The sequence below is a fragment of the Streptomyces sp. NPDC048604 genome (assembly GCF_043199435.1).
GTDB lineage: Bacteria > Actinomycetota > Actinomycetes > Streptomycetales > Streptomycetaceae > Streptomyces.
In genome coordinates, this window is the sequence record NZ_JBICVX010000010.1 from 100,077 (window position 1) to 210,692 (window position 110,616).

A 110,616-nucleotide genomic window follows, 5' to 3' on the forward strand; every position below is an offset into this window, starting at 1 on the left:
ACCCCGCCCCCCCGCGCGGGTGGCTGTGTGTGGGGGGCGGGGGGGGCTGGCGGGGCCGGTCCCCTCCCCGGGCCCGGCCCGCGGGCCCCCCCCCCCCCCCCGCTTCTGTGTGTACGTGCGCTGCTGCGTGTGCGTACGCGAGATGACGGCGGGCGCCCGGGCCTTGAGGCTCCGGGCGCCCGTCGTGTGCGTGGGGCGGGGGTCAGGGGAGGCGGACGACCTGGCCGGCGTAGACGAGGCCGGCGCCGAAGCCGATGAGCAGGGCGAGGTCGCCGCTGGAGGCCTTGCCGGAGGCGAGGAGTTCGTCCATCGCCAGCGGGATGGAGGCGGCGGAGCTGTTGCCGCTGGTGACGATGTCGCGGGCGACCGCGGTCCGTTCGGTCAGGCCGAGCTGTTCGACGACCACGTCGGTGATGAGTATGTTGGCCTGGTGCGGGATGAACGCGTCGAGCTGGTCGACGGCGACGCCGGCCGCGTCGAGCATCCGCTGTGCGGCGGGGACGAGTTCGTTGGTGGCCCAGCGGTAGACCTTCCAGCCGGCCATGGTGATGGCGGGCCGGTCCTCGGGCCGCTCGCCCGTGCCGTCGTGCCAGGGGGCGGTCATCTTCAGGGCGGCGTTGCGCGAGCCGTCGGCCTGCCAGACGACCGGGCCGATGCCGGCCTCCTCGGAGGGGCCGACGACGACGGCGCCCGCGCCGTCGGCGAAGAGGAACGCGGTGTCGCGGTCGGCGTGGTCGAGGATGTCGGTCATCCGCTCGGCGCCGATGACGAGCACGTACTCGGAACGGCGCAGCCGCACCAGGTCGCCCGCGAGGGCGACGGCGTGGCAGAAGCCGGCGCAGGCGGCCGATATGTCGAAGGCGGCGGCCTGCCGGGCGCCGAGGCGGTGGGCGACCTCGACGGACACGGCGGGCATCTGCTCCATGGAGGTGATGGTGGCGACGATGACGGTGCTGATCCGGTCGGCGCCGATCCCGGCCGCGGCGAGCGCCTTCTCGGCGGCCGTGGTGGCCATGGTCGGCAGGGTCTCCTCGGGGGAGGCGTAGCGCCGGGAGCGGATGCCCGAGCGGCTCTCGATCCAGGCCGGGTCGAGTCCGGTGCGCTCGGCGATCTCGGTGTTGGGCACGGACCGTTCGGGGCGGTACACGCCGAGGCCCAGGAGGCGGCTGTGCCGCAGGTCCTGGGTGTCCCGGATGGCAGGGGTGGTCGTGGTCATGGTGGCCGGTCGTCCTTTCGGGGCGCTCGGGTGGCGGGGAGCCCGGGCGGGCGGGCGGTTCAGCGGGCCGCGGTACGGGCGGCGGGGGCGGCGCGGCGGCCGCGGCGGGTGAGTCCCCAGGGCTTGTACGTGGAGACGGCCGTCATGAACACGAGGGTGAGCACGGCGAGGGCCGCGGCGGCGGCCATGGACCAGCCGACGGTGTCGAGTTCGCCGCCGCGCACCGGCGCGCCGGCGTCGACGAGTTCGTTGGCCTTGAGGATCAGCTGGTGGATGACGGAGAAGCCGAGCAGCATCACGCCCATGGTCGTGAAGAACTTGACCATGACCCAACGGCGCTGCATGAGGCCCCACTTGGTGCCGGCGCCGACCACGATCCCGGTGATCAGCGCGAACATGCTGGTCATGCCGAGGAAGATCTCGTCGAGCATGGACATGGTCCGGTACATGGCGGCCTGCTGCTCGGCGTCGCTGGTGGTGGCGCCGGCGATCGACATCGCGAGCATGCCGGTGATCAGTCCGAGCCAGCCCACGGAGATGGCCACATGGCAGGTGAGCATCAGTTTGCGCAGCCGCGGGGCGACCATCCGGCTGCCGTCGCGGACCTCGGCCATCCAGGCGTTCGCGGACGGCACGAACAGCAGGACGAGGCCGACGACGGAGGCGACGAAGCTGAGCACGGCGAGGCCGGCCTGCAGCGGGCCGACGAAGAGCCGGCCGCCGATCCCGGCGAGCCCGAGGCCGGTGAACAGCAGCCCGAGCGCGGTGAAGACGGTCAGCAGCACCCGGCCCCACTGCCGGCCGGCCCGCAGCATCTCGGCGAAGAAGCCGAAGAGTGCGCAGAAGGCGATGGTCAGGACGAGGTCGCCGGTGGTGGCGGCGCCGGCGACGCCGGTCTCCACCTGGTGGGCGATCTCGAAGACGTTGCTGGCGATGGCGGCGAGCGTGGCCACGATCACCATGGCGTAGGCCCAGCGCAGGGCGGCCGGGACCGGGGGGCGGGCGGACGCTTTGGCCCCGGCGGGGGCGGGTCGGGTCTTGGGCCGCTGATCTGTCCGGTCGGTGGTACTCACCGTTTCGCGCCTCCTTCAAGACAGGCGCGCGCACCCGCGGTTGCGGGGCTCTGATGCGCCGTCGGTAGCGGGGTGTTGGCGCGATCAGCGTCTCCGGGGCGGCTCGAAGCCGCCTCGAAGTCCGGTGGGAAGCGGGTCAGCGGCGCCCGGCGTCGTCGAGGGAGTGGACGAACTTGGTGAGCAGCCGCGCGAAGTCGCGCTGCTCCTGGTCGTCCCAGTCGCCGAGCACGACGGAGTAGAAGCCCTGCCGGGTGCGATGGGCGGCGGCCACGGCCTCGCGCCCGATGTCGGTGAGCTCCAGGCAGCTGCGCCGGCCGTCCTCCTGGGAGGCGACCCGGCGGACGAAGCCGGAGCGGACGGCTTCGGCGACGATGCGGCTGGCCCGGGAGGGGTCTATGGCGAGCCGGTCGGCGACGAAGCCGACGGTGACGTCCCGGCCGTCCTCGCCGGCGCCCTCGTCGACGGCGTCGACGACGGCCAGCGTGTTGAGGTCGACGGGCTCGGTGAGGCCCATGACAACGGGCCGGGCCAGGCTGCGCCTGGACTGCCGGCGGCGGATCCGGATCATCGCGGACTCGACGGCGTCGAGCACGCCGGGGTCGACGCCGGCGGCCCCGTCGTCGGGGCGGGTCTCGTTCTCGATCGTGTCCGGGGCGCTCACGGCTTCCAGGTTACCTGCATGTGACTGGACGAGACATTCTTTGACGTGAGAACATCATGTGCGGAAGTCACACATATAAATCAGGCATTCATTTACGACCGGTGCTCGACCCCGTCGAGTCCGCCGGACCCGCCCCGGAAGGAGCCCGCCATGACCGCAACGCCCACAGGTACCGCCCCCGCACGCACCCGCGCCCTCGCCGTCGTCGCCGCCGTGGTGGTCGACGGCCTGATCTGGCTGCTCGCCTCCACCGTGCTCGACATCGACCTGCGGATCCCGGACGGCCCGGGCTCCACCACCACCAGCGAGCTCTACCTCCCCGCCGTCCTGATCGGCTCGGCGGTGGTCTCCCTGCTCGGCTGGGGCCTGCTGGCCCTTCTGGAGAAGTTCGCCGCCGGCCGCGCCAGGACGATCTGGACCGCCGTGGCCGTGGCGATCCTGCTGCTCTCCCTGTTCGCCCCGCTCTTCGGCGCGGGCCTGACGGCCGGCAACCGGGCCACCCTGGTCCTGCTGCACCTGACCGTCGGCGCCATCCTCGTCCCGGCGTTCCGCCGCGCCCCGGCGACGGCCTGACCCGGACACGCGACCGCCCGCTCCCCCGTGCGAGGGAGCGGGCGGTCGTGCGTCGTCACTGACCAGGCACCGCCGCGGTCAGTCCACCTCGTACAGGTCCTCCGTCTCCATGACCCGCAGCGCCTCGTAGTCCCGCTTGATCTGCTCGGCGTCGTCGTGCACCAGGTAGCAGACGCCCGGGGACGTGGCCGAGTCGACGGTCGGGGCGATGCGGTCGCCCACGTCCACGCCGAGGCTGAGCGCCGCGAAGGACTCCAGCGCGCGGACCCGGTCGAAGCGGTCCAGCGAGGTCAGCCGGCCGGCCGCGGGAGAGATCAGCGACACGTACCGCAGATTGGTCCGCAGCGCGGGCATGGGGCCCGCCTCGGCGGCGAAGCCGGCCGGGTCGCCGAGGGCCCGGGCCGTCAGCGCCACGTGGTTGGTGCCGAAGACCCGGTCGACGACCTCCGGGACGATCGAGCCCGCGAGCCGCGCCCCGCTCTCGATGAGCGTCGGGCCGTGGTCGGTCAGCATGATCTCGGAGTGCGCGGGGCCCTGGCGCACCCCGAGCGCGTCGAGGACGGAGAGCACATAGGGGTGGATCCGGCGGGCGGCCGGGTCGTCCGGGGCCAGCGGCTCCTCGTAGTCGTAGATGGCCGAGCCGTTGCGGCCGGGGCGCTTGTGGTAGCGCCAGATCTCGGCGACGTGGTGCCGGCCGTCGACGCTGACGGTGTTCGCGAAGTACTCGGTGCCGGCGAGGTACTCCTGCAGGACGACGGTCCTGTTGACGAAGCCCATCAGATTGCGCGAGCGCAGGATGCGGTCGAAGGCCGTGCACAGTTCGACGGTGTCCGCGCAGAAGTAGACGTTGTCCGTGCCCGCGCTGTCCGCGGGTTTGACGACGAGCGGCCAGCGGTCGTACGCCTTCGCCCAGGACAGCGCCGTGTCGAAGTCCTCGGTGCGCAGCGTGTCGGGGGCGCGCAGGCCGTGGGCGCGGACGGCCGCCGCCATCTCGTACTTGTCGCGCCGCGGCCGCCTGGCGTCGAAGGTGTTGCCGGGCAGGCCGAGGCGGGCGGTGAGGGTGTCGGCGAGGTCGACGCCGTTCTCCGAGCCCGCGACGACGAACGCCGGGTTCCTGGCGCGCAGTTCGGTGACGAGCGCGTCGAGGTTCGCGCCGTCCAGGCCGGTCTCGTCGTATACGAGCCGTTCGGAGGCGGGGAAGGCCTCGGCCGGGAAGCTCTTCGCGAAGAAGTCGGGCACCTCGGGGGAGCTCTGCACATGGGTGCAGCTCACACCGTGCCGGCGCAGGGCGTCCGGCAGGTACCTGCCCGTCGAATACGCGTCAATGATCACGCACTGCATGGACGAAGTCCTCGTTCTCTGCCGTGGGAGGAGGCGCCGACCGCTGCGCGGAGCGCCGCGCGAGGAGGCCCACGCCGATGAACAGGGTGATGACGCCGATGCCGACGGCCGAGACCGTCGAGAACTCCAGCCGGGTGTCGAAGAACTGCAGCAGCAGCGTCAGGACCGGCGCCAGCGAGATCACCATGGACGCCGTCATCGGCGGCACCCGGCGCACCCCGATCTGTACGAGATAGGCGGGCACCGACACCCCGATGACGGCGACCACCACACCGGGCACGACGGCCTCGCCCAACGCGTCGAAGCCGGCGAACCCGGCCATGACCCAGCCGCCGACCGCGACCAGGCCGAAGCGCAGGCCCATGACGGTCGGCACGTCGACCCCGGCCGCGCCGAGCCGGGCGGAGAACACCACGTTCCCCGAGGTCGCGGCTCCGGACACCACCGCGGCGACGACGCCGAGGGACATCGCCGTCAGATCGCGTGCGCCGACGCCGCTCTCGCCCGTCAGGGACGCCCAGACCAGCAGGATCAGGGTGGCGAGGATGCCGACGGCGGAGACGAACTCGCCGGGCAGCACCTTGTCCCTGCGCCACCACAGCATCTGCATGACGACGGTGAAGGCGGGGCCGATGGCGATCGAGACGACGTTGGCGACCGCGGGCTCCATCAGCTTCAGCGCGTACAGCAGGCTGAGCCAGGACAGCGCCGTGGTCACGTTGACCACGAGGAGGTCCCGGGCGTGGGTGCGCGCCACGGCGACGAGCGGCTTCCACCGCAGCCGGACGACGGCGGCGGTGCAGAACACTCCACCTGTAAGAGTGAACGCGACGGCGGCCACGGCGCCCGGATCCACCTGCTGGAGCCGGGCGCCCGCGAACACGTCGACGAGCGCCGACAGGAGGCTGAAGGCGAAGAGCGGTACCACGCGTCCCCTTCCGGGAGTTCTGCTGTGCGGTGGCCGGCGGGCCGGCCGGGGGTCAGGCCGGGGGCGCGGCCGGCGGCCGGGGGCCGAAGACCGCGGACCCGATCCTGACCATGCTGGACCCTTCGGCGGCCGCCGCCTCGAAGTCCGAACTCATGCCCATGCTCAGCGTGGGCAGCCCGGTGTCCGCGGCGAGCGAGCGCAGGAGGCGGAAATGCGGTACCGGATCGGCGGCGACCGGCGGGATGCACATGAGCCCGGCCATCGGCAGGCCCAGCGTCTCCCGGCACTCCTTGACGAAGGCCGCCAGCTCGTCGACGGCGATGCCGCCCTTCTGTCCCTCGGCGCCGGTGTTGACCTGGACGAAGCAGCGCGGCCGCCGGCCCTCGCGGTCCATCGCCCTGGCGAGGGCGGTGGCGACCTTGGGCCGGTCGACGCTCTGGATCACGTCGAAGGCGCGCACCGCCTCGGCCGCCTTGTTGCTCTGCAGCGAGCCGATCAGGTGCAGTTCCACGTCGGGGAACCGTTCGCGCAGCGCCGGCCACTTGGCCTGCGCCTCCTGCACCCGGTTCTCGGCGAACCGGCGGTGGCCCGCGCGCAGTACGGGCAGGACGGCGTCCGGGCCGTGGAACTTGCTCACCGCGAGCAGCGCGACGGCGTCCTCAGCGCGTCCCGCCCGTGCGCAGGCGGCCCGCAGCCGCGCCGCGACCGCGGCGAGTCGCTCGGCCGCGTCGGTCATGCCGCGGGTCCCGTAGGGGCGGCGGAGCCCGTCTCGTAGTCGCTGTACTTGCCGTCCCAGATGCTGAAGTACTTCCAGGCCGAGTCGAACAGCACGGTCACCACGACCTGGTCCGGGCCGAGCCGGCGCGCCAGCCGCTGCGCGGCGAACACGTTTCCGCCGGCGGTGGGGCCGACGTAGAGGTCCTCCTCGGAGATGAGCCGCTTCATGGTGGCCCAGCCGTCGTCGCCGGTGATGATCTCGACCTCGTCGACGAGTTCCTCACGCAGGTTCGCGGGCATCTTCCCGGGACCGAGGCCCATGAGATTGTGCGCCTGGTGCTCGAACTTCAGGCCTTTTCGCTTCGCATAGAGCGCGGCGGACCGGTCGACTTCCACGGCGGTCGTCACCACGTCGGGGAACGCGTCCTTGAGGACGTCGGCGATTCCGGTGAAAGTGCCGCCGGTGCCGATGGAACAGATGAAATGGTCGGGAGTGATTCCCTTTTCCTTCAGCGAGGCGACGATCTCCTCGCCGCACAGCCGCCAGGAGCGCCAGTTCAGCTCGTTCGTCGACTGGTCGAGGAAATAACTGCCGGGATTCTTCTCGACGTAGGCCCGCGCCGTGTCCTCGCTCTCCAGGAGGAATCCCTCCCCCGCGGTCTCCAGGATCGTGCCGCCGAGGGCCTCGATCTGCCGCGTGCGCTCCGCCGTCATGCCCCGGGGCATGATGATGACGACCTGGTAGCCGCGCTCTGCGCCGACGCGGGACAGCGCGGCCCCGCCGTTGCCCGTGGAGCATTCGACGAGCGTCATGCCCGGCTTGATCGCGCCCTCGGCCTCCAGCTCGTCGATCATGTAGGAGAAGACGCGGTCCTTGTGGCTGCCGGTCGGGTTCTTGAACTCGCACTTGGCGAGGATCCGGGCCGCGCCCGGCTCCGCGACGCGGGTGAGTTCGTACAGCTCGGTGGGCTTGAGGCCGCCGTTGTCGGTCGACACGTTCAGGGACTCCTTCGGTACGGGTGGTCAGGTCCGGGTGGTCGGTCCGGGTACGGGGCGGGCGGTCAACTCACCACGTACGCCTTGTGGGTCTCGCCGTCCACGGCGACCCTGATCAAGGTCCTGACATCGATGCCGAACCGGTCGGCGACCTTCTCGCAGCCGCCGTTCTCCGGCTTCTCCACGGCGACGAGCACCTCGGAGACGGTGGCGCCCGCGGCCTGCACGGCCTCGATGAGCGCGATGAGCGTGCCGCCGGTGCTGATCGTGTCGTCCACGATGGTCACCCGGTCGCCGGGCTCGATCCCGTTGACGTAGAGCGTTCCGGCGAAGTACTCGCTGTCGATCGGCACCGAGATGGACCCGCCGCCGAGGTCGTAGGTGTACCAGCGCGCCACCGCCAGCGGGAGATTCGCCGCGAGGCTGACCACTCCGCCGAGGATCGCCCCCTTGTCCTCCTCCACGAGAATCTTGTCGGAGTCGAACTTCCCGATCGCCACCAGTCGTTCGGCCGCCTCCTGGAGAACGGTGGGGCGCAGCGCGGGCGACTGGTCGGTGAATTCGTTCACGGTCGTCCGGTGCCGCCCCGACTGAATGGTCGGCGCGCCGTCATAAACCTGTTCGAGCAGCATCTGATTCCCCCCTGGGTTCAATCCGATGCATGAATATGCCTGTTGGTCAGAATGTGCTGTTTCAAGTCCTATCCCGGGGGTGACCGAGGGTCAACGAGAGGATCTCTCGAATGTCAGGTCTCCGTGTCGAGTGCCGCTCCACACCGCTTCGAGCGCGTCCCGGGATCTTTGCGGCCAGGGCAACCGACAGCCACGGAAGGAGAACCGCATGTGCGGCATCGCAGGCTGGGTCCGCCGCGAGGGCGGGCCGGTCACGGAGGACCCCGGGCTCGCGGAGGGCATGGCGGGGACCATGGCCTGCCGGGGGCCGGACGGGCGGGGCGTGTGGACGGACCCGTACGTGACGCTGATCCACACCCGGCTCGCCGTCATCGACGTGGCCGGCGGCGCGCAGCCCATGGCCGCCGCGCCCGCGGGGGCCCCGGAGGACGCGGAGTCCGCCGCGGTCCTCACGTACAACGGCGAGGTCTACAACTTCCCGCAGCTGCGGGCGGAACTGGCCGGTCTCGGCCACCGGTTCCGCACCCGCAGCGACACCGAGGTCGTGCTCCACGCGTACCTGGAGTGGGGCGAGCGGTGCGTGGAGCGCCTTGAGGGCATGTTCGCGCTCGCGGTGTGGGATCCGCGCCGGCGCAGCCTGTTCCTCGCCCGCGACCGCTTCGGCATCAAGCCCCTGTACTACGCGCCCACCGCCCACGGTCTGGTGTTCGGCTCCGAGCCCAAGACGCTGCTGGCCCACCCGGCGGTGACGCCGGCCGTGGACCTCGACGGGCTGCGGGTGCTGTTCTCGATGGCCCGGGCGCCGGGCGAGAGCGTGTACCGCGACGTCCGCGACCTGCCGCCCGGCCACACCCTGACGTACGGCCCGGACGGACGGGTGTCCCTGCGCCGGTACTTCCGGCTTGAGGCCCGGCCGCACGAGGACTCCCTCGACGACACCATCCGCACCGTGCGCGAGCTGCTCGAGGCCAGCGTCGCCCGCGAGCTGGTCTCCGACGTGCCGCTGAGCGTGCTGCTCTCCGGCGGCCTGGACTCCAGCGCCGTCGCCGCGCTGGCCGCCCGCGCCCGCCGGGCCTCCGGCGGCGACCGGATCCGCACCACCACCGTCACGTACAGCGGCTACAGCGACGACTTCAAGGCCGACCTGGTGCGCAGCGCCCCCGACGCGCCGTACGCGCGGGCGGTCGCCGAGCACATCGGCGCGGACCACCTGGAGATCGAGCTCACCACCGCCGACCTCATCGACCCGGCGGCGCGCCGCGGCGTGCTGCGCGCGCAGGACGTGCCCGCCCCGTTCGGCGACATGGACACCTCCACGTACCGGGCGTTCGCCGGGGTGAGCCGGCACTCCAAGGTGGCGCTGACCGGCGAGAGCGCCGACGAGATCTTCGGCGGCTACAGCTGGGTGCACATCCCGGACCTCGCCGACGAGGCGCAGTTCCCGTGGGTGGCCTTCGAGCAGTGGCACCCGGGCACCCGCGACGGCCTGGGCCAGGGGCTGCTCTCGCCCGCCTTCGCCGCACGCCTGGACATGCCCGCGTACTACGCGGAGCGCTACTCCCAGGCCATGGCGGACATCCCCCGGCTGCCCGGCGAGTCCCCCGAGGCCCGCCGCGCCCGCGAGATCTGCCATCTGCACCTGACGCACTGGCTGCCCCGGCTCCTGGAGCGCAACGACCGGCTCAGCATGATCTCCGGCCTGGAGGTCCGGGTGCCGTTCTGCGAGCACCGGCTGGTGCAGTACGCCTACGACATCCCGTGGGAGCTGAAGACCTTCGACGGCCGGGAGAAGAGCCTGCTGCGGGCCGCGGTGGCGGACCTGCTGCCCGAGCAGGTCCTGGAGCGGCCGAAGGCGCCGTTCCCGGTGAGCCAGGACGCCACGTACACCAAGGCGCTGCACGCGGAGTTCGCCGAGGTGCTGGCCGACCCGGCCTCCCCGGTGCGGCCGCTGCTCGACCTGGACAAGGCCCGCGCGGTCACCGGCCCGGAGGGCGAGGCGAACGCGCAGGACTGGCTGCACCGCATGAACATCGAGATGGCGCTGCAGGTCAACACCTGGCTGGTGGAGCACGGGGGCAGCGTGGACCTGTGAGCGGTACGCGTGGTGGGGGCGCCCCGGCCGGGACGCCCCCACCACGCGGGTACGGCTCAGGCCAGCGCGCCCACCGGAACCGTGCGCAGGGCCATGCGGAGCAGCGGCGGCATCCGGTACTGGAAGAACCGCTCGGAGGAGCCGTCGCGGACCAGGTCCACCTCCAGGAGGAAGAACTCGACCAGTTCCTCCAGGAGTTCCTCGGCCAGGTCCGCGTTCCGGCCCAGGATCCGGGCCGTCTGCTCCACCGTCAGGACGTCGTCCGCCTCCCAGGCCAGTTTGACCAGGGCGTCGCCGACCCGCGGGTCGAGCCCGCCGCAGCGGCGGCGCACATGGTGGAACGGGTGCGGGCGCTGGCCGGTGAGGGCGGTCGGCCGGTCGCGGCTCATCCAGTCGACGAGCTGCCGCACCGACCAGTGCGGTCTCAGCTCCAGCAGGCCCACGGCCTCCGCCATCGGGCCCGGCAGCCCGCCGAACAGGTCCAGCATGGTGCGCGAGGAGCCCTCACCGAGCAGCCGCTCCCGGCCGAGCGCGGCGAGGAACAGCTCCAGGGACTGCTCCGGCCCGAACGGCAGCAGGTCCACCGGCGCGCCGAACTGCCCGCCGCACAACCGCCGGTAGCCGGCGACGAGGACGGCGGAGCCGGTGTCCTCCGGAAGCAGGTCGGTGACCTGGTGGGCCGCGGCCACGTGGTCGGCGACGATCAGCACCCGGCGGCCCGCGGTCCAGGCGCGCAGCAGCGCGGCCCGATCGGCCCGGCCGTCGGGCAGCGCGGAGCGGGCGTGCCCGACGGCTTCGAGCAGTTCGCCGAGGACGTCCCCGACGGGACGCGGAGCGGCCGGGTCGCCGAACGAGACGTACAGCCGGCCGTCCGGGAAGGCGTCGCCGAGCCGGTGGGCGAGGGCGACCGTGAACGACGTGGCGCCGACACCGGGCGCGCCGGCGACGCAGACGCACTTGGGGCCCTGGACGGCGGGCTCCCGCAGCATCCGCCCGACGCGGGCGAGTTCGGTGTCACGGCCGATCAGCGGCGCGTCGGCCGGGAGCTTCACCGGGGGGCGGCTCTCCGGCGCGGCGTGCACCATCGGCCGGCCGGCGGGCAGGTCGAGCCCCCGGTCCCCGGCGAGCACCTGCTGGTGCAGCCACTGCAGATCCGAGCAGGGCTCCAGGCCCAGCTCCCGGATCAGCACCCGGCGGATCTTCTGGAAGACCTCCAGGGCGTCCGGCCGCCGGCCCGCGCGGTAGAGGGAGAGCATGAGCTTGGCGTGCAGCCCCTCCCGGGTGGGGTTGTCCGCCGCGAGCGCGGTCAGCTCGCTGATCAGCCGGTGGTGCCGGCCGAGCAGGAGGTCGGCGTCGATGCGCTCCTCCAGGACCTCGTACCGCTGCTCCGCGAGCCGCAGTGCGTCGATCCCCACGACGGGGCCGGGGGTGAGGTCACTGAGAGCGGGCCCCCGCCAGACGGCGAGGGCCCGGTGGAGCAGGTCGGCGGCCTCGGTGACCCCGCCCTCCTCCATGGCCTTGCGCCCGAGGTCGGCGAGCTCGGTGAAGCGCCTGCTGTCCAGGGACCCCTGGGGCACCGACAGCCGGTAGCCGCCGGGGGTCGTCTCCAGGCTGAGGCCGGGCAGCTTGCGCAGTTGGTAGATGTACGTCTGGAGCGTCGTGGCCGCGCTGGACGGTGGTCTTTCCTCCCAGAGCTCCTCCACGAGCTGGTGCAGTGGAACGGTGCTGTTGGCGCGGAGCGCCAGCAGGGCGAGGACTTGTCGGACCTTTGGAGCGGAGGGCGTGACATTCACGCCGTCGTGCACGACTTGCAGGGTTCCCAGTAACCCGATCTGCAGCACTGCCCCTCCCGTGGCTTGCATCTCCTACGGCCTGATGCACTTCGTGAGCGTGAGGTGGATCACTTGACTTCCGCTTGAGCTGCACTCGACAAGAGCCGAGAAGAAGCCGCTCACCAGGAAGCCTGCGAAACCTCACGGATGGAGCCGGGTTTCGAGGTTACGCTACACAGGGCATTCATATGAGGAAAGCATGTAATTGATGAACAAACCTACATGCGCCTTAACCTATGGAGGAACGACGATGACCGGACCCAGCCCGGGCCGCCCCCAGGGACGGGCCCCCGGAGCCGCACCCGAGCGCCCCCTGCCGCCACGGTTCCCCCTGCTCCTCGCCGCGCTGCTGCTGACCAGCGCGATGTCGATGCTCGACCAGTCGATCGTCGCGACCGCGGGCCCCCGTCTGACCGCCGAGCTGGGCGCCCTCGAGCTGTACAGCTGGACCTTCACCGCGTACATGCTCACCTTCAGCGTGGCCATGCCGATCTACGGCAAACTCGGCGATCTGTTCGGCCGCCGGACGGTGTACATGTCCGCGGTCGTCATCTTCCTGGTGGGTTCCGCGGCCTGCGGCGCCGCCGACTCCATGGGCGAGCTGATCGCCTACCGCGCCCTGCAGGGACTCGGCGGCGGCGGGCTCCAGGTCAGCGCGTTCGCGGTGCTCGGCGACCTGATGGCGCCGCGGCAGCGCGCCAAGTACCAGGGCTTCTTCGCAGGCGTCATGGTGCTGGCCAACCTGGCGGGGCCGCTGGCCGGCGGTGTGCTCACCGACCAGTTCGGCTGGCGCTGGATCTTCTACGTGAACATCCCGCTCGGCCTGCTCGCCCTCGCCGGCATCCGGTTGCTGCTGCCCGCCGGCCCGCGCGCGGCGGCCCGGCCGCGCGTCGACTACCCGGGCACGGCGCTGCTCACCCTGCTCATCGCAGCCCTCGTCCTCGCGACGGACTTCGCCGGACGCGAGGGCTGGAGCGACCCGCTGGTCCTGGGCCTGGGCGCGGCGGCGGTGGTGCTGGCCATCGCCTGGGTCCTGCGCGAGCGTAAGGCCCCGGAACCGATCGTCCCCCTCGCGCTCTTCGGCAACCGCACGTTCACCATCTGCGTGACGGTCGCCTTCGCGGTGAGCTTCGCCTTCTTCGGCTGCGTCAACTTCGTGCCGCTGTTCCTGCAGACGGTGACCGGGGCCAGCGCCTCGCAGACGGGCCTGCTGTTCCTGCCGGCGATGATCGGCATGGCCGTGGCGACGGTGGTGGCGGGCCAGATCATCGGCAGGACCGGCCGCTACAAGTGGTTCCCGGTGGCGAGCACGGCGCTGGCCGCGGTCGCGGCGCTGCTGATGTCGCTGGACCCGGCGACCATGGACGCGGCGACGGTGGCCCTGCTCCTGGCCGTCATGGGCGTGGGCGTGGGCCTCTCCTCGCAGGTCACCACCCTGGTCGCGCAGAGCACCGCGCCGCGCGAGCACATGGGCGTCAGCACCTCCACCGTCGGCCTGGCCCGCAACCTCGGCACCGCCTTCGGCGCCACGGTCTTCGGCTCCCTCCTCAACGCCCGCCTGGCCACCGAGGCGACCCGCCTCCTCCCGGCCGACACGGCGCGATCGGTGACCGCCGGCACATGGGACCCGTCGAAGACCTCCGGCCTCCCGGCACAGACGGTCTCCCAGGTGGCCGAGGCCTACGGCAACGCCCTCGGCACGGTCTTCCTCTCGGCCGTCCCGGTCCTCGTCATCGGCCTGATCCTGTCCCTGATGCTGAAGAACGAAAAACTGGAACCCAGAGGCCCGGGCGCCGGCCCGGGCAAACCAGGTGAAGCGGGCGCGAGGTCCGGGGACGGCGGCGCGGAATCGGCCCCGTCCCGGACGTGAGGCCCGCCCCGCCCGCCCCGCACGTCCCTTCGAGTCGTCGTCGAGTCGGGGATGTCAGCCTGCGGGCCATGCGGAGCGACGAGAGCAGACGGAGCGGGATACGGAGCGGCGGGATGCTGGCGGGGCTCGGGCGGCGGCTGGGGCGGGTGCTGGGGTCGCCGGCCGCCACCGCCCCGGCGCCCGCCGGGGCCCCGCCCATCGCCGGGGTCGGGATCGACGTGGCGGCGATCACCCGGTTCGGGATCGCCCTGGAGCGCAACCCCGGTCTCGCCGACCGGCTGTTCACCCCCGCGGAGCTCGTCGGGCCGTCCGGCGCGCGACGCGCGACGGCCTCCCTGGCGGCGCGGTTCGCCGCCAAGGAGGCCGTCGCGAAGTGCCTGGGCGCGCCGGGCGGGCTGCGCTGGCACGACGTCGAGGTGCGCACCGGGCCGGGCGGCCGCCCCGCCCTGCACGTACGGGGCAGTGTCGCCGTGGTGGCCGCCCAACTCGGCATCGGATCATGGCATCTGTCGCTCACTCATGACGCGGACGTGGCCTCGGCGGTCGTGATCGCATCGCCTTAAGTTCCGGCTCCGCGTCGAGCCACACGTCCGCCAACTGGGCCCAGAGCACGGCCTCCTGCGGCGTCATCCTCTCCGGGAGCGGCTCGGCGGCGGCGGGCACGGCGGCGTAGCCGTAGCACTCCGGGACGGTGTAGAGCCCGAAGCCCTGCCCCAGCGCGGCCAGCCCCACCTCCGCGTCGCGCCAGAGCCGGCGCAGCCACTTCCTGGAACGTCCCACGAGGGTCTCCCTTCGCCGTTTCGGTGCAGCGAAGCTAGAGAAGCGTCCTCGAAGGCGGCTGGAGCGAGGCTCCGACGAACCGTCAGCAGCACTCGAGCCCCGTGCGTCACGCTGAGAACGTGGGCGCGCCACGGCCTGCACGCCCTCACCAGATGGGGCGGAGCACCGCGCTTCTTCACCCCCGTGCTGCGCGGTGCTCCGCCCCACCGTTCCGCTCCGGATCCCCGACCCCCTGGACAAGTCGCACTGAGGTTAGGCTAACCTACCCTCGACTTCGACCAGGCCGGCCCCCGGCACGCACGAGAGCGGATCCGCCATGCCCAGCAACGCCCGAGCCACCCACCTCACCCGTCGCGGCCTGCTCGCCGCAGGCGGCGCACTCGGGCTGGGCGCCGCGCTCGCGGCCTGCGGCACCGAGAAGAAGGACACCGCCAAGACGTCGGAGAAGTCCGGCTCCTGGGAGTTCAAGGACGACCGCGGCCAGGTCGTGAAGACCAAGTCCGTCCCGAAGAACATCGTCGCCTTCACCGGCACCGCCGCCGCCCTCAAGGACTTCGGCATCGAGGTCAAGGGCGTCTTCGGCCCGACGTACGTCGAGGACCCGAAGACCAAGGAGAAGAAGCCGGACGTCCAGGCCGGCGACCTCGACATCACCAAGGTCAAGGTCATCGGCAACGTCTGGGGCGAGTTCAAGATCGAGGAGTACCTCAAGCTCGAGCCCGAGGTCCTCATCACCGACATGTGGGAGAAGAACGACCTCTGGTACGTCCCGGCCGAGCAGAAGGACAAGATCCTCAAGATCGCCCCGTCCGTCGCGCTGTGGGCCGCCGACAAGTCCATGCCGGAGGTGCTGCAGCGTCACGCCGACCTCGCCGCCTCGCTCGGCGCGGACGTGAAGACCAAGCAGATCCTGGACGACAAGGCCCGCTTCGAGGCCGCCGCCGAGCGCGTCCGCAAGGCCGCCAAGGGCAAGAAGGACATCAAGGTCCTCATCGGCTCCGGCTCCCCCGACCTCTTCTACGTCTCCACCCCGGTCCGCCCGACCGACACGCTCTACTTCAAGGAGCTGGGCGTGAACCTGGTCGTCCCGACCAAGCTCGACCCGGCCGGCTGGTTCGAGGGCCTGAGCTGGGAGAACGTCGACAAGTACGCGGCCGACATCATCATGCTCGACAACCGCACCTCGGCCCTGCAGCCGGAGGCCCTGAAGGCCAAGCCGACCTGGGCCGCGCTGCCCGCCGTCAAGGCCGGCCAGGTCATCCCGCGGGTGACCGAGCCCGTCTACTCGTACGCCAAGTGCGCCCCGCTCCTGGAGGACCTGGCCAAGGCGCTCGAGAACGCGAAGAAGGTGGCCTGACCCCCATGACGACAGCCGAGACCGCCCCGTTCCAGTTCTTCTCCCTCCAGGTCGACCGGACGAGGCGGCTCGGCCCGTCCCTGGTCCGGGTCACCTTCACCGGAGACGACCTGAAGAACTTCGCCTCCGGGGGACGCGACCAGTCGCTCTCCCTGTTCCTGCCGCACCCCGGCCAGGACGCCCCCGTGCTGCCGCCGCTCGACGACCCGGACATGTACGCGATCCTGGGCGCCTGGCGCGCGATGCCCGACGACGTGCGCGCCGTGATGCGCTCGTACACCGTCCGCGAGCAGCGCACCGCCCCGGCGCCCGAGGTCGACATCGACTTCGCCGTCCACGAGGACGGCGGCCCCGCCTGCCGCTGGGCCCAGCAGGCGAAGCCCGGCGACCGGGTGGTCGTGCTCGGCCCGGCCGTCGCGCAGAACACCGGGGTCCGCTTCCAGCTCCCCGACGACGCCGACTCCGTACTGATCTGGGCGGACGAGACGGCCCTGCCGGCCGCCTCCGCGATCCTGGAGTGGCTGCCGGCCGAGACCCGCGCCCATGTGTTCCTCGACGTGCCGTACTCCGGCGACCGTACGGAGCTGGCGACGCAGGCCGATGCCACCGTCACCTGGCTCGTACGGGAGGAGGGCGCGCCGTCCGCCGTCGAGGCGGTCGCCGCCGCCGAACTGCCGGGCGCGGAGCCGTACGTGTGGATCGCCGGCGAGTCCGGCGCGATCAAGGCGCTGCGCCGGCACTTCGTGCGCGAGCGCGGAATCGACCGGCGCCGGGTCACCTTCGTCGGCTACTGGCGCAAGGGCCTGTCCGAGGACGCCCTGCGCGAGGTCCCGGACGAGACCCAGGAACCGGACGAGACCCAGGAATCGGCCGCGTAGAGCGCTGTCCGAGCCGGACAACCCATCACGTCCCGAGGGGGCGAGGGGTCGTTGCGAGGTGAAGTTAGGTTAGGCTAACCTCACTTCACGCAGCCCCCCTCGCCCCCTCGCCACGTCCGGAGGACCCATCCCCATGCGCTCGCACCTGCTCAACGACGCGACGGCGGACCGCTACCGTCGCTCCGTCACCGAAGGAGTCGAGCGGGTGGCGGACCGACTCGCCGCCACGCGACGTCCGTTCACCGGCATCACGCCCCAGGAGCTCGCCCCCGTCGTCGACGCCGTCGACCTCGACCGGCCGCTCGGGAACACCTCCGCCGCACTGGACGAGCTCCAGGACGTCTACCTCCGCGACGCGGTCTACTTCCACCACCCCCGCTACCTGGGCCACCTCAACTGCCCGGTCGTCATCCCGGCGGTGCTCGGCGAAGCGGTGCTCTCCGCGGTCAACTCCAGCCTCGACACCTGGGACCAGAGCGCCGGCGCCACCCTCATCGAGCGCAAGCTCATCGACTGGACCACCGGCCGCATCGGCCTCGGCCCCTCCGCCGACGGCGTGTTCACCTCCGGCGGCACCCAGTCCAACCTCCAGGCGCTGCTCCTCGCCCGCGAGGAGGCCGGCACGCAGGACCTGTCGAGACTGCGGATCTTCTCCTCCGAGTGCAGCCACTTCAGCGTCCAGAAGTCCGCCCAGCTGCTCGGCCTCGGCCGCGAGGCCGTCATCCCGATCCCCGTCGACCGCGAGAAGCGCCTGCAGTCCGTGGTCCTCGCCGCCGAGCTGGAGACCTGCCGCGCCGAGGGCCTGATCCCCATGGCCATCGTCGCCACCGCCGGCACCACCGACTTCGGCTCCATCGACCCGCTGCCCGAGATCGCCGCGCTGGCCGCCGAGTACGGCGCCTGGATGCACGTCGACGCCGCCTACGGCTGCGGGCTGCTCGCCTCGCGCACCCGCCGCCACCTCCTCGACGGCATCGAGCTCGCCGACTCGGTCACCGTGGACTACCACAAGTCCTTCTTCCAGCCGGTCAGCTCCTCCGCCCTGCTGGTCCGCCACGGCGCCACCCTGCGGCACGCCACCTACCACGCGGACTACCTCAACCCGCGCCGGACCATCGCCGAGCAGATCCCCAACCAGGTGGACAAGTCGCTCCAGACCACCCGCCGCTTCGACGCCCTCAAACTGTGGATGACCCTGCGCGTGATGGGCGCCGACGGCGTCGGCGAGCTCTTCGACGAGGTCTGCGACCTCGCCGAGGCCGGCCACGCCCTGCTCGCCGCCGACCCGCGCTACGACGTGGTCGTCGCCCCCCAGCTCTCCACGCTCGTCTACCGCTACATCCCCGCGTCCGTCACCTCGCCCGCCGAGATCGACCGCGCCAACCTCTACGCCCGCAAGGCCCTGTTCGCCTCCGGCGAGGCCGTGGTCGCCGGGACGAAGGTCGACGGCCGCCAGTACCTGAAGTTCACCCTGCTCAACCCCGAGACGACGGTGTCCGACATCGCCGCCGTCCTTGATCTGATCGCCGGCCACGCCGAGCAGTACCTGGGAGAGACCCTTGTCCACGCAGCCTCTTGATTTCATCGGCATCGGGCTCGGCCCCTTCAACCTCGGCCTCGCCTGCCTGACCGAGCCCCTGGACGAGCTGAACGGCGTCTTCCTGGAATCCAAGCCGGACTTCGAGTGGCACTCGGGGATGTTCCTGGAGGGCGCGCACCTCCAGACCCCGTTCATGTCGGACCTGGTCACCCTCGCCGACCCCACGTCGCCGTACTCCTTCCTCAACTACCTGAAGGAGAAGGGCCGGCTGTACTCGTTCTACATCCGCGAGAACTTCTACCCGCTGCGCACCGAGTACAACGACTACTGCCGCTGGGCCGCCGGCAAGCTGAGCAGCATCCGCTTCTCGACGACCGTGACGCAGGTGACGTACGACGAGACGGCCGGCCAGTACGTCGTCGCCACGGACACCGGAGAAACGTTCCGCGCGGCCCGCCTCGTCCTCGGCACCGGCACGCCGCCGTACGTCCCCGAGTCCTGCCGGGACCTCGGCGGCGACGCGATCCACAACTCCCGCTACCTCCCGAACAAGCAGGAGCTGCAGAAGAAGAAGTCGATCACCCTGGTCGGCAGCGGCCAGAGCGCCGCCGAGATCTACCTCGACCTCCTGAGCGAGATCGACGTCCACGGCTACAAGCTGAACTGGGTGACCCGCTCCCCCCGCTTCTTCCCCCTCGAATACACCAAGCTCACCCTGGAGATGACCTCTCCGGAGTACGTGGACTACTTCCACGCCCTGCCCGAGCGGACCCGCTACCGCCTGGAGACGGAGCAGAAGAGCCTCTTCAAGGGCATCGACGGCGAACTGATCAACGAGATCTTCGACCTCCTCTACCAGAAGAACCTGGCCGGCCCGGTCCCCACCCGCCTCCTCACCAACGCGGCCCTGCACACGGCCGCGTACGACGCCACGTCGGGCACGTACACGCTCGGTTTCCGCCAGGAGGAGCAGGAGAAGGACTTCACCCTGGACACCGAGGGCCTGATCCTCGCCACCGGCTACAAGTACTCCGTCCCCGCCTTCCTGGAGCCGGTCCAGGGCCGCCTCCGCTGGGACGGCCAGGGCCGCTTCGACGTGGCCCGCAACTACTCCGTCGACACGACGGGCGGCGCCGTCTTCCTCCAGAACGCCGGCGTCCACACGCACTCCATCACCTCCCCCGACCTGGGCATGGGCGCCTACCGCAACGCCTACCTGGTCCGCGAGCTGCTGGGCCGCGAGCACTACCCCGTCGAGAAGTCCATCGCGTTCCAGGAGTTCGCCATATGACCGCCGTACACATCCGTCCCCTCGACCCGACCGAGGACGCCGAACTGATCCACCCGTGGGTGACGCACCCCAAGGCGGCGTTCTGGATGATGCAGGACGCACAGCTGCAGGACGTCGAGCGGGAGTACATGGCGATCGCCGCGAACCCGCACCACGACGCGTTCATCGGCCTGGTCGACGGGGAGCCGGCGTTCCTGATGGAGCGGTACGACCCGGCGAAGGCCGAGCTGGTCGGGCTGTACGAGCCGGAGGCGGGGGACGTGGGCATGCACTTCCTGGTCGCGCCGAGCGACACTCCCGTCCGCGGCTTCACGCGCATGGTGATCACCGCGGTGATGCGGGAACTGTTCGCCGACCCGGCGACGGCCCGCGTGGTCGTCGAACCCGACGTCCGCAACACGGCCGTGCACGCGCTGAACGAGGCCGTGGGCTTCGTCCCGGAGCGGGAGATCCAGAAGCCGGAGAAGACGGCGCTGCTGAGCTTCTGCACGCGAGCGCAGTTCGAGGCGGCCGTGGGGGTCTCCGCATGAACCCCGTGGCACACCTCACCCCCGAACGCTGGGCCGACGCCAACCGCGCGCTGATCCGCAAGGGCCTGGCCGAGTTCGCCCACGAGCGGCTGCTGACGCCGGAGGACCTGGGCGACGGCACGTACCGGGTGCTGTCCGACGACGGCAGGACGGAGTACCGCTTCACCGCGGACCGCTACGCCCTGGACCACTGGCAGATCGACGCGGAGTCGATCACCCGAACCCGAAACGGCACGGAACTCCCCCTCGACGCCCTGGAGTTCATCACCGAACTGCGGCAGGCGCTGGCCCTGACGGACGAGATCCTCCCGGTGTACCTGGAAGAGATCACGTCCACGCTGGCCGGCACGGCGTACAAGTCGACCAAGCCGCAGACGTCGGCCGCCGACCTGGCGGAAGCGGACTTCCAGGCGATCGAGACGGGGATGACCGAGGGCCACCCCTGCTTCGTCGCCAACAACGGCCGGCTCGGCTTCGGCGTGGACGAGTTCCGCGCGTACGCCCCCGAGGCCGCCTCGCCGATCCACCTGATCTGGCTGGCCGCGCGGCGCGACCGCGCGACGTTCACGGCGGGCGCGGGGCTGGACTACGAGGAGTTCATCCGCGCCGAACTCGGCGACAAGGCGGTCGACGGCTTCGCCGAGACGCTCGCGTCGCGCGGCCTGGACCTGGCCGACTACCTCCTGATGCCGGCGCACCCCTGGCAGTGGTGGAACAAGCTGTCCGTCACGTTCGCGGCGGAGGTGGCTCAGGAACGCCTGGTCTACCTGGGCGAAGGCGACGACGAATACCTGGCCCAGCAGTCGATCCGCACGTTCTTCAACACGTCGCACCCCTCCCGGCACTACGTGAAGACGGCCCTGTCCGTCCTCAACATGGGCTTCATGCGCGGCCTTTCCGCCGCGTACATGGAGGCGACCCCGGCGATCAACGACTGGCTGGCCGGCCTGATCGAGGCGGACCCGGTCCTGAAGGAGGCCCGCTTCTCGATCATCCGCGAGCGGGCGGCGGTCGGCTACCGCCACCTGGAATACGAGGCCGCGACGGACCGCTACTCCCCGTACCGCAAGATGCTGGCGGCGCTGTGGCGCGAAAGCCCGGTCACGCAACTCCAGCCGGGCGAGCGCCTGGCGACGATGGCCTCCCTGCTCCACGTGGACCACGCGGGCAAGTCGCTGGCGGCCGCGCTGATCCGCCGGTCGGGCCTGCCCCCGAAGGAGTGGCTGGCCCGCTACCTGGACGCGTACCTGCTGCCGGTCCTGCACAGCTTCTACGCCTACGACCTGGTCTACATGCCGCACGGCGAGAACGTGATCCTGGTCCTGGACGAGAGCGGGGCGGTGGTCCGGGCGGTGTTCAAGGACATCGCCGAGGAGATCTGCGTCATGGACCCGAACGCGGTCCTCCCGCCGGCGGTGGAACGCATCCGGGCGGAGGTCCCGGAGGACATGAAGCTCCTGTCGGTCTTCACCGACGTCTTCGACTGCTTCTTCCGCTTCCTGGCGGCGACGCTGGCGGCGGAGGAGGTCCTGGACGAGGACGCGTTCTGGCAGACGGTGGCGTCCTGCGTCCACGCCTACCAGTCGTCGGCCCCGGAACTGGCGGACAAGTTCGCCCAGTACGACATGTTCACCGAGACCTTCGCCCTCTCCGCCCTGAACCGCCTCCAGCTCCGCAACAACAAGCAGATGGTCGACCTGGCGGACCCGTCCGGCGCCCTCCAGCTCGTCGGCGACCTGGCGAACCCCATCGCGCGTTTCGCCTGACCCGACCCAGCGCGGGCCCGCCGGAGTTTACGGTCCTCCGGCGGGCCCGCGCTGCTCATCGCGCGCGGCAAGCAGGCCCCTGCGGGTGGCCCCGCCGCAGCCCTCGCACGACACGATCACAGCCCCTTCGTAGACGACGGCGACGGTGTCGGTGCCCCGGCACTCACGGCACGGCGTCCGGCCGAGCCGCTGCTGCACGCGCGCGAACGCCCTGCCGACCTCGGCCGCGTTCACGGAACCGCGGTCACGCCGGCCCGCTCCATCTCCGCACCGGTCGCGCGCAGGTGGTCGAACTCTCCGTCGACGACTCCATCCAGGAACTTCGTGAACTCCGCCCGACTGAAGTAAAGAACCGGGGCAGCCGGGTCCTTGTCATCGGACAACGCGACCATCCGCGTCCCGTCCGGGATCCCGTCATGCGGATGACCCTCCGCGTCGGGCGCTTCGGCCACGATCACGCAGTCCTTCAGAATCGGATCGAGATCCGTCCGACTGGACTTGAGCCAGTCCAGTCCGGGCGCGTTGAGGTTCTGGTACGCCTTGATGCCGCACCCGTTGCTGATGGTTCCGACGACGCTCATGCTGCTCCTTAGCTATGCACTCGGCGAGCAAGCCCCGCAACGACGTATACGTCCGGCCACCGCCACGCGCTCACGGCACGCCCGACGGCAGGCCGCCCCGGCCGTTGCTCCTGTGGCACGTACAGCCGCACTTGACGGTGAAGACGACGTCGCCATGTGACGTCGTGACCGGGCCGGGACGGCACCAACCGTGGGCGTCCAAACGGCACTCCGGCGTCCTGGGCGGAAGGGCGGTGGCGATTCTCATGTCGGCGCTCCATCACGTCCTCGGCCACACCCCGGGAGTTCCAGCCTCGCCGGGGTTCTGTCATCTCTGCCGAGGCTAGGAGTGCGATGTGCGGCACCACCAGCGTTGTGCAGATCTGTGCACCAACCCTCGATTCCCTGGGCGTTGGTCGAAGATGCACCCTTGACCCAGATGCCCGGCAGGATCACTGTTGTGCATAACCCTGCACAACTGCGGATGGAGGCGGCCATGTCCCTACAGTTCATCGGGATCGACCCGAGCACGGGTGACGACGAGAGTCCCACCGTGTGGGTCGACCACGAACAGAAGGAACTCGTGCTTCAGGGATGGAAGCCGGGCCCGGAACTCGAGGCGGAGTGCGCTGCGTTCGATCTCCCCGGTCACGCCAAGGGCATCCCGGACCATGAGGCGGTGATCAGGATTCCCGCGCGGATGGTGTCGGTGATCAGGAAGGCGTGCGACGAGGTGGAGCGTGCCGATGTTCGCTGAACTCCTCGCCGGCTGCTCGGAATCAGCCGTGCACCTGGAGATGCGTGATGTCTACGCGGTGGACAACGAGCGGGAACGGTTCGAGGCATGGCGGAAGGGACTCCACCTCGATCCGGCCGACGAGGCTTCCTGGTGGCGGCCGTGGCTGGATCTGATCCAGGAGACCGTCGCGCGAGGTGTCGTCGTCCGTCGGGCCCGGATCGTGTCCGAGCCCGTCACCGACTACATCCGCTTCGAACACTCCGGCACGTTCACCAACATCTCCGCAGGCGAAGAGGTGCGGTGGCTTCCGCGCCGGCAGGCGTCGGATCTCGCCCTGCCGGGCAATGACTTCTGGTTGTTCGACGGCCGCCTCATCCGCTGGAACCACTTCACTGGCGACGGCCATTCGGCAGGCCCTGAACTCTCCGACGACCCGGCAGCTGCCAAACTATGTGCGCAGGCATTCGAAGCGGTGTGGGCTCGGGCCACTCCGCACGAGCAGTACGAGATCCACTGACCCGCACGCATCTGACAGGCCGGCTCATGCCCATATCTCCGTCCACCTCGGCACAGGCCGCACGCAAGGTCGTCGCCGCGCGTCTGCGGGATATACGCAAGGGTGTCGGGCTCACGGTCACCGAGCTGGCCGACCGGTGCGACTGGCACCACTCGAAGACGTCCCGCATCGAGAACGCCCGCACTGCCCCCACCGCGACAGACATCCGCCGTTGGTGCCGGGCGTGTGACGTCGCGGACCTGGCCGACGACCTGGTCGCACAGTCGCTGCATGCGGAGTCCATGTACACGGAGTGGCGCACACAGGTCCGCCACGGCCTCAAGCAACTTCAGGACAGCTCCGTCTCGTTCTTCCGCGAGACCGAGTTGTTCCGCGTCTACTCCTCTTCCCTGGTACCCGGACTGCTCCAGACCGAGGGGTACGCCGGCGGCGTGCTGAGCATCAGCGCGGACTTCCGGGAGCTGCCTCGGGACGACAGCGCCGAGGCTGCACGCGCCCGCGTCGCCCGCAGCGCCGTCGTCCACGAACCGGGACACCGCTTCGTCTTCGTGGTGGAAGAGACGGCGCTGCGCCACCAGGTATGCGACTCGGAGGCGATGGCTGCCCAGCTCGGCCACCTGCTCACTGCCGGCGCGATGTCGCAGGTGTCACTCGGCATCATCCCCATGGACGTACCGCAGCGCCCGCAGTGGCCACGCGAGACCTTCCACGTCTACGACGACCGCCTCGTCTCAGTGGAGCTTGTATCGGCCCGGGTGAGGATCACCACGCCCTCCGAGGTCCGCCTGTACTTGCGTGCCTTCGAGCAGCTGCGCGCCATGGCCGTGTACGGAGCTGACGCGCGGGCGCTGGTCCTGAAGGCCATCGAGGCCCTGCGCTGACTCCGGACACGGCCGGGCCGCCCGGTTACCGCTCCGTCTCCCAGGGGACCTGGGGTGAGCGGTAGTAGTCGATGCCGAGGGCGGTCAGTCTCGGGCCCTGGGCTGCCAGGCGGAGCTTGTACGAGGGCCAGTCGTGCGCCGCCGCCGGGGACCAGCCCAGTTCGGCCACGCCGGGGAGGCGGGGGAAGGCCATCTGGTCGATGTGGGCGTTCTCGGAGATCGTCTCGGTCCACAGGGGGGCCTCGACGCCGCGGATCGCGCCGGCGGGGGCGCCGGGGAGGTACGCGGCCGGGTTCCAGTCGTACGCGCGCTGGACCTCGACGTAACCGGCCCAGGAGAGGCCGAGTTTCGTGTTGCGGTCGTACTTCATGTCCAGGTAGATGCGGTCGGCGGGGGAGAGGATCAGGCCCGTGCCTGCCCGGGCCGCCGCCGCCACCTGTTCCTTCTCGGCCGCGCTCGTGCCGTCCAGGCCCCAGTACTGGGCGAGGGCGCCCGGCGCCGGGGTCGCGCCGGTGATCTGGTGCCAGCCGACGACGGTCTTGCCGTACTTGGCGACGACCGGCTGGACCCGCGCCATGAAGGCCACATAGTCGGCGTGGCTGGTGGAGTGGGCCTCGTCGCCGCCGATGTGGAGGTACTTCCCGGGCGTCAGCGCGGCGAGCTCGCGGATGACGTCGTCGACGAAGTCGTACGTCACCTCCTTCGGCACGCACAGCGAGCTGAAGCCGACGTTGGTGCCGGTGTAGAGCGGCGGGGCGACGCCGTCGCAGTTCAGTTCGGCGTACGAGGCGAGGGCCGCGTTGGTGTGGCCGGGCAGGTCGATCTCGGGGACGACCTCCATGTGCCGGGAGGTCGCGTACGCGACGATCGCCTTGTAGTCGTCCTTGGTGTAGTACCCGCCCGGCCCGCCGCCGACCTGCGTGGAGCCGCCGTACGTGGCCAGGCGCGGCCAGGAGTCGATGGCGATGCGCCAGCCCTGGTCGTCGCTGAGGTGCAGATGCAGTTTGTTGATCTTGTAGAGGGCGAGCTGGTCGACGTACCGCTTCACCTGGTCGACGGTGAAGAAGTGGCGGGAGACGTCGAGCATCGCGCCCCGCCAGCCGTACCGGGGCGTGTCGGTGATGGTGCCGCCGGCGACGGTCCAGGGGCCGGGCTGGACGGTGCGCCGTTCGATCCGGGCGGGCAGCTGCTGGCGCAGCGTCTGGACGGCGCGGAAGAGGCCGGTGGGGGTGCGGGCGGTGAGGGTGACGCCGCCGCGGCCGGACTGGAGGCGGTAGCCCTCGTCGCCGAGGGCGGTGTCGCGGGCGCTGAGCCGGAGCAGGATGCCGCCGCGGCCGGTGTCGTCGGTGACGGGCAGCGGGTAGCCGGTGGAGGGGCGCAGGACGCCGGCGAGGTACTCGCCGGCGGCGACCGCGCCGCCGGCGTCCTGGTCGACGCGGATGCGGGTGGCGGCGGTCAGGGTGTACGGGGAGCCGGCGGGGCGCACCGAGGCGGGCGCGGGGACGATCGCGCCGAGCGGCCGGGTGACCGGCTCGACGGGGGCCTTCCCGGCCGCGGCGGACGACGCGCCGACGCAGGAGATGCCGGCGGCGGCGACGAGGAGCAGGGCGCCGAGCATGCGCGGAAGCGTGCTGTGCTGTCTCACAGGCAGTCCCTTTCAACGGGCTTGTCGACGGGCTTGTGCGGCTGTGGGCATGCGTAACCGAAGCGTCACCATGCGTACCGTGCACCCCAGAAGGAGTCAAGGTGTAGACCAATTTCGACGCTCAGGGGCGTGATCATGAACACGCTTGCCCGAAATCGGGCAGGATTCTTGCAAACCCGGCCCCGCTCCCCCAGTATTTCGGGGTGCTCGAACGCCGCCCGTCGCACGACGACCTGATCGACCACCTGGTGCGCAGCACCGCGCTGCCGCGCGGGGAGGCCACCCGGGTGGTGCTCGACGTGCTGGCGTACTTCGACGAGTCGACCGAGGAGTTCGTCCGCCGCCGCCATCGCGAACTGCAGTCCGGCGGGGCCGTGAACGCCGAGATCTTCGAGCGCATCGCGGCCGAACTGCCGCACCGCGCGGTGGCGCCGCCGGAGCTCTCGCTCCGCCAGCTGCGCCGCATCGTCTACGGCTGAGAAGCCGGCGGCCACGGGACGGCCGGGGCACACCACAACCAGGAGGGGTTTCACCTATATGTGCGGAATCGTCGGTTACATCGGCAAGCGCGACGTCGCTCCGCTGCTGCTGGAGGGCCTGCAGCGGCTGGAGTACCGGGGCTACGACTCGGCGGGCATGGTCGTCACCAGCCCGAAGTCGTCCGGCCTGAAGATGGTCAAGGCCAAGGGCCGGGTCCGTGACCTCGAGGCCAAGCTCCCCAAGCGCTTCACCGGCACCACCGGCATCGCGCACACCCGCTGGGCCACCCACGGCGCGCCGAGCGACATCAACTCGCACCCGCACCTGGACCCGGAGAACAAGGTCGCCGTCGTCCACAACGGCATCGTCGACAACGCCGCCGAGCTGCGCGCCAAGCTGGAGGCGGACGGCGTCGTCTTCGCCTCCGAGACCGACACCGAGGTCATCACCCACCTGATCGCCCGCTCCCAGGCCGAGACCCTCGAGGAGAAGGTCCGCGAGGCGGTCAAGGCCATCGAGGGCACCTACGGCATCGCCGTGATGCACGCCGACTTCAACGACCGCATCGTGGTCGCCCGCAACGGCTCCCCGGTGATCCTCGGCATCGGCGAGAAGGAGATGCTCGTCGCCTCCGACGTCGCCGCCCTGATCGCGCACACCCGCCAGGTCGTCACCCTCGACGACGGCGAGATGGCCACCCTCAAGGCCGACGACTTCCGCACCTACACGACCAACGGCGCGTCCACCACCGCGACCCCGGAGACCGTGGAGTGGGAGGCTGCCTCCTTCGACATGGGCGGCCACGACACGTACATGCACAAGGAGATCTCCGAGCAGCCCGACGCGGTCGACCGCGTGCTGCGCGGCCGGATCGACGACCGCTTCTCCACCGTGCACCTCGGCGGCCTGAACCTCGACCCGCGCGAGGCCCGCACCATCCGCCGGATCAAGATCCTCGGCTGCGGCACCTCGTACCACGCCGGCCTCATCGGCGCCGGTCTGATCGAGTCCATGGCCCGCATCCCCGCGGACGCCGAGCCGGCCTCCGAGTTCCGCTACCGCAACCCGGTCGTGGACCCCGACACCCTGTACATCGCGGTCTCCCAGTCCGGCGAGACGTACGACGTGCTGGCGGCCGTCCAGGAGCTCAAGCGCAAGGGCGCCCGCGTCCTCGGCGTGGTCAACGTGGTGGGCTCGGCCATCGCCCGCGAGGCCGACGGCGGCGTGTACGTGCACGCCGGCCCGGAGGTCTGCGTGGTCTCCACCAAGTGCTTCACCAACACGGTCGTCGCCTTCGCGCTGCTCGCCCTGCACCTCGGCCGCATCCGCGACCTGTCCGTCACCGACGGCAAGCGGATCATCGAGGGCCTGCGCAAGCTGCCCGAGCAGATCGCCGAGATCCTCGAGAACGAGGACGAGATCAAGAAGCTCGCCGAGGAGTACGCGGGCGCCCAGTCGATGATGTTCATCGGGCGCGTGCGCGGCTACCCGGTCGCCCTGGAGGCCTCCCTCAAGCTCAAGGAGATCTCCTACATCCACGCCGAGGCCTACCCGGCCTCCGAGCTGAAGCACGGCCCGCTCGCCCTGATCGAGCCGGCGCTGCCGACGGTCGCGATCGTCCCCGACGACGACCTGCTCGAGAAGAACCGCGCCGCCCTTGAGGAGATCAAGGCCCGCAGCGGCCGCATCCTCGCGGTCGCGCACCAGCCGCAGGAGAAGGCCGACCACACCATCGTCGTGCCGAAGAACGAGGACGAGCTGGACGCCATCCTCATGGGCATCCCGCTGCAGCTCTTCGCCTACCACACGGCGCTCGCCATGGGCCGCGACATCGACAAGCCGCGGAACCTGGCCAAGTCCGTCACGGTCGAGTAGCAGCCCCTGGGGCCCGTCCCCCGGGGCCGCCTCCGGGCCTGTCCCCCGGAGCCTCGGCCACGGCCGGGAAAGCCCGTCCGGCGCGCTTCCGGCCTGTCCCCGGAGCCCGGACGCCCGGCCGGACACAGGAGCGGTCCCCGCGCACGCCACGCGTGCGCGGGGACCGCTCTTCTTCACGGGCCCACGGCCCCCGCCCAGGGGCGGCGGGCCCGGCGGGGCCGCGTCAGCCGGTGGCCGTCACTCCCCGGCCCGCGGCACGCCCCAGGGACGTCGGCCAGTTCGCGACCGCCGCCGTCGCGCCGTACCAGGCCGCGAGGCCCGCCACCGCCGCGACCCAGCCGCCGGCCTTGCCCAGTCCGTCGTTGCCCGCCATCGCGGCGACGCCGGACAGCAGCAGGGAGAGGAACAGGAGCCCGTAGACGCCCTGTCCGAAGAGTCCGCCGCCCTTCGCCGACATCGTCAGCGTGAGTGCGAGCAGCGCCCACAGGAGCAGGAAGAGCCCGGTCGCCTCGGCGGACGACTGCTCGCCCGCCGCGGTGCCCCAGGTGAACCAGAACGCGCCGAGGGCCGAATACGCCGTGCCCTCACCGGAGTTGCCCGCGCGCAGCGCGAGCAGACCGACGAGGAACAGGGCGACCCCGCCGACCCAGGTGGCGAGGGAGGCGGCGTCCGACGCCGCGACGTTGTCGATCACACCGGTGCCGCCTATGCCGAAGGCGAGCAGTGTGAGTCCGAGAGCGAGCTGACCGAGTGTGGAGTTGCTGTTCCCCGCGGCGACGTCCTTGTCCACGGCGAGGCTCCCTTCAGGTGCGCAGTGGTGCTGCGTGGGGTGCTGGATCCGGTGAGCTTTATCTACCCTTCACAAGCACACAATTCACCTGACGACGGAGAAAATTGCCGAGGAGCAGGGGGAGTTGGTGAGCGACGGTTCCGGAAGACCTCGTGAGACCCCGTGCGAGAGGGAGTGCGAGGGGGACGAGCGAGGGGACGAGCGCGCGCTACGGGATGACGACGACGGGCCGCTGCGCGCGGCGCGCGAGCCGGCCGGCGACCGAGCCGAAGATCCGCCCGACGATCCCGTGCGTGGACCCGACCACGATGGCGTCGGCGGAGTACTCCTTGCCGACCTCCTCCAGCTCGTGGCAGATGTCGCCGCCGCGCTCGACGAGGATCCAGGGGACCTCGCTCAGATAGTCGGCGCAGGCCAGCTCCAGACCGAGGACCTCGGTGCGGTGATCGGGCACGTCGACGAAGACCGGCGGCTCGCAGCCCGCCCAGACGGTGGTGGGCAGCCGGTTGGCGACGTGCACGATGATCAGGCCGGAGCCGGAGCGGCGGGCCATGCCGATCGCGTACGCGAGGGCGCGCTCACTGGACGTGGAGCCGTCGAAGCCCACCACGACGCCGTGCCGGAAGGCCGGGTCGCAGGACGGACGTGGCTGTTCCACCGCAAGCGGGTCGACCGTGGAGTCGGCGACGCGCTTGCGGTCCGCGGGTTCGGGAAATTCGTGACCGGCCATCGGTGTCTCGGCGAATCAGGTCCTTGAGGAAGGAAACGAGGAAGCAGTCGAACGGAACGACGGTGGGTGTCGGAGCCGTGTCCGGGAATCATCTTCCCAAGCCCATACCCCCAAGGGTACGGCGACACTCCTCTCCTGCCCAGGGCCGACCGTCCCATGCGCGGCTTCCGCACGGCGTTCCAGGGAGCATGCACGAGGCGCTCCCGATATGGCAATGCCGCTTGTGCCCTACAGGCGTCCGAACGGGGGCCGAACGAACGTCCACGCAGTGACCGGAACGTTCCGCTCCTCGTTGCCACGGGGTCACACCCCCCGACCCCGAGGGAGTCCCTCCGTGCCCGGATCGCCGGCCGCCCCCCTGTCCGCCTCCGCCGCCCAGCCCGCGGGTGACGTCGTCCGGTGGGCGGTGTTCAGCTGCGTCCTCGCGCCGGTCGTGCTCCTCGCGTACGGGACCTCGCTCGGCGGGGCCGCGGGCACCGCGCTGGGGCTGGCCGCCGTGACCGCGGCCTGCCGGGTGCTGCTGCGGCGCTCGGAGCGGCATCTCGGCGGGAAGCGGCCCCGGAATCCCGCCAGGACTGACGGACTCGCACGCACGCACCCGTAGGTTTTCAGCCAACTTCACCTGACCGGCGAGTCCTTGCCGGAACCACCCCGCAACCCCCCTGTCACCAGCGAGGAAAGCCCCGGAAGTGTCCGGCGCACCCTACGGGGACGGGCCATGAGCGCCCGGCCCACTTCCCTGCGGGGCCCGTGAGTGGAACGCTTCGTGATCGAATGCTTCGCGCCAAGTTGCCTTGTCGACAATGTGCCGGATGGAGAACTTGTCACGCCGGCGCCACGGGACGCAGTAGATTCGATCATGGGTATCGAAGACTGGGGACTCGTGCAAAACCGAGGGGAAACGTGCAGGAGCGACAGGACCAGGGAGACGCGAACACCGAGGGGGGCTTAGCGTCATGAGCCAGGACTCCGTTGCACCGGAGGCCGCGCGGAAACTCTCCGGGCGCCGCCGCCGCGAAGTCGTCGCGGTGCTGCTGTTCAGCGGCGGCCCCATCTTCGAGAGCTCCATCCCGCTCTCGGTGTTCGGCATCGACCGGCAGGACGCCGGCGTGCCCCGCTACCGGCTGCTGGTATGCGCCGGCGAGGACGGCCCGCTGCGGACCACAGGGGGCCTCGAACTCACCGCGCCGTACGGACTGGACGCGATCAGCCGGGCGGGCACCGTCGTCGTGCCGGCGTGGCGGTCGATCACCTCTCCGCCGCCCCCGGAGGCGCTCGACGCCATCCGCCGGGCGCACGAGGAGGGGGCCAGAATCGTCGGGCTGTGCACCGGCGCGTTCGTCCTCGCGGCGGCCGGGCTGCTCGACGGCCGGCCGGCGACCACGCACTGGATGTACGCGCCGACGCTCGCCAAGCGCTACCCGTCGGTCCATGTGGACCCGCGGGAGCTCTTCGTCGACGACGGGGACGTGCTGACCTCCGCCGGCACCGCCGCCGGCATCGACCTCTGTCTGCACATCGTGCGGACCGACCACGGCACGGAGGCCGCGGGCGCCCTGGCGCGCCGGCTGGTCGTCCCGCCGCGGCGCAGCGGCGGTCAGGAGCGCTACCTCGACAGGTCTTTACCGGAGGAGATCGGCGCCGACCCGCTGGCCGAGGTCGTCGCCTGGGCGCTGGAGCACCTCCACGAGCAGTTCGACGTGGAGACCCTCGCGGCGCGCGCGTACATGTCACGGCGCACCTTCGACCGCAGATTCCGCTCGCTGACCGGCTCCGCGCCGCTGCAGTGGCTGATCACCCAGCGGGTGCTGCAGGCGCAGCGGCTCCTGGAGACCTCGGACTACTCGGTCGACGAGGTCGCCGGCCGCTGCGGCTTCCGCTCGCCGGTGGCGCTGCGCGGGCACTTCCGCCGCCAGCTCGGCTCCTCGCCCGCCGCGTACCGGGCCGCCTACCGGGCCCGCCGCCCGCAGGCGGAGGCCCCGACCGCGGTCCTGGACCCGATGGTCCCGGCTCAGGCGTCCGTGGCCGGCCGGCGGCCGTCACCGCAGCTCGCCCCCGAACCGGGCAAGCCGCACGCGGACGCGTACGCCTCCGGGCGCCCGGCTCTGCCGGGACCGCGCAGCGCGAGCTGAAGGCACCGTCGCGCCCGATGGGCGTCCGGGGGGCTCTCCCCGGGCGCCCATCAGCCATAAGGTAGGACGCATGAACGATCGCATGGTGTGGATCGACTGCGAGATGACCGGGCTCTCGCTGACGGACGACGCACTCATCGAGGTGGCCGCACTGGTCACCGACTCGGAACTGAACGTGCTCGGCGACGGAGTGGACATCGTGATCCGCCCGCCGGACGCGGCCCTGGAGACCATGCCCGACGTGGTGCGCACCATGCACACCGCCTCCGGGCTGCTCGACGAGCTGGCGGGCGGCACCACCCTCGCCGACGCCGAGGCCCAGGTCCTCGCCTATGTGCGCGAGCACGTGAAGGAGCCCCGCAAGGCTCCCCTCTGCGGAAACTCGGTCGGCACCGACCGCGGCTTCCTCGCCCGTGACATGTCCGCCCTGGAGAGCTACCTCCACTACCGGATCGTCGATGTCTCCTCGGTCAAGGAGCTGGCCCGCCGCTGGTACCCGAGGGCGTACTTCAACAGTCCGGAGAAGAACGGCAACCACCGGGCGCTCGCCGACATCCGCGAGTCCATCGCCGAGCTGCGCTACTACCGCGAGGCGATCTTCGTCCCGCCGCCCGGCCCGGACAGCGACACCGCCCGGAAGATCGCCGCCAAGCACGTGCAGCCCACCGAATGACCCGGGGATGACCTGCGGCTCGCGCCCGGATTCCGTCGAAGAACAATGTGGGCGCGAGCACCCTCCCGGACCCTGTAGACTTCTTCTCGGCCGGTCGGGGAAACCTTCGGGTAAACCGCCGGTCATGGTGGGTGTAGCTCAGTTGGTAGAGCACCTGGTTGTGGTCCAGGTGGCCGCGGGTTCAAGTCCCGTCACTCACCCTGACGAATGAAGGCCCGGTCTGGAAACAGACCGGGCCTTCGTCGTGTCCCCACTCCCCGACGGCCCCGGCCCCTAACGTGTCGCCATGCGCACAGGCCTCAGCTCCCTCCTCGCGGCCGCGCTCGGCGCGACGCTCCTCGGCGGCTGCGCACCGGACCACGACGGCGCGGGCGGGACCGGCGGCAGCGGTGTGACGACCCTCACGGTCGGGGTCTTCGGGGCCTTCGGCTACCAGGAGGCCGGGCTGTACGACGCGTACACCCGGTTGCATCCGAACGTGGTGATCAGGCAGACCTCGATCGCCCGGAACGAGAACTACCACCCGCAGCTGCTCACCCATCTCGGCGCCGGCTCCGGGCTCGCCGACATCCAGGCCGTCGAGGTCGGCAACATCGCCGAGATCACCGCCACCCAGGCCGGCAAGCTGACGGACCTCGGCCGCGCACCCGGCGTCGACCGCTCCGCGTTCCTGCCCTGGAAGTGGGCGCAGGGCACCGCCCGGAACGGAAAGACCGTCGCGCTCGGCACCGACATCGGCCCTCAGGGCGTCTGCTACCGCAAGGACCTGTTCGCCAAGGCCGGGCTGCCCACCGACCGGGAGGCCGTCGGCGCGCTCTGGGCCGGCGACTGGCGGGCCTATCTGGAGGCCGGCACCCGCTACCAGGAGGGCGCGCCGGAGGGCACCGCGTTCGTGGACTCCGCGTCCGGGGTGCTCGCGGCGATCAACGGCAGCGGCGCGGAACGGTTCTACGACGCGAAGGGCGAGGTCGTCTACAAGACCAACCCGGCCGTGAAGGACGCCTGGAACCTCGCCGCCGCGTTCGCCGAGGGCGGCCTGACCGCCCGGCTCCAGCAGTTCACCCCGGCCTGGGACCAGGGCTTCGCCGAGGGCGCGTTCGCGACCGTCTCCTGCCCGGCCTGGATGCTCGGCCACATCCAGGACAAGACCGGCCCGGCCGGCAAGGGCAAGTGGGACGTGGCCGCCGCGCCCCGGCCCGGCAACTGGGGCGGCTCCTTCCTGGTCGTGCCGTCCGCAGGGAAGCACACGGCGGAGGCGGCCCGGCTCGCCGCCTGGCTGACCGCGCCCGCGCAGCAGGCCGTGCTGTTCGAGAAGCGCGGCAGCTTCCCGAGCGCCTCGGCCGCGTACCGGCTGCCCGTGGTGGCCGGCGCCACCCATCCGTACTTCGGCGGGGCGCCGATCGGCGCGATCTTCGCCCGTGCCGCGCAGGGCGTCCCGGTGGCCGCCGTCGGCCCGAAGGACCTGGTCATCCAGCAGAACCTGGCGGACGTCGGGATGCTCCAGGTCGACCAGAGGGGCCGGTCCGCCCAGGAGGGCTGGGACGCGGCGGTGAAGGCCATCGACAACGCCCTGTGACCGCAGATCGTGGGCGGGCGGCATCATGCAGGGCGCGGTGAAGGGCTGAGCCTCGGAAGGCCGGCCCTTCACCGCGCCCTGACTGTGGGGGGCCTTGCGGTGGGCTCGCGGTGGGTTTTGCGGTGGGCTTGCGGGATCGGCTACTTGTACGCGCCGAACGCCTTGGTGAAGGCCAGCGGCTGCTGGAGGATCGACGAGCAGGTGGCGTCGGCGTAGTTCACCGCGCCGGCCGCGCACTGCTTGTCGCGGGTCGAGGACCACATCGACAGCCAGCCGAGGCCCTTGGACTTCGCGAAGTCGACCAGCTGGGTGGCGTCGTCGACCTTGAAGATCTCGGTCGTCACGTCGTTCACACCGATCATCGGGGTGACCGCCACGGCCTTCCACGCGGCCGCGTCGGACAGTCCGAGGACGCCCTTGATCTGCGCCTGGGCCGCGGTCGCGGCCTGGATCGCGTACGTGCCCATGTCGGCGCTGTAGGCCGGGCCGTAGTCCATGGCCATGATGTTGACCGCGTCGACCCGGACGCCGTTCCTCTTGGCGTCGGCGAGCAGGTCCACGCCCGGCTGGGTCAGGCCCTCGGGCATGACCGGCAGGGTGAAGGAAACGTTCAGGCCGGGGTGGGACTTCTGGAGCTGGGCGATCGCCTGGGAGCGCCGGGTGTTGGCGGCGGTGTCCGGCAGGGCGGCGCCCTCGATGTCGAAGTCGACCTTGGTGAGCTTGTACTGGTCGATGACCTTGCCGTACGCGGCGGCCAGGTCGCCGGCGGAGGAGCAGTTCAGGGCCAGTTCGTGGCCGGCCGCGCCGCCGAAGGAGACCCGGACGTCACCGCCCTTGGCGCGCAGCGCGCCGATCTGCGCGGCCACCTTGTCGCTCGCCAGGTCGCTGACCCCGCCCCACAGCGGGGCGCAGCCGCCGCCGGAGGTGATGAAGGCCAGGTTGAACTCCTTCACGCCGGTGGCGTCGGCGGTGGCGAGGAGGTCGTACGCCGGGTAGAGCGAGGTGTCGACGTACGGGGCGAACTTCGCGCCGCCGGCGGCCGGGGGCGTGGTGGGGGTCGGGGTGGCGGTCGCCGTCGGCGTGGGGGTCGGCTTCACGGTCGGGCTCGCCGTGGCCGTGGGGGTGGGGGTGGGGGTGGGCTGCTCGGTGGGGCGGCCGGTGGGCTGCGGGGTCGCGCCGGTGTCGACGGAGCAGGCGGCCTGGTTGATGAGGCAGTCGGTCGGGTCGCCGGCCGTGCCGGTCGCGGAGGTGACGAAGCCGACGGTGACGGACTGGCCGGGCGCGAGGTCCTTGTTCCAGCTCGCGGGCTTCACGGTGACATGCCGCCCGGAGACGGTGTGCTCGCCGTTCCACAGCGAGCCGACGGCGGTGCCGGCGGGCAGGTCGAACTCCAGAGTCCAGCCGGACTGGACCTTGTCGGTGCCGTTGGTGACGACGTACTGGCCGGTGTAGCCGCCGGTCCAGGAGCTGGTCCTGGTGTACGCGGCGCCGACGGCCGACGCCTGCGCGGTGCCGGTGAACGCGAACGCCGCGCCGCCGATCACCGCCGCGGCGACGACCGCGCCCACGGCCTTCGTCCGGCCGCTCGCCCTGCGCCGATGCGAACTGGTGCCCATCGCGTGCCTGCCTCTGCGTTACGGGGGTGGGGTGCGGGCAGCACGCTAGCGGCCGGGATTCGGACAAATCCCCACGAGAGGGCCGGGGTTGAGGATCCTTAGGCTCCGCTTAAGGAAGGCATGGGGCCGGGGAAAGGTTGGACCGCGAGCGGGGCCTCACGCCCGCTTGCGGCGGCTGCGGCGGGTGGTTCCACGGCGGTCGCCGTGATCGGCCAGCGCGATCCAGATACGGACCTCCGTGCCGCCGAGGACCGAGTACCCGAGGCGGACGTCGCCGCCCGTCGACTCGGCCATGCGGCGCACGATGTCCAGGCCGAGGCCGGTGGAGCCCGCCCGCTCGCCGCTGTTGCCGCGGGCCAGGGCGGCCGCCGGGTCGGCGATGCCGGGGCCGGCGTCGGAGACCAGCACGATGACGGCGTCGTCGCCGTTGTGGACGTCCACGGAGAACGCGGTGCCCTCCGGGGTGTGCCGGAAGACGTTGCCGAGCAGCGCGTCGAGGGCGGCGGCGAGTTCGGGGCGGGCGACCGGGATGCGGACCGGGCGCTCGATGCCGGCGACCCGCACCTTGCGGCCCTCGTCCTCCGCGAGCGCGGACCAGAAGGCCATTCGCTCCCGCACCACCTCGGACGCGTCGCAGCCCCCGCCCGGTCCGGTCGCCTGGGTCTGCGGCTTCGCCTCGCGGGCGGTGCGGATGATGGTGTCGACCTCGCGCTCCAGCTGCTCCACCGCGGCCATGGTCTGCTCCGCCGCCGGGCCGGAGCCCAGGGAGGCGGCGTTGAGCCGGAGCACGGTCAGCGGGGTGCGCAGCCGGTGCGAGAGGTCGGCGGCCAGTTCGCGCTCGTTGGCGAGCAGCTGGACGACCTGGTCGGCCATCGCGTTGAAGGCGATCGCGGCGGACTTCAGCTCGGGTGGCCCCTCCTCGGGCACCCGCGCCCCGAGCCGCCCCTCGCCCAGCTCGTGCGCGGCGCCGGCGAGCCGCTGGGCCGGCCGGACCATCCGTACGCCGAGCCGGTCGGCGACCGCGACGGAGCCCACGATCAGCGCGACGCCGACGCCGGCGAGGACCAGCCAGGCCGTCGCGACCCCGTTGGACCGCTCGCCCTCCGGCACGAACAGCTCGACGATCGCGACCCGCCCCGAGCCGACCGCGGTGGGCTGCAGCAGCACCGAGCCTCCGGCGACCTCCACGACGGTGGCCCGGCCGAGCCGCCGGGTGGTCTCCAGGTCCTCCGCGGCGGCCCGCCGCGTACCGATCTCCACCGGCCCGGCGCCCGGCTCGTCGCCGGCCGGGACGTGCACGGCCAGGCGGCCGGCCGCGCCGTCCTCGGTGCTGGCGACGGCCCGGTCCAGCTCGGCGCGGTCGGTGGTGATGGCGAGCACCGGGGCGAGACCGGAGGCCCGTCGCTCGGCGTTGGAGAACGCCCGGTCGCTGGCCATCTCCCTGACGACGAGCGCGAGGGGGACGGCGAAGGCGATGACGACCATGGCGGTGACCGCGAGGGACACCTTGACGAGCGCCCATCTCACTGCGGCGGCTCCAGCTTCACGCCGACGCCCCGCAGGGTGTGCAGGTACCGGGGCCGGGCCGCGGTCTCGCCGAGCTTGCGGCGCAGCCACGACAGATGGACGTCGATGGTCTGGTCGTCGCCGTACGACTGCTGCCACACCTCGGCGAGCAGCTCGCGCCGGGAGACGACGACACCGGGCCGCCCGGCGAGGAAGGCGAGCAGGTCGAACTCCCGCCGCGTCAGATCGAGGGAGACCCCGTCCAGCTCGGCCTGCCGCCGCAGCGGGTCGATGGAAAGCCCGCCGACGCTGATCACCCGGCTCGGCGGCGCCTCGCCGGCGGACCTTGCGCGGCGCAGCACGGCGGCCATCCGCGCGGACAGGTGCTCCACGGAGAACGGCTTGGTCAGATAGTCGTCCGCGCCGTCGTTGAGCAGCCGGACGATCTCGGCCTCGTCGTCCCGGGCGGTCGCGATGATCACCGGTACGTCGGTGATGCCGCGCAGCATCTTCAGCGCCTCGGACCCGTCCAGATCGGGCAGTCCGAGGTCGAGGATGACCACGTCGAACCGGAAATGGGCGACCTCGCGCAGCGCCTCCAGGGCGGTGCCGACGCTGCGCACGGTGTGGGCGGCGTCGGTCAGGTGCCGGATGAGGGCCGAGCGCACGAACGGGTCGTCCTCGACCACGAGCACACTTGCCATGGGCGGCACCGTACGCCATGTGGGGGACATGGGGGCCCGGGGCGTGGTGCATGATGGCCGCGATGCGAAGAGGACTGGTACACGCCCTGGCGTGGTCGCTCGCCACGGGCGCGGCGGTCACGCTGTCCTGGTGGGGCGTGCACACGGTGATGGCGGGCACGGCGTACGACCCGCCGCTCGCGCTGCCGATCCCGGCCGCGGGCTCCGGCTCCCCGAAGGCGTCGTCGACACAGCACCCGCCCACGCCGGCGCCCTCGAAGACGCCGCGGAAGAAGACCCCGCCGCCCCCGAGCCCGACCCCGCAGAAGCCGACGACGCAGCCGCCGTCGCCGGACGCGGGCCGGGTCAAGAGCTACACGGTCGACGGCGGAAGGGTGGTCTTCGCCCTGGGCGAGACCTCCGCGGAACTCGTCTCGGCGACCCCGTCGGCAGGCTGGCAGATGCAGGTGTGGAAGCAGCCCACGTGGATCCGCGTCACCTTCACCCGCGACGCCCACGAACGCTCGGTCTTCGCCGTCTGGCACGACAGCGCCCCCCGCGTGGAGATCGACGAACGCTGAAGCCCGGCCAGGGCTGCCGTGCGCGTCGCGCGGCAACCCGCCGCGGCTCCCTCCTAGGACGGCAGCCTCGACTACGCGAAGGTGGCCCCTGTCGTAGCCGCAGCGGAATCACAGAACCGAAGCCCGGTCCCGGTCCCTGCTCCGGCTCCGACTCCGGCTCCGACTCCGGCTCCGGCTCCGGCTCCGGCTCCGGCTCCGGCTCCGGCTCCGGCTCCGGCTCAGAGATCTGACCCGCCCGGCCGGATCAACTCGGCCTCGCCTGGCATCACCCGATCGGTGGCCAAGCCGCACGGGCCCACCTGCGGATCCACGGCGATGCCTACTGGGGCGGCATCTGCTGCCCACCTAGAGTGGCGAGAACGGGCGTGAAGCCGTCTGGTCCATGGCTGTAACCACGTGTGACCGTCGAGGTCGTGGGCACTAGGTGGGAGGTCGCATCGCGGTGGTGGCGGTTGAGCTCGCAGGCGCTGTCGTGGGTTGGCTGGTCGCGTTCTCCAGCGACTCCGGCGTTCGGTTGATCAGGGGACAACACGATGAGCGGGCGCTGAAGAAGGCTCTCACCCACGCTCTCGCACCGGTCGTGGCCGGGACGGACCCCGCTGTCCGGCCCGTCCTGGAACGTGGACTGACTCGTTTCTTCGCCGCACCGTCGAAATTCCGCGTGGTCAACGCGCCTTCCGTGCGTGAGGCCCTGGCAACCGCCGTGGCGAGCCAGATGACCGACCTGGAAGAGTGGGTTGCCGTCAAGACGGGACGACCGTTCCGCGAAGTGGTGGCCATCGAGGCGGAGGAGTTCACCGCAAGGGTCACCCAAGCTGTCGTGTCGGGCCTGCGTCAGTACGCAGCGGCTGGGGAACTCACCGAGCTGGTACGCGCCCTGGACACCGCGGAGATCATGGGCCGGCTCGATGTGCTGGGGATGCAGATCACCGACCTCGCCGTGCCCGGCCGGGCCGCCGCGACGTTCAGTCTGCCCCGCGGCATCTCGTCCTTCACCGGACGAGCTCCCGAGCTCGAGCACATGGTGCAGGTCCTGGACACCGCAGGTACCGGCGGAGCCATCGACATTCATGCGATCAAGGGATGCCTGGCATAGGGAAGACTGCCTTTGCCCTGCACGCCGCTCACCTTCTCGCCCCACGATTCGAGGACGGCCAGCTCTTCCTCCATCTCCATGGCCACACTCCCGGCCAGCGGCCCGTCGACCCTTCGGACGCTCTCGCTTCACTCCTTCTCGCGGTAGGGGTGCCGGCCAGGCAGATTCCGGCTGATCGGCAGTCCCGGTCCACACTGTGGAGGCAGCGAGTATCTTCCAAGAAAATACTGCTGTTGCTGGACGACGCGGTGTCAAGCGAGCAAGTACGCCACTTACTCCCCGGCTCGCCCGACAGCCTTGTTCTGGTCACCAGCCGCCGTCGGCTCACCGCACTGGAAGGAGTGGTTCCCATCACTCTGGAAACACTGCCGCCGGCAGAGGCGACCACGCTCTTCTCCCGGTTGGCAGGCCGTCCCGACCTGTTTCCGTCCGACCCCCACGTGGCGGAGATCGTGCGCCTGTGCGGCTACCTTCCGTTGGCGATCCGGCTGACAGCAGGCAAACTGGCTCACCACCCCAGCTGGAGCGTTCGCGACCTCGTCGCCGATCTGACGCGTACCCAGAACAGGATCGCGGCGATGCGGGCCGAGGACGACTCCGTAGCCTCGGCGTTCGATCTTTCCTACCGCGACCTCTCGCCGGATGCGCAGCTCCTGCTTCGACGGCTCGGTCTGCATCCCGGCTCTGACATCGACGCGTATACCGCTGCCGCGCTGGGCGACATGCCGCTGGCGACCGCGCAAGATCTCCTCGACGTGTTGTTCATACACCATCTCCTCGAGGAACCTGCGCGCGGCAGGTATCACATGCACGACCTCGTGCGACAGCGGGCCAAGTTCCTGGTCTCCCTCGACCCCCCGCTGGAGGTCGAGGCAGCGCTGGACCGGATGTTGGACTACTACCTGCACACCGTTCAGCACGCGGCACGATCGATCATCGGGCGGGCGCCCGCCTCGGCAAGGCTGGCAGTGCGGTTCCCGCCTGCCTGGTCCCCAGAGATCGACAATTCCGACCAGGCCCTCGACTGGCTCGGCGAACAGCGCTCCAATCTCCATGCGGCGATCGACTTCGCCGCCTTTCGCGCCCACCCGAAGCACACCGTCTACATCGCAGCGGCGATGAACGACTTCCTTCGGATCCAAGGCCATTGGGACGAGGCGATCACGGCTCACCGGTGCGCGCTGGAAGCAGCGACGAGGACCGCGGACCGTCTCGGTGAGGCACTGGCTCTGGGGAACCTGGGGTCGTTGCAGCGGCTCAAGGGCGAGTACGAGGCCGCGGTCCACAGCCAGGAACAGGCACAAGAAGCCTATCGGGACGCGGGTGACCGCCTCGGTGAGGCGAACGCCGTCCATGAACTGGGCATCGCGCAGCGACTCTGCGCCGACTACGCGGCCGACCGAGTCAGCCAGGAGAGGGCCTGCGGACTGTACCAGGCCCTCGGGAACAGACTCGGCGAAGCGAACACCCTCCATGAACTCGGCACGATGTACTTCCTCAGGGGAAATCTACGAGAGTCGCTCACTGTGCAGACACGCGCCCTCGAAATGTTTCAGGAACTCGGAAAGCCTTACGGCCTGCCCTTCGCATACAACGAACTGACCGTGGTCTCCTACCTCATGGGGGACTACCCTGCCGCCGCCACATGCGTAGCCCATGGAATGCGCCTCCATCACGAACTCGGCAACACGTTCGGTGAAGCCTATTCGCTGAAAGAGCTGGGCGTCGTCGAGTACCTGACGGGAAATCTGAGTTCCGCCGTCACCACTCTGACCGCATCCGTCGACCTGCACCGTCGACTCGACAGCAGGTACGGGATGGGGCTGGCCCTCACTGAGCTGGGAACGGCCCATCGCCTGTCAGGTGATCAAGAGAACGCGCTGAGCGTGCTCGTCCAAGCACTCAGTCTGCACCGCGAGTTCGCCTTCAGATATGGCGAAGGTTGCACGCTCAAGGAACTCGCCGTGGTCAAGGACCTGAGGGGAGACCGTGCCGGTGCGGACGCCGATATCGAATCCTCGCTCCACTTGCACGCCATGTTCGCCCACCGTCACGGTCTGACCGACGCCGTCGTCACACAGGCGGAAATTCTGCTCCGACGCGGCGAACACGGCTCCGCTCTGGAGAAGTTCACCAGTTCACTGGGACCGGCGCGGGAAATCGGCGCCCCTCTCTTGGAGGCACGTGCCCTCGAAGGTCTAGGGCACTGCCTCCTCCGTACCGACACTGCCCAGGGCTTCGTCAAGCTCAGAGAGGCACACACCGTCTACCGACGCATCGGCGCACCCGATGCGTCCCGAGTCGAGCAGGCTCTGGGCGCCTGACGGAGAGTCCCCCTCCGCGTGCGACTCCTTGTCCCTACGGCCGCCACGAGACGCGGTGGCCGGACCAGAAGTCCCACGTGGACATCATCGCCTCCCAGCCGTCCGGGAACTTGACTGTGACGCCCAGTTGGACCGGTTCTGTGGAGGGGTGGTCGTCCAGGAGGTCGGCGACGCCGGCGCGGCAGACGACGATGCAGGCGTGGCGGTGGCGGGAGGCGAGGACGCACAGGCGGCCGGTCTCCAGGTGGAAGGCCGTGGCGTCCGGACGGCCGGACAGGGGGTGGAGGACGACCGTCACGTCGTACTCGCGGCCCTGGAGGCGGTTCGCCGTGTCGACGGTGACGCCCTGGACGCCCAGCTCCGCGAGGGCCGTTCGGACGGACGCCGCCTGGTCGCGGTGGGCGGTGCCCACCGCGATGCGGTCCGGGGTCAGGGGGGTGGGCTCCGCGGCGCGCTCGCTCACCGCCGCGCCGCCGCGGTCCAGGAGCCGGCGCACCACCAGGGCCACCGCGCGGACCGCCTCCGGGTCGGTGCGGGGCGTGTGCCGGGCGGGGAGCTCCAGCAGGCCCCAGCCCGACTCCGCCGCCTCGTCGAGCACCCGGTCGGGGCCCGAGCCGTCGGACGGCACGCCGAACGACAGCCGCCGGTCGCCGTGGTCCGTGCCGCTGCGGAACGGCGTGTACGGGTAGAACGCGGCGGAGACCAGCGGTGCCGCCGACGCCGGCAGGCGCCAGGAGACCGGGAGGCGGTGCTGCGGAAGGTCCGGGTTGTGGGCCAGGAGGGTGCTGACGGCGGAGGCCGAGGGGTCGTACGACAGGCCCGCCCACTGTTCCGCGCCGACGACCGAGAACGGGTCCAGCTGCCCGGGGTCGCCCACGAACAGCGCCCGCTCGAACAGGCCGGCCACCGCGAGCAGCGCGTCCGAGCGCATCTGGTACGCCTCGTCGACGATCGCGTGCGCCCACGGCTCCACGTTCTTCACGTGGGCCCACTTCGCGGCCGTGGAGAGCACCACCGGCAGCCCGGCGAGGTCCCCCGCCTTCGACGACTTGCGTACCTGGTCCAGGCCGTCGAGCGCCTTGTCGTACGGGTCGCTGTCGTTGGAGTGCAGCCGGCCCACCTCCAGCTCCGGCTCCTTCTCCGCGAGCCGCAGCACCAGGTCGTCCACCTGCGCGTTCGTCTGCGCGACGACCATCAACGGCCGTCCCGCCGCGGCCAGTTCCAGCGCGGCGCGGACCACGAGCGTCGACTTGCCGGCGCCCGGCGGCGAGTCGACGACGACGCCACGCGCGTCCCCGTGCATCGTGCTCGCCAGGATGCCGGCCGTCGCGCGGCCCGCCTCGGCGGAAGGGTCGAACGTCACAGCAGGTCCTCCGCGGTCACGGCGTCGGGCAGTTCGGCGGTGTCCGTGCGCGGCGGGCCGCCGTGTGTCCAGGGCGTCTCCTCCGGGTCCGGCAGCTTCGCGCCCACCCGCGCCTCGTGCTCGAACAGGGTCCAGGCCAGCCGCTCGCCCTTCTCCGGCACCGAGCCCTCGGCCGGCTCCTTGCCGCGGCCCATCCGGTCCAGGATCCGCAGCACCAGGGCGCCGTCCTCGTCGTACCCCGCGAACTGGGCGGTCTGCGGCTTGCCGTCCAGGGAGCGGTACGCCTTCACGCCCTCGCCCAGATGCGGCCGGTCCTCGGTGCGGACGGTGAGCAGCGGCCGGGGTGCGGGCCGCTTCGACTCCGTCCAGGCCATGGTCACGTCCACCACCTCCGCCACGAACGCCTCCCCGGACAGCCGCCGCCCCGCGAGCACCAGCGGGTCGTCCAGCGCCTCCTGGGCCTCCAGCTGGCTCTGCGCCTGCTCGCGCGCGGCCAGCTTGCGGGCCGCGGTGACCGCGTCGTCCCGGCGCGGCTGCGGCGGTTCGCCGGCCGCCACCCGGTCCCGGTGGGCGGTGAACGACCAGCGGTCGCGCGTCCAGCGGTCCGGCACCCGGGCGCCCTCCGGCAGCTCCCGCAGCAGCCCGACCGCCCGCCACACCGCGTCCCAGGTCGGCCTGAGCTGGGCGGCGATCAGCCGGCGGATCTCCCGCTCGGCGCGGTGCAGTTCGCCGAGCCGGTCGTCGGCGGCCGCGCCGTCCTCGGCCGCGCCCAGCGCCTGCCGGGCCCGGTCGTACTTCTCGATCGCCGGCGCGAGCAGCCGGTTGTCGAACGCCGGGTCCGTGGCCGGGCCGGCCGGCGGGCACAGCAGCTGACCGGCCGCGTCCCGGCCCAGCTCGGCACGGAGCGCCGCCTGTGCGCCGGACGCGCCGGGCGCGTCCTGCGGTACGTCGATCCAGGCGAGCAGCGCCCCGAGGTGCTGGTCCTCCAGGGAGGACTGGCCGGTCGCCCAGTGCCAGCCCAGCAGGTCCGTCGCCGAGAGCAGCAGCGAGGAGCCCGGCACCCGGGCTCGCTCGCCGAAGTGGGTCAGCCAGCGGCCGAGCAGCGGCACCCGCGGCGGCGCCGGGAACGGCGTCTCCGGGTCGGTCTCGGCCGTCCGGCGGAACCGCATCGACCGGCCCAGGAGCCGTACGTACTCGGCGCCGGCCCGGCTCGGCACGATCAACTGGGCTGCGTCTGCGCACAGTTCGACTTCGACCTTGACCTTCTTGCCGGTCTCCGGGTCCGTTTCTTTCTTCTCGACCGACTCGACGCCGTCGGTGAACGAGTCGATGTACGGCAGGATCTCGTCGGCCAGCTCGGCGAGGAACGCGAACCGCAGGTCGCGGTCGCGCGGCTGCGGCACGACGAGCAGCCTGGGCTGCCCGGGGTCGGTGCCGACCAGTGCGCCGAGCGGCGCGCCCGCCTCGCCGGCGGTGGTCAACGGGACGAAGACCAGGGGCCGTTCGGCCAGATGCCGGTGGCGTACGGTCGCCAGCGGCTGCGCCCGGCCGGTCTCGACGGCCTCCATCCGGGCCAGCGTGGAGATCAGCGACATGCCATCGCCTCCAGTGCCTCCGCCCGCAGCGCCCGCGCCCGGCGCACCGCGGCGACCGTCGGGTCGTCGGCGTCGGCGTCGACGTCGCCGTCCTGCCCGCGCGCCGCGTCGAGCACCGCGCCGATCGTCGTCAGGCCCCCGAGCTCGCCGCGCACCGAGCGGCCGAGCACCTCCACCACGCCCGCGAGCCGGGCCCGCTCCCGGCAGTGGAAGGCCAGTTCGCAGGCGGCCAGGCACTCCGGCGCGTACGCGTGCGGCACCGCCTCGACCGCCTCGGCGAGCTGCTCCGGCGTGCAGCCCTCCACGTCGAAGGTGAGGCCCTCCGGCAGGTCCGCGGCGATGTCCTCGATCCGGGTCAGCCGGGCGAGCTGACGGCGGGTCACCGCCGTCTGCTTGCGCACGTCGACCATCGAGCCGGCCGGCAGGTTCGAGAAGTCCTTGGGGCACACCAGCAGCACCGACTGCGCCACGCTCGCGCCCGCGGTCACCGCCGCGACCCGCTCCAGGGCGAGCACGTACACGGCCGCCTGGCGCGCCGCCGCGCCGACCTTCGAGGCGTCCGCCGAACCGTCCACCATCGGGAAGGACTTGATCTCGACGACCGTCCACCGCCCGTCCGGGCGGACCACCACCGCGTCCGGCTCCAGGAACACCGGGGAACCGGCCACGTCCAGGGCCAGCAGCGGATGGTCGAGCAGCGTCCAGGCCCCGGCCGTCCCGGCCGCCGTCGCCTCGCGCAGCGCCAGCGAGGTCCGCGCCGCCCGCCCCTCGGGGCCGGCCGCGGCCAGGTCCGGGACGAGCACCTCGGCGGCGTCGTCCACGCCGAGCAGCCGCAGCAGTTCCCGGCCGCCGTCCGCCTTGACCTTCGCCTCGAACGCGTTGCCCCGCATGATGGCGAACTGGGACTGTCCGTACGCCGCCGGGGACCCGAGCAGTGACGCGAGCGCGGTCTTGTCGACCCCCGCGCCGTCGAGCAGCGCGCGCCGCCTGCAGCCGGGGTTGGCGGCAAGGGCGGCCAGCGCCCGCGCGTCCATCGGACGCGGCGGGACCGCCGGTCCGCGCAGCTCAGCGAGCCGGCGTCGGAGTCTCGTCTGCGGAGCTGGGGGCGCTCCGCCGGCCTGGGATTCGCTCACCCGCGGAAGTGTCGCATCCGGCGCTGACAATCGGGGCCCGAGCCACCGGCGCGCTGCTCACCGGGCGGGCCCGCAGCCGGTCCGCGGCGCGCAGGAACGGGGCGGTGAGCAGCAGTCCGAGCCCCATCACGGCCGCTCCGGCGACCGCGTCCAGGAAGTAGTGGTTCGCCGTGCCCATGACGACGATCACGGTCAGCAGGGGGTACGCCACGCCCAGCGCCTTCAGCAGCGGGGTGCGCCCGTACCGCCACAGCATCACGCCGCACCACAGCGCCCAGCCGACGTGCAGCGAGGGCATCGCCGCGTACTGGTTGGTCAGCCCGCCGAGGCCGCGCGGCGCGCTCGCCGCCCCGCCCCACCAGCCGTACGCGCTGAACTGGGCCATGGTGTCGACGAATCCGTGGTGCGCGTCGAGCAGCCGGGGCGGGCAGGTCGGCAGCAGCGTGAAGCCCACCAGGCCGAGCAGCGTGGAGAGCATCAGCCAGGTGCGGGCGGCTCGGTAGCGGGCCGGGCGGCGGCGGAACAGCCAGATCAGCACGGCCGGAGTGACCAGGTAGTGCAGGGTCGCGTACGCGAAGTCGGCGGGTATCGCGAGCTCGGGCGTGGTGGTGAACAGCCGGTTCAGCGGGTGTTCGGCGTTCAGGAGCAGCAGCTTCTCGATCCGCAGGATCGCCAGCCCGTGGTCCACCGCGGTCTGCGCGTCGCCGCGGGCGAGCAGCCGTCCGCCCGTGTACGCCCCGTACACCACGACGAGCAGAAGCAGTTCGGTCCACCAGCGGGGCCGGGCCCCCTGAGCTGCGTGCGGCAGCGGCATCCGTACATCCCCCCGAGGTGCACTGATCCGAAAATTTGATCGGTCCTGACCTCAGGGGGACGCGACGGAAGGGGCCGGGGTTGCCCGGGAGGAGCCGCGTCTTCGGGTGCGGGATGATGGACGTGCACCTTCGTGCACCCATTCGAGGACATTTCAGGGAGAAGTCTTCATGGCACCGCGCATCCTGCTCGCCCGTCACGGCCAGACCGAGTGGTCGCTCCTGGGCCGGCACACCGGCAGGACGGACATCCCGCTGCTCGACGAGGGCCGGCGCGGCGCGAAGCTGCTCGGCGAGCGGCTGCACCGCGGGCCCTGGCAGGGCCTCCCCGGCGTCGAGGTGCGCACCAGCCCGCTCTCCCGCGCGGCCGAGACCTGCGAGCTGGCCGGGTTCGGCGAGCGCGCGGAGCGCTGGGACGCGCTGCTGGAGTGGGACTACGGCGCGTACGAGGGGCTGACCCCGCCGCAGATCCAGGAGCGCGACCCGGGCTGGCTGCTGTGGCGGGACGGCGTGCCGGAGGGCGAGAGCCGCGCGGACGTGGCGGCCCGCGCGGACGAGGTGGTGACCTGGGCGCGCTCGGCGGACCGGGACGTCCTGGTCTTCGCGCACGGCCACATCCTGCGCTCGATCGCGGCGCGCTGGCTGGGCGAGGACGTGTACTTCGGCGCCCGGATCAAGCTGGACCCGACGAGCCTGTCGGTGCTCGGCTGGCAGTACGGCGCGCCCGCGGTGGAGCGCTGGAACGACACCGGGCACCTGGAGGCGTAGCCCCGGGGCCACGGCGCGGCCCCGGCCGCGCCACCGGGCCCGTCCTCACGAGGTGGCGAGGAGCTTCCGGGTCGCGTCCAGCATCCGGCGGATCCGCTGCGACTGGACGCCCTCCAGGGAGGCGAACACCCGCTGCGCCTCCGCCGCCGCCTCCTCCGGTCGGCCGGCGCGGGCCAGGTCGCGGGCGAGCTGCGCCCGGTACAGCGCGAGGTTCCGCGCGAAGTGCGGGTTCTGCAGCACGGTCGCGCGGTGCGCGTGCCGGGCGGCCCGGCCGTGCTCGCCGAGCGCCGACCAGCACTGGGCCTCCAGAGCCTCCAGCTCCGGCTCGCCGAAGAACGACATCCACTCCGGGTCCGCGTCGCAGGCTCCCCTGGCGAAGTGGCCGTGCGCCCGGCCCAGCGCCTGCTCGCAGGAGGATCGGTCGCCGAGCCCCGCCCAGGCCCCGGCCTCGCGCAGCGAGAGCAGCGCCTGCAGCCGCGCCGACGGCACGGCGCGGGCCGCGTTGAGCCCGGCCTGGGCCGCCCGGACCGCCTCGCGGAACCTTCCTGCATCGCGGGCCAGGAAGGCGGTGTTGCAGAAGGCGTGCGCCTCCAGGGCCGGGTCGCCGGCCACCCGCGCGGTGGCCAGGGCCTCGGCGTAGTGGGAGCGGGCCTCGCCGAGCCGGCCCGAGTCGTGGGCCAGCCAGCCGACCGAGATCGCCAGCTCGCCCGCGCCGGACTGGAGCCGGGTCTCGGTCGCGCGGCGGGTCGACACTCCCTCGTCCAGCAGCGCGTACGCGGCCCGCAGCGGCTGGGCGGCGACCTTGTACAGGCCCTCCGCGCCGTGCCGGTCGTCCAGCAGCCGGATCCGCCGTACGGCGGCCTCGACGGCCCTGACCTCGGCGTCGCCGATCCGGTGCGGGGACCGGGGGGCCGGGATCGCGGCGGCGCTGCCGCCGAGTCCCAGCGAGGCGGCCGCCACGGTGGCGGTGCCGCTCGTCATGAATGCGCGACGCAGCACGTCGCTCTCCTCATCGTTCCGGGTGGTGAGGGCGGGCGGGGGCGCCGCGGCCGCGGCGGTCGTCCGCCGCCCCCGTACGTCCTCCCGCGCCGCGAAGCCCAGGTCCGCCGGTGTCAGACCGGGGAACATGTGCCGGAACACCCGCTCGTAGGCGTAGTTGGGGCAACGGATCTCTCCGGCCTCGACCCGTCCGATGTAGCGGGCGTCGCAGGCGACCTGCTCGCCGATCTCCCGAGCCGCCCGGCGGACCGCGGCGGCGAACTCCGACGGCGACTGCTGTCCACGGAGTCTGCGGAAGGCGAGATTGGGAACTGCCCGTGACGTCGCCATGGCCGAGCCCTCTCCTGGTGCTGCCGGTGTTCCGGCGGGGCAAGAACGTACCTGCTGTGACCGGTCGCTCACCCGGTGTTTGGCTACAAACCGGATATCTCACCCGCGATCCGCCATGAACTGCCATCCTTTGCGGCGGCGTGCCGCCGTAGCCGTTGACGGGTGCGGACGTTGAACCATGCGGAGAGACGGAACGTGTCTGCTCCCCTGGCACGAGGAGGGGATCCCTTGTTGGAGACCGGCATGGAGATCAGCCCACGGACCACGACGGCGGGGCACGAACCCACACCCGATGCGAGCGCCCCGCACGGCGAACCCGCAGCGCCCTGCACGCCCGCCGCCCCCTGCACCCCGACCGGCTCCGCCGGTTCCGCCGGCCCCGCCGAGCCCTGCGATCTGGTGACCGTCCCGGTCCGGCAGGGCCTGGAGGCCGTCGACATCCTGCGTCGCGGCGCCGCCCCCACGGTCGGTCCCGTCCTGCACGACGGGACCTGCGACACCCTCGGCTTCCTCGTCCCGCCCGGCACCGCGAAGGGCTGGGACATGCCGGGCAGCGCCTGCACCCAGACCGACGGCCGCGGGCTGCGCCTCCCCGAGGCCCCGGCCGCGGACGGCGCCGCGCGGCCCGCCGACTGGCTGCTGCCGCCCGGTGGCGACGGCCAGGTGACCGATCCGGCGGTGCTGCGCGAGGCGCTCGGCGAGGCGGCCCGGCTGATCGAGGCGGCGGACGGCTGCCGCTGACCGCGTCCCGACGCGCCCGCCGTTCGATAATGGGCGGGTGGCAAGGAACAAGCAGCGCGACCGGGCGGCCGCGGCCGGACCCGTCGTCGAGAAGGTCGACGGCGGACTCGCCGAGCTCATACCCGACCGGGAGCGCCCCCGCGGCTGGACGCTGCTGGTCGACGGCGCCCCGCAGTCGCACGTGGACCTCGACGACCCGGCCCACCTCTCCTTCGAGTACCAGCGGCGGCTCGGCCACCTCGTCGACCTCGTCGCACCCCCGAACCGTCCGCTCCAGGTCCTGCACCTCGGCGGCGGCGCCTTCACCCTCGCCCGATACGTGGCGGCCACCCGGCCCCGCTCCACGCAGCAGATCGTGGAGCTGGACGGGCCCCTGGTCCAGCTGGTCCGCCGCGAACTGCCGCTCGACCCCGGCGCCCGGATCCGGGTCCGGTCCACCGACGCGCGCGCCGGGCTCGGCAAGGTCCCGGACGGCTGGGCCGACCTGGTCGTCGCCGACGTGTTCAGCGGGGCCCGCACCCCCGCCCACCTGACCAGCACCGAGTTCCTCGGCGAGGTCCGCCGGGCGCTGCGGCCCGGCGGCTGGTACGCGGCCAACCTGGCCGACGGCCCGCCGCTCGCGCATCTGCGCGGCCAGATCGCCACCGCCGCCGCGGTCTTCCCCGAGCTGGCACTGACCGCCGACCCGACCGTGCTGCGCGGCCGCCGCTTCGGCAACGCGGTCCTGCTCGCCTCCGACGCCCCGCTCCCGGTCGCCGAACTGACCCGCCGGGTCGCCTCCGACCCGCACGCCGGCCGCGTCGAACACGGCCGGGCACTCATGGACTTCACCGGCGGCGCGACCCCGGTCACCGACGCCGGCGCCAAACCCTCCCCGAAGCCTCCGGCCTCGGTCTTCCGGTAGTTGGCCGGGGGCCCTCTTGCGGGACGCGGGAGAATGGAAAGCGGCCCGGGTGTCCGGGCCGTGCGTTTGCGAGGAGGAACCACATGGCGGAACCCGAGCGGAGCGAGCAGCGGCGGCTCCGGCCCGCACCGCTGATCTTCGAGCCTGCCGAGGCTGCCGCCGACCCCGAGCACTTCTTCGACCTGGAGTCCATCGAGGACCCGCGGGAGCTGCTGGCCCGGGCGACCGAGCTGACGCTGGCGTTCCGGGCGGCCGCGGACCGGGCGCTGGAGTACCAGGCGATCGCGGCGGCCCAGCTCGCCGACCCCGGCCGCTTCGACCGGCTCACCGACGAGGCGATCGCGGAGCGGGCGGAGTGGACGCCGGACTACGCCCGGAAGATGGTCGAGTTCGGCCGGGACCTGATCCGGACCGGCGGACGGCCCGACGAGGAGTGATCCGGCGCCGGGGGCGTTCGTCCGAAGCCCCTGGCGCGTAGCCCTGGCATATGCCGGGCGGGCACGATACTCCCCCGGACCGGCCCCTGTCCGGGTTTCCGGCAACCCGGGGCGACCGGATCGTCACTCCCGGTAGACCTGAGTGCATGAGCGCATGGCTGCGAGACGAAACCCCGCTGAACCCGGCCCAGAGCGACCTCGACGAGCGCCGGTCGGACATCTTCGCGCTGCTCCGTGACGAGGGGCGGCACCGCACCGCACAGGTGACCGCGCCCGGCGCGGAGTGGCTGGCCTCCGCGGCGGTCTACCCGCACTCCGCGCTCTCGCTCTGGCGGGCCCGGCCGGCCGCGCCGGCCGTCCTGCCCTGCGGCTCGGTCTTCGACATCGTCAACGTGCCCGCCGTCTTCGGCCGCCGCATGCTCGACCGGCTGTGGGGGGACGGCCCGGGCTCCGGGCCGGTCGCCGTGCACCGCGGCCGGATGCTGCTGTTCACGGCCCCCGGCACGGCCCACCGGCTGCCGTCGCTGCTCCGCTGGGAGGAGTTCGGCGACGCCGTGCCGCCGCTGCTCTGTCACGGCGTCGGCGACGCCGTGACCATCCCGGCGCTGACCCCGCAGTCCGCCGAAGGCCCCCGCTGGGTGGTCGCGCCGGACACCCGTCAGCCCTGGCTCCCCGGCCCGGAGGTGCTGCTCTGGGCCTGTGTCCGGGCGGTCCGCACCGGCCGCGCCGCCGACGTGCGGGTATCGATTTTTCCTGCGGCGGAGCAGGATGCTACTGTCTACGACGTCAGCAGGCGCCGCTAGCTCAGTTGGTTAGAGCAGCTGACTCTTAATCAGCGGGTCCGGGGTTCGAGTCCCTGGCGGCGCACAGACGGAAGAAGCCCCTCGCGCAAGCGGGGGGCTTCTTCGTGCGTCCGTCACTCCGGCTCCGGAAGCGTGATCTTCACCGTCCACGCCCCGCCGGGCGAGCGGTCCGCGACCTCCACCCGGACGCCTTCGCCGGGCACGGTGAAGGTCTCGCCCTCGGCGACCGGCGCGTCCGCCAGCGGCGGGTACACCGAGCGGTCCCAGCAGGCCTCGGTGCGCGGATGGGCGTCCACGACCTCGACCGGCCCGTCGCCGGACGCCGCCTCCGCCCGCACCCGGTAGACCAGGACGCCCTGGGTGCAGGTCTCGGCGTCGTTGCCGGTCGCCCCGCGCGCCTCGAAGGCCAGCACCGAGTCCTCGCCGGTCCGCACCACCGCGAGCCGGGTGCCGAGCGAGCCGCCGGCGGCCGGCGCGGCGGCCATCGCGTCCAGACTGACCAGGGTCGGTCCGGCGGTCTGCACACAGCGCACCTGCTTGCGGTCCAGCCAGCCCAGCTTCCACTTGTGCCAGCCGAAGAGGTCCGGGGCCAGGCCGAACTGGCTGCCCATGACGTCCCAGTCCCCCACATGGGTGTCCCAGTCGCCCTTGCCGTCCACCGGCCGGTGGTACAGGTCCGGCAGGTCGAAGACGTGCCCGGTCTCGTGGGCGAGGACGTTCCGGTCCGGCGGGTGCCGCTCGAACACGGTGACCACGCGCTTGATCTCCGCACCGTCGACCGTGAGCGGGCTGTCCAGGTTGACGACCTTGGTGGCGTCGGAGTCGACGCCGGGCGCGTCCGGGTCGGCGACCAGGTAGACGATGTCGTACTCCGAGAAGTCCACCTTGCCGTCGGCGGCGGCCAGCGCGTCGCGCAGGTACGCGGTGCGTTTGTCGGTCGCCCAGTCACGCCGTATGTCGTACGCGGTGGAGTCCCGCGGCATCTCGATCCACTCGCGTCGCGGATGCGCGCGCAGCGCGAACCGGCCGTAGGAGGCCTTCTCGAAGAACTCGCTGGTCGCGGGGAAGTGGTCGGCGGCCAGCTCCGCGGGCGAGAGCAGCGGTTCGGCGTCCGGGAAGGACAGGAAGAGCATCACCGCGTCGAGGGAGCGGACCGGCTGGGGGTAGGCGGGGTTCCAGGTGTCCAGGCCGAGGGAGTGGTGGGCGGCGGTGCGCGGCAGCGCGCAGGGTCCGGCCGAGGGCGCGCCCACGGCGGGGCCCGCGACGAGTCCGGTCGCGGCGAGTGCCACGAGGGACGTGAAGGCCGCCCCGCCGGCGCGCAGCCGTGGACGTTCCACTCCCTCGGGTGTCTGCTGACCCTCCACGTAGACCTCCGGCTGCGGCATGGGGGACACCTCAACCACCTTGTGATGTTTTCTGCCGTTTCGCCCCTTTTCGGTGCCCCGGTCGGGTGAGTGGGCGACGCGCCGGTCGACGCGTGCGATTCATCGAGCGTCACTTTCGGTCACATCGCCGCCGCCCCCGTGTCACACCCGCGCAGAAACGATCGGGCGGCCTGAGCCGTGGGCATACTCACCACAGCGGGCGGCGTCCACCGCCCGTTCGGAGCTGGATGGGCCGCACGGGCAACCTCTATGATCGGCACACTTTCCTGACCGACCCACCCCCGAACACACCTGTACGGAACGACTGCACTGCGGGAGCGAGCGGTGAGCGGAACCTCCGAAGGACCGGCGCACGTACCGCTCTCCGCCGCGCCGGGAACGCCCCGGATGATCACGGAGCGTCATCGCGGCGCACGGCGCGAATCCGAACTGCGCGACTGCCGCGCCGCGTTCCGCGCCGCCCAGCTCGCCATGGCGGTGGTGGACCAGGAGGGCCTGGTGGTCTCGGCCAACGACGCGATGGCCGCGCTGCTCGGCACGGACACCGGCTCGCTGCTCGACCAGGCCGCCGCCGACCTCGTCGACCTCGCCTCCGACGGCCGGACCTGGCACGCGTACCACGAGGTGCTGCGCGGCCGACGGACCCGCTTCCGCTGCACCCGCCGGCTCAAGCACCCCGACGGCCGGTCGCTGTGGGCCGAGGTCACGGTCGCGCCGGCGGGGGACGGCGGACGGGTGCTGCTGTCGATCGCGGACATCAGCGACCGGCGCGAACTCCAGGCGCGGCTGCGGCACTTGCAGATGCACGATCCGGTGACCCGGCTGCCGAACCGCACCCTGTTCTTCGAACGGCTCGCGGTGGCGCTGGAGACGGCGGCGCAGAACGACGGCCCGGGCGGGGACGGGATCGACCCGGCCTTCCCGTCCCACCCGGCATATCAGTCACACCAGTCGTACGGCCATGGCGGAACAGGGCGGATCGGGCTCTGTTATCTGGACCTGGACGGCTTCAAGGCCGTCAACGACACCATGGGGCACCGCGTCGGCGACCGGCTGCTCGCCGCGGTGGCCGCGCGGCTCACGGAGTGCGCCGACAACGACGGATACACGCGCAGCGGCGGGCACTTGGTGGCGCGGCTCGGCGGGGACGAGTTCGCGATCCTGGTGGAGGACTCCACCGGTACCGAGCAACTGGCCGATCTGGCCCAGTCGGTGCTCTCCTCGCTGCAGCAGCCGTTCGACCTGGCCGGGCAGCGGCTCTCGGTCTCGGCGTCGATCGGCGTGGTCGAGCGGGTCGCCTCCGGGACGACGGCGACCGGGCTGATGCAGGCCGCCGACACCACGCTGTACTGGGCGAAGGCCGACGGCAAGGCCCGCTGGACGCTCTTCGACCCGGAGCGCAACGCGCACCGGATGACCCGGCAGGCGCTCAGCTCCACGCTCCGGCCGGCCGTGGAGCGCGGGGAGTTCACGCTCGAGTACCAGCCGCTGGTCGGCCTGTCGGACGGTGTGGTGCACGGCGTGGAGGCGCTGGTGCGGTGGAATCACCCCCAGTTCGGGACACTTGCGCCGAATCGGTTCGTCGGGATCGCCGAGGAGGACGGCTCGATCGTCGAGCTCGGGCGGTGGGTGCTGCGCACCGCGTGCCGGCAGGCCCGGCAGTGGCAGAGGGACCATCCGCGGGAGCGGCCGTTGTTCGTGAGCGTGAACGTGGCGGTGCGCCAGGTCTGGGACTCCGACCTGGTCGCGGACGTGGCGGGCATCCTCGCGGAGACGGGCCTGGCCCCGCATCTGCTGCAGCTGGAGCTGACCGAGAGCGCGGTGATGGGCTCGGCCGGCCGGCCGCTCCAGGCCCTTCAGGCCCTGAGCGACATGGGCGTGCGCATCGCCATCGACGACTTCGGCACCGGGTACTCGAACCTCGCCTATCTCTCCCGGCTCCCGGTCTCCGTCCTCAAGCTGGACGGTTCCTTCGTGCGCGGCTTCCAGGACGAGGCGCACGCCAACCCGGCCGACGAGCTCATCGTCGAGGCCCTGGTGCAGCTCGCCCACCGGCTGGGGCTCACGGTCACGGCGGAGTGCGTGGAGACCTCCGGCCAGGCGACCCGGCTGCGCCGCATCGGCTGCGACACCGGCCAGGGCTGGCTCTACTCCCGGGCCGTGCCCGCGGACCGCATCGACCGGCTGATCGGCGTGGCGCCGCTGCCGGCCTGACCGGTCCGGCGCCGGGCGAGGCATGGAACTGCCCCCGGCCGGGCGGGACTTCCCGGGCGGGGGCAGCGTCTCAGGGGTGAATCGGGGACGGATCAGCGGGTCAGCGGATCAGCAGGCGCCGAGGTCCTGCCAGACGCCCCACTCGCCGGTGGTGCCGGGGGCCTCGTTCTGGGTCCACCACTTGGCCTTCCACTTGCGGCCGTTGTGGGAGACCTCGTTGCCCGCGTTGTAGACCTGGCCCGCGACGTACGCCGGGGTCGAGCCGCAGCCGGTGGGCGGAGGCGTCGTCGGAGGCGTGGTGGTGGGCGGAGTCGTCGTCGGCGGGGTGGTGGGCGGCGTGGTCGGCGGGACGGTGGTGCCGCCGAGGGCCGTGTTGATCTGCTTCAGCAGCGTGATGTTCTCGTCCAGGCCGAGCAGCGAGTACATCATCGCGCCGGCGAGGCCGCGCTGCTTGCCGTAGTCCACCCGGGCCTGGATGGACTTCTGGTTCAGGCCGGTGAAGAACTCGCCGTCCTTGTAGAAGTACGAGGACTTCGACTGGTCGTCCCAGAAGGTGGTCGACGCGTTGTCGACGATGCCGCCGAGCTCCTTGTAGTGGGCGATGCCGGCCTGCTGGCTCAGCGGGCGGGCGTTCGAGCCGCCGGTCGCGGTCTGGGCGAGGCCGTTGGTGGTGCCGGCGGGCACGCCCTTCCAGCCGCGGTAGTAGAACTCGTAGCCGAGCGTCAGCTTGTTCGCCGGGAAGCCGCCCGCGATGCCGTACGCCGCGTTGCCGTCGATCCAGGAGTCGATCGCCGCGTCGATGCTGTACTTCTCGGTGCCCGGAGCGATGACGTCGGTCGGGTCGTTCGGGGACGGGTGGAGCGGGGACTGGTGGTACGTCGGCCCGTCGCCGTCCCAGGCGCCGTGCATGTCGTACGTCATGATGTTGGCGTAGTCCAAGTACTGACCGATCTTGTCGGTCTCGATGTACTTGATCTTGTCCTGACCGGCCGGCAGCGCCGCGGTCAGCATGTACTTCTTGCCGCCGTTCGCGGTGCCGTACGCGTCGAGCTGCTTGCGGAACTCGGCGAGGAGCAGCGTGAAGTTCTGCTTGTCCTCGGGGCCGTAGTGGTTGCCCAGGTGACCGCCGGAGGAGCCGGGGTACTCCCAGTCGATGTCGATGCCGTCGAAGATCCCGGCCGCGGTGCCGGCGCCGCCGAAGCCGCCCTCGACCGGCAGGTCGCCCTTGAGGTACTGGTCGATGCAGGAGGAGACCAGCTTCTTGCGGCTGGCGTCCGTCTTGGCCGCGTCGTGGAAGTACTTGGAGTAGGTCCAGCCGCCCAGCGAGATGTTGATCTTCAGGTGGGGGTACTTGGCCTTCAGTTCCTTGAACTGGTTGAAGACGCCCACGATCGGCTGGTCCCACTTGTCGGCCACGCCGTCCACGGAGTCGGCCGCGCCGAAGGACTTCTGGTAGTCGGCGTAGGAGTCGCCCGCACCGTCGCCCGCGTTGGGGTTGTTGTCGTCGCCCGCGGCCTTGTTGGCCATGAAGCAGGTGAGGTTGGTGGGGTGGATGTTGCCGAACGAGTAGTTGATGACATCCAGGTTGCTCGCGATGCCCCGGGTGTCGAGGTGCTTCGGGTAGAACGCGTTCCCGTACACGCTCCACTGGTCGTAGTACGCGATGCGGACGCCGCCGGGGGTGGCGGCCGCTGCGGTGTCGGCCGCCTGCGCGGAGCCGAGTCCGACGGTGGCGGCGAGGGTGCCGGCGGCGAGGGCCGCGGTGGCGAGCGCGGCGATCAATGGTTTGCGGGGGTGCACGTGCGGCCTCCGAGGGGGTGACGCGGTACAGGAGTTGGAGCAGTGATAGCCGCCGCGCGAACAGTGCGTCAATGGTCTGAACCAAATTGAGGACTAGACCAATTTGCAGGTGAAAGCCCTTGTCAGAGGGGTGGAGCAGAAAACGGAACCGCTCGCCACCATGCGTGACGAGCGGTTTAAGGTTCACTTAGGACAGGTCCGTCAGGTCGTTCGACACTGAACCAACGAGCGCCGGACTCACGGAAGTCGGGCCGCCGGAACCTCTCCGTCCGGCAGTCCGTAGGCGTTCGCGATCAGCTCGTAGCTCCGCAGCCGCACGTCCCCGCCGTGCGCATTGGCCGTGATCATCAACTCGTCCGCGCCGGTGCGCTTCTGCAGCTCGTCCAGGCCGGTGCGGACCTCGTCGGCGGTCCCGTGGATCACGTTCCCGAGCCAGGAGTCCACGAACTCCCGCTCTGCCGCGCTGAACGCGTACGCCTCCGCCTCCTCGGGCGTCGGGATCAGCCCCGGCCGCCCGGTGCGCAGCCGCAGCATCGACAGCGCCCCGGTCAGCACCTGCCGGCGGGCCTCCTTCTCGCCGTCGTTCGCCAGCGCCGAGACGCCGATCAGCGCGTACGGCGCGTCCAGCACGGCGGACGGCCGGAAGGAGTCCCGGTACAGATCGAGCGCCGGGACCGTGTTCCGCGCCGAGAAGTGGTGGGCGAAGGCGAACGGCAGCCCGAGCAGCCCGGCCAGCCGGGCGCTGAAGCCCGACGAGCCGAGCAGCCAGACCGGCGGCCGGCCCGCCGGCCCCTGCACCGGGCCGGGGACGGCGTGGATCCGCGCGTACGGATGCCCGTCCGGGAAGTCGTCGTCGAGGAACCGGATCAGCTCCGCAAGCTGCTCCGGAAAGTCTTCCCCAAGCTCTCGGCTCCGCTCGAGCAGGGGAGACCCCAATGCCCCTTCGTTCAGCCGCTCGGTGCGGCGCAGGGCGGCGGCGGTCGCGCCGTCCGTGCCCGGCGCGCGGCCGAGCCCGAGGTCGACCCGGCCCGGGGCGAGCGCCTCGAGGGTGCCGAACTGCTCGGCGATCACCAGCGGGGCGTGGTTGGGCAGCATCACGCCGCCCGACCCGAGCCGGATGCGCTCGGTGTGGGCGGCGAGGTGGGCCAGGATCACGGCGGGCGAGGAGGAGGCGACGCCCGGCATCGAGTGGTGCTCGGCCACCCAGTGGCGGTGGTAGCCGCGGCGCTCGGCGAGCCGGCTGATCTCCACGCTGGTCGCCAGGGCCTGCGAGGCGGTCCGGCCGCTGCCGACGGTCACCAGGTCCAGGACGGACAGCGGGACGGGCGCGGTCCCGCGCACCGTTCCCCGGACGGGGTCGCTCACGTTGTCGCTCACCTTGCCGCTCACCTCTGGGAGCCCTCCTGCGTCTGCTGACGGACATGCTGCCGAAGGAGCACAACAGGAGGGTGTCTCCGGTTATTCCGGCGCCGCTCGCCCGCCGCTCGCGCACCCCTCGCACCCCGGGGTCGTGACATGGGCATATGCCAATTTGCAGCGTCCCAGCGTACGGGCCCCTCGGGGCGGCGGAAACTCGTCAACAGCCGCCCCCGACGCGGCCCTTGACAGCTATCGTGGAACGGAAGGATCGGAAGGATCGGACACAACCGGGTAGGGGGAAACCGTGGCTCTGATGCCCGAGCCCACCGCGCCGTTCCACTCGGTGCAGTACGCCCTGCGGGTCCTGGAATCGGTCGCCCGGCACGCCGGCGGCGTCACCGAGGTCCAGATCGGCCGCGAGACCGGCCTCCCCGTCGGCCACCTCTCCCCGCTGCTGCTGATGCTGCGTCGCGAGGGGTACGTGGAACAGGTCGCCGACGGCGCGTACGTGATCGGCGACTCCCTGGTCCTGCTCGGCTCCGGCGCCACCCGGCGCGAGGCCCTGGAGCGCAAGCTCCAGGAGACCCTGCGCGAGCTGCGCGACTCCGTGGGCGCGGCGGTGTACATCAGCCGGTACATCGACGGCGAGGTGCGGATCACGCAGTACGCGGCCGGGCCGCGCACCCCGGCCGTGCACGAGTGGGTCGACTTCCGCTCGGCGGCGCACGCCAGCGCGGTCGGCAAGTGCCTGCTCACCCAGCTCGACGTGGACGGCCGCCGCGATCATCTGTCCCGGCACCGGATCGCCCGGCTGACCTCGCGGACCATCACGAACGAGAAGGTGCTCTTCTCCAAGCTGGACAGCCAGCCGGCGTCGGTGCCGGTGCTCGACCTCCAGGAGTACGCGATCGGCACGGTCTGCGCGGCGGTCCCGCTGACGGCGGGCTCGGCGGTGGGCTGTCTGGCGCTGTCGCTGCCGATCGAGCACGCGCACCGGCTGCGGACGGCGGCGGACGCACTGAACCGCAGGGCGGCGCCGATGGTGCTGTCGCTGGCGATCTGACGCCGCCGCCGAGGTGGTCCGGAGCACCCCTTCGGACCAGGTAGTATTAATTTCGTCAGCAGGCGCCGCTAGCTCAGTTGGTTAGAGCAGCTGACTCTTAATCAGCGGGTCCGGGGTTCGAGTCCCTGGCGGCGCACCGACACGGAAGGGCTTCTCGCGCGAGCGAGGAGCCCTTCCGGCTTTGTCCGGCCACCTCCGGCCGCCCCCCGTCTACCCCCGCAGATACGCGAGGACGGCGAGCACCCGCCGATGGGTGTCCTCGGCGGGAGGCAGGTCGAGCTTCCCGAGGATGTTGCCGATGTGCTTGCCGACGGCGGCCTCGGTCACGACCAGACGGCGGGCGATCGCCCCGTTCGAATGCCCCTCCGCGACCAGGCCAAGCACCTCCCGTTCGCGCGGGGTCAGGGCGGCGAGCGGATCGCGGCGGCGGCGCAGCAGCTGCCGTACGACCTCGGGGTCGACGACCGTGCCGCCGGCGGCGACCCGGGTCAGCGCGTCCAGGAACTCCTCGACCTGGCCGATCCGGTCCTTGAGCAGATAGCCGACGCCGGTGCCGTCGCCCGCGTCGAGCAGCTCGGCGGCGTAGCTGCGCTGCACGTACTGGCTGAGGACGAGGACCGGGAGCGCCGGGCGCTCGGCGCGCAGGGCGACGGCGGCGCGCAGGCCCTCGTCCTGGAAGCCGGGCGGCATGCGGACGTCGGTGACGACGATGTCCGGGTCGTGCGCGGGGACCGCCTCGCGCAGCGCGTCGGCGTCGCCGACGGCGGCGACCACCTCGTGGCCGAAGCGGGCGAGCAGCCCGGCGAGCCCCTCGCGCAGCAGGACGCTGTCCTCGGCCAGGACTACGCGGAGGGCAGCGGGCACGGTATCTCCACTCGGATCAGGGTCGGGCCGCCGGGCGGGCTGGAGATCGTCAGTGTGCCATCGAGGACGGCGATGCGGTCGGCGAGACCGGTGAGCCCGGAGCCGCTTTCGGGGTCGGCGCCGCCGCGGCCGTCGTCGTGGAGGAGCAGGGTGAGGCGGCCGTCCACCGCGTCGTACCGGGCCGTGAGCCGGGCCTTGTCCGCGCCGCTGTGCCGGCCGACGTTGGCGAGGCCCTCGCAGGCGGCGAAGTACGCGGCGGACTCCACGGGGGCGGGCAGGCGCGGCAGGTCGACGTCGGTCTCGACCGGCACGGCGGAACGGTCGGCGGCGTCCGCGAGGGCGGCGGCGAGTCCGTAGTCGGCGAGGACCTGCGGGTGGATGCCGTGGATCAGCTCGCGCAGCTCGGTCAGGACCTGCGCGGCCTCGCCGTGCGCCTTGGCGAGCTGCGCGGCGAGCGGGCTGTCCGGCGGGGCGTCCAGGCGGGCCAGGCCGAGGGTCATGGTGAGCGCGACGAGCCGCTGCTGGGCGCCGTCGTGGAGATCGCGCTCGATCCGGCGCCGCTCGGCCTCGAACGCGGCGACGAGACGGGCCCGGGAGCGGGTGACCTCGCCGATGCGGTCCCGCAGTTCGGCGTCCCGGGGCGTGAGCAGGGCACGGGCGAGGGCCGCGCGGGCGGCGGTGTAGGCGCCGAGGGGGAGCAGCAGCACGGGGAGGAGCAGCGCGCCGAGGACGGCGGCGAGGAGGGTGGGCGGGTAGGAGTCGACGAGGACGAGCTTGGCGATCTTGGCCTCGTGTCCGTCGAGGGCGAACTGGACGGGCGCGGCGAGGAGCACGACGGGCGGGCCGAGGCACAGGGCGAGCGCGATGAGGTCGAGCGGCCACAGGACGGTGGCGTGCAGGAGCGCGTACGCGGTCTCCCGCCACGTCGCCTGTTCCCGGGCCCGCAGCCGCAGCCAGGCGGCGAGGCCGGGACGGTCGGGCGTACGGTGCGGGTCGGGCGCGGGCGCCCGGTCCACGGCACGCAGCCGCCACCGCTCGAAGCGCCCGAGCGCGAGCGCGCCGAACACGAAGAGCGGCGCGGCGAGAAGCAGCCCCACGAGGGCGGCGACCCCTGCCGGCACCCCGCTCACGAGATACCCGACGGCCCGCCAGGGCCAGACGGTGCGGGGGTAGCCGAGTGGCCGGGCGAGCGCGGCACGCAGATCCATGCCGCCAAGCTACGGCCCGGGCCGCACCTCGAACGATCCCCCTGGCAGGCGTCCCTGGGGTATGCCTGCCCCTACCTCGCGGGGTGATCAGCGCCAGATCAGGTGGGCGCGGGACTGGGAGGTGTACCTCGTGTGCAGGGTCGTCAGGGACTCGGCCGTCAGGGGTTCGTAGGCCGCCGCGGGTGTGGGGCGCCACCAGGTCTCGTCGGGGCGGAGGAAGGCCTCGCGGCGGAGTACCGCGCGGTGGATCTTGTTCGTCGCCGTGGTCGGCAGCCGCCGCAGCACCCGCACGAAACGCGGCGGCATCTTCGTGCCCAGGTCCGGCTGGTCCCGGAGGAACGCCTCGAAGCGGGCCGGATCGAACGCGCGCCCCTCGGCCAGCGCCACCGCCGCCATCACCATGTCCCCCGCCACCGGGTCCGGCACCGCGTACACCGCCACCCCCGTCGCGTCCTCCCAGCGCGCCAGGATGTTCTCGATGACCGCAGCCGCCAGGTTCTCGCTGTCCACCCGCAGCCGGTCGTCCGTGCGCCCCGCGAAGTACAGGAAGCCCGCCTCGTCGCGGTAGAAGAGGTCGCCGGTCCAGTACCAGCCCCCGCGCCGCCGTTCCGCCTCCGCGTCCGGGTTGCGCCAGTAGCCCTCGAAGGGGTTGCGGCCCTTGTTGACCAGCTCCCCTATCGCCGCCTCGCCGTTCAGCAGCGTCCCCGCCGCCGAGAACCGCGCCGCCTCGCACTCCTCGCCCGTCTCCGCGTCCACGACCGCCAGCGCGTCCCCCGGCGCCGCCCGCCCGATCGCGCCGCGCGGCGTGTCCGCGGTGCGCCGGATCGCCGCGCCGCCCTCCGACGAGCCGTACCCCTCCACGAGCCGCACCCCGAAGCGCGCCTCGAACCGCGCCGCGTCGACCGCGCCCGCCTCCGTGCCGAAGCCGAGCCGCAGCCCGTGCGCCCGGTCGTCGGGGCGCTCCGGCGTGGCCAGCAGGTACTGGACCGCCCGCCCCACGTACGTGAAGTACGTCGCCCCGAAGTCCCGTACGTCCGGCAGGAATCCCGACGCCGAGAACCGGTCCCGCAGCGCCACGCCCGCCCCCGCCGCGAGGGCCGGCGCCCAGTCGGCGATCACGGCGTTGCCGTGGAACATCGGCATGCAGACGTAGTGGACGTCGTCCCGCCGCACCCCGAGCTGCTCCACCAGCGACCCGGCCGCCGCCGCGAGCCGCCCCTGGCTGCAGATCGCGGCCTTCGGCGCGCCGGTCGAGCCGGAGGTGAAGTACAGCAGCATCCGGCTCGCCGGACCGACCGGCCGGACCACCGCCTCGCCGGGCTTCGCGCCCTCGTACGGGGCGAGCAGTTCGCCGTACGCCTCGGTGTCCGTCACGAGGACGCGTACGCCGGGCAGCGCCAGGCCGTCGAGGAGCGGCACGTACGCGCGCTGCGTGACCAGCACCCGGGATTCCGTGTGGACGATGTCGCGGGCGAGCTCCGCGCCGCGCCGGGTGGGGTTGATGCCGGCGACGGCGGCCCCCGCGAGGGCCGCCGCGCCGAGCCAGAGCGGGTACTCCGGCGTGTTGTCGAGCAGCACCCCGAGGTGCGGTTCGGCGCCCCGGGGCAGGAGTTCGGCCAGCAGGGCCGCGCGGGCGGCGGCGCCCGCGGCGACGTCGTGGTGCGACAGGACCGTCCCCCGGCTCTGGAGTCCGGTCCTCCGGTCGTCCCACTGGCGCTGAACGAGCTCCGCCACGGTGGTGGCGGCCACGGTCCGTGTCATGCGCCGGACCGTAACTGACTACTCGTCAGAACTGAACATCCGAGCAGGCGTAGAACGCGTTCGCGGTGTCCGCGATCGTCCACACCGCCAGGATCAGGTGCTTGCCGGTCTTGCCCGCCGGGACGGTCCCGGAGTGCGAGAGCGTGGCCGGCGGCTGCTGGCTGTTGTACGGGACGGTCAGGAACGGCTGGGGGTCCAGCGAGGCCCGGGTGAGCTTCTGGGACGGGTTCCAGCCGTTCTTGGTGATGTAGTACTTGAAGTCGGTGGTGCGGTGCCGGGCCGTGAACTGCCAGCGGAAGGTGTAGCTCTGGCCCGCGCCGACCCGGGTCGCCGGCCAGGAGCCGCCGCGCGGATCGTCGAGCTCGGCGAACCGGGAGTTGCCCCCGGCGCAGATGGTGCCGTCCGCCGGTCCGGCGGCGGGGAAGCCCTTGAGGCCCTCGACCGACTGCGGCTCCCACTGGATGGAGCCGCAGTTGGACACGGTGCCGTTCTGGCAGAGCTTCTGACGACTGATCGGTGAGTCGGTGTAGCCGTGGCCGGTGGCGCTGCCGGCGGACACGAAGGTGACGCCGGCGACGCCGAGCGCGACCGCGGCCGCGCCTATCGTCGTTGTGCGCTTTCGCATGCTTCTGCTCCAGAAGAACGTGGGGGAGTTCTGTGGGCCGAGCGATTGCTGCTGCGCACGCGCGCGTGCAAAGGAGCTGATGGTTCCGGTCTAGACCAAGTACCAATGTATGGACCGGAGTTGAACATGTCCATACCAATCACGACGGCGGTCGGAGCGTGTTACGCGCCCTCTCCCCCGGTGCCCCGGCCCGTGTAGAACGCCACCGTCAGGTCCTTCACCAGCGCCTTGCGGTCGTAGTCGTCCAGCTCGACCAGACCACGCGTGGTCAGCCGGTGGACCATGTCGTCCACCGCGTCCACGACCGACGTCAGCACGCTGTCGCGGTGCTTGGCGTCGATCGCGGCGATCCGGCGGCGCTGCATCGCGGCGGCGAGCTCCGGGGCGTACTCGATCCGGGTCGGCTGCGCCGAGAAGACGTCGATGCCGACGGGCGCGCACTCCGCGGAGAGCAGCTTCGTCAGCGCCTCGCCGACCGCCTCCGCGTCGCGCAGAGTGGGCGCGTCCTCGTGGAACGCGTCGGCGGGAAGCTGGGACAGGACCCGGGCCATCGCCGCCTCGACCTGCTCGCGCAGGTACTCCTCGTGGTGCTCCACCCCGAGCGCGGCGCGGACGGTGTCGCGGATCCGCCAGACGACCAGGACGACGACGTCGAGAGCGGTGCCCTTGGCGTCCACCGCGGGCAGCGGCTCGCTGCGCCAGTGACGGAGCCGCACGTCGACGCGGCGGCGGAGCAGGAGGGGGCTCACCCACAGCAGGCCCGTGTGGCGGACGGTGCCGCGGTACTCGCCGAACAGCGTGAGCACCCAGGCGTAGCCGACGCGGCCGCGGCCCAGGCCGCCGAGCGAGAAGAGGGTGAGAAGCACGCCCAGGGCGAGCAGGCCCCACTGGCCGAGATGGATGCCGTGGTACGGGCGGGCCGGCAGCCGCAGCATCCGCGTGACGGAGTCCGGCACGGCCCCGGCCCACCACACCACCGCGGCGCACCCGACGAGCGCGACGGCGCCGACGACGACCCCGATCCAGCCGGGCAGCACGGGCCCGGGCCGTTCCCGGAGCGCCGGGTCGGCGGTGGGCGCGGGCCGCTTCGCCGCGGGCGGGGGCTTGGGTCCGGTCCCCCGCCGGTTGTCGCCGGCCGGGCGCGCGGCACGCGGCACGACGCCGCCGCCGAGCCCCGTCGGCCGTACGTCGGCGGCCTGGAACCCGCCGCCCCCCGAAGCCTCGGCCGCCGCCCCGACCGACACGCTCGCCTGCCCCGGCGCGAACAGCGCCTCGAAGTCGAACACCCGGTGCCGCGGCGGGGGAGCCGCGTCCCGCGGCGCGGCGGGCGCCCCGATGACGGCCTCACGCGACGCGTCGGAGTCGTCGCGGGAGATGACGGCGCGCTCCGCCGGGGCGGCGGCTGCCGGCTCAGGAATCAACGCCCCGGCCCCCGCTGACGGAGCCTCACCGGAGGCATCCGCCTCCGCGCCGGTGTCGGCGCCGGTGTCGGCGTCCGTGTCGGCGTCGGCGTCCGTGTCGGCGTCCGTGTCGGCGTCGGCATCCGCGTCCGCCTTGGCGTCCGCCGGCTCAGCAGCGGCCTCCGGCGCGGAGGTGGGCTCCGGTGCCGGGTCGGCCTGCGATGCCTGGTCCTGCGATGCCTGGTCGGTGGGCAGTTCGGCCACTTCCTGCGGTGTCTGGGGTTCGGCCGCGTCCTCGGCCGCCGTACCCTCGGCCACCTTCGGCTCTGCCGACTTCGGCTCTGCCGCCGTCGGCGGCTCGGTCCGGGTGTCCGTGTGCGGGCGGGCCGGGGGGACGGGAGGCGGCGGGAAGGCCGGGCTGGAGAGGGCCTCGAAGTCGAAGACCGTGTCCGGGCGGCGGTGGCCCTCGGGGCGGGGCGTGAGGCCGGGCATGGGCTGGGTGTCCGGGCCCGGGTCGGCCTCGCCGCCCGAGGGCGGCGGGGCCGGCGGGTCCTCGCGGAACAGGCGGTGCACCGGGATGGCCCCGGTCGTCTCCACCCCGATGACCGGGGTCCGCCGCCCCGTCGGCGTACGCGGCGCCTCCGTCCCGGGGGGCGGGCTGTCCGGCCGCTCCGCCTCAGCGACCTCCGGTCCGCCCTCCGCGGCCGGCACATGCTCCGCCCCCGTGGGCGGCGACGCGGTCGGGGTGCGAGGGGGCAGGCCCTCGCCCTCCCTGTCGCGGTCGGGTGTCGCTGTGGTCATCCGTTCCACCTCACGCTCTCACTGGTTCATCGGAACAACCGGCGCCAGGTCTCCGGCCCCGGGTAGCCGTCGGCCGCCGCACCGCGCCAGCCCTGGGCTCGCTGGAAGGCCTCGACGTTGCGGCGGTCCGCCTCCGTCCAGCGCGGACCGGGGCCCGACACGTAGTGCTTGCCGAACCCCCGCTTCACCAACTGCTTGCCCAGTTTCTCCACATATGCGTTGGACTGCCCCGGACGGAAGGAGGCACGCCCGGGGAACGCCGGCACAGTCGCCGTCGACCCGCCCGAACCACTCGAACCGCCGATGCTCCGACCCTTGCCGACGATCAGCAGCCGCCAGGTCTCCGCGCCCGGCAGCCCGTCCGCGTCCTTGCCCGTCCAGCCCTGCGCCTGCTGGAACGCCTGGGTCGCCCTCCGGTCCGCCTCGCCCCACTGCGGTCCGGGGCCCTCGCCGTAGAAGCGCCCGCCGCCCCGCTCGACGAGCATCTTCCCGAGCTGCGTGACGTACTTGTTGTTGGCGCCCGGACCGAAGTACTCCGCTCCTGGGAACGCCGTCGTCGAGCTCGACCCGCCGCCCACACCGCCCGGGCTGCCCGGGCTGCCGCCGTCGCTCCCGGCGACCACGCCCTTGTAGCGGTACGCGAGGTAGCGCTCCGAGTTGTTCCAGTACGCCATGGGCGTGGCCTGCTTGCGGGTGCGCGGCTTGGTCTGTTCGTACGCGACGTACGAGGTATGGGTGTAGTCGGTCCACCCGCCGAAGATCGTCACGTGCGAGCCGCGCGTCGGGTTGTCGGGGTTGTGGAAGAGCAGGATGTCGCCGGGCTGGAGCTCCGTGCGGTCGATCGGCGTCCCGTACCGGGCGAGGCTGCCGGTCCACTCGTTGCTGCGGAGGTTCCAGGCCATCGAGATGTAGCCGGAGCAGTCCTGGCGGTAGCCGTCGGACCAGTACGTCGACATCGAGTACGGGACCTGTGCGCTCACCCAGAGCTTGGCGCGGTTGATGATCTCCGCGCGGGTGCTGCGGGGCAGCGTCTCCGGGGAGATCTGGGTGTTCGCCGGGGTGGGGCTGGCCGACGGGGGTCCGGGGTTGCCGGAGGTCCCGCCGTGGAGCGGGCCGGTGTAGCCCTGCGGGGTGTCCGGGAGGGGGCGGACGTCGGCCCCGCCGGACCGCGCCCCGGCGGACCGCGCCCCGGCGGTCGGCCCGGTGGTCGCCGCGGTCACCGCCTCCCCGGTCACCGCCTCCCCCGTGTCCGCCGGCGTCGCGCCCGGCGTCCCGAGCCCCAGCTCCTCCGCCACCGCCGCCGTCCCGCCGCCGCCCAGGACCACGCCCGCCGCGGTCATCAGAACCAGGGCGCGGCGGGCGCCGTGGGCCGCCGGGTGGCCGCCCGCGCGCACGGGGAGGCCCTGCGCGAGCTCGCGCCGCTGCCGTGCGCAGCCGGGGCAGCCGCAGTCGGCCGCGGGCTCGTACTCCTCGAAGACCGGCACACTCATGCGATCCCCTCCACACTCGTCAAGATCTTCTGGCGCTGTTGCACGGGCGTCAGTGTCTCAACTGTCCGGACATATCGCATTTTGACGGATCGAAGCTACGAAACGACCATCCGACAGGCCGGGCGCGCCCGGAAATGGTCGGGAGCACGCTCAAACATCAGGTAGAGTTTTCTTCGTCAGCACGCGCCGCTAGCTCAGTTGGTTAGAGCAGCTGACTCTTAATCAGCGGGTCCGGGGTTCGAGTCCCTGGCGGCGCACGCTAAATCGAGGCCCCCTCACCAGCGGTGAGGGGGCCTCGATCATGTTCGCAGGCAAGGCCCTCAGGCCTTCGCCACCGACCGGAACCCCGTCAGGTACGCCGAGACGACCACGTTCGCCGTGTACGCGCCGGTCTTGCGGTCGAAGGTGCCGCCGCAGGTGATCAGGCGGAGTTCCGCGCGGTCCGGGTCGCGCTGCCCGTACGCCTTGCGGGGGTCGAAGTGCTCGCGCGGGAAGACCTGGACGTCGTCCACCGTGAACTCGGCGACCGAACCGTCCGCCCGGGTGATCAGGACCTTCGCGCCGGGGCGGGTCGAGCTGAGGTTGTAGAAGACCGCCGGACGGGTCCGGGTGTCGACATGGCCGACGAGCAGCGCCGCCCCGTCCGCGCCGGGCTTCGCACCACGGTCGAACCAGCCGACCGACTGCGCCATCTCGTACGGCGGCGGGTCCACCGCCCCCGTGCCGTCCAGGCCCCGGGGGACGATCGGGGCGGTGACGCCTATGGAGGAGATCTCCAGCTTCTGCGGCTTCACCGGGGCGACGGGCCGGTGCGCCGGGGGCAGCGCGACGCCCAGCGGGCGGCCGACGGCGGCGACGTCGCCGGTGGTCGGCGCCGAGTGCCCGCGGGGGCCGGAGGTGACCTCGCGGCCCCACAGCCACAGGCCCAGGAGCAGCACCGCCCAGGTGATGCCGGTCAGCAGCCGCCCGGTGCCGCTCGGGCGTTCCTCGCCGGACATGTCACTCCGCGTCCTTGCGCGCGGCGGAGGCCCGCAGGTTCGCCCGGCGGCGGCTGTGGCGGAAGGCGACGGCGACCGCGGCGACGCCGGCCAGGCCCAGGCCGATCAGGGTGTGCGGGGTGCCGGGGCCCTGTTCCTCGACGTTGCCCTGCTCCGCGCCGGGCGCGGCGAGAGCCGCCGCCCCGCCGCCGCCCGCGCTGACCGGGGCGACGGGGGTGGTGTGGTGGGTGGGGCGGTGCGTGGGCCGGTCGGTGGGCCGGTGCGTGGGCTTGTGCGTCGGCTTGTGCGTCGGCTTGCTCCGGTGCTCGACGCGGACGGAGCCGGCATCCCGGTGGTCGCGGCCGTCGCAGGTCACGGTGATGCGGTACGTACCGTCGTCCAGGTTCGACTTCAGCGTGGTGTCGCCGAACAGCGGGCGCCCGCCGCCGTCCCGCCCCGACAGCTCGGCGTCCGCGACGAAGGCCGGGGACTTGGCGGCGCCGGTCGAGCCCTTGCAGCCGCTGACCCGGAGGTCGACGTCGGCGCCGGGTTTCGCCGTGCCCGGGGTGACGGAGACCTTCACGCCTTCGTCGGCGTGCGCGAGACCCGGTACGGGGGCGAGGACCAGCACGACGGCGGCCGCCCCTGCGGCACGGAGAGCAAACGGACCTGAACGCATCGTGACCTCCTGGTACCAGAAGGTTCGCCCGGTTTCGCCGCTCCCGCATCCGCAGGGGCCCGACCAGGGGATCCAGGGCCGGTCCGACGGACAGGCTCTAGTGCACGAGGTCCACGATGTCCGCGATCGAGTCGACGATCTTCGACGGGCGGTACGGGAACCGGTCCACCTCCGTGTGGCCGGTCAGCCCGGTCAGCACGAGGAAGGTCTGCATGCCGGCCTCCAGGCCGGCCAGGATGTCGGTGTCCATCCGGTCGCCGATCATCGCGCTGGTCTCGGAGTGCGCGCCGATCGCGTTCAGCCCGGTCCGCATCATCAGCGGGTTCGGCTTGCCGGCGAAGTACGGCTCCTTGCCCGTCGCCTTGGTGATCAGCGCGGCGACCGACCCGGTGGCGGGCAGCGGGCCCTCGAGCGAGGGACCGGTCTCGTCCGGGTTGGTGCAGATGAACCGGGCGCCCGCGTTGATCAGCCGGACCGCCTTCGTCATGGCCTCGAAGGAGTACGTCCGCGTCTCGCCCAGGACCACGTAGTCGGGGTCGTGGTCGGTGAGCACGTAGCCGATGTCGTGCAGCGCGGTGGTCAGACCGGCCTCGCCGATGACGTACGCGGTGCCGCCGGGGCGCTGGTCGTCGAGGAACCGGGCGGTGGCGAGCGCCGAGGTCCAGATGTTCTCGACGGGGACCTCCAGGCCCATGCGGCTGAGGCGGGCGTGCAGATCGCGGGCCGTGTAGATCGAATTGTTCGTGAGGACCAGGAACGGCTTCCCGGTCTCCCGCAGCTTCTTGATGAACGCGTCGGCGCCGGGGATAGGCACACCCTCGTGGATGAGGACGCCGTCCATGTCGGTGAGCCAGGATTCGATCGGCTTGCGCTCTGCCATGGGTGCGGGACTCCTGCCGTACAAAACGTGCGTGTGCTGGGGGCGACGCGACAGCGCTGTGGCGACGCCCCCAGCCTAGGTCAGGAAGTGCGGACTGTGACCCCGTCGATCACCCAGTACCAGTTGTTGGAACCGGTGTAGCGGAAGCGGAAACTCACGTTCGACGCGCCGGCGGGAACGTTCACCGTCAGCGACTGCGGCTGCGAGATCACGTCCGCGGTGTAGCTCTTCACGACGGTCGGGGCGCCGCCGTTGAAGGAGGCCAGGATCTGGGCGGTCTGGCTGCCCTCCTGCCGGTAGAACGTGGTGAAGTCGAGCGTGACGCGGGACGCGCCGGCGACCGCGTACGCGGGCGAGACCAGCGTCGAGTCGTACGGGCCGGAGAAGGCCTTGTCGGACCACTCGTCGGAGTCGGCGACCGCGAACACGCCGCGGGCGCGGACGTTGAGCTCGCGGGACTGGTCGCGCTGGGTCCGGGACCAGAACTCGTCGGTCGCGAAGGACCAGCCGTGCCACTCGGTCACGCCGCCGGTGCCCATGGCGTTGTTGACGACCGACCAGCCGCTCGGCGCGGTGCGGGTGAAGCCGAGGACGCCGGCCGGGATGCCGGTCTCGTCGACGCGGCCGGTGAGCGAGGACTGCAGGGAGTCGAACGGGTCCGTGGAACGCTGCTGGACCGGCTTGCCGTCCAGGCCCCAGGCCGGGTCGGGGGTGATCCCGAGCTGGTGGAAGACGGTGGCGGCGACGTCGACGAGCCGGGTGTCGATGGGCCGGGCACCGGCGGCGATGCCGGGGCCGGTGGCGAGCACGAAGGTGCGGCGCTCCTCGATGGACGAGCCGCCGTGGCCGCCGGCGTCGGCGTGGCCGTGGTCGGTGCAGACGATGACCGTCCAGCGCTCGGTCGCGTACGCGGGGCGGGCCTTGATCGCGGCGATCAGACGGCCGAGCTGGGCGTCCTGGACGGCGATGGCGTCGAGGTACCTCTGGCCGGTGCCGTTCGCGTGCGCGACGACGTCGGTGTTGCCGAGGTAGACGAAGGCGACGTCCGGGTTCTGGTCGCGCAGCACGCTCACGCTGTCGACGGTGATCGTCTCGTCGTGGCCGGCGTAGCCGTCCCGGTCGCCGTCCAGCGCGATCTTCGCGTCGGCGCCGGCGGTGACCGTGCCGTACGTGTCGAGCGGCTTCCAGTCGACGGCGGCGAAGAGCGAGAGCCCGGGCCGCACCTGGTTCAGGCGGGCCAGGAAGCCGGGGTACTGGCCGTAGTTGCGGCCGGTGAAGGAGTTGTCGCGGACGCCGTGCTTGTCGGGCCAGACGCCGGTGGAGATGGTCGACCAGCCGGGGCCGGAGGAGGTGGCGGCCATCGGGTTGGCGTAGAGCAGGGAACGGCCGTAGGTGCCCTCGGCCATCATCCGCTTGAGGTGCGGGGCGTTGGCGGCGTCGATGCGGTCGTGGCGCAGACCGTCCATGCCGACGACGAGCACCTTGTCCTTGCTGGTGCCGTTCGGGAGCGTCGGGGCGGCGGCGTGGGCGGCGGGGGCGGTGACGACGCCGGTGGCGGCGAGCGCGCCGGTGGCCGCACCGGCGGCGAGCACGCTGCGGCGGGATATGCCGTTCGTCGGCATGGGGTTCCTCCGTGGAAGGGGGGAAGGGGGCCGGATGACACGCCAACGCCCCTGATTCCTCAGGGGCGTTGGTCCGTACCCGTTATCTTTCCGCGATACTTCGGGGGGCGGAAGAGACGGGCGGTGAACTCTTAGCTGCCGGTCGCGGACTTCCAGGCATCGACGTACGTGGCCAGGTTCTTGTCGATGTCGGCCCAGTCGGGCTCGAAGATCTCGATGCCCTCCATGAGCTTCGCCAGCTCGATCGCGTTGGCGTCGGTGGGCTTGACGTCCGTACGCGCCGGGAAGCCGCCGCCGATCGCGCTGACCTGGCGCTGCGCCTCCTCGGTCAGCATGAAGTCGAGCAGCTTCTTGCCGTTCTCGCCGTGCGGGGCCTTGGCGAGAAGTCCGGCCGCGTACGGCAGCGCGAACGTGGTGGGCTTGCCGCCCTGCTTCGCCGGGAACCAGATGCCCAGGTTCGGCATGGACTTGGCCTGGGCGAAGTTCATCTGCACATCGCCGTTGGCGACCAGGATCTCGCCCTTGTCGACCTTCGGGGCCAGCTTGGAGGTGGAGGAGGACGGGCCGACGTTGTTGGCCTGGAGCTTCTTCAGGTACTCCATCGCCGGCTCCTTGCCGCCGAAGTCGTGCATCGCCTTGATGACGACGGCCGTGCCGTCGCCCGCGACGCCCGGAGTCGAGTACTGCAGCTTGTTCTTGAACTTGCCGTCGAGCAGCTCCTCCCACGTCTTGGGGGCGGCCGGCAGCTCCTTCTTGTTGTGGATGAAGCCGAAGTAGTTGTTGACGACCGAGGTCCACTTGCCGTCCGCGGACTTGTCCGCGCCGCTGACCTTGTCCGCACCCGCCGGGGTGTACGCCTGGAGCAGCCCCTTGGCGTCGGCCTGCTGGATGAACGGCGGGAGCGTGACGATCAGGTCGGCCTGGGTGTTGCTCTTCTCGCGGACGGCGCGCTGCACCATCTCGCCGGAGCCGCCTTCCACGTACTTGACCTTGATGCCGGTCTTCTTCTCGAAGTCCTTGAAGACCTTGTCGTACCAGCCGTCGCCCACCTCGCCCTTGAGGCCGTCGGCGCTGTAGACGGTGACGACCTTCTCCTCGGAGGAGGCCGAGGACGAACCGCCGCAGGCGCCGAGCGTGGCGGCGAGGGCGAGGCTGCCGGTGACGGCGGCGACCGGCTTGAGGCGCTGGTGCAGGGACTTGGTGCGCATAACGTCGTTCTCTCCTGGGGTGGGACCGGGAACGGTCAGCGGTACGAGGCTTTGGTACGGATACGGGAGACGGCGAGCAGGACGAGCAGGGTCGTCACCATCAGGACCACGGCGAGCGCCGAGCCCGTGAAGAGGGAGCCGCGGTCGGTGGCGGTGAAGATCAGCACCGGCAGCGGCAGCCAGTCCGGCGGGTAGAGCATCATCGTGGCGCTGAGCTCGCCCATGGACAGTGCGAAGCAGAGTCCGGCGGCCGCGTTGAGCGACGGCAGCAGGAGCGGGAGCTTCACCCGGAGGAGGACGTACGAGGGGCGTGCGCCCAGACTGGCCGCGGCCTGCTCGTACATCGGGTCGAGACGGAGGATGGCAGCCGAAACCGACTGGTAGGCGAACGCCGTGACAAGAATGGTGTGCGCGAGGATCACGATCCAGCGCGTCCCGTTGAGCAGCAGCGGCGGCTGCGAGTACGCGACCAGGACGGCGAGTCCGACGACCACCGACGGCACGGCCACCGGCAGCACGAACAGCGCGTCGAGCACCTTCTTGCCGCGCCTGCCGGAGGCGGCCGCGGCGAGCGCGGCCCAGGTCCCGATGAGCAGGGCGAGCAGGCTGGCGGTGACGGCGGTGACCAGGCTGGTGGTCAGCGCCTGCAGCGATTCGCCGCGTACGGCCGCCGTGTAGTGCTCGGCGGTGGGCCCGGAGGGGAAGGCCCCCGACCAGTTCGTCGCGAACGAGGCGGCGAGGATCACGAGCAGCGGCAGCGCGAACAGCGGGACGAAGAGCACGGCGAACACGGTCCAGGCCGTCCAGCGGCCGGTGCGGCTATGCACCAACACGGCGGCTCACCCCCCGGTACAGGCTGTAGAGGCCCACCGAGATCGCGACGTTGACGACCGCGACGACGCAGGCGGCGGCGTAGTCGGACTCGAGGATCGCCTTGCTGTACACCAGCATCGGCAGGGTGGTGACGCCCTTGGCGCCGGTGAACAGCACGATGCCGAACTCGTTGAGGCACATGACGAGGACGAGGCTGCCGCCGGCGGCGAGCGCGGGCAGCGCCTCCGGCAGGATCACCCGCCGGACGATCCGCCCCGGCCCGGCGCCCAGCGAGGCGGCCACCTCCAACTGCGCGGTCTCCAGCTGCGAGAACGCGGCGAGCAGCGGGCGCATCACGAACGGGGTGAAGTACGTGATCTCGGCGAGCAGCACGCCCCACGGGGTGGTGAGGAACTGGAACGGCCCGGAGCCCGGTTCGGCGCCCGTCAGATCGGTCCAGACGCCGTTGGCCATGCCGACGGTGCCGTACAGGAAGAGCAGCGCGAGGGTGATCAGGAACGACGGGAAGGAGAGGAAGACGTCGATGAACTTGGCGACCGCCTTCCCGCCCGGGAACGGCACGAACGCGATGATCAGCGCGAGCACGAACCCGAGGACGAGACACCCCACGGTGGCGGCGACGGCGAGCCAGACGGTGGTGCCGAGTGCATCCCGGAAGGCCGCGGAGGCGAAGACGTCGGCGTACGCCCCGGGCGCGAGCGACTCCTGGACGACGAGGGCGAGGGGGTAGAGGAAGAGCACGGCCAGGGCGAGGACGGGGGGCAGGGCCCAGAGGAACTTGCCCGTTGTGCGCATACGTTCTGCCAGGGCGGTGGGGGTCCCCCCGGACGGAGTCCGGGGGAGGGTGGGCACAACCCCCGGTGCGCGTTCGGCGACGACTGCGGGCTCACCCATCGGTCACCCCCGCACCCAGCAGCACCGCGTCCTCCGGCGCGAAGTGCAGCGTGACCTCGTCCCCCAGCGCCGGCGTCTCCCGCAGCTCACGCACGTCCGCCTTCACCCGGTGCCCGGACGCGCCGACCTCGACGTACAGCCGGTGCGTGGCACCCCGCCACTGCACCTCGGCGATCCGTCCGCGCAGGGCGTTGGGGCCGTCGCCGAGTCCGACGAGGTGCGGCCGTACGCACAGGGTGGCGGCGGCGCCGGGGAGCACACCGTCGGTGTCCAGCTTCAGTTCGGCGCCGTCGAAGGACACGCCGCCCGAACCGACCGTCACCGGAAGGAGGTTGGCGTTGCCGACGAAGGAGGCGGTGAACTCGGTGCGCGGCCGGCGGTACAGCTCCTGCGGGGTGCCGCAGTCCTGGAGCCGGGCCTTGTCCATGACGGCGATCCGGTCGGCGAGGGTGAGCGCCTCGACCTGGTCGTGGGTGACGTACAGGATCGAGACGTCGGGCAGCTCGCGGTGCAGCCGGGCGAGTTCGGCGAGCATCCCGGAGCGGAGCTGGGCGTCGAGCGCGGACAGCGGCTCGTCGAGCAGCAGCACCCGGGGCCGGATGGCGAGCGCACGGGCGATGGCGACGCGCTGCTGCTGTCCGCCGGAGAGCTCGCGGGGGTACCGCTTGGCGTAGGCCGCCATGCCGGTCATCTCCAGCGCCTCGGCGACCCGCCCGGGGATCCCGGCCTTCGGCGCCTTCTGCGCCTTGAGGCCGAAGGCCACGTTGTCCTCGACGCGCAGATGCGGGAAGAGCGCGTACTGCTGGACGACCATGCCGATGCCGCGCTTGTGCGGCGGCAGGGCGGTGACGTCGCGGTCGCCGAGGAACACCCGGCCGGAGACCGGCCGGACGAACCCGGCGACCGCCCGCAGCGCGGTGGTCTTGCCGGAGCCGGACGGCCCGAGCAGGGCCATGACCTCGCCGGGTTCGACGGTCAGGTCGAGCGAGTCGAGGACGGTGTTCTTCCCGTACGCGACGGTGACGGCGTCGAACCGGATGCCGCTGGTCATGCCTCCGACACCTCGATGAGCCTGGGGAGTTCGGTGACGGAGCCGAGGACGTGCGTGGCGCCGTGCTCCCTGAGCGCGGCCTCGTCATGGGCGCCGGTGAGGACGCCGGCCACGAGCCCGGCGCCGGCGCGGGACCCGCTGAGCATGTCGTACGAGGTGTCGCCGGCGACCACGAGCCGCCGGACGTCGTCGACGGCGCCGGTGCGGAGGAGGGCGGCGAGGACCATGTCCGGGTAGGGCCGGCCGCGGCCGCCCGCGTCGGCCGGGCACAGAGTGAGGGGGACGAGGTCGCGCCAGCCGAGGGCGTCGAGGATGGCGTCCTGGGTGACCCGGGCGAAGCCGGTGGTGAGGACGACGGTGCGGCCCTGCTCCTGGAGGACGGCGATCGCGTCGGCCGCGCCGGGGATCGGGGCGATACGGCCGGCCCCGACGAGGTCGCCGTACGCCTCCTCGAAGGCGACGTTGGCCTGCTGGGCGCGGGCCTCGTCGCCGCCGAAAAGATGGCGGAAGACGGAGATCTTGGACTCGCCCATGGTGGCGCGGACGTAGTCGATCATCGTGGCCGGGTCCTCGCCGAGCCGTTCGGCGGCGGCGGTGAAGGCCTGCTCGACGAGGCCGCCGTCGGCGACGGTGGTCCCGGCCATGTCGAGGACCACGAGGTCGTGGCGGTCGTGGTGGTTCTTGTGAGTCATGGGATCACCAGCCGAGGAGGTTCGCAGTGGTCTCGCCGATGGCGGGCGAGCAGGTCATGCCGCGGCCGCCCGGCCCGGTCACCAGCCAGACGCCGTCGCGGACCTGCTGGCGGTGGACGACGCGGGAGGTGTCGGTGCACTGGGCGTAGACACCGGCCCAGCGGCGGCGGATCTTGGGGAGCGGCCGGCCGAGGAAGGACTCCACGACGCGGGTGAGGTGCTCGTACGGGTCTTCGAGGGTGTCGAAGGCGAAGGGGTGCTCGTACTCGTGGGTGTCGCCGATGGTCAGCCCGCCGTCGCGGCGCTGGACCATGAGCAGCTGCATCTTGTGGGCGGCGGCGACGGGGTCCTGGGCCTGCCCGGCGTTGAGGGCATCGAGAGCGCTCGACTTGTAGGCCGGGTAGTACCGGAACGAGTCGGCGTCGGCGACGGAGGTCGTGAGGGCCTCGCCGAGGGGCTCGGTCTGCATCATCTGCAGCCGGACCCGGCGTACGGGGACCTCGCCGGCGATCTCGCGGACGAGCCCGGAGAGCCAGGCGCCGGTGCACAGGACGACGGCGTCGCCGGTGTGGACGTCACCGTGGTCGTCGCGGACGGCACTGTATCCATTTCCTCTGGCGCCGACGACGTCACGGACCTCCCGCCCGGGCAGGAAGGTGTACCGGCCACCGGCCAGCAGGGCCCGGCGCAGGGCGAGCTGGGCGGTGCGGGGCTCGACGGCGGCGTCGCGCTCGCACCAGAGCGCGGCGCGGAACTCGCCGCGGAGGGCGGGGTTGAGGGCGCGGGCCTCGTCGGCGGTGAGCAGCTTGTAGCCGCGGTCCGTCGCGTCGGGGCGGGCGAGGGCCGCCTCGGCGACGGCGAGTTCGAGGTCGTTGCGCACGGGGGTGAGCGAGCCGTTGGCCCGGAACCCGAGCTCGGGGACGCGGGCGCCGATGCCCTCCCAGAGCTCGCGGGCGCGCAGCGCGGTCTCCACCTCCTCGCCGCCGGCGCGCCCGCTGACCCATATCTGCCCGAAGTTGCGGAGCGAGGCTCCGCGCGCCTCGGCCTCGCGCTCGATGTGCACGACCTCGTGGCCGCGTTCCACTGCGTGCCAGGCGTGCATGGTTCCCACCACGCCGGCTCCTACGACAATCACCTTCATGCCGACGACGGTCCTGGGAGGGGGTGACCCGGACGGGTCGGGCGAACGACGGGAGGGTGAACGACCCGACAAGCTTGGACCAGACCCGTTATGCTCTCGTGATATTAGGGCGGGGTCCAAACCCTCACCGAAGTGTGCGAACCGGCATCAACCCTGGGGACCGAGATGGGCGGTGAAGCTGAACCGGTCGCCCCGGTAGAGCGTGCGGACGCGTTCCAGGGGGCGACCGTCGGGGTCCCGGGAGAACCGGTGCAGGAGCAGCATCGGCAGCGCGGGAGGGGTGCCGATGAGGAGGGCCTCGCGGGGAGTGGCGAGGACGGTCTCGATCCGCTCGTCGGCGTCGCCGAAGGAGATGCCGAGTTCGGTGTGCAGGTACGCGTAGAAGGAGGAATCGGGGTCGAAGTCGACGTCGAGACGGGGCAGCCGGGCGACGCTGACGTACGTGGACTCCAGGCCGACGCGCTCGTCGTCGGCGAGCAGCACGCGCTCCATGTGCCAGACCGGATCGCCGCGCGGGACGCCGAGCTCGGCGGCGAGGGCGTCGGTGGCGGGGAACTGTTCGAGCGAGATGAGCGACCGCCCCGGCCGCAGCCCCTGCTTGCGCACACCCTCGGTGTAGCTGGCGAGGGAGAGGGGCTGCTCCAGCTTGGGCCCCGCGACGACGGTGCCGCGCCCCTGGCGGCGCAGCCGCCCTTCGAGCAGCAGCTCGCGCAGCGCCTGCCGGACGGTCTCCCGCGAGACCTCGAACCGCGCGGAGAGATCCCGCTCGGTGGGCAGCAGCCCGCCCTCCCCCAACTCCTCGACGAGCACGCCGATCTTCGCCTTCACGGCGTAGTACTTGGGAATGCGCCCATGCTCCGGAATGCCGAACCGGATGGGAGCGCCTGGTACCTGGTCGTTCGGATAATCCACCTCCTGATCGTCCCAGACGGCCATGAACGACAAGGTGAACGAGGGGTTGCGGCGCGACGGTGCGGGGGATCCCACCCGCCCCCGGCCCCCGGGCTCAGCGACGCCGGCGTCTGCCGATCGCCATCAGGACCACGCCCGCCACGACCGCCGCGCCCGCCCCGATGGCCAGCGCTCCCGCCGCGCGGCGCGCCGCGGAGCCCGTCTGGGCCAGTTCCGGCGGCAGCGGCGTCGGGACCGTCGGGGCGACGGGCGGGACCGGGTTGCCGGTCAGTCCGTCGTCGCCCTCCCGCTTCGGCGGATCGGTCGGCCGGCCCGCCTCACCCCCCGACCCCCCGCCGATCACCAGCCGGTAGTCGTCCGACTCCCCCACCCAGTCCCCGTCGTCCCCCCGCCGCTGCACGATCGCCGTGTTCGCCACGACCTCGTTCGGCGCGGTGCCCGCGCGGAACGCCAGCCGTACCGGGACCGTCAGTGTCCGGCCCGCCGGCACGGCGAACCCGGGGAAGCCGTCGTCGAAGACGCCGACGTTCTCGTCCTCCTCCGTCACCTCGAACTCCACCGGCCGCCACCGCCGCGCGTGCGCGTCGTAGAAGTCGAAGCGGATCTGCCCCGCCCGCAGCACCCGGTCGCGGTCGGTGAGTGCCAGCACCGGATGGATGCTGTCGCACGCCTCGTCCGTCGTGTTCGTGAGCTCCACGTTCCATGTCGCGAACCCCTCCCCCGGCCGGTACACCGCAGGCCCCCCGTGGATCCGCGTGTCGATCGGGAACTCCGGATCGGACGCCTTCCCGCACGCCGGCGGCTGGTCCTGCCGCTCCCGCTCCCCGCCGGGCCCGGGCCCCGGCCCTACGGCCACCGCCGCCGGGCCGGAGATGATCAGGACGGCGGTACCGGTCGTGGCCGCGGTCACTCCGCGCACCAGAACGTCGCGCAGTCGCTGGGTTACCTGTCGCATGGGCTGGACCTGTGCCTTTGCTGCTCGCGGGCGTACCGGTCGCCCGCGACGCTGCCACCCCGATCCGCCCCGCCCTGGAAGCGACGCGGCCCCCGCCCGTGCCGCCATCCGTACGCCCCGCCGAATCCACCCGATCAGCCCATCATCAGATCAACGCACTGCCATCGCGCCCATCTCCGCCGACGTCGTAGCCGAGGCCTTCGCCGACGCCCTGGCCGACGCCTTCGCCCCTACCCTCACCGAGGCCCTCGCCGACACCCTCGCCCCCGCCCTTGCCGAACACCGGCGCCAGCACCAGCTGCGCCGCCCCCTCCGCCACCGCGTACACGCTCCCGGCCACCCCGACCGGAACCGGCGCCCCGGGCCCCGCCCCCGTACGCCGCCGCGCCAGCGCCCGCAGCACCTCGCCCACACCCCGTACGAACGCCTCCGGCTCCGCCTCGACGATCCGGCCGCCCAGCACCACCCGGTCGACGTCCAGCAGCGCGACGAGGTTCGCGGCCCCCGTCCCCAGCACCCGCGCCGCCTCCGCGACGTCCCCCCGCTCCACCGCGCCGAGGCACAGCACCTCCAGGCAGCCGCGCCCGCCGCAGCCGCACGGCGGCCCGTCGAGCTGGACGGTCTGGTGTCCGAACTCCCCCGCCCCGGTCCGCGCGCCCCGGTACGGCGCGCCGCCGAGGATGAGCGCCGCGCCCAGTCCCGTACCGAGGTGCAGGTACGCGAACGACTCCGGCGCGCCGGCCCGCAGCGCGAGCCCGAGCGCGGCGGCGTTGGTGTCCTTGTCGAGGACGACGACCCCGCCGAGCCGCCGCGCCAGCTCGTCGCGGAGCGGGTACCCGTCCCACTGCGGATGCCCGGTCACCCGGTGCGGCACGCCGGCCGCGTGATCGAGCGGCCCGGGCATGGCGACGCCGACACCGAGCGGCGCCGCGGCCGGGGACCCGCCCTGCGACCTGCCCTGGGCCGGGCGTCGCGACCCACCCTGGGCCGGGCCCCGCCGCGCCCCGCCGACGCCGACAGACCCCGTCACCCCCCGCACCGCCTCCTCGATCGCCCCCAGCACGACCTCCGCCGGCGCGCCGAGATCCAGCGGGGCCTGCCGCACCCCCACCACCATCCCCGCCAAGTCGACCAGTACCGCGGTGAGTTGGTCGCGGTCGAGGTGGACCCCCACCGCGTGACCGGCCTCCGGCACCAGTCGCAGCGCGGTCGCCGGCTTGCCGCCGGTCGATGCGCGCTGTCCCGCGTCCGCGGCCAGCCCCTCCGTACGCAGCCGCGCGGTGATCTTGCTGACGGCCTGCGGCGTGAGCCCGGTCCGCTCGGCGAGCTCGGGCCGGCTCAGCCCGGCCGGCCCGGCCGTCCGCAGCAGGTCGAGGACGAGGGCCGTGTTGTGGCTGCGCAGGGCGGGCTGGTTCGCGCCGGTCCGGGTGTTCTTCACCCACCCATTGTCCCTCGCGCTTGCACTTAGACAACAGCGTTGCTTAAGTACGGGCTATGACGACTGCCACCCCCCGTACCCCCCTGCGCGTCGGCCTCGTCGGCTACGGCCTCGCCGGCTCCGTGTTCCACGCCCCGCTGATCGCCGCCACCGACGGCCTCGTCCTCGACACCGTCACCACCGGCAACCCGGAGCGCGCGGCGCAGGCACGCGCCGAGTTCCCCGGCGTACGGGTCGCCGCCTCCCCCGACGAGCTGTGGGACCGGGCGGACGAACTGGACCTGGTCGTCGTCGCGTCCCCCAACAAAACCCACGTACCGCTGGCGGACGCGGCCCTGCGCGCCGGACTCCCGGTCGTCGTCGACAAGCCGATCGCCGGCACCGCCGCCGAGGCGCGCGAGCTGGCCGCGCTCGCGGAGGAGCGCGGCCTGCTGCTCTCGGTCTTCCAGAACCGCCGCTGGGACAACGACTTCCGCACCCTGCGCGCCCTCGTCGCGGACGGCGCGCTCGGCACCGTCCAGCGTTTCGAGTCCCGTTTCGAGCGCTGGCGCCCGCGCCTGAAGGGCGGCTGGCGCGAGTCGGGCGCGCCGGAGGAGATCGGCGGCCTGCTGTACGACCTCGGCAGCCATGTCGTGGACCAGGCGCTGGTGCTGTTCGGCCCGGCGGTCCAGGTGTACGCGGAGTCGGACGTGCGCCGCCCGGGCGCGGAGGCGGACGACGACACGTTCCTCGCGGTGACGCACGCGAACGGGGTCCGCTCGCACCTGTACGTGAGCGCGACGACGGCCCAGCTGGGCCCGCGGTTCCGGGTGCTCGGCGAGCACGCCGGGTACGTGAAGTACGGCCTGGACCCGCAGGAGGCCGCGCTGCGCGAGGGCCACCGCCCGGGCGGGGACGACCCCTGGGGCGTGGAGCCGGAGGAGCTGTGGGGCCGGCTGGGCGCGGGAGAGTCCCCGCTGACCGGCGGCGGGGACCCGGTGGAGTCGCTGCCGGGCGACTACCCGGCGTACTACGCGGCCGTCGCGGCGGCCCTGCGCGGCGACGGCCCGAACCCGGTCACCGCCCTGGAGGCGGCCGCGACCCTGGACGTCCTGGAGGCGGCCCGCCGCTCGGCGCGGGAGGGCGTGACGGTGCGGCTGGGGTGAGGAGAGGGAGGGGGCGAGCCCCCTCCGGTCACGCGCCCTTCAGCTCCTGCCGCTGCCGCCCCAGCCCCTCGACCTCGAGCTCCACGACGTCCCCCGGCCGCAGGTACGGCTTGGGCTCGGGCTGCCCCATGGCGACGCCGGCGGGCGTGCCGGTGTTGATGACGTCACCGGGGTACAGGGTCATGAACTGGCTGACGTACCGCACGACCTCCGCGACCTGGAAGATCTGGTCCGCGGTGGAGCCGTTCTGCCTGAGCTCGCCGTTGACCCAGAGCTTGAGCGAGAGGGCCTGCGGGTCCGGCACCTCGTCGGCGGTGACCAGCCACGGCCCGAGCGGGTTGAAGGTCTCGCAGTTCTTGCCCTTGTCCCAGGTGCCGCCGCGCTCGATCTGGAACTCGCGCTCGGAGACGTCGTGGGCGACGGCGTACCCGGCGATGTGCGCGAGCGCCTCCTCCTCGGTCTCCAGGTAGCGCGCGGTCCGGCCGATGACGACCGCGAGCTCGACCTCCCAGTCGGTCTTCACCGAGCCGCGCGGTACGAGGACGGTGTCGTCGGGGCCGACGACGGTGTCCGCGGCCTTGAGGAAGACGACGGGTTCGGCGGGGGTCGCGGCACCGGTCTCGGCGGCATGATCGTGATAGTTCAGGCCGATGCAGACCACCTTGCCGATGCGGCCGACCGGCGGCCCGATCCGCAGCCCGGTGGCGTCCAGCGCGGGCAGCACGCCCGCGCCGGCGGCGGCGCGGACGCGGTCGAGCGCGGACGCGTCGGCGAGCAGCCCTCCGTCGATGTCCTGCACCAGGGCGGACAGGTCCCGCAGGGTCCCGTCCTGGTCGAGCAGCGCGGGCCGCTCGGCGCCCGCCGGTCCGACGCGCAGCAGCTTCATGGTCTTCTCCCTGTGGTCGAGGTGAGCCCCGGCCGATGGAGTGCGGCCATCGGAGGTTTGGCCGATCCTCCAAGAATTCCGGCACCCCTGCAAGCCCCGGCTCACTCCCTGGACCATTACCGAGCGGTAGCGGGGAAGAGCAGCGTGCGCTCCACCGCCGTCCACAACGTGCTGGTCACGACGTAGAGCGCGGCCGCGAGCGGTACGACGGCGACGGTGACGAGCGTCCCGTACGACAGCAGCGGCAGCACGCCGGCGACGGCGGCGGGGACTCCGACGGAGGCGGTTGAGGCCGCGTCCCGCCGGGCCCGCAGAAAGGTGTACGTGGCGACGGCGGCGACGAGGACGAACAGCCCGACATAGACGACCCCGGCGGCCCCGAAGAGCCCACCGTGCGCGAGAGCATCGCCCCAGTTGTCACCGAGGGGCGCGGAGAGGAGAGCATGCCCGGCCATCCGCTCCCCGGAGAACAGATGGAACAGCAGAAAGAACGCCGGCACCTGCAACAGGCTGGGCAGGCACCCGGCGAGCGGCGAGACCTGTTCGCGCGAATGCAGCGCGAGCACCTCCTTCTGCAGCCGCTCGGGATTCTTCCCGTGCTTCTCCCGCAGGGCGGCCATCTCGGGCGCGAGCCGCACCCGGGCCTTCTGGCCCCGGGCGGCGGCCCGGGAGAGCGGCAGCAGAGCGAGCCGTACGAGCGCGGTGAACAGGACGATCGCGGCGGCGGTGGAATTCAGGGCGAACAGCGGCTGGAGCAGCTCGGCGAGCTGCTCGACGAGCGAGGCGAAAACGGACATGGGTGCCCTCCGGGAGAGGTCGTGCCGGGAAAGGGAAAACGGCAGGACGACAACCGGCAAGGCACAGGTACAGGTACAGGTACAGGTACGGAAGAAAGTGACTAGCCGGCCGTCGAGAGACGACGACGGCCGGGGGCTCGGGGCCGACGACGCCCGGAGGCGTCGGGATCGCGTTGCGGCAGGAAGGCGGTGCGTTGCTCGCGGTCGCGGATGGCGGTCCGTACGCGGGTGGGCGGTACGGCCGGGGCGAGCCGGGCGGTGGCGAGGGCGCTGACGGCCGCGGCGGTGATGACGACGGCGACGGCGGAGAGCGCGGACCCGTCGACGAGCAGGGCCTGGGCGACGGCGAGGACGAAGAGCACGAGGGAGACGGCCCGCAAGGACAACTGCACGCGACCCACCCCCCATTCACGTCTCTACACCTTGAGCTTAGCCCAGACGACAAGCCGATAGGCGGAACTGAACTCGGGCGTGCAGGTGGTGAGCGTGAGATAGGAGCCGGCCGTGTCGTACCCGGCGGAGGGGTGCACGAGACTGCGGGGGACGGGGGCGATGACGCCGCTGTCGCGGGGCGAGGTCCGCGCGAGGACCTGATCGACGACGTACACGTACTCGCGCTCCCTGGTCCGTACCCGGATCTCGTCGCCCCGGCGGAGCCGGTTGACGTACCGGAACGGCTCGCCGTGGGTGTTGCGATGCCCGGCGAGCGCGAAGTTCCCGGCCTGCCCGGGCCGGCCGGTGCGCGGGTAGTGCCCCACGTACCCCTTGTCGAGCACACCGCGCTTGGAGACCCCGCGGGCGACGGGCACGGAGAGGGAGAGGACGGGGATGCGCAGCACGGCGTAGGCGGAGGAGAGGGAGGGCGCGCGGGGAGCGGGAGGCTGCGGGGCGGGGGAGGTCACGGCGGAGGGCGAAGGTACGGGCGAGGCAGCGGCAGAACCACCGGCAGGCTCACCGACGGGCCCATCGGCAGGTCCCCACTCCTCCTCGAGGATCTGCACCTGGCGCTGGGCGCCGAGGCGGGCCTGGTGGTTGGTCCACCAGAGCTGGTGGACGACGAGAAGAAGGACGACGAGCCCGAGGGTGACCGCGACCTCGGCGGCGACCCAGAGGGCGTGCGCGCTCCGGGTGCGCGGCGCCCGCTGCACGACGACACGTCCACGTATCCGTTGCGGCTGCACGGGCGCACGATAGGGGCCGCCCGGTCAACTCACCAGACCGCGCGAGCCCCGCCTCGACTGGCGTACAGCAGTACGGTGTTCACCATGCGCCCCGACACGCCTGCCGACCACACGACCGAAGCCGAGCGTCTGCTGCGGACCGCGGCGACATACCCCGAGGACCACGAGCCGCTGCTGCTGAGGGCAGCGGCGCATCTGGAACTGGCGGGCGCGCGCGCCCGCGCGACGGACTTGTACGACACGCTGCTGGGGTCGTCGCCGCAGAACCCCTCCCTGATCCGAGCGCTGAAGGCCGCGAACCTGTGGGAGTACGGCCACGAGGCGGAGGCGAGGGCGATCATCGAGGGCGTGAGGACGTCGGCCCCGGGGGACGCGGCCCCGTGGGAGATCATCGCGGAGACGCTGGAGGCCCACGACGAGCTGGAGGCGTCGGAGGCGACGTTCACGGCGGCGGCACGGCTGCTGGCGGGAGGAGAGCAGGGGGACGAGGACTACGCCACCCAATCCCTCCTGATCTCCCGCCACAGGGTGCGGCGGATGCTGGCGCTGCCCCACGACGCCTGGGACACCCGCGCGGACGCCCTGCACACGGCGGAGGTCCCCCTCGACGAACTGCACGACCCGAAGCGCCTGTGGTCCCTGGGCTCGGACGACCCCGCGGAACTCCAAGCAGAAATCACCAGGCTCCGCAGCGAGTTGGGCTCCTACCGCACGGCCCTCTCCCGCCCGTTCCCGGTGGCGGTCCTGCACTGGCCGGAACGCGAGCTGGACGAACTCCTGGCCGCGTACCCGGAGCTGGAGGCGGAGTACCCCACATACCGGGCCCACCTCACGGACCTGGAAGCCTCCCTCCGCGAACTGTCCGCCGCCGGCACCCCGAACCTCGGCATCGTCCCGGCCACGGTCCCCTCGTACGAAGCCTTCGCCGCCTCGGAAGCCTCCACCCCCGCCAACCCCGCCCTCCTCCCCCAATACGCCACCACCTTGGCCGCCCGAGGCCGAGCCACCCCCTGGCCCCCGGCCCGCGGCACGGGGTGCTGGTGCGGCACTGCTGCGACGTACGGGGACTGCCACGGCGCGGACTGACCTGACGTCATACGTCACGGCCTGACCACCCTTCGAAATTCCCCTTGAGCTCGCCGCGCCGACAGCAACTGCCGTGACTCGGTAATCCGATGGGGCCGACGGACGCGGGGTCCGAGCGACGGGAAGCCATTGAGGCGATCACAGGAGAGTCACTGAACGTGCTCCGCCGCCAGCATTGGGCAGAGGCGAGGTGGCCGGACCTTCACGCCTGCCTGGACTGATGACCACCGTTCCCACTGCTCAAAGACCTACACCGGCCGGATCTTCCGCCTTACGGTCACCACGAAGGAAAGAAATGAATCCGATGGAAGCTCTCTCACAGAAGCAGCTCTCCACACCTGACACACCGTCAATCAATGATCTTATGGCGGATATGCGTCGAGGCAGACTCGCCATACCCGACTTCCAGCGAAGCTTTGTCTGGGACCCTTCCGACACCCAGAAACTCCTCGTTTCCATCATTGCGAGATATCCGGCGGGGACCCTACTGTTCTGGGAGCAGAAAACTCCGCAGATCAAGCAGCGGAAGTTCGAGGGCTTCGACGATGTCGACCTCCGCGAGAACGCAGCTCTGGTTCTCGATGGGCAGCAGCGACTGACATCAATCTTCCGCGCGTTGAGTGGGGTCGGACCCCAGAAGTTCTACGTCGACCTGAACGCCCTTCAGGCTCTTCACCGCGACCACCCCGGTTCACTCGACGCGAGCAGACTCGACGATGTCATTCTGTACCGGGAGGCCAACGCCCGATCCGTCAGGAAGCGCCCGCCGGCGAACCCGACGGAGGAGATCAAACTCGGCCTGTTCCCGCTCGCCCTCGTCGAGTCGGACAGGATCGAGGAGTGGCTCGACGAGATGGAGGATACCCCCTATCTCTTCGATGACTGGAGGGAACGACGCAAGGAGCTGCGGGACCTCATCCGCATCTACCTGCGGCCGATCGGAAACTACCGATTTCCTGTCGTGGAGCTTCCGGAGAGCACGCCGCTCGACGCAGTGTGTCGAATCTTCGAGACCCTCAACCGCACTGGCGTCAAACTGACGGTCTTCGAATTGCTCGCCGCACGGTTCTGGCCCGCGGGCGTGGATCTTCGGGAAATGTGGGACACCGCCCGCCAGAAGCACCCTATTCTCGGCTCCTTCGACGTGGACGCGTACTCCCTGCTACAAGCGGTCTCCCTACTGGCCAGCTCCCAGCGGGCGAACTCACTGGGAACCGCCAAGCGGACCGCATCCGCACAGAGAAGCGACGTACTAGAGCTCAAGCCAGAGGAGTTGAGGCTCTATTGGGATCGCGTGGCACAGGGTGCTGCACGGGCACTTACATTCATGCGTGATGAATGCGGCGTTCTCGCACCGAAGTGGCTTCCCTACTCCATGATGATCGTCCCACTTGCGGCGGCATGGAACGACGTGGAAGAGAAGCGCGGTGCCGAGAACGGTGCCGCGCTGCAAAAGATCCGACGGTTCTTCTGGTGCTCGGTCTTCAGCCGGAACTACGACCAAGGCGGCAACAGTCAGGCTGGGAGGGACTTCACCGACCTCACGTCATGGCTGTCCGGAGACGAAGTAGCGCCCGAGGCCGTCAAGGACTTCTCGTTCCCGGAGGACGTTCTGGACGCGGCTCGAATCAACCTCCAGGCCCTGTACAAGGGGATCATGGCACTCACTCTCAGCGCCGGCGCTCGTGACTTTCACTCAGGCTCTCTACTTACCCCGGAGAAGATCCTGCAGGAGAACGTTGACGCGCATCACGTATTCCCGAAGAAGTATCTGGAGGAGAACTCCTCTGGAACCAATTCGGAGTTGATCCTGAATCGAGCATTGATCGACAAGAGAACGAATCAGAGCATCGGAAGCCGCGCCCCGTCAACCTATATCACCACAATGAGCGAAGCGATGGGCGAAGAGGAAGTTTCCTCGATCCTGCAGTCACATCTGCTACCCACAGGCGAGGGGTCTCCCCTTCTTGCGGATGAGTACGACCGCTTCCTGGCGGAACGAAAGAAGCTCGTGCTGAAGGAGATTAGGCGTGCCACGGAAGCCGGCACGGAGTCCTAGAAGCCTTCTGGAGGGGCCGACGGATCTTTGATCAGGCCCCTCAGCTGCCCCTTCGAAGACCTGGGACACGGTTTGGATACGTTGCCCCCCTTTGGGGGTTGGCGTGGAAGCATCGGGACTCTCTTCGTAGGAGTTCGGTGGCCAAGGGGGGCTTGGTGCACGTGAGTTCGGTGGGGATAGGTAGACGGAGCAGGGCGCTTGCCGCGGTGGCGATGGGCACGCTCGTGGTGGCGGGGTGTGGGGGCACGGGGAGCAGCGGCGCTGACGCCAAGAGGCCGTCAGCCGTGGCTCATTCGGCATCACCCAGTCCGTCTGTCAGTCCGACGCGGGTGACGTTGACGCTGGTGGACGATCAGCAGCGGGCCGACGGGGGCAAGCCGTTGGCGATCGCCGTGCTCGCCAACGACACCGCCGCGAAGGGAGCCGGCGCCGATCCCTACCCCCTCACCGACACGCTGGGGGCCGACGGATATCGGCTTGAGGTCTTCAAGACGCCGGCGCATGGGACTGCTGTCGCCGCCGGGGACCTCGTCACCTACACGCCGACTGCCGGGTACAGCGGACCAGACGAGTTCGTGTACCGCCTCGCTCCCACCGACTCCGCCATCGAGGGCGGGACCGCCGTCGTGCGGATCACTGTCGCCGCGCCCGCCCCGTCGCAGAAGCCGACTCCGACGGCCACTCCGACCAAGGCTCCCCGCGTCTACTACCGGAACTGCGCCGCCGCGCGGGCCGCTGGGGTCGCGCCGCTGCATCGGGGTGACAGGGGGTACGGCGCTCACCTCGACCGGGATGGCGACGGTACGGCGTGCGAGCCGTACTCCGGTTCCGCCTCTGGCGGGTCTTCCTCCCGCGGCAGCGGGGGTGGGGGCGGAGGCGCGTACTACGCCAACTGCGCCGCTGCTCGCGCCGCCGGCGCGGCCCCCGTGCGGCGTGGGGACCCCGGGTACGGGCGCCATCTCGACCGGGATGGGGACGGGGTCGCCTGCGAGTAGGCGCGGTTTGAGGGCGGGTTAGGGTCGGGCTCATGGCTGCGAATCTTTCTCCCGTCTTCACCACCGTCGGGCTCGTCGGTGGGTACGCCGTCGCCCGGTACACCAAGAAGCGGCCCCTCGGGGGGCTGGTGCTCGGGGCTGCCGGGGTCGCTGCCGCGCGGGAGTGGCAGCGGGATCTCGAGGGGCCTGTCACCGCGGGGCTCACCGTCGCCTATCTCGGGGCCTTCGGGGCCGCGCATCCGCTGGCCAAGAAGATCGGGGCCTGGCCCGCCGTGCTGTCGCTGGCCGGGGTTGTCGGGGCGGCTTCCGTCGGAGCGGCGTCCGCCGTGGCGGCTCGAAGCGGCGGTCGTTGAGGCGTTGAACACCCTGCCCCTCCCCTCCGTACTACTCAGCACCTCCCCGCACGCGCTGGGCGGCTGAGCCGGGGGGTCAGCCGCCCAGGGCGTGGCTGATTGTGTAGATCAGGAGGCCGGCCAGGGCGCCGACGACTGTGCCGTTGATGCGGATGAACTGAAGGTCGCGGCCGATGTTGGCCTCGATCTTTCGGGACGTCTGGGTGGCGTCCCAGCTCGCCACCGTGTCCGTGATCAGGGATGTGATCTCGGCGCGGTATGTCGTCACCACGTACGCCGCCGCGTCCTCCAGCCAGCCCTCGACCTTGCCCTGGAGTCTGCTGTCCGTGGCCAGGCGGCCGCCGAGTGAGATCAGGGAGGCGCGGGCGCGGAGGCGGAGTTCGCTGCGGTCGTCCTCCGCGGCCGCCAGCATCATCGTGCGGACCGCGGACCAGGCCGAGGCGATCACGTCCTGGACCTCCGGCCTCGCCAGCAGGTCCGACTTCAGTCGCTCCACCCGTGCCCGGGTGTCCGTGTCGGCCTGCAGGTCCGCCGCGAAGTCGGTCAGGAAGCGGTCGATCGCGCCCCTTGCCGGGTGGCCGGGCATGTCGCGCATCTCCGTGACGAAGCGGAGGAGTTCTCGGTAGACGCGTTCGCCTACTTTTTTGTCCACGAAGCGAGGAGTCCAGCCCGGCGCTCCGCCCTGCACCGCGTCCATCACCGAGTCCGCGTGGTACACCAGCCAGTCGTGCGCGCGCGTGCAGATCAGGTCCACCGCCCGGTGGTGCGCTCCGTCCGCGACCACCTTCTCCAGCGTCTTGCCGATGCCCGGGGCGATCTCCGCCGCCTCCGCCCGCCGGGTGATCGCCTCGCCCACCACCGCCTGCACGTCCGAGTCCCGCAGCACCGTCAGCGCGCCTCTCAGCGCCGTCGACAGTTCCGCCGTCACCCGGTCCGCGTGTGCGGGGTCCGCCAGCCAGGCGCCCAGGCGGCCGCCGATGCCCAGGGATCTGAGGCGGTCCCGGACCACTTCCGGTGACAGGAAGTTCTCGCCCACGAACGCGCCCAGGCTCGCGCCCAGCTGGTCCTTCTTCGTCGGGATGATCGCCGTGTGCGGGATCGGCAGGCCCAGCGGGCGGCGGAACAGCGCCGTCACCGCGAACCAGTCCGCCAGCGCGCCCACCATGCCGGCCTCCGCCGCCGCCGCGACGTAAGCGGTCCACGCTCCCCAGCCCTCGTTCCGGCCCCAGGTCGCCAGCGCGTACACGGCCGCGACGAACAGCAGCAGGCCCGTCGCCGTCGCCTTCATGCGGCGGACGCCGCGGCTCTTCTCCTCGTCCGCCGCCGTGTACGAGAACGCCGCCAATGGGCGGCGCGGCGGCGTGCCCAGAGACCCCTCGTTCATCCCGTTCCACCCGTTCCCGTGCCGTTCCCGTACGAATGTGCCTACCTCAAGGACTTCTCGGCCGCCTCCTGAGTTCCCGGCCCGCCGCCCGATTCGCCCAATCCACCCGAGTCGTACATCTTCGCGATGACCGTCTCGATGTCCGGCTCCCGCACCGACAGGTCCACCAGCGGGTACTTCTCCGCCACCGCGGCCACCACCGGCGCCGCCGACGCCGACGCCGGGAACGCCAGCCACTGCCGCGCCCCCTCCGCCCGTACGAAGCGGGCGCCGGCGACGTCGATCGGGGGCAGCTCCCGCTCCAGGTCCACGACCAGCTGCCGTTCGCTCCCGCCCGCCTCGTGCAGGCCGGCGAGGCCGCCGTCGTACATCAGCCGGCCGTGGTCGATCACCATCACCCGGCCGCACAGCTGCTCGATGTCCGTCAGGTCGTGGGTGGTGAGCAGGATCGTCGTGCCCTGCTCCTGGTTCAGGTCGCGCAGGAAGCCCCGTACCCGCGTCTTCGACACCACGTCGAGGCCGATCGTCGGCTCGTCCAGGTACAGCACCTCAGGGTCGTGCAGCAGCGCCGCGGCGATGTCGCCGCGCATCCGCTGTCCGAGTGACAGCTGCCGGACGGGTACGTCGAGCAGTCCGCCCAGGTCCAGCAGCTCCACGCAGCGCTCCAGGTTCTGCGCGAAACGGCCGTCCGGGATCCGGTACATCCGGTGCACCAGCCGGTACGAGTCGATCAGCGGCAGGTCCCACCACAGCGTCGTCCGCTGCCCGAACACCACCCCGATCCTGCGCGCCAGCCTCGTCCGCTCCCGCGCCGGGTCGATGCCGGCCACCCTCAGCCGGCCGCCGCTCGGGGTGAGGATTCCGGTCAGCATCTTGATCGTGGTCGACTTCCCGGCGCCGTTCGGGCCGATGTAGCCGACGACCTCGCCGCGCGCGACCCGGAAGCTGATCCCGTCCACCGCTCTGACCTGGTGCTTCTGCCGGCGCAGTCGGCCCTTTTCGCGCTTGCGCCGCACCTCGAACGTCTTCTCCACGTCCTGCAGCTCGATCAGTGCAGTCTCGTCGCTCGTCATCCGCCTCAGCTCCCCGTACTCCGGTACGCCCTCAATCCCCTCCGCCACGCCGCCCCCGCCACCACGCAGCACCCCACCGCCACCAGCGGCGACAGCAGTCCCGCCCACGCCGGCGCGCCCGCCGGCGGGTCGCGGTCCAGGACGTACAGGGCCGGCAGCCAGTTCACGAACGCCAGCGGGACCACGTACACCACGCCCCGCACCAGCTCCTTGGCGAAGATGGTCGGCGGGTAGCCGAGCAGCGTGTTGCCGCCGTACGTGAACGCGTTCGAGACCTCCGAGGCGTCCTGCGCCCAGAACTGCAGCGCCGCACCCAGCACGATCACCGCGCCGAAGATCACCGCACCGGAGACCACCATCACCGGCACGAGCAGCACCTTCAGCGCCGTCCAGTCCACCTCCACCAGCGCCAGACCCCACACCAGGACGAACAGGCCCTGCAGCACCCGGCCCAACCGGCGCAGCGCGAACCGGTCCCCGGCGAGCTGGGCCAGCACCGGCGCGGGGCGCACCAGCAGCGTGTCGAGCGTGCCGTCCCGCACCCGGCCGCCCATCCGCTGCAGCGAGCCCAGCGCCAGGTCGGCGAGGCCGAAGGACGTGCCGGCCGCGCCGTACAGGAAGGCCACCTCGCCGAAGCCGTAGCCGCCGAGGCCGTCCACCTGACCGAACATCAGCAGGATGACGACGAAGTCGAAGAAGGTGACGGCGAAGGACGCGCACAGGGTCATGACGAAGGAGGAGCGGTACGTCATGGTGGAGCGGATCCACATGCCCGCGACCATCCGGTAGGTCCGCCAGGACTCCCGCCCCGCGTCCAGGAGGCGCTCAACCACCCTGCACCACCACCTTCCGTGTGGCCGCCGCCTGTACCAGCCGGCCCGCGGCGAGCAGGACCGCCGCCCAGGCGGCCTGGAAGCCGTAGGCCCGCAACAGCTCCCAGCCGCGGTACTTCTCCAGGTACACGTCCGCCGGGATCTGCAGCAGCGCGGCCCACGGCAGAAGCTGCGCCACCGCGCCGAGTGCCCCGGGGAACACCGTCAGCGGCAGCAGCATCCCGGAGAAGAACAGGCCCGACAGCCAGGCCACCTGGGCCACGCCCGTGCCGTCCATCAGCCAGAACGCGCTCAGCGCCACCAGGTACCAGAGCGCGAAGCTCACGCTCGCGCCGAGCGCCACCGCCCCCAGGAACGCCGGCCAGGTCAGAGCCCGTTCGGGCAGGGTGAAGTCGAAGGCCAGCGCGCCGACGGCCATCGGGACCAGCCCGCGGGCCAGGAGCTGGTACGCGGCTCGGCCGAGGTTGGCCGCGTACCACCAGGCCTGGAGGTCGGCCGGGCGGTACAGGTCGACGGCGATGTCGCCGCTCCTGATCCGCTCGATCAGCTCGTCCTCGAAGCCGCCGCCCATCAGCCCGCAGACGGTGATCAGGCCCTGGCCGATCCACACGTAGGCGAGCGCGTCCGCCATCTCGTAGCCGCCGAGGTGCGGGCGCTCGTGCCACAGGGCCATATAGGTGTACGCCAGGATGAAGCCGAAGACGGTGTTGGTGAAGAGTCCCGCGAACGTGGCCATCCGGTACGTGGCATGGCGCCGGAAGCCACCCGCGGCAACCAGCGCGTATAACCGGAGCACGCTTCCGCCCCCTGACCGGAGCACAGCCCCTCCCCTTCCACTCCCGTGCCAAAGCGCCCGACGTTAGCTGCCTCGGAGTGGCACCGCGAGCGCTTTTCGAGCCGGATAAGAGGCTTCTGTCCGATTCACGTGCAATATGTGCGCATGCGCGACGAGTCACCGCAGCCCGGCTGGGCGCCCCGCGACCGGACGGTGCACGTTCCCCCCGCTCCCCCCGCCCCTCCCCCCACCCCACGACGCCGGCGGCTCCGCCGCCTCCTCCAGGCCTTCCTGCTCGCCGCGCTGCTGCTGCTCGGCGGCTTCGCCGCCGGGTATCTGCTGGTCGACATCCCGGCCGCCAACGCGACCGCGATCGCGCAGTCCAACGTCTACCTGTACGCGGACGGCAGCCCTCTCGCCCGCGACGGCGAGGTCGACCGGGAGAACGTCCGCCTCGCACGGATCCCGGCCGCGCTGCGGCACGCCGTCCTGGCGGCCGAGGACCGCGACTTCCACTCCGAGCGCGCCGTCGACCCGCAGGCCATGGTCCGCGCCGCCTGGAACACCCTCAGGGGCAAGGGCACGCAGTCCGGCTCGACGATCACCCAGCAGTACGTCAAGAACTACTACCTGGGCCAGGAACGAACGGTCACCCGCAAGGCGAAGGAGTTCTTCATCGCGATCAAACTGGACCGCGAGAAGAGCAAGGACGAGATCCTCGAGGGGTATCTGAACACCAGTTACTTCGGCCGCAACGCGTACGGCGTGCAGGCCGCCGCCCGCGCCTACTACGGCCAGGACGTGGAGACCCTCGACACCGCGCAGAGCGCGTACCTCGCCGCACTGCTCAACGCCCCCAGCGCGTACGACGTCGCCGCGCAGCCCGGGAACCGGGCGAAGGCCGTCGCCCGTTGGCACTACGTGCTCGACGGCATGGTCGGCGAGCGGTGGCTGAGCCGCGCCGAGCGGGCCGCGCTGCACTTCCCCGCCCCGCGCAAGGCACGCCCCGCGACGGGGCTGTCCGGGCAGCGCGGCTATGTCGTCCAGGCCGTCGAGGACTACCTGACGGGCCACGGCATCCTCGACGAGGACACCCTCGCCACCGGCGGCTACCGGATCACCACCACCCTGGAGCGCGACAAGCAGGAGGCGCTGGCCCGCGCGGTCGACCAGCACGTCACCTCCCGCCTCGACCGCGACGGCAACCCGGTCGACCGCAACGTCCGCGTCGGCGGCGTCGCGGTGGTGCCGGGGACGGGCCGGGTGGTCGCGATGTACGGCGGCATCGACTACACGAAGCAGTACGTCAACAACGCCACCCGCCGCGACTACCAGGTGGGTTCCACGTTCAAGCCGATCGTCTTCGCGGCGGCCGTGGAGCACGGCGCGCAGACCCAGGACGGCCGCCCGATCACCCCGCACGCCTACTACGACGGCAGCGACCGCCGCCCGGTGGAGGGCTGGAGCGGCCCGCCGTACGCCCCGGAGAACGACGGCGGCGGCTCGTACGGACCCATCAGCGTCAGCGAGGCCACCGACAAGTCGGTGAACTCGGTGTACGCGCAGATGGCCGTGGACGTCGGCCCGGCGAAGGTGCGCAAGACCGCCGTCGCACTCGGCCTCCCGGCGAACACCCCGGACCTGACCGCCTCCCCGTCCATCGCACTGGGCCCCGCGACCGCGAGCGTCCTCGACATGGCGGAGGCGTACGCCACGCTCGCCAACCACGGCGAGCACGGCACGTACACACTGGTCGCCTCGGTCGAAAAGGACGGCCGGGAGGTCGGACTGCCCGGCTCCCCGCGCCGCCGGGCCATCTCCCGGGAGGCCGCCGACACCACGACGGCGATGCTGCGCGGGGTCATCGAGGGCGGCACGGGCACGGCGGCGCTGGCCGCCGGGCGGCCGGCCGCGGGCAAGACGGGAACGGCGGAGGAAGGCAAGGCGGCCTGGTTCGCCGGCTACACCCCGGACCTGGCCACAGTGGTGGCGATGATGGGGCAGGACCCCGTCACGGCGGCACAGAAGAGCCTGTACGGGGCGCTCGGCCAGCCGCGGATCTACGGCGGCGGCGCGCCCGCCGAGATCTGGGCGCAATTCACCCGCGAGGCCCTGGAGGGCACGGAGCCACGGGACTTCGACCTGCGGCCCGCCCCCGGCATGGAGGACCTGGGGCCGGTCCTGGACGGAACGCGGGACCCGCTCGGCGCGGGCATGGGGGCCACGACGCCGGGGCAGCAGGACCCGCGGGCGGAGCAGGAACTGCTCGGTCCGCAGCCGCCCGGCGGCGGGGCCCGGCCGCAGCGGCCCGTCCCGCCGCGGCAGAACCAGACCCCCGGGACCGCGGACGGGACCGTGCCGCGTACGCCGTCCGTGCCGGACGGGCCCACGTCGCAGACCCCCTCCGCGGGCCGGACGGACGGCGCACCGCCCGCGCCGCCGCCCGCGCCGCCCGTCCCGCAGAGCGGACCCGGCGGACCTGACGGACCCGCAGGAACGGGCGGACCCGGCGGCCCTAATGGCCCGACGTCGCCTTGAGACCGACCACGGCCACGAGCAGCAGACAGACGAAGAAGATCCGGGCGGCGGTGGCCGGTTCGCCGAGCACGGCCATGCCGAGCACCGCCGCCCCGGCCGCGCCGATGCCGACCCACACGCCGTAGGCGGTGCCGATGGGCAGGGTCTTGGCGGCGTGCGAGAGCAACAGCATGGAGGCGACGATGCCGGCGGCGGTGAAGACGCTCGGCCACAGGCGGGTGAAGCCGTCGGTGTACTTCATGCCGACGGACCAGCCGACTTCGAGGAGACCGGCGAGAACGAGGAGAACCCAGGCCATGACGACGTACTGCCTTCCGCGAGACGGACAACGGATCAACGGTGAGAACCGGTGCGTCGTCTTTGCCTTGGGCCCGGTACGGCGCGTCTCGTCGGGTGTCTCCACGGTAGCAAACAAAGGCGAAAGGGCCTGGTGACCATGGTCACCAGGCCCTTGAGGGCTTACTGCTACAGATACAGGCCCGTCGAGTCCTTCGTGCCCTCGAAGCGGTCGGCGGCGACCGCGTGCAGATCGCGCTCGCGCATCAGCACGTACGCGATGCCCCGCACCTCGACCTCGGCGCGGTCCTCCGGGTCGTACAGCACCCGGTCCCCGACCTCCACCGTCCGCACGTTCTGGCCGACCGCGACGACCTCCGCCCAGGCCAGCCGGCGGCCGACCGCGGCCGTCGCCGGAATGAGGATGCCGCCGCCGGAGCGCCGCTCGCCCTCCGGGGTGTCGGTGCGGACCAGCACCCGGTCGTGGAGCATCCGGATGGGCAGCTTGTCGTGGGTGTTCTCGCTCACGTCTCGAACCTACACGCCCGGCGGGTCATGCTCCGGTCAGCCCTTGCCCTTGCGCCCGGAGAACGCGATCAGACCGACCACGCCGACGACGGCGAGCGCCACCGGCACCACGCGCTCCAGGCGCGGGCTGCCGTCCTCGTGGGTGAGCCGGGCCTTCACGTCCCCGACGCAGCGCTGCACCGCCGCGAACGCGCGGCCGGCGGTCTGGTCGACCGAGGACACGACCTTGGCCTTGGCGTCCCCGACGATCGTCTTCGGATGCATCCGAATCCCGATCTCGTCGAGCGTGACGGCGAGCTGCTCGCGCCGGCGGACGATGTCCGCCTCGATCTGCGCAGGGGTCCTGGCCTCCGACACCGCGCTGCCTCCGTAGTCGTAATCGGTCGTTGACGCACAGTCTCTCAGCTCTGCCGCACAAAGGTGGCGGCAGACCCCCATTAGTCTCGTGTGGCGTACGCGTACATCTTGTGAGGAGAGCCATGAGCGAGCGACTGCAGCCCGGCGACACCGCCCCCGCCTTCACCCTGCCCGACGCGGACGGCAACGAGGTCTCGCTCGCGGACCACAAGGGCCGCAAGGTCATCGTCTACTTCTACCCGGCGGCGCTCACCCCGGGTTGCACCAAGCAGGCGTGCGACTTCACCGACAACCTCGAGGTGCTCGCCGGCGCCGGCTACGACGTGATCGGCGTGTCGCCGGACAAGCCGGAGAAGCTGGCGAAGTTCCGGGAGAAGGAGCACCTCAAGGTCACGCTGGTCGCCGACCCGGACAAGCAGGTCCTGGAGGCGTACGGCGCCTACGGCGAGAAGAAGCTGTACGGCAAGGTGGTGACGGGCGTGATCCGCTCGACGGTCGTCGTCGACGAGGAGGGCAAGGTCGAACGCGCCCTCTACAACGTGAAGGCGACCGGCCACGTGGCGAAGATCATCCGCGACCTGGGGATCTGAGCGGCTGCCCGGCCAGTAGCATGACCGGGCAGCGAGCGGCCGTGGTGGAATTGGCAGTCACGCTGGGTTTAGGTCCCAGTGGGGTAACACCCGTGGGGGTTCGAGTCCCCCCGGCCGCACTTACGAGACCAGCTCCCGCACCACAGGCACCAGCGCGCGGAAGGCCTTGCCGCGGTGGCTGATGGCGTTTTTCTCCGCCGGGGTCAGCTGGGCGCAGGTGACCTCGTGGCCCTCGGGCTGGAGGATCGGGTCGTAGCCGAAGCCGTTCGTGCCGACGGGCTCGTGGCGCAGCACGCCCGGCATGCGGCCTTCCACCACGCGCTCCGTGCCGTCCGGCAGGGCGAGCGCCGCCGCGCAGGCGAAGTGGGCGCCGCGGTGGGGGCCGTCGATGTCGGAGAGCTGGGCGAGCAGCAGGTCCAGGTTGGCGCGGTCGTCGCCGTGCCGGCCGGCCCAGCGGGCGGAGAAGATGCCGGGGGCGCCGTTCAGGACGTCGACGCAGAGGCCGGAGTCGTCGGCGACCGCGGGCAGGCCGGTGGCCTGCGCGAGGGCGTGGGCCTTGAGCAGGGCGTTCTCGGCGAAGGTGACGCCGGTTTCCTTGACGTCGGGGATGTCGGGGTACGCGTCCGCGCCGACGAGCTCGAGGTCGAGGCCGGCGTCGGCGAGGATCGCGTGGAGTTCCTTGATCTTGCCTGCGTTGCGGGTGGCGAGGATGAGTCGTCGGGTCATGCCTCGATTATCCGGGCCGGGCACGGCGTCGTCCGGGCCCGGGGCGGCGGCTAGCCCGGGGTGCAGACCTTGGCGATCTCGCCGGCCGCGTCGGTGATGGGCTTGATGTCCGGGGTGGTGTCGCCGTTCTTCACCGCGCCGCGTACGGACTCGACGCCCTTCGTCAGGTCGTCGATGGCCTTCGAGAGGTCCGCGTTGTCCGTGGTCTTCTCGAGGTTGCCCAGCTCGGTGTCGATGGCGTTCAGCGACTCCTCGATCTGCGTGGGGTCGTTGGAGGCGGTGGAGACGGCCTGCTGGAGCTTGTTGACGGAGGTGGCGATGGCGTCGGCGGTCTTGACGCAGTCCATCGCCGTGTCGAGCGCGCCGCAGCCGGTGAGGGCGGTCGTCAGTGCGGCTGCCGTGGCGACGGCGAGGGCTATGGAGCGGCGGCGCTTCACGTTCGGGTCCTCCCCCTGGGGGTGTACACATATGGACGGGGCGCACGGTTCGACCCGTGCGCCCGTACTGATTCAGACGCCTTGGCGTCCTACAGAGTTCCTTCGAGGGCCTTGCGCTGGATCTCGGCGAGTTCGGCGCAGCCGCCGGAGGCCAGGTCGAGCAGGGCGTTGAGTTCCTTGCGGTCGAAGGGCTCGGCTTCGGCGGTGCCCTGGACCTCGACGAAGCGGCCGTCGCCGGTGCAGACGACGTTCATGTCGGTCTCGGCGCGGACGTCCTCCTCGTAGCAGAGGTCGAGGAGGGGGGTGCCGTCGACGATGCCGACGGAGACCGCCCCGACGGTTCCGGTGAGGGGCTTCCTCCCCGCCCTGATCAGCTTTTTGCCCTGTGCCCAGGCGACCGCGTCCGCCAGCGCCACGTACGCGCCGGTGATGGCGGCCGTGCGGGTGCCGCCGTCGGCCTGGAGGACGTCGCAGTCGAGGACGATGGTGTTCTCGCCGAGCGCCTTGTAGTCGATGACGGCGCGCAGGGAGCGGCCGATGAGCCGGGAGATCTCGTGCGTGCGGCCGCCGATCTTGCCGCGGACGGACTCGCGGTCGCCGCGGGTGTTGGTGGAGCGCGGGAGCATCGAGTACTCGGCGGTGACCCAGCCCTCGCCGCTGCCTTTGCGCCAGCGCGGGACGCCTTCGGTGACGGAGGCGGTGCAGAAGACCTTGGTGTCGCCGAAGGAGACGAGGACGGAGCCCTCGGCGTGCTTGCTCCAGCCGCGTTCGATGGTGACCGGGCGGAGCTGTTCGGGCGTGCGGCCGTCGATTCGAGACATGCCCTGAGCCTAGCCCCCATGGGGAAGGGCCCGTTCCCCTGCCGGAACGGGCCCTCGTCGTGGTGGGTCGGCGCGCTGGGCCGCTCACTTCATGTCGCTCACATCATGTCTTCGATGTCGGCGGCGATCGGGTCCGCGTCGGTGCCGATGACGACCTGGATGGCGGTGCCCATCTTGACGACGCCGTGGGCGCCGGCGGCCTTCAGGGCCGCTTCGTCGACGAGGGACGGGTCCACGACCTCGGTGCGGAGGCGGGTGATGCAGCCCTCGACCTCTTCGATGTTGTCGATGCCGCCGAGGCCGGCGACGATCTTCTCAGCCTTGCTGGCCATGTGTTTCTCCCTGTCCGTTCTGCGCACCGGCGGTCCGCTTTGCACCGCTTGGTCACGGTAACCCACGGTTGGCCCAACTGTGCTCGCGGGTGCCGCCGTTCTGCCGAATGATGACGATCACCGGAAGCCTGTCCCGGCGGGCTTCGGGAGCCTACCGCAACTGGTCTACACCAGTTTTACAGGGAGGACGGCAGTACGCCGATGAGCAGCGACAGCGCCGCCGCACCGCCGAAGAAGTCCTGGGGCAGCGGGCTCTTCCAGGGCCTGCAGAAGATGGGCCGCAGTCTGCAGCTGCCGATCGCGGTGCTGCCGGCCGCCGGCATCATCAACCGGCTGGGGCAGCCGGACGTCTTCGGCGCGGACGGGCTGGGCTGGGACAACGTCGCGAAAGTGATGGCGGGCGCGGGCGGCGCGCTGCTCGACGGCAGCCTCGGCCTGCCGATGCTGTTCTGCGTCGGCGTCGCGATCGGCATGGCGAAGAAGGCGGACGGCTCCACCGCGCTCGCCGCGGTCGTCGGCTTCCTCGTCTACTACAACATCCTGCGCCAGTTCCCCGAGGACTGTCCGCAGGGCACGGTGGACGTCAACGGCGGCTGCCTCGCGCCGGAGCAGGTCTTCAGCGGGTACACGTACCAGAACCCGGGGGTGTTCGGCGGCATCGTCATCGGCCTGCTCGCGGCCTGGTTCTGGCAGCGCTACCACCGGGTGAGGCTGGTCGACTGGCTGGGCTTCTTCAACGGCCGCCGGCTGGTCCCGATCATCATGACGTTCGTGGCGATCGCCTTCGCCTCGCTCTGTCTGTGGGTCTGGCCGCCGATCGGCGACGGGCTGGAGAACTTCAGCGACTGGCTGGTCGGTCTCGGCGAGTGGGGTGCGGGCATCTTCGGTGTCGCGAACCGCGCGCTGCTGGTCATCGGCCTGCACCAGTTCCTGAACGTGCCCATCTGGTTCCAGTTCGGCACGTACGAGAAGCCGGACGGCACGGTGGTCCACGGCGACATCCCGATGTTCCTGGCGGGCGACCCGGAGGCCGGCCAGTTCCTCACCGGCTTCTTCCCGATCATGATGTTCGCGCTGCCGGCCGCGGCGCTCGCGATCACGCACTGCGCCAAGCCGCACCGCCGCAAGCAGGTCGGCGGCATGATGCTCTCGGTGGCGCTGACCTCGTTCGTCACCGGCATCACCGAGCCGATCGAGTACTCGTTCCTCTTCATCGCGCCGGTGCTGTACGCGATCCACGCGGTGCTCACCGGCGTCTCGATGGCGGTGACCTGGGCGCTGGGCGTCAAGGACGGCTTCAGCTTCTCGGCCGGTCTGATCGACTACGTCATCAACTGGAACCTCGCGACCAAGCCGTGGCTGATCATCCCGATCGGTCTGGCCTTCGCGGCGGTCTACTACGTGATCTTCCGGTTCGCGATCACCAAGTTCGACCTCCCCACCCCGGGCCGCGAGCCCGAGGAGCTGGAGGAGGAGATGGATCGGGACGCCACGAAGGCGTAGCCCCGAGAGGCCTCCCCCACCTAGCCCGGAGAGGCCTCCCCCACCCCCTTCCGCAGCCTTCCTTCACAACGGCGCACGCCCCCGCAGGGCCCTCGGACCGCATGGTCCGGGGGCCCTGTGCCGTACCCGTCCGTCACCGTCCGGGCACGCAGAATTCGCAGGTTCCTTATCTAAGTCTCACGTGCTACAACTGGTCTACACCTCTCAATGGTGTAGACCACGCGGTCCAGACCACCGCGTTCCACGAGACGCCGCCGTCACCCCCTTTTCCCTGTCCTCTGGCGGCGCCTTGCCTAATGGAGGAAGTTGATGAGTACGGCTACCGCCCAGGCCGCCGCTCCCGCGAAGAAGCGGGGCTCCGGTCTGTTCCAGGGCCTGCAGAAGGTCGGTCGCAGCCTGCAGCTGCCGATCGCCGTGCTGCCGGCCGCGGGTATTCTGCTCCGCCTCGGCCAGCCCGACGTGTTCGGCAAGGACGGCCTCGGCTGGGACAAGGTCGCCTCCGTGTTCGCCACGGCGGGCGGCGCTGTCTTCGACAACCTGCCCCTGCTGTTCTGCATCGGCGTGGCCATCGGCTTCGCCAAGAAGGCGGACGGCTCCACGGCGCTCGCCGCCCTGGTGGGCTTCCTGGTCTACAGCAACGTGCTGAAGGCCTTCCCGGTCACCGAGGCCGTGGTCAACACGACCGCCAACAAGGGTGTCGACGTCGCCGCGACGTACAACAACCCGGGCGTGCTCGGCGGCATCCTCATGGGTCTCATCTCGGCCGTGATCTGGCAGAAGTACCACCGCACCAAGCTGGTCGACTGGCTGGGCTTCTTCAACGGCCGCCGGCTCGTCCCGATCATCATGGCCTTCGTCGGCACCCTGGTCGGCGTGCTGTTCGGCCTGCTGTGGGAGCCGATAGGCGAGGCCATCTCCAGCTTCGGCGAGTGGATGACGGGTCTCGGCGCGGCCGGCGCCGGTCTGTTCGGTCTGATCAACCGCGCGCTGATCCCGGTCGGCATGCACCAGTTCGTGAACACCGTCTCCTGGTTCCAGATCGGCGACTTCACCAACGCCGCCGGCGAGATCGTGCACGGCGACCTGAACCGCTTCTTCGCCGGTGACCCGAGCGCCGGACTCTTCATGTCGGGCTTCTTCCCGATCATGATGTTCGGCCTGCCGGCCGCCGCGCTCGCCATCGCGCACTCCGCCCGCCCGGAGCGCCGCAAGGCCGTGATGGGCATGATGCTCTCGCTCGCGCTGACGTCCTTCGTCACCGGCATCACCGAGCCGATCGAGTTCACCTTCATGTTCATCGCGCCGCTGCTGTACGCGATCCACGCCGTCCTCACCGCCGTCTCGATGGCCGTGACCTGGGCGTTCGGTGTCCACGCGGGCTTCACCTTCTCGGCCGGCGCGATCGACTACCTGCTGAACTGGAACCTCGCCACCAAGCCGTGGATGATCATCCCGATCGGTCTGGTCTTCGCGGCGGTCTACTACGTGGTCTTCCGCTTCGCGATCACCAAGTTCAACCTCCCCACCCCGGGCCGCGAGTCCGACGAGGAGCTCGAGGAGCTCACCAAGGCGTGAGCCGTACCCGGCCGCGACGCGAAGGCCCCGGAACCCTCAGGGTTCCGGGGCCTTCCCCGTACATGCGAAAAGCGTCCTCAGATCTCGTACACCGCGCCCGCCCGGGCCAGTTCCACCGGGCCGTCGTACACCGCGCGCGCGTCCGCCAGGTTCTGCTCGCCGTCCGTCCACGGCGGGATGTGCGTCAGCACCATCCGTCCCACTCCCGCGCGGGCCGCCGAGGCGCCCGCCTCCCGGCCGTTGAGGTGCAGGTCCGGGATGTCCTCCTTGCCGTGCGTGAACGACGCCTCGCACAGGTAGAGGTCGGCCCCGGTGGCCAGGTCGTCCAGCGACGCGCTGACCCCGGAGTCGCCCGAGTACGTCAGCGCCTTCCCGCCGTGCTCCACCCGGATGCCGTACGCCTCCACCGGATGACAGACCCGCTCGGTGCGCACCTGGAACGGGCCGATGTCGAAGGCGGCCGACTTCAGGGTGCGGAAGTCGAAGACCTCGCTCATCGCGCCGGGCGTCGGGATGTCCGCGTACGCCGTGGTCAGCCGCTGCTCCGCGCCCTCGGGGGCGTACACCGGGATCGCGTCGCAGCGGCCGCCCTCGTGGCGGTAGTAGCGCGCGACGAAGTAGACGCACATGTCGATGCAGTGATCCGCGTGCAGATGGCTGAGGAAGATCGCGTCGAGGTCGTACAGACCGATGTGGCGCTGCAGCTCGCCGAGGGCGCCGTTGCCCATGTCGAGGAGCAGCCGGAAGCCGTCGGCCTCGACGAGGTAGCTCGAGCAGGCCGATTCCGCGGACGGGAACGACCCTGAGCAGCCGACGACGGTGAGCTTCATGTAGCGGGAACCTCCGTGGACGGGCGTCCGGGGACGGGAGCGGGGATGTCGCTGAGGGGGAGGTCGTGCGGTCTGTCGAGCGTACGGCGCGGTGGCCTGAGTCGCTCCTTCGCAGTGGCCCGTTGTGGGGCAACTCACGGGGTCTGTCACCGGTTCGGATGGACGGCGGGGCGGCCCGGCGCGGACGAGCGGGCACCGGTACGGTCTTGAGGTATGGACACGTCGTGGTGGCCGGCGCTGGCGGCGGTCGTGGTGATCGCGCTGGTCGTCGCGCTCGCCTGGGGGTCCCCCCGGACGAAGGCCGGGGGAGGCTGGGGCCGGTCGCGCCGCCGGCCAGCCGGCCGCACCCGGCCTCCGGGCCGGCCGCGGGGTCCGGAGCGGGAACCCGGGCGGCGGCCGAAGCCGGGTGAGATCTGGTGGGCGCAGGTGCCGTACGAGGACGGGCCGGGCTCGAAGGACCGGCCGTGTCTGGTGCTGTCGCTGCGCGGGGACGCGGCGCTGGTCGCGAAGATCACCAGCAAGTACCACGACGAGCGGCCGGGGGTGATCGCGCTGCCGCCGGGCTCGGTGGGCGACGCGGAGGGCCGGCCGAGCTTCCTGGAGACGGACGAGCTGCGGGAGGTGGCGGTGTGGGAGTTCCGCCGCAAAGTGGGAACGGCGGACCCGGTCGTCTGGGACCAGGTCCGCCATCTGGCGTGAGCGCGCGAGCGCCTGAGCGCGTAACCGCGTGAGCGGGGCCGGAGGCCCTACGCCCAGAGCTGGCCCTGGAGCGTCTCGATCGCCTCTTCCGTCGTGGCCGCCGTGTAGACGCCCGTCGACAGGTACTTCCAGCCGCCGTCGGCGACGACGAAGGCGATGTCCGCGCTCTCGCCCGCGGCGACGGCCTTCTTGCCGACGCCGATCGCCGCGTGCAGCGCCGCGCCGGTGGAGACGCCCGCGAAGATGCCCTCCAGCTGGAGGAGTTCACGGGTGCGGGTGACCGCGTCCGCCGAGCCGACCGAGAAGCGGGTGGTCAGCACGGAGGCGTCGTACAGCTCCGGTACGAAGCCCTCGTCGAGGTTGCGCAGGCCGTAGACCAGGTCGTCGTACCGCGGCTCGGCGGCGACGATCTTGACGTCGGGCTTGTGCTCGCGCAGGTAGCGGCCGACGCCCATGAGGGTGCCGGTGGTGCCGAGGCCCGCGACGAAGTGCGTGATCGACGGCAGGTCCGCGAGGATCTCGGGTCCGGTCGTCGCGTAGTGCGCGCCCGCGTTGTCGGGGTTGCCGTACTGGTAGAGCATCACCCAGTCCGGGTGCTGCGCGGCCAGTTCCTTGGCGACCCGGACCGCGGTGTTGGAGCCGCCGGCGGCCGGGGAGGAGATGATCTCCGCGCCCCACATCGCCAGCAGCTGGCGGCGCTCCTCGCTGGTGTTCTCCGGCATGACGCAGACGATGCGGTAGCCCTTGAGCTTCGCGGCCATCGCCAGCGAGATCCCCGTGTTGCCCGAGGTCGGTTCGAGGATCGTGCAGCCGGGGGTGAGCCGGCCGGACTTCTCCGCCTGCTCGATCATGTGCAGCGCGGGGCGGTCCTTGACGGAGCCGGTCGGGTTGCGGTCCTCCAGCTTGGCCCAGATCCGGACGTCGTCGGACGGGGAGAGCCGGGGCAGGCGGACCAGGGGCGTGTTGCCGACGGCCGCGAGCGGGGAGTCGTAGCGCATGTCAGATGCTGCCGCCGGCCACGGCCGGGAGGATCGTGACGCTGTCGCCGTCGGCCAGCTTGGTCTCGATGCCGTCCAGGAAGCGGACGTCCTCGTCGTTCAGGTACACGTTGACGAAGCGGCGCAGCTTGCCGCCGTCCACGATGCGGGCCTCGATGCCGGCGTGACGGGTCTCCAGGTCGGCGAAGAGCTCGGCGAGGGTCGCGCCGCTGCCCTCGACGGCCTTGGCGCCGTCGGTGTAGGTGCGGAGGATGGTCGGGATGCGGACCTCGATGGCCATGGCTATGGGCTCCTGTCGGGAGGTGGCGTGAAAAGCGCGCGGCTGTGGGCCGCCGCGCGGGTGGTGCTGCTGAGCGCTGGGGCGCCCGGCTCACATCGCGCTGGCGAGACGGCACAGGTCGACGTGCAGCCGCGCCGTGAGCAGCACGCTGCCCGGCGTCGTCACTTCGTTCACGTCGTGGAGAACCATGGGCTCATCGTATCGATTCCCGGTCCGGGTTCCGGAATGTGATCTCGGATACTGGACGATCGCCGCTCAGTTCGTGGACTACGGGGTCTGCGGGGACCCTTCCGCCGCCGCTCAGGACTCCACGACCTCGACCTTCTCCTCCGTGACCTCGCCCTCGACGATCCGGAAGGAGCGGAACTGGAACTCGCCCGCGCCGTCGTGGTCCGCGGTGGAGACCAGGACGTAGTGCGCTCCGGGCTCGTTCGCGTACGAGATGTCGGTGCGCGAGGGGTACGCCTCGGTGGCGGTGTGCGAGTGGTAGACGATCACGGGCTCCTCGTCCCGGTCGTCCATCTCGCGGTAGAGCTTGAGCAGGTCCGCGGAGTCGAACTCGTAGAAGGTGGGCGACCGGGCGGCGTTCAGCATCGGGATGAAGCGCTCGGGGCGGCCGCTGCCGACCGGGCCGGCGACGACGCCGCAGGCCTCGTCGGGGTGGTCCGCGCGGGCGTGCGCGACGATCTTGTCGTACAGGTCACGGGAAAGGGTCAGCATGTCCGACAGGATAAGCAGCCCCGGCATACGGAAGGGCCGCCCCGTACCGAAGGTTGGTACGGGGCGGCCCGGATGCCGAGACGTGCCTGGTTACGAGCGCTTGGCGAAGGCCGCGCCCTGGGGGTTGCGGGCCTTGAGGACGAGGTACGCGACGCCGAGCAGCAGGCCCCAGACGGGGGCGCCGTAGAGGGCGACCCGGTTGCCCTCGTCCATGCCCATCGTCACGACGACCATGCCGATGAAGGCGAGCGAGAAGAGGCTGGCCCAGATGCCGCCGGGGGCCTTGAAGGGCGACTGGGGCAGCTCGCCGCGGTCGGCCTTGATCCGGTAGCGGACCTGGCAGACCAGGATCATGATCCAGGCCCACATGCCGGAGATGGTGGCGAAGGAGACGACGTAGTTGAACGCCTCGCCCGGCCACTGGTAGTTGATCCAGACGCCGACCATCATCAGCGCGGCAGAGAAGGTCGTGCCGACCAGCGGGGTGCCGTTCTTCGTCAGCTTGGTGAAGAACTTCGGGCCCTGGCCGTTGAGCGCGAGGTCGCGCAGCATGCGGCCGGTGGAGTACATGCCCGAGTTGCAGGACGAGAGCGCGGCCGTCAGGACGACGAAGTTGACGATCGCGGCGCCGACGCCGAGACCCATCTTCTCGAAGGCGGCGACGAACGGGGAGACGCCCGGCTTGAACTCGGTCCACGGGACGACCGAAAGGATCATGATCAGCGCGCCGACGTAGAAGACGGCGATCCGCCACGGCACGGAGTTGATGGCCTTGGGCAGGACGGTCTTCGGGTCCTTGGACTCGCCGGCGGTGACGCCGACCAGCTCGACCGCCAGGAAGGCGAACATGACCATCTGCAGGGTCATCAGCGTCGAGGCGATGCCGTGCTCACCGGCGAAGAAGCCGCCGAGGTCCCACAGGTGGGTGAGCGAGGCGGTGTCGCCGGCGTCGGAGAAGCCGAGCGTGAGGATGCCGGCGCAGATCAGGATCATGCCGACGATGGCGGTGACCTTGACCATGGAGAACCAGAACTCGAGCTCGCCGAAGAGCTTCACCGAGATCAGGTTGGCGCCGTACAGGATGATCGTGAAGACCAGGGCGGACAGCCACTGCGGGATGTCCCACCAGTACGTCATGTAGGTGGCTGCGGCGGTGACCTCGGTGATGCCGGTGACGACCCAGAAGAGCCAGTACGTCCAGCCGGTCACGAAGCCCGCGAAGGGGCCGACGAACTCGCGCGCGTACTCCGAGAAGGAGCCCGACACCGGGCGGTACATGAGGAGCTCGCCGAGCGCCCGCATGATGAAGAAGATGACCACGCCGGCGATGGCGTACGCGAGGATCAGACTGGGCCCCGCCTTGGAGATGCCCTTGCCCGCGCCGAGGAAGAGGCCGGTGCCGATGGCGCCGCCGATCGCGATCATCTGGATCTGGCGGGCCCCGAGTGCCCGGTGATAGCCCTCGCCCGCGGAGTCCGCGGCCTCATTGCCGTCGTGCTTCTGGTCGACCTGCACTGAGGTCATGATGGTGCGCCTTTCTCCATGCTTCCTGATCCCCCCGGATACGGATGGAGTGCCACCGGCGGTCAGCCGGTCCAAGCGCCCCTGGTGACATGGGTGGCGTCACCAGCGGTCGTGCAGATCTATCACGACCCAAACGGCGGGAAAGGAGAGAAAGCGGGCACACTGACCCGTCAGTGGACCCGAGTGGGCCCATTGCTGACTTATTCGTTATCCGGATTTGAGCGTCCGCTGAGCGAACACTCGGTTCGGTCCGTCGGTCCGGATCTCAGGACATCAGGGTCTCGACGAGCGTCTCCTGGAGCGCGCCGAGCCAGAGGTACGCCATGACCATGGGCTTGCGCGGGTCGTCGTCCGGCAGCCGGTACAGCTCTTCGCCCTGGTCCTCGTCCTTGACCTCCAGACGGGTGCCGATGGTGAGCCGGAGGTCGTTGAGCGAGCCCAGCCAGGCGCGGGACTCGTCGGGCGTGAGCTTGAGGACGGCGCCGCCCTCGCCGGAGGCGGAGAGTCCGTCGAGGGTGCGGACGACGGTGAGGGCGTCGTCGCGCTTGCGGGTGCGCAGGTCGTTCTCGGTGTAGCGGCGGAAGTCCGCCGCCGCCTGGCGCAGCTCCTCGTCGTCGTCCGCGTACGCGTCGGGGAAGAGCCGGCGCAGCGCGGGGTCGGAGGGCGGCTCGGTCGGGCCCTCGGCGAACAGCGCGGCCAGCGGGTCCTCGCCGGCGACGGGCTCGTCGCCGGGGCCGATCAGCTCCAGGAGCTGGACGGCCAGGGAGCGCAGGATGGAGATCTCGACCTCGTCGAGCGGCACGGCCGCTCCGCCGCCGGGCAGCGCCTCGAAGTGTCCGGCCATCAGATGCGGTCCTGGGAGAGGGTCGCCCAAAGTCCGTAGCCGTGCATGGCCTGCACGTCCCGTTCCATCTCCTCGCGGGTGCCGCTGGAGACGATCGCGCGGCCCTTGTTGTGCACGTCGAGCATCAACTTGTGCGCCTTGTCCTTGGAGTAGCCGAAGTACGCCTGGAAGACGTAGGTCACATAGCTCATCAGATTGACCGGGTCGTTGTGCACGATGGTCACCCAGGGCACGTCCGGCTCGACGGCCTCATGGACCTCTTCGGCGGGTTTCGTGCGTTCGATCTCGATTGGCGCGACGCTCACTCACCCCATGCTGCCACTCCATGGGGCCCGTCGCATAAACGGCTCACACGGCACGGAGGAGAAATCGTCAGACTGACGATTTCTCGTGTAGCATCGCTGACATGAACGCTGCGGACCTTGGGCTGCCGGTGGATGTTCCCTCGACGGCGCTCTTCACCGACCAGTACGAGCTGACCATGTTGCAGGCCGCCCTGCGGGCGGGCACCGCCGAGCGGCGGTCCGTCTTCGAGGTCTTCACCCGACGGCTGCCCGAGGGCCGCCGGTACGGCGTCGTCGCCGGCACCGGCCGCGTCCTGGACGCCGTGGAGAACTTCCGCTTCGACGCGGGCGTCCTCGGCTTCCTGCGCGAGCGGGACGTCGTCGACGAGCCCACCCTCGAATGGCTCGCCGGCTACCGCTTCTCGGGCGACATCTGGGGCTACCCCGAGGGCGAGGTGTACTTCCCCGGCTCGCCGATCCTGCGGGTCGAGGGCTCCTTCGCGGAGTGCGTGCTCCTGGAGACCGTGATCCTGTCGATCCTCAACCACGACTCGGCCATCGCGGCCGCGGCC

Annotated in this window: 107 protein-coding genes, 5 tRNA genes and 1 riboswitch (1 of these 113 cut by a window edge); of the genes, 45 read left to right on the forward strand and 67 right to left on the reverse strand. The window is 71.6% G+C overall.

Going from position 1 to position 110,616, the window contains the following annotated elements; genetic code table 11:
• Nucleotides 1-202: 202 nt before the first annotated feature.
• The 3 genes from ACGFMM_RS21345 to ACGFMM_RS21355 all read right to left on the reverse strand — a co-directional run bounded on the left by ACGFMM_RS21345 (nt 203) and on the right by ACGFMM_RS21355 (nt 2,932).
• Nucleotides 203-1,216 carry a beta-ketoacyl-ACP synthase 3 gene (locus ACGFMM_RS21345; RefSeq protein ID WP_393647959.1) on the reverse strand — a complete coding sequence of 338 codons (1,014 nt, stop codon included), beginning with the start codon at nt 1,214-1,216 and terminating at the stop codon, nt 203-205.
• 59 nt (nt 1,217-1,275) lie between these two features.
• Nucleotides 1,276-2,289: a hypothetical protein gene (locus ACGFMM_RS21350; protein WP_393647960.1), complete on the reverse strand. Its 1,014-nt coding sequence runs from the start codon at nt 2,287-2,289 to the stop codon at nt 1,276-1,278.
• A gap of 136 nt (nt 2,290-2,425) precedes the next feature.
• Complete coding sequence (locus ACGFMM_RS21355) at nt 2,426-2,932, reverse strand: MarR family winged helix-turn-helix transcriptional regulator (RefSeq protein WP_393648136.1); 507 nt, start codon at nt 2,930-2,932, stop codon at nt 2,426-2,428.
• 168 nt (nt 2,933-3,100) lie between these two features.
• Between ACGFMM_RS21355 and ACGFMM_RS21360 the strand changes: the two genes are divergently transcribed.
• Complete coding sequence (locus ACGFMM_RS21360) at nt 3,101-3,523, forward strand: DUF6069 family protein (RefSeq protein ID WP_393647961.1); 423 nt, start codon at nt 3,101-3,103, stop codon at nt 3,521-3,523.
• Nucleotides 3,524-3,601: 78 nt separating this feature from the next.
• Here ACGFMM_RS21360 and ACGFMM_RS21365 read toward each other — a convergent pair whose 3' ends face one another.
• The 5 genes from ACGFMM_RS21365 to ACGFMM_RS21385 form a co-directional block, all read right to left on the reverse strand.
• The gene (locus tag ACGFMM_RS21365) at nt 3,602-4,855 is read right to left on the reverse strand and encodes an ATP-grasp domain-containing protein (protein ID WP_393647962.1); all 1,254 of its coding nucleotides are present in this window, start codon (nt 4,853-4,855) and stop codon (nt 3,602-3,604) included.
• Complete coding sequence (locus ACGFMM_RS21370) at nt 4,845-5,792, reverse strand: EamA family transporter (protein WP_393647963.1); 948 nt, start codon at nt 5,790-5,792, stop codon at nt 4,845-4,847. Before ACGFMM_RS21370 ends, ACGFMM_RS21365 begins: the two co-directional genes overlap by 11 nt.
• Nucleotides 5,793-5,844: 52 nt before the next feature.
• Complete coding sequence (locus ACGFMM_RS21375; protein WP_393647964.1) at nt 5,845-6,528, reverse strand: YggS family pyridoxal phosphate-dependent enzyme; 684 nt, start codon at nt 6,526-6,528, stop codon at nt 5,845-5,847.
• Nucleotides 6,525-7,505 (reverse strand): PLP-dependent cysteine synthase family protein, encoded by a 981-nt coding sequence (locus ACGFMM_RS21380; RefSeq protein WP_393647965.1) that lies wholly within the window; start codon nt 7,503-7,505, stop codon nt 6,525-6,527. The genes ACGFMM_RS21375 and ACGFMM_RS21380 overlap by 4 nt, the downstream gene beginning before the upstream one ends.
• A 65-nt stretch (nt 7,506-7,570) precedes the next feature.
• Nucleotides 7,571-8,074, reverse strand: a complete 504-nt coding sequence (locus ACGFMM_RS21385; RefSeq protein ID WP_393647966.1) for a phosphoribosyltransferase family protein — start codon at nt 8,072-8,074, stop codon at nt 7,571-7,573.
• 271 nt (nt 8,075-8,345) lie between these two features.
• Here ACGFMM_RS21385 and asnB point away from each other — a divergent pair, with 271 nt between their 5' ends.
• Nucleotides 8,346-10,229: an asparagine synthase (glutamine-hydrolyzing) gene (gene asnB, locus ACGFMM_RS21390; protein WP_393647967.1), complete on the forward strand. Its 1,884-nt coding sequence runs from the start codon at nt 8,346-8,348 to the stop codon at nt 10,227-10,229.
• Between the two features lie 56 nt (nt 10,230-10,285).
• On the opposite strand, the gene ACGFMM_RS21395 is transcribed toward asnB, so the two are convergent.
• Complete coding sequence (locus ACGFMM_RS21395) at nt 10,286-12,034, reverse strand: BTAD domain-containing putative transcriptional regulator (protein WP_393647968.1); 1,749 nt, start codon at nt 12,032-12,034, stop codon at nt 10,286-10,288.
• 277 nt (nt 12,035-12,311) lie between these two features.
• Here ACGFMM_RS21395 and ACGFMM_RS21400 point away from each other — a divergent pair, with 277 nt between their 5' ends.
• Nucleotides 12,312-13,931 carry an MDR family MFS transporter gene (locus ACGFMM_RS21400; protein ID WP_393647969.1) on the forward strand — a complete coding sequence of 540 codons (1,620 nt, stop codon included), beginning with the start codon at nt 12,312-12,314 and terminating at the stop codon, nt 13,929-13,931.
• A gap of 197 nt (nt 13,932-14,128) precedes the next feature.
• Complete coding sequence (locus ACGFMM_RS21405; protein WP_393648137.1) at nt 14,129-14,494, forward strand: holo-ACP synthase; 366 nt, start codon at nt 14,129-14,131, stop codon at nt 14,492-14,494.
• Here the strand turns inward: ACGFMM_RS21405 and ACGFMM_RS21410 are convergent.
• The gene (locus ACGFMM_RS21410) at nt 14,445-14,711 is read right to left on the reverse strand and encodes a hypothetical protein (RefSeq protein WP_393647970.1); all 267 of its coding nucleotides are present in this window, start codon (nt 14,709-14,711) and stop codon (nt 14,445-14,447) included. The two genes, ACGFMM_RS21405 and ACGFMM_RS21410, sit on opposite strands and share 50 nt — an antisense overlap.
• Nucleotides 14,712-15,027: 316 nt before the next feature.
• Between ACGFMM_RS21410 and ACGFMM_RS21415 the strand changes: the two genes are divergently transcribed.
• From ACGFMM_RS21415 to ACGFMM_RS21440, 6 genes are all read left to right on the forward strand, one after another.
• On the forward strand, nt 15,028-16,068 hold the full coding sequence (locus ACGFMM_RS21415) for an ABC transporter substrate-binding protein (protein WP_393647971.1): 1,041 nt from the start codon (nt 15,028-15,030) through the stop codon (nt 16,066-16,068).
• 5 nt (nt 16,069-16,073) lie between these two features.
• Nucleotides 16,074-16,946: a siderophore-interacting protein gene (locus tag ACGFMM_RS21420; protein ID WP_393647972.1), complete on the forward strand. Its 873-nt coding sequence runs from the start codon at nt 16,074-16,076 to the stop codon at nt 16,944-16,946.
• A 133-nt stretch (nt 16,947-17,079) separates the two neighbouring features.
• Nucleotides 17,080-18,525, forward strand: a complete 1,446-nt coding sequence (locus ACGFMM_RS21425; protein ID WP_393647973.1) for a pyridoxal phosphate-dependent decarboxylase family protein — start codon at nt 17,080-17,082, stop codon at nt 18,523-18,525.
• Entirely contained in the window at nt 18,506-19,777 is a 1,272-nt protein-coding gene (locus ACGFMM_RS21430) for a lysine N(6)-hydroxylase/L-ornithine N(5)-oxygenase family protein (RefSeq protein ID WP_393647974.1), read from the forward strand. The genes ACGFMM_RS21425 and ACGFMM_RS21430 overlap by 20 nt, the downstream gene beginning before the upstream one ends.
• On the forward strand, nt 19,774-20,307 hold the full coding sequence (locus ACGFMM_RS21435) for a GNAT family N-acetyltransferase (RefSeq protein WP_393647975.1): 534 nt from the start codon (nt 19,774-19,776) through the stop codon (nt 20,305-20,307). Before ACGFMM_RS21430 ends, ACGFMM_RS21435 begins: the two co-directional genes overlap by 4 nt.
• Entirely contained in the window at nt 20,304-22,073 is a 1,770-nt protein-coding gene (locus tag ACGFMM_RS21440) for an IucA/IucC family protein (RefSeq protein ID WP_393647976.1), read from the forward strand. Before ACGFMM_RS21435 ends, ACGFMM_RS21440 begins: the two co-directional genes overlap by 4 nt.
• Nucleotides 22,074-22,303: 230 nt before the next feature.
• Here the strand turns inward: ACGFMM_RS21440 and ACGFMM_RS21445 are convergent, their stop codons facing one another.
• A complete protein-coding gene (locus tag ACGFMM_RS21445) occupies nt 22,304-22,654 on the reverse strand; it encodes a DUF397 domain-containing protein (RefSeq protein ID WP_393647977.1) in 351 nt (116 codons plus the stop codon).
• Nucleotides 22,655-23,129: 475 nt separating this feature from the next.
• Here ACGFMM_RS21445 and ACGFMM_RS21450 point away from each other — a divergent pair, with 475 nt between their 5' ends.
• The 3 genes from ACGFMM_RS21450 to ACGFMM_RS21460 are packed head-to-tail and all read left to right on the forward strand — an operon-like array spanning nt 23,130 to nt 24,770.
• A complete protein-coding gene (locus tag ACGFMM_RS21450; RefSeq protein WP_393648138.1) occupies nt 23,130-23,390 on the forward strand; it encodes a hypothetical protein in 261 nt (86 codons plus the stop codon).
• Nucleotides 23,380-23,889, forward strand: coding sequence for a DUF6879 family protein (locus ACGFMM_RS21455; RefSeq protein WP_393647978.1), 510 nt, complete (start codon nt 23,380-23,382; stop codon nt 23,887-23,889). The genes ACGFMM_RS21450 and ACGFMM_RS21455 overlap by 11 nt, the downstream gene beginning before the upstream one ends.
• Before the next feature lie 26 nt (nt 23,890-23,915).
• Entirely contained in the window at nt 23,916-24,770 is an 855-nt protein-coding gene (locus ACGFMM_RS21460) for a helix-turn-helix domain-containing protein (RefSeq protein ID WP_393647979.1), read from the forward strand.
• A gap of 25 nt (nt 24,771-24,795) precedes the next feature.
• On the opposite strand, the gene ACGFMM_RS21465 is transcribed toward ACGFMM_RS21460, so the two are convergent.
• A complete protein-coding gene (locus ACGFMM_RS21465; RefSeq protein WP_393648139.1) occupies nt 24,796-26,388 on the reverse strand; it encodes a beta-N-acetylhexosaminidase in 1,593 nt (530 codons plus the stop codon).
• 230 nt (nt 26,389-26,618) lie between these two features.
• Here ACGFMM_RS21465 and ACGFMM_RS21470 point away from each other — a divergent pair, with 230 nt between their 5' ends.
• Nucleotides 26,619-26,894, forward strand: coding sequence for a hypothetical protein (locus tag ACGFMM_RS21470; RefSeq protein ID WP_393647980.1), 276 nt, complete (start codon nt 26,619-26,621; stop codon nt 26,892-26,894).
• Between the two features lie 58 nt (nt 26,895-26,952).
• Entirely contained in the window at nt 26,953-28,770 is a 1,818-nt protein-coding gene (glmS, locus tag ACGFMM_RS21475) for a glutamine--fructose-6-phosphate transaminase (isomerizing) (protein WP_393647981.1), read from the forward strand.
• A gap of 223 nt (nt 28,771-28,993) precedes the next feature.
• Here the strand turns inward: glmS and ACGFMM_RS21480 are convergent, their stop codons facing one another.
• Both ACGFMM_RS21480 and ACGFMM_RS21485 read right to left on the reverse strand, forming a co-directional pair.
• Complete coding sequence (locus ACGFMM_RS21480; RefSeq protein WP_393647982.1) at nt 28,994-29,560, reverse strand: GPR1/FUN34/YaaH family transporter; 567 nt, start codon at nt 29,558-29,560, stop codon at nt 28,994-28,996.
• Between the two features lie 208 nt (nt 29,561-29,768).
• Nucleotides 29,769-30,290, reverse strand: a complete 522-nt coding sequence (locus ACGFMM_RS21485; RefSeq protein ID WP_393647983.1) for a universal stress protein — start codon at nt 30,288-30,290, stop codon at nt 29,769-29,771.
• A 214-nt stretch (nt 30,291-30,504) separates the two neighbouring features.
• On the opposite strand from ACGFMM_RS21485, the gene ACGFMM_RS21490 reads away from it, so the two are divergent.
• From ACGFMM_RS21490 to ACGFMM_RS21510, 5 genes are all read left to right on the forward strand, one after another.
• On the forward strand, nt 30,505-30,894 hold the full coding sequence (locus ACGFMM_RS21490) for a hypothetical protein (RefSeq protein ID WP_393648140.1): 390 nt from the start codon (nt 30,505-30,507) through the stop codon (nt 30,892-30,894).
• Nucleotides 30,895-31,246: 352 nt separating this feature from the next.
• Complete coding sequence (locus ACGFMM_RS21495; RefSeq protein WP_393647984.1) at nt 31,247-32,422, forward strand: helix-turn-helix domain-containing protein; 1,176 nt, start codon at nt 31,247-31,249, stop codon at nt 32,420-32,422.
• Nucleotides 32,423-32,492: 70 nt separating this feature from the next.
• Nucleotides 32,493-33,095 carry an oligoribonuclease gene (orn, locus tag ACGFMM_RS21500; protein ID WP_393647985.1) on the forward strand — a complete coding sequence of 201 codons (603 nt, stop codon included), beginning with the start codon at nt 32,493-32,495 and terminating at the stop codon, nt 33,093-33,095.
• 127 nt (nt 33,096-33,222) lie between these two features.
• Nucleotides 33,223-33,295: transfer RNA gene (locus tag ACGFMM_RS21505), tRNA-His, on the forward strand.
• 86 nt (nt 33,296-33,381) lie between these two features.
• On the forward strand, nt 33,382-34,671 hold the full coding sequence (locus tag ACGFMM_RS21510) for an ABC transporter substrate-binding protein (protein ID WP_393647986.1): 1,290 nt from the start codon (nt 33,382-33,384) through the stop codon (nt 34,669-34,671).
• 140 nt (nt 34,672-34,811) lie between these two features.
• Here the strand turns inward: ACGFMM_RS21510 and ACGFMM_RS21515 are convergent, their stop codons facing one another.
• The 3 genes from ACGFMM_RS21515 to ACGFMM_RS21525 form a co-directional block, all read right to left on the reverse strand.
• Nucleotides 34,812-36,287 (reverse strand): cellulose binding domain-containing protein, encoded by a 1,476-nt coding sequence (locus ACGFMM_RS21515; RefSeq protein WP_393647987.1) that lies wholly within the window; start codon nt 36,285-36,287, stop codon nt 34,812-34,814.
• A 156-nt stretch (nt 36,288-36,443) separates the two neighbouring features.
• A complete protein-coding gene (locus tag ACGFMM_RS21520) occupies nt 36,444-37,814 on the reverse strand; it encodes an ATP-binding protein (RefSeq protein ID WP_393647988.1) in 1,371 nt (456 codons plus the stop codon).
• A complete protein-coding gene (locus ACGFMM_RS21525) occupies nt 37,811-38,497 on the reverse strand; it encodes a response regulator transcription factor (protein ID WP_393647989.1) in 687 nt (228 codons plus the stop codon). The genes ACGFMM_RS21520 and ACGFMM_RS21525 overlap by 4 nt, the downstream gene beginning before the upstream one ends.
• 53 nt (nt 38,498-38,550) lie before the next feature.
• Here ACGFMM_RS21525 and ACGFMM_RS21530 point away from each other — a divergent pair, with 53 nt between their 5' ends.
• The 3 genes from ACGFMM_RS21530 (at nt 38,551) to ACGFMM_RS21540 (ending at nt 42,477) form a co-directional block, all read left to right on the forward strand.
• Nucleotides 38,551-39,057: a hypothetical protein gene (locus ACGFMM_RS21530; protein WP_393648141.1), complete on the forward strand. Its 507-nt coding sequence runs from the start codon at nt 38,551-38,553 to the stop codon at nt 39,055-39,057.
• 445 nt (nt 39,058-39,502) lie between these two features.
• Nucleotides 39,503-40,153, forward strand: coding sequence for a hypothetical protein (locus ACGFMM_RS21535; protein ID WP_393647990.1), 651 nt, complete (start codon nt 39,503-39,505; stop codon nt 40,151-40,153).
• Nucleotides 40,141-42,477, forward strand: a complete 2,337-nt coding sequence (locus ACGFMM_RS21540; protein WP_393647991.1) for an ATP-binding protein — start codon at nt 40,141-40,143, stop codon at nt 42,475-42,477. The genes ACGFMM_RS21535 and ACGFMM_RS21540 overlap by 13 nt, the downstream gene beginning before the upstream one ends.
• Before the next feature lie 34 nt (nt 42,478-42,511).
• Here the strand turns inward: ACGFMM_RS21540 and ACGFMM_RS21545 are convergent, their stop codons facing one another.
• The 4 genes from ACGFMM_RS21545 to ACGFMM_RS21560 are packed head-to-tail and all read right to left on the reverse strand — an operon-like array spanning nt 42,512 to nt 47,376.
• The gene (locus ACGFMM_RS21545; RefSeq protein ID WP_393648142.1) at nt 42,512-43,780 is read right to left on the reverse strand and encodes an AAA domain-containing protein; all 1,269 of its coding nucleotides are present in this window, start codon (nt 43,778-43,780) and stop codon (nt 42,512-42,514) included.
• A 56-nt stretch (nt 43,781-43,836) separates the two neighbouring features.
• The gene (locus ACGFMM_RS21550) at nt 43,837-45,435 is read right to left on the reverse strand and encodes a hypothetical protein (RefSeq protein WP_393647992.1); all 1,599 of its coding nucleotides are present in this window, start codon (nt 45,433-45,435) and stop codon (nt 43,837-43,839) included.
• Nucleotides 45,426-46,568 carry a hypothetical protein gene (locus tag ACGFMM_RS21555; protein ID WP_393647993.1) on the reverse strand — a complete coding sequence of 381 codons (1,143 nt, stop codon included), beginning with the start codon at nt 46,566-46,568 and terminating at the stop codon, nt 45,426-45,428. Before ACGFMM_RS21555 ends, ACGFMM_RS21550 begins: the two co-directional genes overlap by 10 nt.
• The gene (locus ACGFMM_RS21560) at nt 46,501-47,376 is read right to left on the reverse strand and encodes a phosphatase PAP2 family protein (protein WP_393648143.1); all 876 of its coding nucleotides are present in this window, start codon (nt 47,374-47,376) and stop codon (nt 46,501-46,503) included. Before ACGFMM_RS21560 ends, ACGFMM_RS21555 begins: the two co-directional genes overlap by 68 nt.
• A gap of 175 nt (nt 47,377-47,551) precedes the next feature.
• Here ACGFMM_RS21560 and ACGFMM_RS21565 point away from each other — a divergent pair, with 175 nt between their 5' ends.
• Nucleotides 47,552-48,148, forward strand: a complete 597-nt coding sequence (locus ACGFMM_RS21565; RefSeq protein WP_393647994.1) for a histidine phosphatase family protein — start codon at nt 47,552-47,554, stop codon at nt 48,146-48,148.
• Nucleotides 48,149-48,193: 45 nt separating this feature from the next.
• On the opposite strand, the gene ACGFMM_RS21570 is transcribed toward ACGFMM_RS21565, so the two are convergent.
• Nucleotides 48,194-49,477 (reverse strand): tetratricopeptide repeat protein, encoded by a 1,284-nt coding sequence (locus ACGFMM_RS21570; RefSeq protein WP_393647995.1) that lies wholly within the window; start codon nt 49,475-49,477, stop codon nt 48,194-48,196.
• Between the two features lie 243 nt (nt 49,478-49,720).
• On the opposite strand from ACGFMM_RS21570, the gene ACGFMM_RS21575 reads away from it, so the two are divergent.
• The 5 genes from ACGFMM_RS21575 to ACGFMM_RS21595 all read left to right on the forward strand — a co-directional run bounded on the left by ACGFMM_RS21575 (nt 49,721) and on the right by ACGFMM_RS21595 (nt 52,426).
• Entirely contained in the window at nt 49,721-50,218 is a 498-nt protein-coding gene (locus ACGFMM_RS21575; protein WP_393647996.1) for a hypothetical protein, read from the forward strand.
• 37 nt (nt 50,219-50,255) lie between these two features.
• On the forward strand, nt 50,256-51,122 hold the full coding sequence (locus ACGFMM_RS21580) for a spermidine synthase (protein ID WP_393647997.1): 867 nt from the start codon (nt 50,256-50,258) through the stop codon (nt 51,120-51,122).
• A gap of 83 nt (nt 51,123-51,205) precedes the next feature.
• Nucleotides 51,206-51,559 carry a hypothetical protein gene (locus ACGFMM_RS21585; RefSeq protein ID WP_393647998.1) on the forward strand — a complete coding sequence of 118 codons (354 nt, stop codon included), beginning with the start codon at nt 51,206-51,208 and terminating at the stop codon, nt 51,557-51,559.
• A gap of 146 nt (nt 51,560-51,705) precedes the next feature.
• Nucleotides 51,706-52,362: a bifunctional DNA primase/polymerase gene (locus ACGFMM_RS21590; RefSeq protein WP_393647999.1), complete on the forward strand. Its 657-nt coding sequence runs from the start codon at nt 51,706-51,708 to the stop codon at nt 52,360-52,362.
• A tRNA-Lys gene (locus ACGFMM_RS21595) sits at nt 52,353-52,426 on the forward strand. Before ACGFMM_RS21590 ends, ACGFMM_RS21595 begins: the two co-directional genes overlap by 10 nt.
• Nucleotides 52,427-52,475: 49 nt before the next feature.
• Here the strand turns inward: ACGFMM_RS21595 and ACGFMM_RS21600 are convergent.
• On the reverse strand, nt 52,476-53,747 hold the full coding sequence (locus tag ACGFMM_RS21600; RefSeq protein WP_393648000.1) for a M6 family metalloprotease domain-containing protein: 1,272 nt from the start codon (nt 53,745-53,747) through the stop codon (nt 52,476-52,478).
• Between the two features lie 324 nt (nt 53,748-54,071).
• On the opposite strand from ACGFMM_RS21600, the gene ACGFMM_RS21605 reads away from it, so the two are divergent.
• Nucleotides 54,072-55,961, forward strand: a complete 1,890-nt coding sequence (locus tag ACGFMM_RS21605; protein ID WP_393648001.1) for a putative bifunctional diguanylate cyclase/phosphodiesterase — start codon at nt 54,072-54,074, stop codon at nt 55,959-55,961.
• 108 nt (nt 55,962-56,069) lie between these two features.
• Here ACGFMM_RS21605 and ACGFMM_RS21610 read toward each other — a convergent pair whose 3' ends face one another.
• Nucleotides 56,070-57,761: a glycosyl hydrolase family 18 protein gene (locus ACGFMM_RS21610; RefSeq protein ID WP_393648002.1), complete on the reverse strand. Its 1,692-nt coding sequence runs from the start codon at nt 57,759-57,761 to the stop codon at nt 56,070-56,072.
• A 237-nt stretch (nt 57,762-57,998) separates the two neighbouring features.
• Nucleotides 57,999-59,126 (reverse strand): LLM class flavin-dependent oxidoreductase, encoded by a 1,128-nt coding sequence (locus tag ACGFMM_RS21615; protein WP_393648144.1) that lies wholly within the window; start codon nt 59,124-59,126, stop codon nt 57,999-58,001.
• Nucleotides 59,127-59,424: 298 nt separating this feature from the next.
• On the opposite strand from ACGFMM_RS21615, the gene ACGFMM_RS21620 reads away from it, so the two are divergent.
• Nucleotides 59,425-60,183, forward strand: a complete 759-nt coding sequence (locus ACGFMM_RS21620) for an IclR family transcriptional regulator (protein ID WP_393648003.1) — start codon at nt 59,425-59,427, stop codon at nt 60,181-60,183.
• Nucleotides 60,184-60,245: 62 nt separating this feature from the next.
• Nucleotides 60,246-60,319 (forward strand) — tRNA-Lys (locus ACGFMM_RS21625).
• 74 nt (nt 60,320-60,393) lie between these two features.
• Here the strand turns inward: ACGFMM_RS21625 and ACGFMM_RS21630 are convergent.
• The 6 genes from ACGFMM_RS21630 to ACGFMM_RS21655 all read right to left on the reverse strand — a co-directional run bounded on the left by ACGFMM_RS21630 (nt 60,394) and on the right by ACGFMM_RS21655 (nt 68,332).
• A complete protein-coding gene (locus ACGFMM_RS21630; protein WP_393648004.1) occupies nt 60,394-61,047 on the reverse strand; it encodes a response regulator in 654 nt (217 codons plus the stop codon).
• Nucleotides 61,026-62,255, reverse strand: coding sequence for a sensor histidine kinase (locus tag ACGFMM_RS21635; protein WP_393648005.1), 1,230 nt, complete (start codon nt 62,253-62,255; stop codon nt 61,026-61,028). The genes ACGFMM_RS21630 and ACGFMM_RS21635 overlap by 22 nt, the downstream gene beginning before the upstream one ends.
• Nucleotides 62,256-62,342: 87 nt before the next feature.
• Nucleotides 62,343-64,016 carry an AMP-binding protein gene (locus ACGFMM_RS21640; RefSeq protein WP_393648006.1) on the reverse strand — a complete coding sequence of 558 codons (1,674 nt, stop codon included), beginning with the start codon at nt 64,014-64,016 and terminating at the stop codon, nt 62,343-62,345.
• Nucleotides 64,017-64,041: 25 nt separating this feature from the next.
• On the reverse strand, nt 64,042-64,641 hold the full coding sequence (locus tag ACGFMM_RS21645) for a lytic polysaccharide monooxygenase (protein WP_393648007.1): 600 nt from the start codon (nt 64,639-64,641) through the stop codon (nt 64,042-64,044).
• Nucleotides 64,642-64,802: 161 nt separating this feature from the next.
• Nucleotides 64,803-66,842 carry an SPFH domain-containing protein gene (locus ACGFMM_RS21650; protein WP_393648008.1) on the reverse strand — a complete coding sequence of 680 codons (2,040 nt, stop codon included), beginning with the start codon at nt 66,840-66,842 and terminating at the stop codon, nt 64,803-64,805.
• 26 nt (nt 66,843-66,868) lie between these two features.
• A complete protein-coding gene (locus ACGFMM_RS21655; RefSeq protein ID WP_393648009.1) occupies nt 66,869-68,332 on the reverse strand; it encodes a peptidoglycan-binding protein in 1,464 nt (487 codons plus the stop codon).
• Nucleotides 68,333-68,515: 183 nt separating this feature from the next.
• Between ACGFMM_RS21655 and ACGFMM_RS21660 the strand changes: the two genes are divergently transcribed.
• Nucleotides 68,516-68,589: transfer RNA gene (locus tag ACGFMM_RS21660), tRNA-Lys, on the forward strand.
• A gap of 63 nt (nt 68,590-68,652) precedes the next feature.
• Here ACGFMM_RS21660 and ACGFMM_RS21665 read toward each other — a convergent pair.
• The 13 genes from ACGFMM_RS21665 to ACGFMM_RS21725 all read right to left on the reverse strand — a co-directional run bounded on the left by ACGFMM_RS21665 (nt 68,653) and on the right by ACGFMM_RS21725 (nt 81,615).
• Entirely contained in the window at nt 68,653-69,330 is a 678-nt protein-coding gene (locus ACGFMM_RS21665) for a class F sortase (RefSeq protein ID WP_393648010.1), read from the reverse strand.
• Nucleotide 69,331: 1 nt separating this feature from the next.
• Nucleotides 69,332-69,988, reverse strand: coding sequence for a hypothetical protein (locus tag ACGFMM_RS21670; protein WP_393648011.1), 657 nt, complete (start codon nt 69,986-69,988; stop codon nt 69,332-69,334).
• Between the two features lie 97 nt (nt 69,989-70,085).
• Nucleotides 70,086-70,868 (reverse strand): HAD-IIA family hydrolase, encoded by a 783-nt coding sequence (locus tag ACGFMM_RS21675; RefSeq protein ID WP_393648012.1) that lies wholly within the window; start codon nt 70,866-70,868, stop codon nt 70,086-70,088.
• Between the two features lie 80 nt (nt 70,869-70,948).
• Nucleotides 70,949-72,490 carry an alkaline phosphatase family protein gene (locus ACGFMM_RS21680; protein ID WP_393648013.1) on the reverse strand — a complete coding sequence of 514 codons (1,542 nt, stop codon included), beginning with the start codon at nt 72,488-72,490 and terminating at the stop codon, nt 70,949-70,951.
• 131 nt (nt 72,491-72,621) lie between these two features.
• Complete coding sequence (locus tag ACGFMM_RS21685) at nt 72,622-73,698, reverse strand: 2-aminoethylphosphonate ABC transporter substrate-binding protein (RefSeq protein WP_393648014.1); 1,077 nt, start codon at nt 73,696-73,698, stop codon at nt 72,622-72,624.
• 35 nt (nt 73,699-73,733) lie between these two features.
• On the reverse strand, nt 73,734-74,531 hold the full coding sequence (locus ACGFMM_RS21690) for an ABC transporter permease (protein WP_393648015.1): 798 nt from the start codon (nt 74,529-74,531) through the stop codon (nt 73,734-73,736).
• Nucleotides 74,518-75,327 carry a 2-aminoethylphosphonate ABC transporter permease subunit gene (locus tag ACGFMM_RS21695; RefSeq protein ID WP_393648016.1) on the reverse strand — a complete coding sequence of 270 codons (810 nt, stop codon included), beginning with the start codon at nt 75,325-75,327 and terminating at the stop codon, nt 74,518-74,520. Before ACGFMM_RS21695 ends, ACGFMM_RS21690 begins: the two co-directional genes overlap by 14 nt.
• A gap of 91 nt (nt 75,328-75,418) precedes the next feature.
• Nucleotides 75,419-76,477 (reverse strand): ABC transporter ATP-binding protein, encoded by a 1,059-nt coding sequence (locus tag ACGFMM_RS21700; protein ID WP_393648017.1) that lies wholly within the window; start codon nt 76,475-76,477, stop codon nt 75,419-75,421.
• Nucleotides 76,474-77,169, reverse strand: a complete 696-nt coding sequence (locus ACGFMM_RS21705; RefSeq protein ID WP_393648018.1) for a phosphonatase-like hydrolase — start codon at nt 77,167-77,169, stop codon at nt 76,474-76,476. The genes ACGFMM_RS21700 and ACGFMM_RS21705 overlap by 4 nt, the downstream gene beginning before the upstream one ends.
• A 4-nt stretch (nt 77,170-77,173) precedes the next feature.
• Nucleotides 77,174-78,310, reverse strand: a complete 1,137-nt coding sequence (locus ACGFMM_RS21710) for a TIGR03364 family FAD-dependent oxidoreductase (RefSeq protein WP_393648019.1) — start codon at nt 78,308-78,310, stop codon at nt 77,174-77,176.
• 147 nt (nt 78,311-78,457) lie between these two features.
• Entirely contained in the window at nt 78,458-79,222 is a 765-nt protein-coding gene (locus ACGFMM_RS21715; protein WP_393648145.1) for a GntR family transcriptional regulator, read from the reverse strand.
• A gap of 94 nt (nt 79,223-79,316) precedes the next feature.
• Nucleotides 79,317-80,177 carry a hypothetical protein gene (locus ACGFMM_RS21720; RefSeq protein ID WP_393648020.1) on the reverse strand — a complete coding sequence of 287 codons (861 nt, stop codon included), beginning with the start codon at nt 80,175-80,177 and terminating at the stop codon, nt 79,317-79,319.
• A 145-nt stretch (nt 80,178-80,322) separates the two neighbouring features.
• On the reverse strand, nt 80,323-81,615 hold the full coding sequence (locus ACGFMM_RS21725) for an ROK family protein (RefSeq protein WP_393648021.1): 1,293 nt from the start codon (nt 81,613-81,615) through the stop codon (nt 80,323-80,325).
• Between the two features lie 56 nt (nt 81,616-81,671).
• On the opposite strand from ACGFMM_RS21725, the gene ACGFMM_RS21730 reads away from it, so the two are divergent.
• Nucleotides 81,672-82,760 carry a Gfo/Idh/MocA family oxidoreductase gene (locus ACGFMM_RS21730; RefSeq protein ID WP_393648022.1) on the forward strand — a complete coding sequence of 363 codons (1,089 nt, stop codon included), beginning with the start codon at nt 81,672-81,674 and terminating at the stop codon, nt 82,758-82,760.
• A gap of 28 nt (nt 82,761-82,788) precedes the next feature.
• Here ACGFMM_RS21730 and ACGFMM_RS21735 read toward each other — a convergent pair whose 3' ends face one another.
• The 4 genes from ACGFMM_RS21735 to ACGFMM_RS21750 form a co-directional block, all read right to left on the reverse strand.
• On the reverse strand, nt 82,789-83,646 hold the full coding sequence (locus ACGFMM_RS21735) for a fumarylacetoacetate hydrolase family protein (RefSeq protein ID WP_393648023.1): 858 nt from the start codon (nt 83,644-83,646) through the stop codon (nt 82,789-82,791).
• Between the two features lie 116 nt (nt 83,647-83,762).
• Nucleotides 83,763-84,443 carry a YidC/Oxa1 family membrane protein insertase gene (locus ACGFMM_RS21740; RefSeq protein ID WP_393648024.1) on the reverse strand — a complete coding sequence of 227 codons (681 nt, stop codon included), beginning with the start codon at nt 84,441-84,443 and terminating at the stop codon, nt 83,763-83,765.
• A 101-nt stretch (nt 84,444-84,544) separates the two neighbouring features.
• The gene (locus tag ACGFMM_RS21745) at nt 84,545-84,835 is read right to left on the reverse strand and encodes a DUF6412 domain-containing protein (protein ID WP_393648025.1); all 291 of its coding nucleotides are present in this window, start codon (nt 84,833-84,835) and stop codon (nt 84,545-84,547) included.
• Nucleotides 84,836-84,859: 24 nt separating this feature from the next.
• Entirely contained in the window at nt 84,860-85,624 is a 765-nt protein-coding gene (locus ACGFMM_RS21750; RefSeq protein ID WP_393648026.1) for a class E sortase, read from the reverse strand.
• 84 nt (nt 85,625-85,708) lie between these two features.
• Between ACGFMM_RS21750 and ACGFMM_RS21755 the strand changes: the two genes are divergently transcribed.
• The 4 genes from ACGFMM_RS21755 to ACGFMM_RS21770 all read left to right on the forward strand — a co-directional run bounded on the left by ACGFMM_RS21755 (nt 85,709) and on the right by ACGFMM_RS21770 (nt 90,117).
• Nucleotides 85,709-86,710 carry a hypothetical protein gene (locus ACGFMM_RS21755; RefSeq protein ID WP_393648027.1) on the forward strand — a complete coding sequence of 334 codons (1,002 nt, stop codon included), beginning with the start codon at nt 85,709-85,711 and terminating at the stop codon, nt 86,708-86,710.
• 295 nt (nt 86,711-87,005) lie between these two features.
• On the forward strand, nt 87,006-88,769 hold the full coding sequence (locus tag ACGFMM_RS21760; protein ID WP_393648028.1) for a DUF262 domain-containing protein: 1,764 nt from the start codon (nt 87,006-87,008) through the stop codon (nt 88,767-88,769).
• A 344-nt stretch (nt 88,770-89,113) separates the two neighbouring features.
• Nucleotides 89,114-89,764 (forward strand): excalibur calcium-binding domain-containing protein, encoded by a 651-nt coding sequence (locus ACGFMM_RS21765; protein WP_393648029.1) that lies wholly within the window; start codon nt 89,114-89,116, stop codon nt 89,762-89,764.
• Nucleotides 89,765-89,796: 32 nt separating this feature from the next.
• Nucleotides 89,797-90,117, forward strand: a complete 321-nt coding sequence (locus ACGFMM_RS21770; RefSeq protein WP_393648030.1) for a hypothetical protein — start codon at nt 89,797-89,799, stop codon at nt 90,115-90,117.
• Nucleotides 90,118-90,193: 76 nt separating this feature from the next.
• Here the strand turns inward: ACGFMM_RS21770 and ACGFMM_RS21775 are convergent, their stop codons facing one another.
• From ACGFMM_RS21775 to ACGFMM_RS21790, 4 genes are read right to left on the reverse strand one after another with little or no spacing between them, the layout of a single operon-like run.
• Nucleotides 90,194-91,501, reverse strand: coding sequence for a DUF445 domain-containing protein (locus ACGFMM_RS21775; RefSeq protein ID WP_393648031.1), 1,308 nt, complete (start codon nt 91,499-91,501; stop codon nt 90,194-90,196).
• Between the two features lie 41 nt (nt 91,502-91,542).
• A complete protein-coding gene (locus tag ACGFMM_RS21780; RefSeq protein WP_393648032.1) occupies nt 91,543-92,574 on the reverse strand; it encodes an ATP-binding cassette domain-containing protein in 1,032 nt (343 codons plus the stop codon).
• A gap of 5 nt (nt 92,575-92,579) precedes the next feature.
• On the reverse strand, nt 92,580-93,356 hold the full coding sequence (locus ACGFMM_RS21785) for an ABC transporter permease (RefSeq protein WP_393648146.1): 777 nt from the start codon (nt 93,354-93,356) through the stop codon (nt 92,580-92,582).
• 43 nt (nt 93,357-93,399) lie between these two features.
• Nucleotides 93,400-94,143 carry an ABC transporter permease gene (locus tag ACGFMM_RS21790; RefSeq protein WP_393648033.1) on the reverse strand — a complete coding sequence of 248 codons (744 nt, stop codon included), beginning with the start codon at nt 94,141-94,143 and terminating at the stop codon, nt 93,400-93,402.
• Between the two features lie 204 nt (nt 94,144-94,347).
• On the opposite strand from ACGFMM_RS21790, the gene ACGFMM_RS21795 reads away from it, so the two are divergent.
• Entirely contained in the window at nt 94,348-96,720 is a 2,373-nt protein-coding gene (locus tag ACGFMM_RS21795; RefSeq protein ID WP_393648034.1) for a transglycosylase domain-containing protein, read from the forward strand.
• On the opposite strand, the gene ACGFMM_RS21800 is transcribed toward ACGFMM_RS21795, so the two are convergent.
• The 3 genes from ACGFMM_RS21800 to ACGFMM_RS21810 all read right to left on the reverse strand — a co-directional run bounded on the left by ACGFMM_RS21800 (nt 96,698) and on the right by ACGFMM_RS21810 (nt 97,881).
• On the reverse strand, nt 96,698-97,018 hold the full coding sequence (locus ACGFMM_RS21800; protein ID WP_393648035.1) for a DMT family transporter: 321 nt from the start codon (nt 97,016-97,018) through the stop codon (nt 96,698-96,700). The genes ACGFMM_RS21795 and ACGFMM_RS21800 overlap by 23 nt on opposite strands.
• Before the next feature lie 50 nt (nt 97,019-97,068).
• Nucleotides 97,069-97,139: riboswitch (guanidine-III (ykkC-III) riboswitch) on the reverse strand.
• Nucleotides 97,140-97,185: 46 nt separating this feature from the next.
• The gene (locus ACGFMM_RS21805; protein ID WP_393648036.1) at nt 97,186-97,524 is read right to left on the reverse strand and encodes a GroES family chaperonin; all 339 of its coding nucleotides are present in this window, start codon (nt 97,522-97,524) and stop codon (nt 97,186-97,188) included.
• 36 nt (nt 97,525-97,560) lie between these two features.
• Nucleotides 97,561-97,881, reverse strand: a complete 321-nt coding sequence (locus ACGFMM_RS21810; RefSeq protein ID WP_393648037.1) for a DUF3618 domain-containing protein — start codon at nt 97,879-97,881, stop codon at nt 97,561-97,563.
• A 122-nt stretch (nt 97,882-98,003) separates the two neighbouring features.
• On the opposite strand from ACGFMM_RS21810, the gene bcp reads away from it, so the two are divergent.
• Together bcp and ACGFMM_RS21820 are read left to right on the forward strand one after the other, a co-directional pair.
• Entirely contained in the window at nt 98,004-98,471 is a 468-nt protein-coding gene (gene bcp / locus ACGFMM_RS21815) for a thioredoxin-dependent thiol peroxidase (protein ID WP_393648038.1), read from the forward strand.
• A gap of 35 nt (nt 98,472-98,506) precedes the next feature.
• A tRNA-Leu gene (locus ACGFMM_RS21820) sits at nt 98,507-98,590 on the forward strand.
• Between the two features lies 1 nt (nt 98,591).
• Here the strand turns inward: ACGFMM_RS21820 and rdgB are convergent.
• The 4 genes from rdgB to ACGFMM_RS21840 form a co-directional block, all read right to left on the reverse strand.
• Nucleotides 98,592-99,197 carry an RdgB/HAM1 family non-canonical purine NTP pyrophosphatase gene (rdgB, locus tag ACGFMM_RS21825; protein WP_393648039.1) on the reverse strand — a complete coding sequence of 202 codons (606 nt, stop codon included), beginning with the start codon at nt 99,195-99,197 and terminating at the stop codon, nt 98,592-98,594.
• A gap of 50 nt (nt 99,198-99,247) precedes the next feature.
• On the reverse strand, nt 99,248-99,634 hold the full coding sequence (locus ACGFMM_RS21830; RefSeq protein ID WP_393648040.1) for a hypothetical protein: 387 nt from the start codon (nt 99,632-99,634) through the stop codon (nt 99,248-99,250).
• A gap of 89 nt (nt 99,635-99,723) precedes the next feature.
• Entirely contained in the window at nt 99,724-100,455 is a 732-nt protein-coding gene (gene rph, locus ACGFMM_RS21835; RefSeq protein ID WP_393648041.1) for a ribonuclease PH, read from the reverse strand.
• 98 nt (nt 100,456-100,553) lie between these two features.
• Nucleotides 100,554-100,787 (reverse strand): PTS glucose/sucrose transporter subunit IIB, encoded by a 234-nt coding sequence (locus ACGFMM_RS21840; protein WP_351898403.1) that lies wholly within the window; start codon nt 100,785-100,787, stop codon nt 100,554-100,556.
• A 201-nt stretch (nt 100,788-100,988) separates the two neighbouring features.
• Between ACGFMM_RS21840 and ACGFMM_RS21845 the strand changes: the two genes are divergently transcribed.
• Entirely contained in the window at nt 100,989-102,290 is a 1,302-nt protein-coding gene (locus ACGFMM_RS21845; protein ID WP_393648042.1) for a PTS transporter subunit EIIC, read from the forward strand.
• 309 nt (nt 102,291-102,599) lie between these two features.
• On the forward strand, nt 102,600-103,865 hold the full coding sequence (locus ACGFMM_RS21850; RefSeq protein ID WP_393648043.1) for a PTS transporter subunit EIIC: 1,266 nt from the start codon (nt 102,600-102,602) through the stop codon (nt 103,863-103,865).
• A gap of 77 nt (nt 103,866-103,942) precedes the next feature.
• On the opposite strand, the gene ACGFMM_RS21855 is transcribed toward ACGFMM_RS21850, so the two are convergent.
• Entirely contained in the window at nt 103,943-104,695 is a 753-nt protein-coding gene (locus ACGFMM_RS21855) for an MBL fold metallo-hydrolase (RefSeq protein ID WP_393648044.1), read from the reverse strand.
• Nucleotides 104,696-104,908: 213 nt separating this feature from the next.
• On the opposite strand from ACGFMM_RS21855, the gene ACGFMM_RS21860 reads away from it, so the two are divergent.
• Complete coding sequence (locus tag ACGFMM_RS21860; RefSeq protein WP_393648045.1) at nt 104,909-105,394, forward strand: type II toxin-antitoxin system PemK/MazF family toxin; 486 nt, start codon at nt 104,909-104,911, stop codon at nt 105,392-105,394.
• Between the two features lie 47 nt (nt 105,395-105,441).
• Here ACGFMM_RS21860 and ACGFMM_RS21865 read toward each other — a convergent pair whose 3' ends face one another.
• From ACGFMM_RS21865 to clpS, 7 genes are all read right to left on the reverse strand, one after another.
• Nucleotides 105,442-106,392: a PLP-dependent cysteine synthase family protein gene (locus tag ACGFMM_RS21865; RefSeq protein ID WP_393648046.1), complete on the reverse strand. Its 951-nt coding sequence runs from the start codon at nt 106,390-106,392 to the stop codon at nt 105,442-105,444.
• A gap of 1 nt (nt 106,393) precedes the next feature.
• Nucleotides 106,394-106,672 (reverse strand): MoaD/ThiS family protein, encoded by a 279-nt coding sequence (locus ACGFMM_RS21870; protein ID WP_393648047.1) that lies wholly within the window; start codon nt 106,670-106,672, stop codon nt 106,394-106,396.
• A 90-nt stretch (nt 106,673-106,762) separates the two neighbouring features.
• The gene (locus ACGFMM_RS21875) at nt 106,763-106,861 is read right to left on the reverse strand and encodes a putative leader peptide (RefSeq protein WP_393648048.1); all 99 of its coding nucleotides are present in this window, start codon (nt 106,859-106,861) and stop codon (nt 106,763-106,765) included.
• 111 nt (nt 106,862-106,972) lie between these two features.
• The gene (locus tag ACGFMM_RS21880; RefSeq protein WP_393648049.1) at nt 106,973-107,392 is read right to left on the reverse strand and encodes a Mov34/MPN/PAD-1 family protein; all 420 of its coding nucleotides are present in this window, start codon (nt 107,390-107,392) and stop codon (nt 106,973-106,975) included.
• A 90-nt stretch (nt 107,393-107,482) separates the two neighbouring features.
• Nucleotides 107,483-108,916 (reverse strand): amino acid permease, encoded by a 1,434-nt coding sequence (locus ACGFMM_RS21885; RefSeq protein ID WP_393648050.1) that lies wholly within the window; start codon nt 108,914-108,916, stop codon nt 107,483-107,485.
• A 265-nt stretch (nt 108,917-109,181) separates the two neighbouring features.
• On the reverse strand, nt 109,182-109,760 hold the full coding sequence (locus ACGFMM_RS21890; RefSeq protein WP_393648051.1) for a DUF2017 domain-containing protein: 579 nt from the start codon (nt 109,758-109,760) through the stop codon (nt 109,182-109,184).
• Nucleotides 109,760-110,065 carry an ATP-dependent Clp protease adapter ClpS gene (gene clpS, locus ACGFMM_RS21895; protein WP_393648052.1) on the reverse strand — a complete coding sequence of 102 codons (306 nt, stop codon included), beginning with the start codon at nt 110,063-110,065 and terminating at the stop codon, nt 109,760-109,762. Before clpS ends, ACGFMM_RS21890 begins: the two co-directional genes overlap by 1 nt.
• Before the next feature lie 101 nt (nt 110,066-110,166).
• Here clpS and ACGFMM_RS21900 point away from each other — a divergent pair, with 101 nt between their 5' ends.
• On the forward strand, nt 110,167-110,616 hold the start of the coding sequence (locus ACGFMM_RS21900) for a nicotinate phosphoribosyltransferase (RefSeq protein WP_393648053.1). Its footprint extends 879 nt past the window's final position; the window shows 450 of its 1,329 coding nt (coding positions 1-450); it begins with the start codon at nt 110,167-110,169; its stop codon lies beyond the right edge, outside the window.

Bases quoted from the DNA above. Each gene is read 5' to 3' on its own strand.
- ACGFMM_RS21345 (WP_393647959.1), bottom strand. From the start codon at position 1,216: ATGACCACGACCACCCCTGCCATCCGGGACACCCAGGACCTGCGGCAC.
- ACGFMM_RS21360 (WP_393647961.1), top strand. From the start codon at position 3,101: ATGACCGCAACGCCCACAGGTACCGCCCCCGCACGCACCCGCGCCCTC.
- ACGFMM_RS21375 (WP_393647964.1), bottom strand. From the start codon at position 6,528: ATGACCGACGCGGCCGAGCGACTCGCCGCGGTCGCGGCGCGGCTGCGG.
- asnB (WP_393647967.1), top strand. From the start codon at position 8,346: ATGTGCGGCATCGCAGGCTGGGTCCGCCGCGAGGGCGGGCCGGTCACG.
- ACGFMM_RS21400 (WP_393647969.1), top strand. From the start codon at position 12,312: ATGACCGGACCCAGCCCGGGCCGCCCCCAGGGACGGGCCCCCGGAGCC.
- ACGFMM_RS21415 (WP_393647971.1), top strand. From the start codon at position 15,028: ATGCCCAGCAACGCCCGAGCCACCCACCTCACCCGTCGCGGCCTGCTC.
- ACGFMM_RS21420 (WP_393647972.1), top strand. From the start codon at position 16,074: ATGACGACAGCCGAGACCGCCCCGTTCCAGTTCTTCTCCCTCCAGGTC.
- ACGFMM_RS21425 (WP_393647973.1), top strand. From the start codon at position 17,080: ATGCGCTCGCACCTGCTCAACGACGCGACGGCGGACCGCTACCGTCGC.
- ACGFMM_RS21435 (WP_393647975.1), top strand. From the start codon at position 19,774: ATGACCGCCGTACACATCCGTCCCCTCGACCCGACCGAGGACGCCGAA.
- ACGFMM_RS21440 (WP_393647976.1), top strand. From the start codon at position 20,304: ATGAACCCCGTGGCACACCTCACCCCCGAACGCTGGGCCGACGCCAAC.
- ACGFMM_RS21445 (WP_393647977.1), bottom strand. From the start codon at position 22,654: ATGAGCGTCGTCGGAACCATCAGCAACGGGTGCGGCATCAAGGCGTAC.
- ACGFMM_RS21450 (WP_393648138.1), top strand. From the start codon at position 23,130: ATGTCCCTACAGTTCATCGGGATCGACCCGAGCACGGGTGACGACGAG.
- ACGFMM_RS21455 (WP_393647978.1), top strand. From the start codon at position 23,380: ATGTTCGCTGAACTCCTCGCCGGCTGCTCGGAATCAGCCGTGCACCTG.
- ACGFMM_RS21460 (WP_393647979.1), top strand. From the start codon at position 23,916: ATGCCCATATCTCCGTCCACCTCGGCACAGGCCGCACGCAAGGTCGTC.
- ACGFMM_RS21465 (WP_393648139.1), bottom strand. From the start codon at position 26,388: ATGCTCGGCGCCCTGCTCCTCGTCGCCGCCGCCGGCATCTCCTGCGTC.
- glmS (WP_393647981.1), top strand. From the start codon at position 26,953: ATGTGCGGAATCGTCGGTTACATCGGCAAGCGCGACGTCGCTCCGCTG.
- ACGFMM_RS21485 (WP_393647983.1), bottom strand. From the start codon at position 30,290: ATGGCCGGTCACGAATTTCCCGAACCCGCGGACCGCAAGCGCGTCGCC.
- ACGFMM_RS21490 (WP_393648140.1), top strand. From the start codon at position 30,505: ATGCCGCTTGTGCCCTACAGGCGTCCGAACGGGGGCCGAACGAACGTC.
- ACGFMM_RS21495 (WP_393647984.1), top strand. From the start codon at position 31,247: ATGAGCCAGGACTCCGTTGCACCGGAGGCCGCGCGGAAACTCTCCGGG.
- orn (WP_393647985.1), top strand. From the start codon at position 32,493: ATGAACGATCGCATGGTGTGGATCGACTGCGAGATGACCGGGCTCTCG.
- ACGFMM_RS21510 (WP_393647986.1), top strand. From the start codon at position 33,382: ATGCGCACAGGCCTCAGCTCCCTCCTCGCGGCCGCGCTCGGCGCGACG.
- ACGFMM_RS21515 (WP_393647987.1), bottom strand. From the start codon at position 36,287: ATGGGCACCAGTTCGCATCGGCGCAGGGCGAGCGGCCGGACGAAGGCC.
- ACGFMM_RS21525 (WP_393647989.1), bottom strand. From the start codon at position 38,497: ATGGCAAGTGTGCTCGTGGTCGAGGACGACCCGTTCGTGCGCTCGGCC.
- ACGFMM_RS21530 (WP_393648141.1), top strand. From the start codon at position 38,551: ATGGCCGCGATGCGAAGAGGACTGGTACACGCCCTGGCGTGGTCGCTC.
- ACGFMM_RS21540 (WP_393647991.1), top strand. From the start codon at position 40,141: ATGCCTGGCATAGGGAAGACTGCCTTTGCCCTGCACGCCGCTCACCTT.
- ACGFMM_RS21545 (WP_393648142.1), bottom strand. From the start codon at position 43,780: ATGCACGGGGACGCGCGTGGCGTCGTCGTCGACTCGCCGCCGGGCGCC.
- ACGFMM_RS21550 (WP_393647992.1), bottom strand. From the start codon at position 45,435: ATGTCGCTGATCTCCACGCTGGCCCGGATGGAGGCCGTCGAGACCGGC.
- ACGFMM_RS21565 (WP_393647994.1), top strand. From the start codon at position 47,552: ATGGCACCGCGCATCCTGCTCGCCCGTCACGGCCAGACCGAGTGGTCG.
- ACGFMM_RS21570 (WP_393647995.1), bottom strand. From the start codon at position 49,477: ATGGCGACGTCACGGGCAGTTCCCAATCTCGCCTTCCGCAGACTCCGT.
- ACGFMM_RS21575 (WP_393647996.1), top strand. From the start codon at position 49,721: ATGGAGATCAGCCCACGGACCACGACGGCGGGGCACGAACCCACACCC.
- ACGFMM_RS21585 (WP_393647998.1), top strand. From the start codon at position 51,206: ATGGCGGAACCCGAGCGGAGCGAGCAGCGGCGGCTCCGGCCCGCACCG.
- ACGFMM_RS21590 (WP_393647999.1), top strand. From the start codon at position 51,706: ATGAGCGCATGGCTGCGAGACGAAACCCCGCTGAACCCGGCCCAGAGC.
- ACGFMM_RS21600 (WP_393648000.1), bottom strand. From the start codon at position 53,747: ATGCCGCAGCCGGAGGTCTACGTGGAGGGTCAGCAGACACCCGAGGGA.
- ACGFMM_RS21635 (WP_393648005.1), bottom strand. From the start codon at position 62,255: ATGGATCTGCGTGCCGCGCTCGCCCGGCCACTCGGCTACCCCCGCACC.
- ACGFMM_RS21640 (WP_393648006.1), bottom strand. From the start codon at position 64,016: ATGACACGGACCGTGGCCGCCACCACCGTGGCGGAGCTCGTTCAGCGC.
- ACGFMM_RS21645 (WP_393648007.1), bottom strand. From the start codon at position 64,641: ATGCGAAAGCGCACAACGACGATAGGCGCGGCCGCGGTCGCGCTCGGC.
- ACGFMM_RS21650 (WP_393648008.1), bottom strand. From the start codon at position 66,842: ATGACCACAGCGACACCCGACCGCGACAGGGAGGGCGAGGGCCTGCCC.
- ACGFMM_RS21655 (WP_393648009.1), bottom strand. From the start codon at position 68,332: ATGAGTGTGCCGGTCTTCGAGGAGTACGAGCCCGCGGCCGACTGCGGC.
- ACGFMM_RS21665 (WP_393648010.1), bottom strand. From the start codon at position 69,330: ATGTCCGGCGAGGAACGCCCGAGCGGCACCGGGCGGCTGCTGACCGGC.
- ACGFMM_RS21670 (WP_393648011.1), bottom strand. From the start codon at position 69,988: ATGCGTTCAGGTCCGTTTGCTCTCCGTGCCGCAGGGGCGGCCGCCGTC.
- ACGFMM_RS21675 (WP_393648012.1), bottom strand. From the start codon at position 70,868: ATGGCAGAGCGCAAGCCGATCGAATCCTGGCTCACCGACATGGACGGC.
- ACGFMM_RS21680 (WP_393648013.1), bottom strand. From the start codon at position 72,490: ATGCCGACGAACGGCATATCCCGCCGCAGCGTGCTCGCCGCCGGTGCG.
- ACGFMM_RS21685 (WP_393648014.1), bottom strand. From the start codon at position 73,698: ATGCGCACCAAGTCCCTGCACCAGCGCCTCAAGCCGGTCGCCGCCGTC.
- ACGFMM_RS21695 (WP_393648016.1), bottom strand. From the start codon at position 75,327: ATGCGCACAACGGGCAAGTTCCTCTGGGCCCTGCCCCCCGTCCTCGCC.
- ACGFMM_RS21700 (WP_393648017.1), bottom strand. From the start codon at position 76,477: ATGACCAGCGGCATCCGGTTCGACGCCGTCACCGTCGCGTACGGGAAG.
- ACGFMM_RS21705 (WP_393648018.1), bottom strand. From the start codon at position 77,169: ATGACTCACAAGAACCACCACGACCGCCACGACCTCGTGGTCCTCGAC.
- ACGFMM_RS21710 (WP_393648019.1), bottom strand. From the start codon at position 78,310: ATGAAGGTGATTGTCGTAGGAGCCGGCGTGGTGGGAACCATGCACGCC.
- ACGFMM_RS21720 (WP_393648020.1), bottom strand. From the start codon at position 80,177: ATGCGACAGGTAACCCAGCGACTGCGCGACGTTCTGGTGCGCGGAGTG.
- ACGFMM_RS21730 (WP_393648022.1), top strand. From the start codon at position 81,672: ATGACGACTGCCACCCCCCGTACCCCCCTGCGCGTCGGCCTCGTCGGC.
- ACGFMM_RS21735 (WP_393648023.1), bottom strand. From the start codon at position 83,646: ATGAAGCTGCTGCGCGTCGGACCGGCGGGCGCCGAGCGGCCCGCGCTG.
- ACGFMM_RS21740 (WP_393648024.1), bottom strand. From the start codon at position 84,443: ATGTCCGTTTTCGCCTCGCTCGTCGAGCAGCTCGCCGAGCTGCTCCAG.
- ACGFMM_RS21755 (WP_393648027.1), top strand. From the start codon at position 85,709: ATGCGCCCCGACACGCCTGCCGACCACACGACCGAAGCCGAGCGTCTG.
- ACGFMM_RS21760 (WP_393648028.1), top strand. From the start codon at position 87,006: ATGAATCCGATGGAAGCTCTCTCACAGAAGCAGCTCTCCACACCTGAC.
- ACGFMM_RS21770 (WP_393648030.1), top strand. From the start codon at position 89,797: ATGGCTGCGAATCTTTCTCCCGTCTTCACCACCGTCGGGCTCGTCGGT.
- ACGFMM_RS21775 (WP_393648031.1), bottom strand. From the start codon at position 91,501: ATGAACGAGGGGTCTCTGGGCACGCCGCCGCGCCGCCCATTGGCGGCG.
- ACGFMM_RS21780 (WP_393648032.1), bottom strand. From the start codon at position 92,574: ATGACGAGCGACGAGACTGCACTGATCGAGCTGCAGGACGTGGAGAAG.
- ACGFMM_RS21785 (WP_393648146.1), bottom strand. From the start codon at position 93,356: ATGGTCGCGGGCATGTGGATCCGCTCCACCATGACGTACCGCTCCTCC.
- ACGFMM_RS21790 (WP_393648033.1), bottom strand. From the start codon at position 94,143: ATGGCCACGTTCGCGGGACTCTTCACCAACACCGTCTTCGGCTTCATC.
- ACGFMM_RS21795 (WP_393648034.1), top strand. From the start codon at position 94,348: ATGCGCGACGAGTCACCGCAGCCCGGCTGGGCGCCCCGCGACCGGACG.
- ACGFMM_RS21800 (WP_393648035.1), bottom strand. From the start codon at position 97,018: ATGGCCTGGGTTCTCCTCGTTCTCGCCGGTCTCCTCGAAGTCGGCTGG.
- bcp (WP_393648038.1), top strand. From the start codon at position 98,004: ATGAGCGAGCGACTGCAGCCCGGCGACACCGCCCCCGCCTTCACCCTG.
- rdgB (WP_393648039.1), bottom strand. From the start codon at position 99,197: ATGACCCGACGACTCATCCTCGCCACCCGCAACGCAGGCAAGATCAAG.
- rph (WP_393648041.1), bottom strand. From the start codon at position 100,455: ATGTCTCGAATCGACGGCCGCACGCCCGAACAGCTCCGCCCGGTCACC.
- ACGFMM_RS21840 (WP_351898403.1), bottom strand. From the start codon at position 100,787: ATGGCCAGCAAGGCTGAGAAGATCGTCGCCGGCCTCGGCGGCATCGAC.
- ACGFMM_RS21845 (WP_393648042.1), top strand. From the start codon at position 100,989: ATGAGCAGCGACAGCGCCGCCGCACCGCCGAAGAAGTCCTGGGGCAGC.
- ACGFMM_RS21850 (WP_393648043.1), top strand. From the start codon at position 102,600: ATGAGTACGGCTACCGCCCAGGCCGCCGCTCCCGCGAAGAAGCGGGGC.
- ACGFMM_RS21855 (WP_393648044.1), bottom strand. From the start codon at position 104,695: ATGAAGCTCACCGTCGTCGGCTGCTCAGGGTCGTTCCCGTCCGCGGAA.
- ACGFMM_RS21860 (WP_393648045.1), top strand. From the start codon at position 104,909: ATGGACACGTCGTGGTGGCCGGCGCTGGCGGCGGTCGTGGTGATCGCG.
- ACGFMM_RS21865 (WP_393648046.1), bottom strand. From the start codon at position 106,392: ATGCGCTACGACTCCCCGCTCGCGGCCGTCGGCAACACGCCCCTGGTC.
- ACGFMM_RS21870 (WP_393648047.1), bottom strand. From the start codon at position 106,672: ATGGCCATCGAGGTCCGCATCCCGACCATCCTCCGCACCTACACCGAC.
- ACGFMM_RS21875 (WP_393648048.1), bottom strand. From the start codon at position 106,861: ATGGTTCTCCACGACGTGAACGAAGTGACGACGCCGGGCAGCGTGCTG.
- ACGFMM_RS21880 (WP_393648049.1), bottom strand. From the start codon at position 107,392: ATGCTGACCCTTTCCCGTGACCTGTACGACAAGATCGTCGCGCACGCC.
- ACGFMM_RS21885 (WP_393648050.1), bottom strand. From the start codon at position 108,916: ATGACCTCAGTGCAGGTCGACCAGAAGCACGACGGCAATGAGGCCGCG.
- ACGFMM_RS21890 (WP_393648051.1), bottom strand. From the start codon at position 109,760: ATGGCCGGACACTTCGAGGCGCTGCCCGGCGGCGGAGCGGCCGTGCCG.